Source organism: Mesorhizobium sp. WSM1293, from assembly GCF_000513875.1.
Lineage (GTDB): Bacteria > Pseudomonadota > Alphaproteobacteria > Rhizobiales > Rhizobiaceae > Mesorhizobium > Mesorhizobium ciceri.
The window spans coordinates 166,347-278,366 of sequence record NZ_AZUV01000004.1; the positions used below are offsets into that span (position 1 = coordinate 166,347).

Annotated in this window: 114 protein-coding genes and 1 tRNA gene (2 of these 115 running past the window's edge); 59 read left to right on the top strand and 56 right to left on the bottom strand. The window is 63.7% G+C overall.

All coding sequences use genetic code 11. From position 1 onward, the window contains the following. The 4 genes from M729_RS0106310 to speB all read right to left on the bottom strand — a co-directional run. Window positions 1–355: the 5' portion of an amino acid ABC transporter permease gene (locus M729_RS0106310; protein WP_013528435.1), read on the bottom strand. The gene continues 293 nt to the left of window position 1, outside the view; 355 of the gene's 648 nt are visible here — the first part of the coding sequence; the start codon lies at window positions 353–355; the stop codon falls past the left edge of the window. Continuing rightward, window positions 352–1,008: an amino acid ABC transporter permease gene (locus tag M729_RS0106315; protein ID WP_027161086.1), complete on the bottom strand. Its 657-nt coding sequence runs from the start codon at window positions 1,006–1,008 to the stop codon at window positions 352–354. The genes M729_RS0106310 and M729_RS0106315 overlap by 4 nt, the downstream gene beginning before the upstream one ends. Before the next feature lie 6 nt (window positions 1,009–1,014). After that, window positions 1,015–1,821, bottom strand: coding sequence for a transporter substrate-binding domain-containing protein (locus M729_RS0106320; RefSeq protein ID WP_013528437.1), 807 nt, complete (start codon window positions 1,819–1,821; stop codon window positions 1,015–1,017). 82 nt (window positions 1,822–1,903) lie between these two features. Further along, window positions 1,904–2,965, bottom strand: a complete 1,062-nt coding sequence (gene speB, locus M729_RS0106325) for an agmatinase (RefSeq protein WP_024502058.1) — start codon at window positions 2,963–2,965, stop codon at window positions 1,904–1,906. Window positions 2,966–3,171: 206 nt separating this feature from the next. Between speB and gcvA the strand changes: the two genes are divergently transcribed. The 8 genes from gcvA to M729_RS0106365 all read left to right on the top strand — a co-directional run bounded on the left by gcvA (window position 3,172) and on the right by M729_RS0106365 (window position 12,142). Beyond that, complete coding sequence (gene gcvA, locus M729_RS0106330; protein WP_013528439.1) at window positions 3,172–4,146, top strand: transcriptional regulator GcvA; 975 nt, start codon at window positions 3,172–3,174, stop codon at window positions 4,144–4,146. Between the two features lie 136 nt (window positions 4,147–4,282). Continuing rightward, entirely contained in the window at window positions 4,283–5,587 is a 1,305-nt protein-coding gene (pncB, locus tag M729_RS0106335; protein ID WP_027161087.1) for a nicotinate phosphoribosyltransferase, read from the top strand. 176 nt (window positions 5,588–5,763) lie between these two features. Next, window positions 5,764–7,194: a hypothetical protein gene (locus tag M729_RS0106340; RefSeq protein WP_027161088.1), complete on the top strand. Its 1,431-nt coding sequence runs from the start codon at window positions 5,764–5,766 to the stop codon at window positions 7,192–7,194. 128 nt (window positions 7,195–7,322) lie between these two features. Beyond that, window positions 7,323–8,627: an ABC transporter substrate-binding protein gene (locus tag M729_RS0106345; protein WP_013528442.1), complete on the top strand. Its 1,305-nt coding sequence runs from the start codon at window positions 7,323–7,325 to the stop codon at window positions 8,625–8,627. 218 nt (window positions 8,628–8,845) lie between these two features. Continuing rightward, window positions 8,846–9,727 carry a branched-chain amino acid ABC transporter permease gene (locus tag M729_RS0106350; RefSeq protein WP_013528443.1) on the top strand — a complete coding sequence of 294 codons (882 nt, stop codon included), beginning with the start codon at window positions 8,846–8,848 and terminating at the stop codon, window positions 9,725–9,727. Continuing rightward, window positions 9,724–10,686 carry a branched-chain amino acid ABC transporter permease gene (locus tag M729_RS0106355; protein ID WP_027161089.1) on the top strand — a complete coding sequence of 321 codons (963 nt, stop codon included), beginning with the start codon at window positions 9,724–9,726 and terminating at the stop codon, window positions 10,684–10,686. Before M729_RS0106350 ends, M729_RS0106355 begins: the two co-directional genes overlap by 4 nt. After that, entirely contained in the window at window positions 10,683–11,411 is a 729-nt protein-coding gene (locus M729_RS0106360) for an ABC transporter ATP-binding protein (RefSeq protein ID WP_024502063.1), read from the top strand. The genes M729_RS0106355 and M729_RS0106360 overlap by 4 nt, the downstream gene beginning before the upstream one ends. Then, entirely contained in the window at window positions 11,408–12,142 is a 735-nt protein-coding gene (locus M729_RS0106365; protein WP_027161090.1) for an ABC transporter ATP-binding protein, read from the top strand. The genes M729_RS0106360 and M729_RS0106365 overlap by 4 nt, the downstream gene beginning before the upstream one ends. Here the strand turns inward: M729_RS0106365 and M729_RS0106370 are convergent, their stop codons facing one another. Together M729_RS0106370 and pncA are read right to left on the bottom strand one after the other, a co-directional pair. Then, window positions 12,143–13,561 carry a sodium:proton antiporter gene (locus tag M729_RS0106370; protein ID WP_027161091.1) on the bottom strand — a complete coding sequence of 473 codons (1,419 nt, stop codon included), beginning with the start codon at window positions 13,559–13,561 and terminating at the stop codon, window positions 12,143–12,145. It lies immediately after the preceding gene. 27 nt (window positions 13,562–13,588) lie between these two features. After that, window positions 13,589–14,203 (bottom strand): bifunctional nicotinamidase/pyrazinamidase, encoded by a 615-nt coding sequence (pncA, locus tag M729_RS0106375; protein ID WP_013528448.1) that lies wholly within the window; start codon window positions 14,201–14,203, stop codon window positions 13,589–13,591. 258 nt (window positions 14,204–14,461) lie between these two features. On the opposite strand from pncA, the gene M729_RS0106380 reads away from it, so the two are divergent. The 6 genes from M729_RS0106380 to M729_RS0106405 are packed head-to-tail and all read left to right on the top strand — an operon-like array spanning window position 14,462 to window position 21,604. Further along, window positions 14,462–15,316, top strand: a complete 855-nt coding sequence (locus M729_RS0106380; protein ID WP_027161092.1) for a xanthine dehydrogenase family protein subunit M — start codon at window positions 14,462–14,464, stop codon at window positions 15,314–15,316. Continuing rightward, the gene (locus M729_RS0106385; protein WP_027161093.1) at window positions 15,313–18,147 is read left to right on the top strand and encodes a molybdopterin-dependent oxidoreductase; all 2,835 of its coding nucleotides are present in this window, start codon (window positions 15,313–15,315) and stop codon (window positions 18,145–18,147) included. The genes M729_RS0106380 and M729_RS0106385 overlap by 4 nt, the downstream gene beginning before the upstream one ends. Next, on the top strand, window positions 18,144–19,685 hold the full coding sequence (locus M729_RS0106390; RefSeq protein WP_027161094.1) for a 6-hydroxynicotinate reductase: 1,542 nt from the start codon (window positions 18,144–18,146) through the stop codon (window positions 19,683–19,685). The genes M729_RS0106385 and M729_RS0106390 overlap by 4 nt, the downstream gene beginning before the upstream one ends. After that, window positions 19,685–20,569: a thiamine biosynthesis protein ApbE gene (locus M729_RS0106395; protein WP_027161095.1), complete on the top strand. Its 885-nt coding sequence runs from the start codon at window positions 19,685–19,687 to the stop codon at window positions 20,567–20,569. The genes M729_RS0106390 and M729_RS0106395 overlap by 1 nt, the downstream gene beginning before the upstream one ends. Continuing rightward, entirely contained in the window at window positions 20,562–21,146 is a 585-nt protein-coding gene (locus tag M729_RS0106400; protein WP_027161096.1) for an amino acid synthesis family protein, read from the top strand. Before M729_RS0106395 ends, M729_RS0106400 begins: the two co-directional genes overlap by 8 nt. After that, window positions 21,143–21,604 carry a MarR family transcriptional regulator gene (locus tag M729_RS0106405; RefSeq protein WP_013528454.1) on the top strand — a complete coding sequence of 154 codons (462 nt, stop codon included), beginning with the start codon at window positions 21,143–21,145 and terminating at the stop codon, window positions 21,602–21,604. Before M729_RS0106400 ends, M729_RS0106405 begins: the two co-directional genes overlap by 4 nt. A 41-nt stretch (window positions 21,605–21,645) precedes the next feature. Here M729_RS0106405 and M729_RS0106410 read toward each other — a convergent pair whose 3' ends face one another. From M729_RS0106410 to M729_RS0106420, 3 genes are read right to left on the bottom strand one after another with little or no spacing between them, the layout of a single operon-like run. Continuing rightward, window positions 21,646–22,614 carry a substrate-binding domain-containing protein gene (locus tag M729_RS0106410; protein ID WP_013528455.1) on the bottom strand — a complete coding sequence of 323 codons (969 nt, stop codon included), beginning with the start codon at window positions 22,612–22,614 and terminating at the stop codon, window positions 21,646–21,648. Continuing rightward, complete coding sequence (locus M729_RS0106415) at window positions 22,611–23,927, bottom strand: ABC transporter permease (protein WP_013528456.1); 1,317 nt, start codon at window positions 23,925–23,927, stop codon at window positions 22,611–22,613. Before M729_RS0106415 ends, M729_RS0106410 begins: the two co-directional genes overlap by 4 nt. Continuing rightward, entirely contained in the window at window positions 23,924–25,507 is a 1,584-nt protein-coding gene (locus M729_RS0106420; protein ID WP_027161097.1) for a sugar ABC transporter ATP-binding protein, read from the bottom strand. Before M729_RS0106420 ends, M729_RS0106415 begins: the two co-directional genes overlap by 4 nt. Before the next feature lie 220 nt (window positions 25,508–25,727). Here M729_RS0106420 and M729_RS0106425 point away from each other — a divergent pair, with 220 nt between their 5' ends. After that, the gene (locus M729_RS0106425; RefSeq protein ID WP_013528458.1) at window positions 25,728–26,747 is read left to right on the top strand and encodes a LacI family DNA-binding transcriptional regulator; all 1,020 of its coding nucleotides are present in this window, start codon (window positions 25,728–25,730) and stop codon (window positions 26,745–26,747) included. Window positions 26,748–26,781: 34 nt separating this feature from the next. On the opposite strand, the gene M729_RS0106430 is transcribed toward M729_RS0106425, so the two are convergent. The 3 genes from M729_RS0106430 to M729_RS0106440 form a co-directional block, all read right to left on the bottom strand. Continuing rightward, window positions 26,782–27,783, bottom strand: coding sequence for an LLM class flavin-dependent oxidoreductase (locus M729_RS0106430; RefSeq protein ID WP_013528459.1), 1,002 nt, complete (start codon window positions 27,781–27,783; stop codon window positions 26,782–26,784). Window positions 27,784–27,851: 68 nt separating this feature from the next. Beyond that, window positions 27,852–29,021 (bottom strand): AI-2E family transporter, encoded by a 1,170-nt coding sequence (locus M729_RS0106435; protein ID WP_027161098.1) that lies wholly within the window; start codon window positions 29,019–29,021, stop codon window positions 27,852–27,854. A 117-nt stretch (window positions 29,022–29,138) separates the two neighbouring features. Then, window positions 29,139–30,200 carry an LLM class flavin-dependent oxidoreductase gene (locus M729_RS0106440; RefSeq protein WP_027161099.1) on the bottom strand — a complete coding sequence of 354 codons (1,062 nt, stop codon included), beginning with the start codon at window positions 30,198–30,200 and terminating at the stop codon, window positions 29,139–29,141. Between the two features lie 278 nt (window positions 30,201–30,478). Between M729_RS0106440 and M729_RS0106445 the strand changes: the two genes are divergently transcribed. Beyond that, window positions 30,479–30,907: a DUF6481 family protein gene (locus M729_RS0106445; RefSeq protein ID WP_013528462.1), complete on the top strand. Its 429-nt coding sequence runs from the start codon at window positions 30,479–30,481 to the stop codon at window positions 30,905–30,907. Window positions 30,908–31,045: 138 nt separating this feature from the next. Here the strand turns inward: M729_RS0106445 and sugE are convergent, their stop codons facing one another. Both sugE and M729_RS1000000139665 read right to left on the bottom strand, forming a co-directional pair. After that, entirely contained in the window at window positions 31,046–31,360 is a 315-nt protein-coding gene (gene sugE / locus M729_RS0106450) for a quaternary ammonium compound efflux SMR transporter SugE (protein ID WP_013528463.1), read from the bottom strand. 205 nt (window positions 31,361–31,565) lie between these two features. Further along, on the bottom strand, window positions 31,566–31,691 hold the full coding sequence (locus M729_RS1000000139665; protein WP_013528464.1) for a hypothetical protein: 126 nt from the start codon (window positions 31,689–31,691) through the stop codon (window positions 31,566–31,568). Window positions 31,692–32,003: 312 nt separating this feature from the next. Here M729_RS1000000139665 and M729_RS0106460 point away from each other — a divergent pair, with 312 nt between their 5' ends. The 3 genes from M729_RS0106460 (at window position 32,004) to M729_RS0106470 (ending at window position 34,372) form a co-directional block, all read left to right on the top strand. Continuing rightward, entirely contained in the window at window positions 32,004–32,813 is an 810-nt protein-coding gene (locus M729_RS0106460; RefSeq protein WP_027161100.1) for a transglutaminase family protein, read from the top strand. A gap of 127 nt (window positions 32,814–32,940) precedes the next feature. Continuing rightward, on the top strand, window positions 32,941–33,906 hold the full coding sequence (locus tag M729_RS0106465; protein WP_027161101.1) for a cation diffusion facilitator family transporter: 966 nt from the start codon (window positions 32,941–32,943) through the stop codon (window positions 33,904–33,906). Between the two features lie 61 nt (window positions 33,907–33,967). Further along, on the top strand, window positions 33,968–34,372 hold the full coding sequence (locus M729_RS0106470; RefSeq protein WP_013528467.1) for a GFA family protein: 405 nt from the start codon (window positions 33,968–33,970) through the stop codon (window positions 34,370–34,372). Window positions 34,373–34,392: 20 nt separating this feature from the next. Here M729_RS0106470 and M729_RS0106475 read toward each other — a convergent pair whose 3' ends face one another. Further along, window positions 34,393–35,664, bottom strand: coding sequence for a DNA recombination protein RmuC (locus M729_RS0106475; RefSeq protein ID WP_024502080.1), 1,272 nt, complete (start codon window positions 35,662–35,664; stop codon window positions 34,393–34,395). A gap of 103 nt (window positions 35,665–35,767) precedes the next feature. Between M729_RS0106475 and def the strand changes: the two genes are divergently transcribed. The 5 genes from def (at window position 35,768) to truA (ending at window position 39,074) form a co-directional block, all read left to right on the top strand. After that, on the top strand, window positions 35,768–36,298 hold the full coding sequence (gene def / locus M729_RS0106480) for a peptide deformylase (RefSeq protein ID WP_013528469.1): 531 nt from the start codon (window positions 35,768–35,770) through the stop codon (window positions 36,296–36,298). Between the two features lie 47 nt (window positions 36,299–36,345). Further along, on the top strand, window positions 36,346–36,609 hold the full coding sequence (locus tag M729_RS0106485; protein WP_013528470.1) for a hypothetical protein: 264 nt from the start codon (window positions 36,346–36,348) through the stop codon (window positions 36,607–36,609). A 116-nt stretch (window positions 36,610–36,725) separates the two neighbouring features. Further along, on the top strand, window positions 36,726–37,679 hold the full coding sequence (gene fmt / locus M729_RS0106490; RefSeq protein WP_013528471.1) for a methionyl-tRNA formyltransferase: 954 nt from the start codon (window positions 36,726–36,728) through the stop codon (window positions 37,677–37,679). After that, a complete protein-coding gene (locus tag M729_RS0106495) occupies window positions 37,676–38,182 on the top strand; it encodes an N-acetyltransferase (protein WP_013528472.1) in 507 nt (168 codons plus the stop codon). The genes fmt and M729_RS0106495 overlap by 4 nt, the downstream gene beginning before the upstream one ends. A 121-nt stretch (window positions 38,183–38,303) precedes the next feature. Continuing rightward, a complete protein-coding gene (gene truA / locus M729_RS0106500; protein ID WP_013528473.1) occupies window positions 38,304–39,074 on the top strand; it encodes a tRNA pseudouridine(38-40) synthase TruA in 771 nt (256 codons plus the stop codon). Here truA and M729_RS0106505 read toward each other — a convergent pair. After that, entirely contained in the window at window positions 39,041–39,676 is a 636-nt protein-coding gene (locus M729_RS0106505; RefSeq protein ID WP_013528474.1) for a hypothetical protein, read from the bottom strand. The two genes, truA and M729_RS0106505, sit on opposite strands and share 34 nt — an antisense overlap. A gap of 5 nt (window positions 39,677–39,681) precedes the next feature. Next, a complete protein-coding gene (gene dapE / locus M729_RS0106510; protein WP_013528475.1) occupies window positions 39,682–40,875 on the bottom strand; it encodes a succinyl-diaminopimelate desuccinylase in 1,194 nt (397 codons plus the stop codon). A gap of 127 nt (window positions 40,876–41,002) precedes the next feature. On the opposite strand from dapE, the gene M729_RS0106515 reads away from it, so the two are divergent. Continuing rightward, window positions 41,003–42,043, top strand: a complete 1,041-nt coding sequence (locus M729_RS0106515) for a 2-dehydropantoate 2-reductase (RefSeq protein WP_027161102.1) — start codon at window positions 41,003–41,005, stop codon at window positions 42,041–42,043. Here M729_RS0106515 and M729_RS1000000136945 read toward each other — a convergent pair. From M729_RS1000000136945 to dapD, 4 genes are all read right to left on the bottom strand, one after another. After that, window positions 41,946–42,719 carry a hypothetical protein gene (locus M729_RS1000000136945; protein ID WP_063169724.1) on the bottom strand — a complete coding sequence of 258 codons (774 nt, stop codon included), beginning with the start codon at window positions 42,717–42,719 and terminating at the stop codon, window positions 41,946–41,948. The genes M729_RS0106515 and M729_RS1000000136945 overlap by 98 nt on opposite strands. Window positions 42,720–42,732: 13 nt before the next feature. Next, a complete protein-coding gene (locus M729_RS0106530) occupies window positions 42,733–43,110 on the bottom strand; it encodes a DUF805 domain-containing protein (protein ID WP_027161104.1) in 378 nt (125 codons plus the stop codon). Next, window positions 43,103–43,465: a DUF805 domain-containing protein gene (locus M729_RS0106535; protein ID WP_027161105.1), complete on the bottom strand. Its 363-nt coding sequence runs from the start codon at window positions 43,463–43,465 to the stop codon at window positions 43,103–43,105. The genes M729_RS0106530 and M729_RS0106535 overlap by 8 nt, the downstream gene beginning before the upstream one ends. A gap of 72 nt (window positions 43,466–43,537) precedes the next feature. Next, on the bottom strand, window positions 43,538–44,392 hold the full coding sequence (gene dapD, locus M729_RS0106540) for a 2,3,4,5-tetrahydropyridine-2,6-dicarboxylate N-succinyltransferase (protein WP_013528480.1): 855 nt from the start codon (window positions 44,390–44,392) through the stop codon (window positions 43,538–43,540). Window positions 44,393–44,534: 142 nt separating this feature from the next. On the opposite strand from dapD, the gene M729_RS0106545 reads away from it, so the two are divergent. Further along, window positions 44,535–45,380: an LOG family protein gene (locus M729_RS0106545; protein WP_013528481.1), complete on the top strand. Its 846-nt coding sequence runs from the start codon at window positions 44,535–44,537 to the stop codon at window positions 45,378–45,380. Window positions 45,381–45,462: 82 nt separating this feature from the next. On the opposite strand, the gene M729_RS0106550 is transcribed toward M729_RS0106545, so the two are convergent. Continuing rightward, window positions 45,463–46,176, bottom strand: coding sequence for a pyrimidine 5'-nucleotidase (locus M729_RS0106550; RefSeq protein WP_013528482.1), 714 nt, complete (start codon window positions 46,174–46,176; stop codon window positions 45,463–45,465). Between the two features lie 160 nt (window positions 46,177–46,336). Between M729_RS0106550 and M729_RS0106555 the strand changes: the two genes are divergently transcribed. The 3 genes from M729_RS0106555 (at window position 46,337) to M729_RS0106565 (ending at window position 48,905) form a co-directional block, all read left to right on the top strand. Next, a complete protein-coding gene (locus M729_RS0106555; RefSeq protein WP_013528483.1) occupies window positions 46,337–47,098 on the top strand; it encodes a GGDEF domain-containing protein in 762 nt (253 codons plus the stop codon). 194 nt (window positions 47,099–47,292) lie between these two features. Further along, window positions 47,293–47,469 (top strand): hypothetical protein, encoded by a 177-nt coding sequence (locus M729_RS1000000136950; RefSeq protein WP_013528484.1) that lies wholly within the window; start codon window positions 47,293–47,295, stop codon window positions 47,467–47,469. Beyond that, window positions 47,466–48,905: a GMC family oxidoreductase gene (locus tag M729_RS0106565; RefSeq protein ID WP_027161106.1), complete on the top strand. Its 1,440-nt coding sequence runs from the start codon at window positions 47,466–47,468 to the stop codon at window positions 48,903–48,905. Before M729_RS1000000136950 ends, M729_RS0106565 begins: the two co-directional genes overlap by 4 nt. 121 nt (window positions 48,906–49,026) lie before the next feature. Here the strand turns inward: M729_RS0106565 and phhA are convergent, their stop codons facing one another. After that, window positions 49,027–49,863, bottom strand: a complete 837-nt coding sequence (gene phhA, locus M729_RS0106570) for a phenylalanine 4-monooxygenase (RefSeq protein WP_027161107.1) — start codon at window positions 49,861–49,863, stop codon at window positions 49,027–49,029. Between the two features lie 136 nt (window positions 49,864–49,999). On the opposite strand from phhA, the gene M729_RS0106575 reads away from it, so the two are divergent. Both M729_RS0106575 and bchE read left to right on the top strand, forming a co-directional pair. Then, on the top strand, window positions 50,000–50,476 hold the full coding sequence (locus M729_RS0106575; protein WP_027161108.1) for an Lrp/AsnC family transcriptional regulator: 477 nt from the start codon (window positions 50,000–50,002) through the stop codon (window positions 50,474–50,476). A gap of 117 nt (window positions 50,477–50,593) precedes the next feature. Beyond that, window positions 50,594–52,159: a magnesium-protoporphyrin IX monomethyl ester anaerobic oxidative cyclase gene (bchE, locus tag M729_RS0106580; protein ID WP_027161109.1), complete on the top strand. Its 1,566-nt coding sequence runs from the start codon at window positions 50,594–50,596 to the stop codon at window positions 52,157–52,159. An 8-nt stretch (window positions 52,160–52,167) separates the two neighbouring features. Here the strand turns inward: bchE and argB are convergent, their stop codons facing one another. Together argB and M729_RS0106590 are read right to left on the bottom strand one after the other, a co-directional pair. Then, complete coding sequence (argB, locus tag M729_RS0106585) at window positions 52,168–53,061, bottom strand: acetylglutamate kinase (RefSeq protein ID WP_013528489.1); 894 nt, start codon at window positions 53,059–53,061, stop codon at window positions 52,168–52,170. 103 nt (window positions 53,062–53,164) lie between these two features. Then, window positions 53,165–54,664 (bottom strand): amidase, encoded by a 1,500-nt coding sequence (locus tag M729_RS0106590; RefSeq protein ID WP_027161110.1) that lies wholly within the window; start codon window positions 54,662–54,664, stop codon window positions 53,165–53,167. A 152-nt stretch (window positions 54,665–54,816) separates the two neighbouring features. On the opposite strand from M729_RS0106590, the gene M729_RS0106595 reads away from it, so the two are divergent. From M729_RS0106595 to msrB, 4 genes are all read left to right on the top strand, one after another. Continuing rightward, on the top strand, window positions 54,817–55,356 hold the full coding sequence (locus M729_RS0106595) for a sigma-70 family RNA polymerase sigma factor (RefSeq protein ID WP_013528490.1): 540 nt from the start codon (window positions 54,817–54,819) through the stop codon (window positions 55,354–55,356). Further along, on the top strand, window positions 55,353–56,081 hold the full coding sequence (locus tag M729_RS0106600) for an anti-sigma factor (protein ID WP_027161111.1): 729 nt from the start codon (window positions 55,353–55,355) through the stop codon (window positions 56,079–56,081). The genes M729_RS0106595 and M729_RS0106600 overlap by 4 nt, the downstream gene beginning before the upstream one ends. A 222-nt stretch (window positions 56,082–56,303) precedes the next feature. Further along, complete coding sequence (locus tag M729_RS0106605) at window positions 56,304–56,861, top strand: fasciclin domain-containing protein (protein WP_013528492.1); 558 nt, start codon at window positions 56,304–56,306, stop codon at window positions 56,859–56,861. A gap of 212 nt (window positions 56,862–57,073) precedes the next feature. After that, the gene (gene msrB / locus M729_RS0106610) at window positions 57,074–57,577 is read left to right on the top strand and encodes a peptide-methionine (R)-S-oxide reductase MsrB (protein ID WP_013528493.1); all 504 of its coding nucleotides are present in this window, start codon (window positions 57,074–57,076) and stop codon (window positions 57,575–57,577) included. A 173-nt stretch (window positions 57,578–57,750) separates the two neighbouring features. Here msrB and M729_RS0106615 read toward each other — a convergent pair whose 3' ends face one another. Then, window positions 57,751–59,346, bottom strand: a complete 1,596-nt coding sequence (locus M729_RS0106615) for a DHA2 family efflux MFS transporter permease subunit (protein WP_024502091.1) — start codon at window positions 59,344–59,346, stop codon at window positions 57,751–57,753. Window positions 59,347–59,368: 22 nt separating this feature from the next. Continuing rightward, the gene (locus M729_RS0106620; RefSeq protein ID WP_027161112.1) at window positions 59,369–60,568 is read right to left on the bottom strand and encodes an HlyD family secretion protein; all 1,200 of its coding nucleotides are present in this window, start codon (window positions 60,566–60,568) and stop codon (window positions 59,369–59,371) included. A 132-nt stretch (window positions 60,569–60,700) separates the two neighbouring features. On the opposite strand from M729_RS0106620, the gene M729_RS0106625 reads away from it, so the two are divergent. Then, complete coding sequence (locus M729_RS0106625; RefSeq protein ID WP_013528496.1) at window positions 60,701–61,435, top strand: TetR/AcrR family transcriptional regulator; 735 nt, start codon at window positions 60,701–60,703, stop codon at window positions 61,433–61,435. Between the two features lie 91 nt (window positions 61,436–61,526). Here M729_RS0106625 and yihA read toward each other — a convergent pair whose 3' ends face one another. The 3 genes from yihA to M729_RS0106640 all read right to left on the bottom strand — a co-directional run bounded on the left by yihA (window position 61,527) and on the right by M729_RS0106640 (window position 63,260). Beyond that, window positions 61,527–62,186, bottom strand: a complete 660-nt coding sequence (gene yihA / locus M729_RS0106630) for a ribosome biogenesis GTP-binding protein YihA/YsxC (RefSeq protein ID WP_013528497.1) — start codon at window positions 62,184–62,186, stop codon at window positions 61,527–61,529. Beyond that, window positions 62,183–62,821, bottom strand: coding sequence for a CatB-related O-acetyltransferase (locus tag M729_RS0106635; protein WP_027161114.1), 639 nt, complete (start codon window positions 62,819–62,821; stop codon window positions 62,183–62,185). Before M729_RS0106635 ends, yihA begins: the two co-directional genes overlap by 4 nt. Window positions 62,822–62,945: 124 nt before the next feature. Continuing rightward, complete coding sequence (locus M729_RS0106640; RefSeq protein WP_024502096.1) at window positions 62,946–63,260, bottom strand: hypothetical protein; 315 nt, start codon at window positions 63,258–63,260, stop codon at window positions 62,946–62,948. Between the two features lie 178 nt (window positions 63,261–63,438). On the opposite strand from M729_RS0106640, the gene M729_RS0106645 reads away from it, so the two are divergent. From M729_RS0106645 to M729_RS0106655, 3 genes are read left to right on the top strand one after another with little or no spacing between them, the layout of a single operon-like run. Continuing rightward, the gene (locus M729_RS0106645; RefSeq protein ID WP_027161115.1) at window positions 63,439–63,903 is read left to right on the top strand and encodes a MarR family winged helix-turn-helix transcriptional regulator; all 465 of its coding nucleotides are present in this window, start codon (window positions 63,439–63,441) and stop codon (window positions 63,901–63,903) included. Then, window positions 63,896–65,188 (top strand): HlyD family secretion protein, encoded by a 1,293-nt coding sequence (locus M729_RS0106650; protein WP_027161116.1) that lies wholly within the window; start codon window positions 63,896–63,898, stop codon window positions 65,186–65,188. The genes M729_RS0106645 and M729_RS0106650 overlap by 8 nt, the downstream gene beginning before the upstream one ends. Next, window positions 65,185–66,726 carry a DHA2 family efflux MFS transporter permease subunit gene (locus tag M729_RS0106655; protein WP_027161117.1) on the top strand — a complete coding sequence of 514 codons (1,542 nt, stop codon included), beginning with the start codon at window positions 65,185–65,187 and terminating at the stop codon, window positions 66,724–66,726. The genes M729_RS0106650 and M729_RS0106655 overlap by 4 nt, the downstream gene beginning before the upstream one ends. A gap of 185 nt (window positions 66,727–66,911) precedes the next feature. Here the strand turns inward: M729_RS0106655 and M729_RS0106660 are convergent, their stop codons facing one another. The 4 genes from M729_RS0106660 to rpmH form a co-directional block, all read right to left on the bottom strand. Then, a complete protein-coding gene (locus tag M729_RS0106660) occupies window positions 66,912–67,472 on the bottom strand; it encodes a fasciclin domain-containing protein (protein WP_027161118.1) in 561 nt (186 codons plus the stop codon). 177 nt (window positions 67,473–67,649) lie between these two features. Beyond that, the gene (gene yidC, locus M729_RS0106665; protein ID WP_013528504.1) at window positions 67,650–69,461 is read right to left on the bottom strand and encodes a membrane protein insertase YidC; all 1,812 of its coding nucleotides are present in this window, start codon (window positions 69,459–69,461) and stop codon (window positions 67,650–67,652) included. A 14-nt stretch (window positions 69,462–69,475) separates the two neighbouring features. Then, a complete protein-coding gene (rnpA, locus tag M729_RS0106670) occupies window positions 69,476–69,829 on the bottom strand; it encodes a ribonuclease P protein component (protein ID WP_013528505.1) in 354 nt (117 codons plus the stop codon). A gap of 16 nt (window positions 69,830–69,845) precedes the next feature. Beyond that, window positions 69,846–69,980, bottom strand: coding sequence for a 50S ribosomal protein L34 (gene rpmH, locus M729_RS1000000136955; protein ID WP_008833937.1), 135 nt, complete (start codon window positions 69,978–69,980; stop codon window positions 69,846–69,848). Between the two features lie 278 nt (window positions 69,981–70,258). Here rpmH and M729_RS0106680 point away from each other — a divergent pair, with 278 nt between their 5' ends. Both M729_RS0106680 and M729_RS0106685 read left to right on the top strand, forming a co-directional pair. Continuing rightward, window positions 70,259–71,761: a HAMP domain-containing sensor histidine kinase gene (locus M729_RS0106680; protein WP_027161119.1), complete on the top strand. Its 1,503-nt coding sequence runs from the start codon at window positions 70,259–70,261 to the stop codon at window positions 71,759–71,761. A 322-nt stretch (window positions 71,762–72,083) separates the two neighbouring features. Next, window positions 72,084–72,160, top strand: a tRNA-Arg gene (locus tag M729_RS0106685). A gap of 369 nt (window positions 72,161–72,529) precedes the next feature. Here M729_RS0106685 and M729_RS0106690 read toward each other — a convergent pair. The 3 genes from M729_RS0106690 to M729_RS0106700 form a co-directional block, all read right to left on the bottom strand. After that, a complete protein-coding gene (locus M729_RS0106690; RefSeq protein ID WP_024502099.1) occupies window positions 72,530–73,000 on the bottom strand; it encodes a cyclophilin-like fold protein in 471 nt (156 codons plus the stop codon). Between the two features lie 74 nt (window positions 73,001–73,074). Continuing rightward, the gene (locus M729_RS0106695) at window positions 73,075–74,169 is read right to left on the bottom strand and encodes an alpha/beta hydrolase (protein WP_027161120.1); all 1,095 of its coding nucleotides are present in this window, start codon (window positions 74,167–74,169) and stop codon (window positions 73,075–73,077) included. Beyond that, window positions 74,160–75,554, bottom strand: coding sequence for an MFS transporter (locus M729_RS0106700; protein ID WP_245267547.1), 1,395 nt, complete (start codon window positions 75,552–75,554; stop codon window positions 74,160–74,162). The genes M729_RS0106695 and M729_RS0106700 overlap by 10 nt, the downstream gene beginning before the upstream one ends. On the opposite strand from M729_RS0106700, the gene M729_RS0106705 reads away from it, so the two are divergent. Together M729_RS0106705 and M729_RS0106710 are read left to right on the top strand one after the other, a co-directional pair. Further along, window positions 75,553–76,446: a LysR family transcriptional regulator gene (locus M729_RS0106705; RefSeq protein ID WP_027161121.1), complete on the top strand. Its 894-nt coding sequence runs from the start codon at window positions 75,553–75,555 to the stop codon at window positions 76,444–76,446. The genes M729_RS0106700 and M729_RS0106705 overlap by 2 nt on opposite strands. Before the next feature lie 277 nt (window positions 76,447–76,723). Beyond that, window positions 76,724–77,482: an SDR family NAD(P)-dependent oxidoreductase gene (locus M729_RS0106710; protein WP_027161122.1), complete on the top strand. Its 759-nt coding sequence runs from the start codon at window positions 76,724–76,726 to the stop codon at window positions 77,480–77,482. A gap of 28 nt (window positions 77,483–77,510) precedes the next feature. On the opposite strand, the gene M729_RS0106715 is transcribed toward M729_RS0106710, so the two are convergent. Together M729_RS0106715 and M729_RS0106720 are read right to left on the bottom strand one after the other, a co-directional pair. After that, entirely contained in the window at window positions 77,511–78,080 is a 570-nt protein-coding gene (locus M729_RS0106715; protein WP_027161123.1) for a TMEM175 family protein, read from the bottom strand. Window positions 78,081–78,205: 125 nt separating this feature from the next. After that, window positions 78,206–78,907: a GntR family transcriptional regulator gene (locus M729_RS0106720; RefSeq protein WP_027161124.1), complete on the bottom strand. Its 702-nt coding sequence runs from the start codon at window positions 78,905–78,907 to the stop codon at window positions 78,206–78,208. Between the two features lie 230 nt (window positions 78,908–79,137). Here M729_RS0106720 and M729_RS0106725 point away from each other — a divergent pair, with 230 nt between their 5' ends. The 9 genes from M729_RS0106725 to M729_RS0106765 all read left to right on the top strand — a co-directional run bounded on the left by M729_RS0106725 (window position 79,138) and on the right by M729_RS0106765 (window position 88,127). Continuing rightward, window positions 79,138–80,178 carry an ABC transporter substrate-binding protein gene (locus M729_RS0106725; RefSeq protein ID WP_027161125.1) on the top strand — a complete coding sequence of 347 codons (1,041 nt, stop codon included), beginning with the start codon at window positions 79,138–79,140 and terminating at the stop codon, window positions 80,176–80,178. 82 nt (window positions 80,179–80,260) lie between these two features. Then, window positions 80,261–81,343, top strand: coding sequence for an ABC transporter ATP-binding protein (locus M729_RS0106730; protein ID WP_013528516.1), 1,083 nt, complete (start codon window positions 80,261–80,263; stop codon window positions 81,341–81,343). Next, window positions 81,343–82,269, top strand: coding sequence for an ABC transporter permease (locus tag M729_RS0106735; RefSeq protein WP_027161126.1), 927 nt, complete (start codon window positions 81,343–81,345; stop codon window positions 82,267–82,269). The genes M729_RS0106730 and M729_RS0106735 overlap by 1 nt, the downstream gene beginning before the upstream one ends. Further along, window positions 82,266–83,066, top strand: coding sequence for an ABC transporter permease (locus M729_RS0106740; RefSeq protein WP_027161127.1), 801 nt, complete (start codon window positions 82,266–82,268; stop codon window positions 83,064–83,066). Before M729_RS0106735 ends, M729_RS0106740 begins: the two co-directional genes overlap by 4 nt. Window positions 83,067–83,130: 64 nt before the next feature. Then, window positions 83,131–84,717, top strand: coding sequence for a gamma-glutamyltransferase (gene ggt / locus M729_RS0106745; protein WP_013528519.1), 1,587 nt, complete (start codon window positions 83,131–83,133; stop codon window positions 84,715–84,717). An 88-nt stretch (window positions 84,718–84,805) separates the two neighbouring features. Beyond that, the gene (locus M729_RS0106750) at window positions 84,806–86,332 is read left to right on the top strand and encodes an acyl--CoA ligase (protein ID WP_027161128.1); all 1,527 of its coding nucleotides are present in this window, start codon (window positions 84,806–84,808) and stop codon (window positions 86,330–86,332) included. A gap of 2 nt (window positions 86,333–86,334) precedes the next feature. Then, window positions 86,335–87,315 (top strand): 2-dehydropantoate 2-reductase, encoded by a 981-nt coding sequence (locus M729_RS0106755; protein ID WP_013528521.1) that lies wholly within the window; start codon window positions 86,335–86,337, stop codon window positions 87,313–87,315. A 90-nt stretch (window positions 87,316–87,405) separates the two neighbouring features. Beyond that, window positions 87,406–87,789, top strand: coding sequence for a VOC family protein (locus M729_RS0106760; protein ID WP_027161129.1), 384 nt, complete (start codon window positions 87,406–87,408; stop codon window positions 87,787–87,789). A 104-nt stretch (window positions 87,790–87,893) separates the two neighbouring features. Continuing rightward, window positions 87,894–88,127 carry a hypothetical protein gene (locus M729_RS0106765; RefSeq protein WP_024502111.1) on the top strand — a complete coding sequence of 78 codons (234 nt, stop codon included), beginning with the start codon at window positions 87,894–87,896 and terminating at the stop codon, window positions 88,125–88,127. 78 nt (window positions 88,128–88,205) lie between these two features. Here M729_RS0106765 and M729_RS0106770 read toward each other — a convergent pair whose 3' ends face one another. The 16 genes from M729_RS0106770 to M729_RS0106845 form a co-directional block, all read right to left on the bottom strand. Further along, a complete protein-coding gene (locus M729_RS0106770) occupies window positions 88,206–89,264 on the bottom strand; it encodes an aminopeptidase (protein ID WP_027161130.1) in 1,059 nt (352 codons plus the stop codon). A 91-nt stretch (window positions 89,265–89,355) separates the two neighbouring features. Then, window positions 89,356–89,826: a methyltransferase domain-containing protein gene (locus M729_RS01000000134715; RefSeq protein WP_245267543.1), complete on the bottom strand. Its 471-nt coding sequence runs from the start codon at window positions 89,824–89,826 to the stop codon at window positions 89,356–89,358. Between the two features lie 274 nt (window positions 89,827–90,100). Continuing rightward, on the bottom strand, window positions 90,101–91,072 hold the full coding sequence (locus M729_RS0106780; protein ID WP_024502115.1) for a branched-chain amino acid ABC transporter permease: 972 nt from the start codon (window positions 91,070–91,072) through the stop codon (window positions 90,101–90,103). A gap of 22 nt (window positions 91,073–91,094) precedes the next feature. Further along, window positions 91,095–91,982, bottom strand: a complete 888-nt coding sequence (locus M729_RS0106785) for a branched-chain amino acid ABC transporter permease (protein ID WP_024502116.1) — start codon at window positions 91,980–91,982, stop codon at window positions 91,095–91,097. 7 nt (window positions 91,983–91,989) lie between these two features. Continuing rightward, the gene (locus M729_RS0106790) at window positions 91,990–92,700 is read right to left on the bottom strand and encodes an ABC transporter ATP-binding protein (RefSeq protein WP_013528528.1); all 711 of its coding nucleotides are present in this window, start codon (window positions 92,698–92,700) and stop codon (window positions 91,990–91,992) included. Beyond that, window positions 92,693–93,472, bottom strand: coding sequence for an ABC transporter ATP-binding protein (locus tag M729_RS0106795; protein WP_013528529.1), 780 nt, complete (start codon window positions 93,470–93,472; stop codon window positions 92,693–92,695). The genes M729_RS0106790 and M729_RS0106795 overlap by 8 nt, the downstream gene beginning before the upstream one ends. A 12-nt stretch (window positions 93,473–93,484) precedes the next feature. Further along, complete coding sequence (locus M729_RS0106800; protein ID WP_027161131.1) at window positions 93,485–94,693, bottom strand: ABC transporter substrate-binding protein; 1,209 nt, start codon at window positions 94,691–94,693, stop codon at window positions 93,485–93,487. Between the two features lie 205 nt (window positions 94,694–94,898). Further along, window positions 94,899–96,662, bottom strand: coding sequence for an ABC transporter ATP-binding protein (locus M729_RS0106805; RefSeq protein ID WP_027161132.1), 1,764 nt, complete (start codon window positions 96,660–96,662; stop codon window positions 94,899–94,901). 46 nt (window positions 96,663–96,708) lie between these two features. After that, complete coding sequence (locus M729_RS0106810; protein ID WP_027161133.1) at window positions 96,709–97,653, bottom strand: acetamidase/formamidase family protein; 945 nt, start codon at window positions 97,651–97,653, stop codon at window positions 96,709–96,711. Beyond that, the gene (locus M729_RS0106815) at window positions 97,643–99,286 is read right to left on the bottom strand and encodes an ABC transporter substrate-binding protein (RefSeq protein ID WP_024502121.1); all 1,644 of its coding nucleotides are present in this window, start codon (window positions 99,284–99,286) and stop codon (window positions 97,643–97,645) included. The genes M729_RS0106810 and M729_RS0106815 overlap by 11 nt, the downstream gene beginning before the upstream one ends. 33 nt (window positions 99,287–99,319) lie before the next feature. Beyond that, a complete protein-coding gene (locus M729_RS0106820; RefSeq protein WP_027161134.1) occupies window positions 99,320–100,240 on the bottom strand; it encodes an ABC transporter permease in 921 nt (306 codons plus the stop codon). Then, window positions 100,237–101,103, bottom strand: a complete 867-nt coding sequence (locus M729_RS0106825) for an ABC transporter permease (RefSeq protein WP_128278528.1) — start codon at window positions 101,101–101,103, stop codon at window positions 100,237–100,239. The genes M729_RS0106820 and M729_RS0106825 overlap by 4 nt, the downstream gene beginning before the upstream one ends. 19 nt (window positions 101,104–101,122) lie before the next feature. Beyond that, entirely contained in the window at window positions 101,123–101,740 is a 618-nt protein-coding gene (locus M729_RS0106830; protein WP_024502123.1) for an ANTAR domain-containing protein, read from the bottom strand. After that, window positions 101,737–102,831, bottom strand: coding sequence for a transporter substrate-binding protein (locus tag M729_RS0106835; RefSeq protein ID WP_027161135.1), 1,095 nt, complete (start codon window positions 102,829–102,831; stop codon window positions 101,737–101,739). The genes M729_RS0106830 and M729_RS0106835 overlap by 4 nt, the downstream gene beginning before the upstream one ends. A gap of 178 nt (window positions 102,832–103,009) precedes the next feature. Then, entirely contained in the window at window positions 103,010–103,498 is a 489-nt protein-coding gene (locus M729_RS0106840; RefSeq protein ID WP_024502125.1) for a hypothetical protein, read from the bottom strand. Between the two features lie 206 nt (window positions 103,499–103,704). Next, window positions 103,705–104,574 carry a helix-turn-helix domain-containing protein gene (locus M729_RS0106845; RefSeq protein WP_013528539.1) on the bottom strand — a complete coding sequence of 290 codons (870 nt, stop codon included), beginning with the start codon at window positions 104,572–104,574 and terminating at the stop codon, window positions 103,705–103,707. 92 nt (window positions 104,575–104,666) lie between these two features. On the opposite strand from M729_RS0106845, the gene M729_RS0106850 reads away from it, so the two are divergent. Beyond that, window positions 104,667–106,211 carry a 4-hydroxyphenylacetate 3-hydroxylase N-terminal domain-containing protein gene (locus tag M729_RS0106850; RefSeq protein WP_027161136.1) on the top strand — a complete coding sequence of 515 codons (1,545 nt, stop codon included), beginning with the start codon at window positions 104,667–104,669 and terminating at the stop codon, window positions 106,209–106,211. Window positions 106,212–106,217: 6 nt separating this feature from the next. Then, complete coding sequence (locus M729_RS0106855) at window positions 106,218–106,727, top strand: flavin reductase (RefSeq protein ID WP_013528541.1); 510 nt, start codon at window positions 106,218–106,220, stop codon at window positions 106,725–106,727. A gap of 29 nt (window positions 106,728–106,756) precedes the next feature. Here the strand turns inward: M729_RS0106855 and hpaR are convergent, their stop codons facing one another. Continuing rightward, complete coding sequence (hpaR, locus tag M729_RS0106860; protein WP_224620863.1) at window positions 106,757–107,152, bottom strand: homoprotocatechuate degradation operon regulator HpaR; 396 nt, start codon at window positions 107,150–107,152, stop codon at window positions 106,757–106,759. A 215-nt stretch (window positions 107,153–107,367) separates the two neighbouring features. Between hpaR and M729_RS0106865 the strand changes: the two genes are divergently transcribed. The 5 genes from M729_RS0106865 to hpaH form a co-directional block, all read left to right on the top strand. Then, entirely contained in the window at window positions 107,368–107,754 is a 387-nt protein-coding gene (locus M729_RS0106865) for a 5-carboxymethyl-2-hydroxymuconate Delta-isomerase (RefSeq protein ID WP_027161137.1), read from the top strand. An 11-nt stretch (window positions 107,755–107,765) separates the two neighbouring features. Further along, window positions 107,766–109,283, top strand: coding sequence for a 5-carboxymethyl-2-hydroxymuconate semialdehyde dehydrogenase (gene hpaE, locus M729_RS0106870; protein ID WP_027161138.1), 1,518 nt, complete (start codon window positions 107,766–107,768; stop codon window positions 109,281–109,283). A 14-nt stretch (window positions 109,284–109,297) separates the two neighbouring features. Beyond that, window positions 109,298–110,278, top strand: coding sequence for a 3,4-dihydroxyphenylacetate 2,3-dioxygenase (gene hpaD, locus M729_RS0106875; RefSeq protein WP_027161139.1), 981 nt, complete (start codon window positions 109,298–109,300; stop codon window positions 110,276–110,278). Between the two features lie 235 nt (window positions 110,279–110,513). Continuing rightward, window positions 110,514–111,386, top strand: a complete 873-nt coding sequence (locus tag M729_RS0106880; protein WP_027161140.1) for a fumarylacetoacetate hydrolase family protein — start codon at window positions 110,514–110,516, stop codon at window positions 111,384–111,386. Further along, window positions 111,383–112,020, top strand: partial view of a 2-oxo-hept-4-ene-1,7-dioate hydratase gene (gene hpaH / locus M729_RS0106885; protein WP_027161141.1) — the 5' portion only. The gene runs 169 nt beyond the window's last position; only the first 638 of its 807 coding nucleotides appear in the window; its start codon is at window positions 111,383–111,385; its stop codon lies off the right edge, out of view. Before M729_RS0106880 ends, hpaH begins: the two co-directional genes overlap by 4 nt.

Below are 112,020 nucleotides of genomic sequence, written 5' to 3' on the forward strand. Positions count from 1 at the left end.
CGTCCCATTGGCCGAGGGGCAGCGCCGCGACGCCGGAGCGCCAGATTTCGGCAAGATAGGCGCTGGCGAAGAAGGTGAGGCCGAGCGCCGCCGCCGTCCAGGGTTCGATGCGCAGGCCGAGCATCGGTAGGCCGAAGAACATCAGGAACAGCTGCATCAAGAGCGGCGTTCCCTGGAACAGGGCGATGTAGCCGGAGGCGACACGCCTGCTCCACTTATTCTTGGCGATCCTGAAGAACAGCACGATCATGCCGACGATGCCGCCGCCGATAAAGGCGGCCAGCGATAGCAGCACCGTCCACCGGGCGGCGAGCAGTAGGTTGCGGACGATGTCCCAGAAGGTGAACTCGATCATGACACACCGGCTCCGAGCGCGCGGCGCCCGCCTGACACCAGCAGCCGGCGCAAGGCCATCGACAGAGCGAGATAGACCAGCGTCACGACGAAATAGGTCTCGAAGGAGCGGAAGGTGCGTGCCTGCAGCATGTCGGCCTCGTAGGTCAGCTCACGCACGGCGATCTGCGACACGACGGCGGACTCCAGCATCATGATGACGATCTGGCTGGTGAGCGCGGGGTAGATGATCTTGAGCGCCTGCGGCAGCACGATCTTGACGAACACCTGGCGTGGCCGCAGCCCAAGGGCCAGCGCTGCTTCCGTCTGCCCGCCGGGCACGGCGTCAAGCCCGGCGCCGACGATCTCGATGGTGTAGGCCGCCATGTTGAGCGTCATCGCCAGCATCGCGGCCAGGAGCGGGTCGAGCCGGACGCCCAGGCTGGGCAGCCCGAAGAAGATGAAGAACAACTGCACCAGGAACGGCGTGTTGCGCATCACCTCGACATAGCAGGCGATTGCCCGCTTGAGCAGCACCGGGCCGTTTCGCCGCCCCGCGGCACCCAGGATGCTGAGCAGCGTTCCGGCCAGCGTGGTCACGGCGATCAGCAGGATCGTCGTGGCCGCGCCATGCGCGATGTCGCCCAGGGCACCCGGGAGCCAGGCAAAAGCCACGGAAACTCAATCCTTGAGATTGTCGGGATTGAGCGGCGTCTTCAGCCAGGCTTTCGAGCTTTCGTCCAGCTTGCCGTCGGCCAGCATCTTGGCGACCGCATCGTTGACGGCCTTCTTCAGGCCGTCTTCGTTCTTGTTGAGGCCGATATGCGAAGGCGAGGTCAGAAGCTGGAACTTCTGCTCCGGCTTCAGTGCGTCCTGCTTGGCCAGCACCTGCGCGCCGACATCGTTGCCGACGACCATCAGCTGCGTCTGGCCGGAGATGAAGGCCTGGATCACCGAATTGTAGTTGTCGAAGCGCTTGATGTCGGCCGATGCCGGTGCTGCCTCGGTGAGCGAGGTGTCTTCAAGCGTGCCGCGATTGACGGCGATCGACTTGTCGGCGAGGTCTTCCTTGCCTTTGACGGCAAGCGCTGCCGGACCGATCACGGCGATGTAGTAGGGCGCGTAGGCAGCGGCGAAGTCGATGACCTGCTCGCGTTCCTTCGAATAGCCGACGCTCATCAGCAGGTCGACGCGATGATCGTTCAGATACGGGATGCGGTTCTGGCCGGTGACGGCGATGGGATTGAGCTTCACCTTGAGCGTATCGGCGATGTATTGCGCGACATCCATGTCATAGCCCTTGAGGCTCATGTCGGCGCTGGCCGAGGAGAAGGGCGGAAAGTCGGCGAAGACGCCGACATTGATGGTGCCGGCCTTGGTGATGTCCGCCAGCGCATCGGCGCTAGCGGCCTGAACTGCGAGGCCGAAACCGGCCGTGCCGAGCATCAGCACGGCGGCGATGGAGGCAAATGTCTTACGGATTGTCATTGTCATTCCCCTGTCTGGAAGCTTTGTTTGTTCGGGTCGGCCGCCGGCTCCAGCGCGGCGGCTGCCTTTGCTTTTCTAGACGTCAGGCGCCCTTGCCTGTTATCGCCGGGCTGAACACCATCAGGCTCAGTATCTCGAACAGCACCTGTGCGGCGGCATGCGCGGTGTTGGTGGTGGCGTCATATTGCGGCGCCACCTCGACGACGTCGCCGCCGACGATGTTGAGACCTTTGAGGCCGCGCAAGAGTTCGAGCACTTCGCGCGTCGTCAGCCCGCCGACCTCCGGCGTGCCGGTGCCCGGCGCGAAGGCCGGATCGACGCTGTCGATGTCGAAGGAGACATAGGTCGGGCCGTCGCCGACGATCTTGCGCGCCTTCTCGATGATCGCCGGAATGCCGAGGCCGGTCACCTCCTCGGCATGCACCACGGTCATGCCGGACTCGTAGGTGAACTCCCACAGATATTCGGCCGAGCCGCGGATGCCGATCTGGATCGTGCGCGTCGGGTCGAGCACGCCGTCAAGCACAGCGTTGCGGAACGGGCCGCCATGGTGGAACTTGGTCATGTCGAACAGGCCACTGGTGTCGCAGTGGGCGTCGATATGGATCAACCCCACCGGGGCCTTCTTGCCGACGGCCTTCAGAATTGGATGGCTGATCGAATGGTCGCCGCCGATCGACAGCGGAATGACCCCGGCATCGACGATCTGGTTGGTGCGGCGCTCGATATCCTCATGGCTGGTCTCAAGCCGGTAGCGGCTGCGGAACGGCGTGTCACCAATGTCGGCGACCCTGAGCTCATGCGTCGGCGCGCATTCCAGCACGTGATTGTAGGGCCCGATGCGCTCGATGGCGCGCAACGCCCTTGGCCCGAAGCGCGAGCCCGGGCGGTTGGTGACGCCGAGATCCATCGGCACGCCGATCATCGCCACCTGCAAATCGCCGAAATCCGGATTGTCGGCCGATATTTCGCGGTAGGGCGCGGCAAGAAAGGTCGGGATGCCTGAATAGGGCGCCAGCCGCGTGCCGCTCTTGGAGAAGATCTTGTCGGCGACCTTGCGGAATTTCGGGTCGAACATCTCGCCGCCATGGCTTTCACCATATTTGCGACGCAACGCATCGAGCTTGCCGCGATCGTATCCCATGTCCGCTCCTCCTGGGCTGATGCAGTGCCGGCGCGGGTGACGCCTGCGAACCGACCGTCATCCGGCCGGGCCGCTGTCCCGCTGGCTGCCTGCAGATTTCATGTCTTGATGCTGTTCTAAACTCAAGTGTCTGGCAGTGGCATTGAAAAATCAATTGATATTGTTAGGGTGTTTTCTGTGAGAAAATCTCACAACAAAGTGGTACCATGACCAAGCGCCTGCCACCGCTCAATCCGCTGCGCGCCTTCGAGGCAACGGCTCGCCATGGTTCACTGACCAAGGCGGCGACTGAGCTGAACGTCACGCATGGCGCCGTCAGCCACCAGATCAAGGCGCTCGAGCAGTCGCTCGGTGTCAAGCTGTTCGAGCGGGTCGGCCAGCGGGTCAAGCTGACACCGCATGGCGCGGAGCTTCTGCCGGCGGTGTCGACCGCGTTCGACGGCATCGCCGCCGCCACCCAGCGCATGACAAGGCCGGCGAGCAGCGGCACACTTTCGGTCTCCTGCGTGCCGGCGCTACTGTTGCTGTGGATGACACCGCGGCTCGGCAGTTTCATGGCGCAATATCCCGACATAAGGCTGACGCTTATTCCTTCCAACGATCCCAAGGATTTGCGGGCGCCCAATATCGATGTCTGCGTGCATTATGGCGACGGCAGCTGGACCGATTGCTGGATGCGCAAATGGTCGGGCCTCGAACTGTTTCCCGTGGTCAGCCCGACCTTGATCAACAACCGGCCGATCCGCAGCGTCAGGGATCTCGCCGATCATGTCTTCCTGCATGGCGATGACGGCCGCGAATGGCACACCTGGCTGGCTGCCGCCGATGCGCTGGACCTGGAGCGGGGCCGCCGCCATCACCTCGGCGATGCGCGTATGGCGACCGAGGCAGCGGTGCACGGCCATGGCGTGGCGCTGGGCGACTCGGTGACGGCAAGCGCGCTGCTGGCCAGGGGCATGCTGGTCGCGCCATTCAGCCTGTCGGTGCCGGCGGTCGACGATTTCTATGTCGTCTGCCGCAACGAGATGCGGGCGACGCCGATCGTGCAGGTGTTCATCGACTGGCTGTTTGCCGAGAAAGCGGCGGACGACGGGCGCGCCGACGCCCCTGTGGCCGGCCGCATCGTCAGCCGCCGCAAGCGTCCGGCGCTCAGGGTGATGGGCGGCAAATCCGCAAGCTGATGCCGGGCTGCGCGCCGCCGCATGCAGGCAGCTCTTTTTGTCGGGCCAGCCTGAAAGCGGGCAGCGTTGCGGCCGATTCGATGCTATGAGGCCTGTCGCAATTGTGGATGGCAGGCAGCGAAGGCGGTGTTGAAACATGGCTAAGACCGATATTGCGCGGCGCGTCTACAACCACACCTGGAAGCTCGACCCGATCGTGCGCAGCCTGCTCGACACGGATTTCTACAAGCTTTTGATGCTGCAGATGATCTGGGGCATGTATCCCAAGGTCGACGCAACCTTCTCGCTGATCAACCGCACGACCTCGGTGCGCCTCGCCGACGAGATCGACGAGGGCGAATTGCGCGAACAACTCGACCATGCCCGCACGCTGCGCTTCTCCAAGAAGGAGATGATCTGGCTCGGCGGTAACAATTTCTACGGACGCAAGCAGATCTTCGAGCCGGAGTTCCTCGCCTGGCTGGAAGGCTTCCGGCTGCCCGAATACGAACTGTCAAAGCGCGACGGCCAGTATGAGCTGACCTTCAGCGGGGCGTGGATGTACACCACGCTGTGGGAAATCCCGGCGCTCGCCATCATCAATGAACTCCGATCTCGCGCGGCCATGCGGGCGTTCGGGCCTTTCGCGCTCGACGTGCTCTATGCCCGCGCCAAATCCAAGATGTGGGCCAAGACCGAGCGGCTGAAGGCGCTGCCCGGCATCCGCATCTCGGATTTCGGCACGCGCCGGCGCCATTCCTTCCTATGGCAGCGCTGGTGTGTCGAAGCGTTGAAGGAAGGCATCGGCGAGGCGTTCACCGGCACCTCCAACGTGCTTCTGGCCATGGACAACGACCTCGAAGCGCTCGGCACCAACGCACATGAGCTGCCGATGGTGTTTGCCGCGCTTGCCGACTCGGAAAAAGAGCTGAGACAGTCGCCTTACAAGGTGCTGCAGGACTGGCAGCGCTACTATGGCGGCAATCTGCTGATCGTGCTGCCCGACGCCTTCGGCACAGCATCGTTCCTGCGCGATGCGCCGGACTGGGTGGCCGACTGGACGGGCTTTCGCCCCGACAGCGCGCCGCCGATCGAAGGCGGCGAAAAAATCCTGTCCTGGTGGCGCGACAAGGGCAAGGACCCCAAGCAGAAACTGCTGATCTTCTCCGACGGGCTCGAGGTCGAAACCATCGAGGAGACCTATCGCCACTTCAAGGGCAAGGTGCGTATGTCGTTCGGCTGGGGCACCAATCTGACCAATGATTTCGAAGGCTGCGCGCCGACGGAAACCAACAGCCTCGACGCCATATCGCTGGTCTGCAAGGTCACCGAGGCCAATGGCAGGCCAGCGGTCAAGCTGTCGGACAATCCGGCCAAGGCGACCGGCGATGTGAAAGAGATCGAGCGGTATCTCAGGATTTTTGGCGAGAAGGACCGCGTGGAGCAATTGGTCAAGGTGTGAGGGGTGGGGTGGTGGGGCTCTTGGATAGGCCGAGTTCCTTGGCGCCCCCCTCTGTCCTACCGGACATCTCCCCCTCAAGGGGGGAGATTGGACTTGGTCTCTGCTTTCGCCAATCTCCAACGCTTGAAGAATGGCGCCAACAGGCCGTTCTGCCGATCTCCCTCCTTGAGGGGGAGATGTCCGGCAGGACAGAGGGGGGCCTCGTAGAGCACTGCCATCAGCTGTTGGCGTTATTATCTGCGGCGCTGTTTGCCCTCCTCCCCACCCCAGCCTTCGCCCATGCCTCCGACCGTGGTCATGTCCTGCTGCTGCCGACCGGCTATTATCTCGCCGGCGGCGCTTTCGCAGTGGCCGTCAGCTTCCTCGTGCTGGCCCTGCTGCCGCCCGTGGCTCTCGACAAATTCTGGCGTCGGCGCTTGCAACTCTTCACCTTCGGCGACAGCGCCCGCGCCGCCATCAGCCTGATATCCTTTGCCGGCTTTGCAATTCTCATCGCCGCCGGCCTTTTCGGCAGCCGCGACCCGCTTTCAAACCCGCTGCCTTTGGTGATCTGGACCCTTTTGTGGGCCGGCGTCACGCTGTTGCAAGGCCTCTTCGGCGATCTCTGGTCATGGCTGAACCCCTGGTATGGACCATGGCGTATCGCCTCGCGCCTGTTCGGGACCGGGACATGGCGCCTGCCCCGATGGGTCGGCTGCTGGCCTGCGGCCATCTTGTTCTTCGCCTTTGCCTGGTTCGAACTCATCGATCCGGCGCCCGACGATCCGGCGCGTCTGGCTGTGGCCGCCGGCCTCTACTGGCTATTCTCTTTCCTCGCCATACTGGCGTTCGGCTATCGCGGCTGGAGCCGCAGCGGCGAATTCCTGACGGTCTTCTTCTCCATGGTGGCGCGTTTCGCAATTGTGGTACGGAACGAACATGGCCGGCTTGCCCTGTGCTGGCCGGGCGCCAAGCTGCTGGCCGCGGAGCCCTTGCCGGCCAGCGGCATGGCTTTCCTGCTGCTCGCCCTGTCGTCGGTGTCCTTCGACGGCCTGTCGAAAACCTTCTTCTGGCTCGGCCTGTTCGGCATCAACCCGCTCGAATTTCCCGGCCGCACGGCGCTGATCGGCAGCGGCACTTTCGGGCTGATCCTGACATTCGCGCTGCTGGCGGCGGTGTTCCTGCTTGCCGTCTGGCTCGGCCAACGTCTTGCCGGCAGCGACCACATTCTTAACCAGGCGGCCGGTCAGCTGGTGTGGTCGATCGTGCCGATCGCGCTTGCCTATCACATTGCGCATTATCTGACGGCGCTGCTCGTCGACGGCCAATATGCGCTTGCGGCACTTTCCGATCCCTTCGCGATGGGCTGGAACCTGTTCGGCACCGCCGATATGCAGATCGAGGCCGGCATCGTTGCGGGGGCGGACTCTGCGTGGTGGCTGTGGAATATCCAGGCCGGCGCCATCATCCTGGGCCATGTGCTCGCCGTCCTCGTCGCTCACGGCTTCGCCTGGCGCCTGCACCCACAGCCCTCCCGCGCGGCCCTCAGCCAGTTCCCGCTTACCTTGCTGATGATCGCCTACACCGTCTTCGGCCTCTGGTTGCTTGCCACGCCGACTGTCGGATGAGAAAAGGCGACCAGCATGCCTTCGGGGAAAGCCCGCTTGCCACGTCGGGGCTTTGGTGATTTAGTTTGTACACATGCGATTTTTTGCCTCGTTGCAGCCAGTCAAAACTCAAAAACAGGGGAACTGCCGTGACTGACAAGAATGGGTTTTTCGATCTCTCCAGATCCACGCTCACCCGCCGCACCGCACTGAAAGGTCTGGCCGCAGGCGCCGGCCTCGGCCTTGCCCCTGGCTTCGTCCGCTATTCCCAGGCGCAGAGTTCGGCGCCGATCAAGATCGGCTTCCAGTCGCACCGCACCGGCATCGGCGCTGCCTATGGCCGCTGGTACGAAAAGACCACGGCTGCCGCAGTCAAGGCGATCAATGCAGCCGGCGGCATCAATGGCCGCCAGGTCGAGGTGATCATCGAGGATGACGGCACCGATCCCGGCCGTGGCGCCGAGGTGGTCGGCAAGTTCGCCACCCAGCACAAAACCGACATCGTCTTCGGCACGCTGTTCTCGCATGTCGTCATCGGCTCGGCGCCCGCCGCCGGCGAAAACAAGATGCCCTATTTCGTCGTCAGCGAAGGCCATCACGTCGCCTCGACCAAGCTGAACCGCTATGTCTTCCAGCCCGGCATCACCGACGTGAAGAGCCAGATCCAGTCGATGGCGCCGTGGATCGCGGCCAATGCAGGCAAGAAGGTGACGCAGATCTTCCCGGATTTCGCCTTCGGCTACGACCACCGCGACTACCTGCCGCCGGCGCTGAAGGCGCAAGGCGGCGAGGTCATCGCGCAGATCGCCATCCCGCCGACGGAATCATCCTTCACCAAGTATTTTCCGCAGATCCCGGCCGAGACCGAGGTGATCTACCACGTCATGGTCGGCCCGGCCGTGCTCACCTTCGTCAAGGAGCTTGGTGAGTTCTACGGCTCCAACCGGCCGCAACTGTTCGGCTTCATCGATTCGCTCGAAGCCACCGACATCAACAGCCCCGGCCTCGAATTCCTCGATGGCAGCCATTTCTGGGAAGGCTCGCCGCGCTATGCGCAGGCCGATGACTCCGAGGCGCAGAAGGCCTATCGCGCTGCTGTCGGCATCGACGACAATGGCGCCGCCGTCGGCGACCCCAAGGACGTCTCCACCGCAGCCCACATGTTCGGCTGCTGGGAAACGCTCTACGTCGTCAAGAAGGCGATGGAGGACGCCGGCTACAAGGGACCGGAAGACCGCGCCAAGCTGGTCGAGGCGACCGAGGCGCTGACCGAATTCGCCGAAGGTCCGGAACATCCGCAGGGACCGAAGACCTTCAACGGCAAGATCCACCAGTGCTTTGGCATCCAGAACATCTCCAAGATCGAAGGCGGCAAGCTCAAGGTCGTGCACAAGACCAAGATCGAAGACGGACTTTACGAGGCCGAAGGGGATTATACGACGCAGGCGCTGTAGGTTTAGCTGCGCCAATCAGCGTGAGCGCCAAGCCGCCCCCCTCTGTCCTGCCGGACATCTCCCCCTCATGGGGGGAGATTGGCAGTTTTGACGTTTCGCCCGGTCTTGCTACGGCAGAGATTGGCGAAAACCGCGATGTCAGCCGATCTCCCCCCTTGAGGGGGAGATGCCCGGCAGGGCAGAGGGGGGNGCCTCGCGCATCCGCTGGTGTCTAGCCGATGCACTTCGGACCCCACCTCCTCCTCGCCGCCCTCGAAGGCCTCGTCACCTCAGCCGTGCTGGCGCTGACCGCGCTCGGCCTGTCCTTGGTGTTCGGCGTCATGCGGGTGGTCAATGTCGCGCATGGTGAGTTCTTCATGCTGGGCGCCGTGCTCGCCTGGGCGATCACCACAGCCATTGGCGGCCATCCCGCGCTCGGCTTCCTGGCCGCACTTGTGATTGCGCCGCTGATCGTCGGCGCCATTGCGCTGGTCGCCGAACGGCTGGTGCTGCGCCGGCTCAACTACAATCCGGAAGCCACCATCGTCGCCACCATCGGCATGCTCTACATCATCCAGCAGCTGGCGCTGACCTTCTACGGTCCGGAGGCGCGACCGGTGGAGCCGCCGTTCAGCTACCGCATCCTTTTGCCGTGGTTCGGCTACTCCGGCTACAAACTGTCTGTCATCGCCGCCTCCGCGCTGCTGCTCACCGCGACATGGCTGGTGCTGACGCGCACCAGGATCGGCCTCGTCATGCGCGCCACGCAGTATGACAGCGAGACGGCGCAGGCCTTCGGCATCCCCGTCGGCCGCGTCTATGGCGGCGTCTTCGCGCTTGGCGCCATGCTGGCGGCCATTGCCGCGGTGCTGATCGTGCCGATCAGCCAGGCGCATTACCTGATGGGGCAGGACCCGCTGCTGCTCTCCTTCATCGTCGTCATCATCGGCGGCCTCGGCTCGCTGCGCGGCACGGTCGTCGCCGCCGTGCTGATCGGTCTCTCCGACGGCATCATCTCGATGTTCTTCTCGCCGACGCTGGCCAAGATCATCGCCACGCTGCTGGTCGCCATGGTGCTGGTGTTCCGTCCGCAAGGCTTATTCGGGACGAGGTCGCGATGAGCGAAGCTTCGCCGGTAAAAGCCTATGCCCTGCATCTCGGCGTCGTCGCGCTGCTTTTCGTGCTGAGCTTCCTTCTGCCGGAATACTATCACGGCCTGCTCGCCCGCATCATGGTGCTGGCGGTGTTCGCCATGGGCTACAACATGCTGTTCGGCTATGTCGGCCTGCTCAGCCTCGGCCATGCCATGTTCTTTGCCGCCGGGCTCTATGGCGCCGGCCTTGCCGTCATCCAGCTCGGCTGGAGCGTACCAGCGGCGTTCGCCACCGGGCTTGCCTGTGGTGTTGTTGTGTCACTCGTGATCGGCCTGCTGGCGCTGCGCACCACCGGCGTCGCCTTCATGATCGTCACCATGATGTTCGCGCAAGTGTTCTACCTCCTCATCCTCTACTTCGCGACGTGGACCGGCGGCGACCAGGGCATGGTCGTGCCGCAGCCGGCGCGGGTGCTGAGCTTCGGCGCGACGTCGCTCGAGCTCACCAATCCGACCGTTCGCTACATGACGGCGCTGGCGCTGTTTTCGATCGTGCTTCTCGTCACATTGGCCATCGTCCGCTCCCGGTATGGCCGCGTGCTGGTCGCCATCCGCGAGAACGAAGAGCGGACGAAGATGCTGGGATACGACACTTTTTCCAACAAGCTCGCCGCCGTCGTCATCTCCGGCATCATCTGCGCGGCCTCGGGTGCCGCCTATGCGCTGCTGTTCGGCTATGTCGGATCGAGCTTCGCGTCGGTGCAATATTCGATCCTGCCGCTGCTGTGGGTGCTGCTGGGCGGTGCTGCAACAACGCTCGGGCCGCTGATCGGCACGCTGTTCATGTACTATGTCATCGATATCACCAGCGGCTACACCTCCGCCTATCTGCTGATTGTGGGCATCGCGCTGATCCTGCTTGTGCTGTTCTTCCCCAAAGGCATTCTGGGCAGCATTAGGCAGCGCTGGCTCGGGTGGCTGCCATGATGCCGCTTTTGACCACCAAGGGCCTTTCTCGCGACTTCGGCGGCCTGCGTGCCGTCGACCGTGTGGATTTCTCCTTGATGCCGGGCGAAATCCGCGCCGTTATCGGCCCCAATGGGGCGGGGAAGACCACCTTTGTCAGCCTGGTCAGCGGCCGCATCCAGCCGTCTGCCGGCATGATCGTCTTCGACGGCGCCGACATCACCAATCTGCCTGCCTATGTCAGGGTCCGCAGGGGGATCGCCTACACCTTCCAGCTCACCAGCGTCTATGCCAACCTGTCCGTCTACGCCAACGTCGCGCTGCCCGCGCAACTGACGCTGCGGCATGGCAGCCATTCCAGGAGCGCGATACAGGCCGCTGTCATGACCGCACTCGAACGCACCGGCCTGGCCGATCGCGCCCACATGCCGGCCGGGCAGTTGTCCTACGGCCATCAGCGCCTGCTGGAAGTGGCGATGGGCCTGGCGCTGAAGCCGCGCCTTTTGATCCTCGACGAGCCGACGCAAGGGCTGGCCGACAGCGAGATCGACAATTTCGTCACCCTGGTGCGCGAGATCGCCAAGAACGCCACCGTGCTTCTGATCGAGCACAACATGCCTGTCGTCATGCAGCTGGCCGACCGCATCACTGTCTTCAATGCCGGCAAGATCCTCGCCGAAGGCACGCCCGAAGCGATCCGCGAAAACGCGGCGGTGCAGGAAGCCTATCTGGGGACTGCCCCATGACCGAGGCAAACCAGGCCGAGGCCACGCCTCAAGCACTCACCATTTCGCGGCTCGACTGCTTCTATGGCGAGGTCCAGGTGCTCTATGGCCTCGACCTGGTGCTGAACAAAGGCGAGGTGCTGTGCCTGTTCGGCCGCAATGGCGCCGGCAAGACGACGACACTCAAGGCCATCATGGGGCTGGTTCCCTCGAGCGCCGGCTCGATCAGGCTCGATGGCAAGGAGTTGACCGGCCTGCCGGCGCATGAGGTGCCGAAGGCCGGCGTCGCCTATGTGCCGCAGGGAAGGCGACTGTTCGCCGAAATGACGGTGGCGGAAAACATCGAGATCGGCCTGATGGCGCGCGGCAAGGGCAAGGCGACGCGTGAAAACGTGCTCGACCTCTTTCCATTGCTGCGCCAGCGGCTGCGGCAGCGTTCCGGCACACTGTCCGGCGGCGAACAGCAGATGCTGGCGATGGCGCGTGCACTCTGCCTCGAACCGCAGGTGCTATTGCTCGACGAGCCGACCGAAGGGCTGATGCCGTCGATGATCGCCAAGATCCGCGAGACGGTGTCGACGCTGCGTGACATGGGCGTGTCGACCATCCTGGTCGAACAACGGGTCGATGCGGTGCTTTCTGTCGCCGACCGCGTTGCCTTCGTCGAAAACGGCCGCAACCGCGAGACGGTCGATGTCCAAGAACTGCGCGCCGACCCGTCGGCGGTGCGCCGTTATGTCGGCGTCGGTTGATCAGCCGAAGAACAGAAAACCCGCTACCAAAAACGTCGGGATCAGCACCAGGCCCGACCATGCCATATAGCCGAAAAAGCCCGGCATCTTCACGCCGCGATGTCGGGCGATGGCGTAGACCATGAAGTTCGGCGCATTGCCGATATAGGTGTTGGCGCCCATGAACACCGCGCCGGCCGAGATCGCGGCAAGCGTCGAAGCGAACTCCGTCATCAGGTGCCGGGGGTCACCGCCGGCAAGCTCGAAGAACACCAGATAAGTCGGCGCATTGTCCAGGAAGGATGACAGCGCCCCGGTCAGCCAGAAATAGGCGAGATCGTTGGGCCGGCCGGAGGAAGAACTCACAAGCGACACCAGCGGCGCCAGCGCACCCTCATGGCCTGCCCTGAGGATGGCGATGACCGGCACGATGCAGATGAAGATGCCGGCAAACAATTTGGCCACCTCTGCTATCGGACCCCAGTTGAAGCCATTGGCCTCGCGGTATTCCTTGCGCGAAATGACAAGTGAAACGAGGGCGAGCGCCAGGATCATGGCGTCGCGCACCAGATTCTGCAGTTCCAGGCTGACGCCGAACACGGAGAAGCTGACGCCCGGCTTCCAAGCCGCCGATAGCAGGATGGCGCCGATCACCCCCGCCAGCAGCGGAAGGTTGGCCAGGCCGCGCAGGCGCACCTTGGTATCCGGTGTCGGGTCCTTGATCTTCGGCGCGCCAGCCTCGCGCCGGTGCAGGATGTTGTCGATCACCAGAAAAATGCCCAGCACGACACCGCCGACGAACAGCGTCTCGCGCCAGAGGTTCGTCGTCGTCCAGAAGAAGTCGACGCCGCGCAGGAAGCCGACGAACAGCGGCGGATCGCCAAGCGGCGTCAGCGAGCCGCCGATGTTGGACACCAGGAAGATGAAGAAGATGACGACATGGGCGTTGAACGGCCTGTTATCGTTGGCGCGGATGATCGGCCGGATCAGGATCATCGAGGCACCGGTCGTGCCGATCACCGAGGCCAGCAGCGCGCCGACCAGCAGCAGGCCGGCATTCACCAGCGGCGTGCCGTGAATGTTGCCGGCAAGGAGAATGCCGCCGGAAATGGTGAACAGCGCAAACAGCAGGATGATGAACGACATGTATTCGGTGAGCAACGCATGCAGCACCGCTTCGGTCGCTGTGGGGACACCGAAGGCGACCGCCAGCGGCAGGACCACCAGAGCGCCCCAAAGGGCCGCGATCTTGCCGTAGTGATGCTCCCAGACATGAAGAAACAGCAGCGGACCAGTGGCGATCGACAACAGCAGCCCGGCAAAGGGCAGCGCCCACCACAGCGACATCGAAGCGCCGGGCAGGCCGTGTTCCTCCGCCCCGAAAGCCTGTGCCGGAAACAGCACGGCCACGACGATTGCCGCTTTCGTCGCGACCCACAAAAAGCCCCTCTTGTGCCTCACGATCCGTCAGTCCGACAAAGGGTCTTCGAGCCTCACGCCGGCGTCGCGCATGCGCTGCAGCATGGCATTGAGCGAACCGTTGAGATCGATGCCGCGGCAGGCATCCAGCCGCACTGTGGTTTTGAAGCCCTGGCTGACGGCATCCAGCGCCGAAAAGCCGACGCAGAAATCGGTCGCCAGCCCGACCAGGGTCAGCGTGTCGATGCCGCGCTCCCGGAGGTAGCCGGCAAGGCCGGTCTGGGTCGTGCGGTCGTTCTCGAAGAAGGCCGAGTAGCTGTCGATATCAGGCCGAAATCCCTTGCGAATGACGAGCTCGGCCTTGGTCCAGGCGAGGCCGGAATGGAAATCCGAGCCCAGGCTGCCCTGGATACAGTGGTCCGGCCACAGCGTCTGCTGGCCGTACGGCATTTCGATCATGGTGAAGGGCTGCGCGCCCGGATGGCTGGAAGCAAAGCTGGAGTGACCGGCGGGATGCCAGTCCTGCGTCAGCACGACATGGTCGGTTCGCCGGATCAGGTCGTTGACCAGCGGCACGATCTCGTCGCCGCCGGCAACCGCCAGCGCGCCGCCGGGACAAAAATCGTTCTGCAGGTCGATGACGACAAGCGCTTCGTCGGCCATGGGCTTTCCTCTTCCGTATGCAGGCTCCAGTGGAAAATGCCGCTGACGCGACCGGACGCAGAAACTTGACCAGATGGCCGGCCGCGTCAACCTCTCAAGCCATAACAAATGCGTGCCGGCGGCGCCGCGGCAAACTCCGGCTTTGACAAATCCTGCCAGCTTGATATCATTTGCATACGAATGAATTTTCCGACCCCTGTGCTGGAAGGATCTTTCGAAGTACCAGCTCTGGAAGGCCTCTTTTCGGGAAGGCAAAGCGTGATCCGTTACGCGAAACCCACCTCGGTCGACGAAGCGCTCGCTTTGCTTGGCGAGGGCGCCTGGCGCATCCTTGCCGGCGGCACCGATTTCTATCCGGCACAGGGCAGCAAACCGATCCGCGACAATGTTCTCGACATTAACGGCCTGGCGGCGCTGTGCGGCATTGCCGAGACGAGCGACCATTTCGTCATCGGCGCGCGCACGACCTGGACCGACATCGTCCGCCATCCCTTGCCGCCGGCCTTCGAGGCTCTGAAGCAGGCGGCGCGAGAGGTCGGCTCGGCGCAGATCCAGAACGTCGCCTCGGTCGCCGGCAATCTCTGCAACGCCTCGCCTGCCGCCGACGGCGTGCCGGCCCTGCTCGTCCTCGATGCCGAGGTCGAGCTGCGCTCGGTGGCAGCGACGCGGCACCTGCCGTTGCAGGACTTCATTCTCGGCAACCGCCGCACGGCTCTGCTGCCCGGTGAGATGGTCACGGCGATCCGCGTGCCGAAGCCCAGCGGCACGTCGGCTTTCGTCAAGCTCGGCGCCCGGCGCTACCTCGTCATTTCCATTGCCATGGTGGCGGCACGTCTGGCCGTCGACAATGGCACCGTCCGGCAAGCGGCGGTCGCGGCCGGCTCCTGTTCGGTGGTGGCCAAGCGGCTGGCCGGCGTAGAAGCCGCGTTGTGCGGGCTGCCGGTGGATGGCGAGCTTGCCGATGCGGTCCTGTCCGCACCGATGAGCGAACTGTCGCCGATCGCCGATGTGCGCGGCAGCGCCGAATACCGGCTCGATGCAGTGCGCGAGATTGTTGCCCGCGCCGTGCTTGCGGCTGTGGGGCGGACGACTGGCGAAGAGGTGGCGGCATGAGCCAGGTTCAACCTGACGTGCGTGAAGCAGTGCCCGACCTGGGCGCCGTTCGGCCTGCTCGCGGCCCGGAGCGCGTTGACATCGCCTTCGAGGTCAATGGCAGCGCCGTATCGGTCAATGTGCCGCCGCTGCGCCGGCTGTCCCTGGTGCTGCGCGACGAACTGGGGATGACCGGCACCAAGGTCGGCTGCGATGCCGGCGATTGCGGCGCCTGTACGGTGCTGGTCGACGGCGATCCCGTCTGCGCCTGCCTGATGTCGGCGGCGTCCGCTGCCGGCGCATCGGTGACGACCGTGGAAGGGCTTGCCAACGGCCGGCTGTCGGCGTTGCAGGCCTCTTTCCTCGCCCATGGCGCTGCGCAGTGCGGGATTTGCACGCCCGCCCTGTTGGTTGCGGCGACGGCTCTGCTGGAGAAGAAGGCGAGCCCCACCGAGGTCGAGGTACAGGACGCGCTCGGCGGAATTCTGTGCCGCTGCACCGGCTACCGGAAGATCATTGCCGCAGTGATGGATGCCTCCCTGCAGGCAGCAAGCCTGGATTTCCGCTTGCCCCGGTCAGGCCACGCGATCGGTTCCTCGCCCATCCGGCTCGACGGCGTGCCGAAAGTCACCGGGGCTGAGAAATTCGGCAGCGATTCCTTCCCCGCCGATGCGCTGGCGGTACTGGTGATCCGCTCTCCGCATTATCACGCCAGCTTCGCCTTCGGTGACCTCGATGGCTGGGCGAAGGCACATCCCGGCGTTGCCGGCGTCTTCACCGCAGCCGACATTCCGGGAAAAAACTGTTTCGGCGTCATCGGCCCGTTCGCCGACCAGCCGGCACTGGCCGAAGGGTTTGCCCGCCTTCGCGGTGAGGCGGTGGCGTTGGTCGCTGGCGAGCGCGAGGCGATGCTCGATATCGACCTCTCGGATTTTCCGATCCGCTGGACCGAATTGCCGCATGTTCTCCAATCCTGCGAAGCGCGCGCCGGCGGTGCCAAGCTCATCCATGAGAACAGACCGGCAAACCTGCTGACCTCCGGCTTCGTCGAACGCGGCGATCCGGAAGGGGCCCTTGCCGGTGCAGCGTTCACGGTTTCCGGCGTCATCGACACCTCCTATGTCGAGCACGCCTATATCGAACCGGAAGCCGGCTATGCCTATGTGGACGGCGACACGCTGGTCGTCGTCGCCTGCACCCAGGCGCCCTATATGGACCGCGACGAGACGGCGAAGGTGCTCGGCCTTGCCGTCGACAAGGTGCGCATCGTGCCGACCGCGACCGGCGGCGGTTTCGGCTCGAAGCTCGACGTCTCGCTGCAGCCGCTGATCGGCCTTGTGGCGATGAAGACAGGGCGGCCGGCGGCACTTGCCTACACCCGCACCGAATCGATGATGTCGACCACCAAGCGCCATCCGGCCGAGATGAAGGCGACCATCGGCGCCGATGCCGACGGCCTTGTCACCGGCATGATTTTTGAAGGCGATTTCAACACCGGCGCCTATGCAAGCTGGGGCCCTACCGTGGCCAACCGCGTGCCGGTGCACGCCTCCGGACCCTACGCGACGCCGAACTACCGCGCCGAAGGCCGCGCCATCCATACGCATGGGCCGATCTCCGGCGCCTTCCGCGGCTTCGGCGTGCCGCAAGCGACGATCATGCAGGAGACCCTCTACGATGAGCTGGCCGGCAAGCTCGGCATGGACAGGCTCGATTTTCGCTTGAAGAACTGCCTTCGGAACGGCTCCGAAACGGTCACAGGACAGCTTCTGGACTCGGGCGTCGGCATTGCCGAATGCCTCGAATCGCTACAGCCGCATTGGGCGCGCGCGGCGGCCGATGCGGAGGCATTCAACAGTGCCAACACAGATAGAAAGCGCGGCGTCGGCGTCGCGTCCTGCTGGTATGGCTGCGGCAACACCTCGCTGCCCAATCCGTCGGCCATTCGGGTCGGCATCGCGGCCGACGGCACGGTCATCCTGCACCAGGGCGCGGTCGATATCGGCCAGGGTTCGAACACGGTCATCGCCCAGATCTGCGCCGACGCGCTCGGCCTGCCGCTGGAGAGATTCCAGCTGAAGAGCGCCGATACATCAATTACTCCCGATGCCGGCAAGACATCGGCCTCGCGCCAGACCTTCGTCACCGGCAAGGCGGCCGAGAAGGCCGGCCGCGCCTTGCGTGAAAAGATCCTGCGTTTCGCCAATGTTTCGGAAAAAGCCGCTCTCCAACTCGACGGCCCGGCGATCGTCATCCGCGAAGGCGAAGCCACCCGCCGCATTGATCTCACGACGTTGGACCTGGATGCCGAGGGCTTCGTCTTCCGCGCCGAGGAGAGCTACGACCCGCCGACGCTGCCCCTCGATGCCAACGGCCAGGGCAAACCCTACGCCGTTTACGGCTATGGCGCGCAGATTGCCGAGTTGGAGGTCGATCTCAAGCTCGGCACGGTGAAGCTGATCAAGATCACCGCCGCGCATGATGTGGGCAAGGCGATCAACCCGCTGCTGGCCGAAGGCCAGATCGAAGGCGGTATCGCGCAAGGCATCGGCATGGCGCTGATGGAAGAGTACATCCCCGGCCGCACCGAGAATCTGCACGATTATCTCATCCCGACCATTGGCGACGTGCCGCCGATCGAGACCATCCTGATAGAAGTTCCGGATCCGGAAGGACCCTTTGGGGCCAAGGGTTTGGGCGAGCATGTGCTGATCCCGACGGCGCCGGCAATCCTCAATGCCATCCGCCACGCCACCGGCGTGCTGGTCACCAAGATACCGGCGACGCCGACGCGTATCCGCGCTGGCATCCGCGAAAGAGATGGCATCCGCGAAAAGGAGGCACGCCGATGAGCGAGCTTGCCGAACGCTTCGAGACCCATGATCCCGGCGAGAAGCTGGTGGCGGAGAAGATCCGCTGCGATGCCTGCCCGGTGATGTGCTACATATCAGATGGGCGCACCGGCGCCTGCGACCGCTACGGCAATGTCGGCGGCAGGATCGTGCGGATGGACCCGCTGACCATCCTCGACCATGCGGCCGAGACCGGCGCGGCAATCGTGCCGTTCGTCGCCGAGGGCGAACAATGGGACGGCGAACTGGTCAACACCGGCCGCCGCTTCGTTACCGCAATCGGCGCCGGCACCACCTATCCCGACTACAAGCCGGCGCCGTTCATCGTCAGCCAGGAAGTCGAAGGCGTCGATCTCGTCACCGTCGTCACGGAAGGCATTTTTTCGTACTGCGGCGTCAAGGTGAAGATCGACACCGACCGGCATATCGGACCCGAGACGGCTATTGTGCGATCGCAAGGCGAGGCAATCGGCCATGTCACGACGGGCGAGTATGGCTCGCAGATGCTGTCGCTGGGCGGCGTGCATCATCTGACCGGCGGCTCGAAGGCCGAAGGACGCGCCACCTGCGACGCGCTGCTCAATCTGTGCAACCGCAAGCCGGTGGAACTCGCCATCGACGGCGGCGCCACCATAACAGTCGAAGCCGGCAAAGCGCCTGTCATCGACGGCAAGCAGGAACATCGCATGCGCGTCGGCTGCGGCTCGGCGACCATCGGCATGTTCGCCACGCAATGGCGCGGCCTTGTCGACGAGGTGGTGGTGGTCGACGACCACATCACCGGCGTCGTTTCCGAGCATCAGGCCGGCAAGGTGCTGGGCTGGCAGGACACAGGGATAAAGATCCTCGGCCGCCGTTCGACGCCGGGCCGCTATTTCAAGGTGTCCGAGCCAGGCCTCGGCTGGGGCGGCACCAGCATTTCAGACCCGCTGTCGATCCTTGGCGAGTGGAACGCCAAGAAGGGTGCGCGGCCGGGCCTGTCGCTGCTGATGGTTTCGACCACCGGCGAGCAATTCGCCTATTACGAGCTCGACGACGAGTTGAAGCCGGTGCAAAAGCCGTTTCCGGAACGGCTGCAAAAGTCGGTCGGCCTGATCGAGGACAATTGCGAGCCGGCTTTGTGCACGGTGCTGTTCATCGGCGGCGCCGGCGGTTCGCTGCGCGCCGGTGTCACCGAAAACCCGGTCAATCTCACCCGCTCGGTTCAGGGCCTGACCACCTATGTCACGGTCGGCGGCGCGCCGGTCTATGTCTGGCCGGGCGGCGGCATCACGCTGATGGTCGATGTCACACGGGTGCCGGAAGGCGCCTTCGGCTATGTGCCTACACCGGCGCTGGTGGCGCCGATCGAATTCACGCTGCGCCGCGACGACTATGTCAGGCTCGGCGGGTACGAGGCCGAGATCCGCAGCGTCGAGGATATTGTCGCAAAAGGCGGTGAGTACCTGAATCCGCGCCGCGGCACAGGCGCCGAAACCAACAATCCATGGCCGCCACTCGCGCAGCTACGTCGTGCCGGCTCGAACGGGGCCGGGTGATGCAAGGCCCGCAAGCCCATTGGCTGCAGGACGGCAAGCGGCTGCATCTCAACCACGGGCCGATCGACCTGATCGTCGAGGTTTTTGGTGAGGCGGATGAATGCCGCCGAGCCTATGAACAGGCCATAGCGCGGTTCCAGACAATCCTGGTGGAGCTGGTCGAGGAACTCCCCGAATTGCGGCTGCCGGCGTTTTTCCTGGCGCCGCGCACCTTCGCCGGCCCGACGGCGCGCCGCATGGAGGCAGCCGTCATGCCCCTGGCGGAATGCTTTATAACTCCGATGGCGGCCGTCGCGGGATCGGTAGCCGACGAAATGCTCGCCGCATTGCTTGCCGGTCGCAAGATCGAGCGCGCCTATGTCAACAATGGCGGCGACTGCGCGCTCCATATCGGCAAGGGCCAGTCGATGGGTCTGGCGGTAGCCGGTACCGGCAACGGCATGGCCGACCGGATCACGATCCGCGCGGAAGATGGCGTTCGCGGCGTCGCCACCAGCGGTTGGCGTGGTCGCTCCTTCTCGCTTGGCATTGCCGACGCCGTCACCGTGCTGGCGCGGACCGGCGCCGAAGCCGATGCGGCGGCGACGCTCATTGCCAACGCGGTGGACCTGCCCGGCAATCCCGCCATCAAGCGCATTTCCGCACACGAACTGTCGCCCGACAGCGATCTCGGCTCGCGGCTGGTGACGCAAGGCGTCGGCACGCTTGCCCTTGGCGAAGTGGCGCGCGCGCTGGACAATGGCCTTGCCGTCGCCGAAGATTTTCGCCGCCGGGGGCTTATTGCCGGGTCGGCGCTGTTTCTCGGCGGCGAGATCCGCATCAGTGGCTCGGTTGCGCTTGCCGCGCCCAACGAAACTTCGAGGGAGGAAGTTGCCCATGCCTGAGTTTCCGATCCGCAAGATCGCGGTTCTGACCGAAGAGATCTTTCACGAGGGCGGGCCGGTGGCCAAGGTGCCGCGCCGCCGTGCCGCCGCCATGGCGCTGGTAAAGAACCCGTTCGCCGGGCGCTATGTCGAGGAGCTGCAGAGCGCCATGGACGATCTCAAGCCGCTCGGCCTGCTGCTCGCCGACCGGCTGATCGCGGCGCTCGGCGGCGACGTCAAGCAGATCGACGGCTACGGCAAAGGCGCCATTGTCGGCACCGCAGGTGAGCTGGAACACGGCGCCCTCTGGCATGCGCCCGGCGGCTACGCCATGCGCGAGCGGCTCGGCGACGCCAAGGCGATCGTGCCGTCGGCCAAGAAGGTCGGCGCTTTCGGTTCGAAGCTCGACGTGCCGCTCGGCCACATCAACGCCGCCTATGTGCGCAGCCATTTCGACGCCATGGAAGTCGGCATGTCCGATGGTCCGCGCCCCGACGAGATTCTGTTCTGCCTCGCCATGACTTGTGGCCCGCGCATCCACGATCGCATGGGTGGTCTCGCGGCCGATGACATCAAAGCCTGGGATGGGCTGCGGTGAGCGGCGAGGACAATCTGCTCAAGCTGGTCGAGGTCGAGGCGCCGGACGACCAGGATTACCTCCTGCAGGAGCAGGTCGGCTTCATCCTGCGCAAGGCGCATCAGCGCCATGTCGCGATCTTTGCCGCGCATATCGGCGATCTGACGCCGCCGCAATTCGCGGCGTTGGCCAAGCTGCGTGACGTCGGCGAGACCTCGCAGAACCAGCTCGGCACGCTGATCGCGATGGATGCGGCGACGGTGAAGGGCGTCATCGACCGGCTGAAGGCGCGCGGCCTGGTCGAGCTTTCCAGGCACGAGGTCGACAAAAGACGGCTGCTGGTCAATCTGACCGCGGCAGGCCGCGATGCCATCGAGCGCCTGATCCCGCTGGCGCGCGAGATCACAAAGGAGACGCTGGCGCCGCTCTCGGCCAAGGAGATCGCCACCTTCATGAAGCTGCTGGTGAAGCTGGCTTAGACCCGCCGGGCGCCAAAGGAGCACCCGGCAGGAAGTTTGCCTCAGAGGCCGTTGTCCTTCAGCACCTGGGCGGCGTTTTCCTTGGTGATCTTCTCGGTTGGTAGGGTAATGGTCTTTTCGACTTTCTCGCCGTTGAGGAACTTGATCGCCTGGCGCAGGCCTTCGGCACCGGGAGTGACATAGGTGAAGGTCGCCGTCAGCTCGCCCTTGTTCACCATCTGCACGCCTTCATTGGGCAGGCCGTCGATACCAATGAACTTGATGTCCTTCTCGCGGCCGACATCCTTGGCGGCGAGATAGGCGCCATAGGCCATCGGGTCGTTGTGCCCGTAGACGAGATCGATCTTCTCGTTGCTCTTCAGCGCGTTGGCCATCAGATTGTAGGCCTGGTCCTGCTTCCAGTCGCCCGATTGCTGGTCAAGCAGATATTTGATGCCCGGCTCCTTGTCGGTGAATTCGTGAAAGCCGTCATGGCGGTCATGCGCCGGCTGGGTGCCCATGCCGCCCCAGATCTCGACGACATTGCCTGCAGCCTTGCCCTTGCCGCCCAGCAGTTCGACGGCATATTCGCCGGCCGCGCGGCCGATCAGCGCGTTGTCGCCGCCGACGAACTGCGTGTAGTCCTTGGTGTCGACATTGCGGTCGAGCACGAAGACCGGGATCTTGGCGTCGATCGCCTGCTGCACGACGCCGGTCAGGCCGGCCGATTCCTTCGGTGACACCAACAGCGCATCGACCTCCTGGCGGATCAGGTTCTCGACATCGGCGACCTGCTTTTCGGTCTTGTCCTCGCCGTCGGTGATGATCAGCTCGACCTCGGGGTGCTTGGCGGCTTCGGCCAGGATGTCCTTGTTGAACTGCGCGCGCCAGGGCTCGATGGTCGTCACTTGGGAGAAGCCGATCTTCCACTTCTTGTCCTGAGCGTAAGCGTTGCCAGTGGTCAGCAGCGCGGTGGTGGTCAGCAGTGCCGCGGTCACGGCGGCAAGCTTCAGCATGTCACGTCGTTTCATTTTTTGTTTCCTCCGAGATTGAGAGACGGTGTCTCTTGCGACGGCCGCTTTGCCGCGGCCGTTTCCTTGTGCGCCGATTGCCCGCCGGGCAGGCGCAGATAGGCCAGGAGATCACCGGCATTGCGCTCCTGCACGAGCACGGTGCCGATGATGATCATCCCCTTCAGCACCAGCTGAAGGTTCGAATTGATGTTGTGGAGTTGCAGGATGTTGGAGAGCAGACCGAAGATCAGCACGCCGCAGAACGTGCCGATGAGGCTGCCGCGCCCGCCCATCAGGCTGGTGCCGCCTATGACCACAGCGGCAATGGCGTCGAGCTCCAGCCCGGCGCCGGCATCCGGCTTGCCTTGCCGGTACTGCGCAACATAGAGCACGGCGGCAATGCCGGCGAGCAGCCCGGAGACAGCATAGGTGGCGATCTTGACGCGGCCGGCGGCGATGCCGGAGAGGCGCGCCGCCTCCTCGTTGCCGCCGATGGCATAGACATAGCGGCCGAACGGCGTGAAGCGCAGCACCGCGCCGTAGATCACGATGGCGCCGAGGAAGAACAGGCCCGGCATCGGGATGATGCCGAACACCAGCGAGCGCAGGATCTCGAAATCGGCGGTGGCGTTGGAGCCGGTATAGACCGGCAGCACCGCATTGTTCTGGCCGGCGGTCAGCCGTGCGATGCCGAGCGCCGTCACCATCATAGCCAGGGTGACGATGAAGGGCTGCAGCCGTCCGGCAACGATGATGAAGCCGTTGAGCGCGCCGAACAGCAAACCAACGCACGGCGCCACCAGCAGCACGCCGAGCACGCCGAATTTCGGCTCGATCTGCGGCAGCAGAAACCACAGCGACAGGCAACACAAGACCACGCCGACGACGGCGGGCGTGATCAGGCCGCGAATCCCGTCCAGCCTGATCTCGCGGACGAGATCGGCGCCGGCACGGGACTTTGCCAGGTTCTGGAAGATGAAGCGGGTGACGACGAAACCGAGGCAAAGCGCCACCAGCGCGACGGTCGGCACGCCCAGCACGACGCCCGGCGTCACGCCTGGGACCGTCAGCAGCATGGCACAGACCACCGAGCAGATGGCCATCAGCGAGCCGACGGAGAGATCGATGCCGCCGGTGATGATGACAGCCGTCATGCCGGTGGCGATCAGCCCGGTGGTCGAGACCTGGCGCAGCACGTCGAGCAGGTTGCCGTAGGAGAGGAAGATGTTGTTGCCCTTGGAACTCATCGGCGAGCCCAGCACGCCGATCAGGAAGATGGCGATCAGGCCCCAATAGAGCTTGGTACGGGACAGGAGTTTCAGGGCAGTCATGCGGCTGGTCTCGATATGGTCCTGCGCGGGGCGGCGAGACGCATGATGGCCTCCTCGCTGGCCGCATCGCGGGAAAGAATGCCTGTCTGGCGGCCATCGGCCATCACCAGGATGCGGTCGGAGAGATGCAAAAGCTCCGGGAGTTCGGAGCTGATGACGGCGATGGCCAGTCCATCGCGCGCCAGCTTGAAGATCAGGTCGTAGATCTCGCGTTTGGCGCCGACATCGATGCCGCGCGTCGGCTCGTCCAGCAACAGCACCCTTGGCCTGGTCGCCAGCCACTTGCCGATGACGACCTTCTGCTGGTTGCCGCCGGACAGCGTGCCGGCAGGCTGGTCGATGTCCCGGCAGCGGATGCCGAGCGCCTTGACCGCCTGCCGCGCCAGCCCCTGCTCGGCGGCCAGCGAGCGGATGCCGAAGCGGGACAGCGACCCGACCAGCGGCAGCGCGACATTGTCTGCGATCGAAGCCTGCAGATGCAGGCCTTGCGTCTTGCGGTCCTCGGTGACCAGTGCAATGCCCAGCCGCCTTGCGTCGCGGGGCGAACGGATATCCACAGGCCGGCCGTCGACCTGGATTTCGCCACCGGTGCGGCCATCGCTCGAGCCGAAGATCGCTTCCAGGATCTCGGTTCGGCCCGAACCCAGCAGCCCGCCAATGCCGAGGATCTCTCCGGCGGCAAGATCGAAGCCAACGCCGTCGATCACCGTGCGCCAGCCATGCGCATCGGGCTTCGACAGCGACAGGTTTTCGACCGAAAGCACAATGTTGCCGCCGGAGTGGCGCTCTTCCTGGGAGGAAGCGAGCAGGTTGCGTCCGACCATCGCCGAAATGATCGCATCTTCGTCCAGCCTGGCCATCGGCTCGGTCAGTACATGGCGCCCGTCGCGAAACACGGTGACGCGGCTGGCCAGATGCATGACCTCGTCGATGCGGTGCGAGATGTAGACGATGGCGACACCGCTCTCGGCAAGCTGGCGGATGATGCGGAACAGCCGCTGGCATTCGGCCGGCGACAGCGCCGAGGTCGGCTCGTCCATGATCAGGATGCGTGCCGACATCGACAGCGCCTTGGCGATCTCGACCAGCTGCTGCTCGCCGACACGCAGGGCACCGACGCGGGCTTGCGGATCGAGCTCGATGCCGAGCCGCTGCAACAAAGCGCCCGCCGCGCGGCTGCTTGCCTTGCGGTCGACAATCAGCCCGGCGATCAGCTTCTCGCGGCCAAGGAAGATGTTGTCGGCGACGCTGAGTTCGGGCACCAGGTTGAGCTCCTGATGAATGATGGCAATGCCGGCATCCTCGGCGTCGCGTACGCCAGCGAAATTGACAGGGTGGCCATCGACGCTGACCGTGCCTTCATAGCCGGTGTAGACGCCGGAGAGGATCTTCACCAGCGTCGACTTGCCGGCGCCGTTCTCGCCCATCAAGGCATGAACCTCGCCGCGCCGCAGCTCGAAGCCGACATCGACCAGGGCGGCGATGCCGCCGAAGCTCTTGGAAATATGCTCGGCGCTCAGAACGGTGTCCAACCGATCGGCAGCGCCGTGCTGCGGGGAAAGGGAACTGCTCTCTCGCATGACAATGGCGGCCTCCCTTCCGTCCTCGTCAACTTCCCGCAAACGCTAATCTAAACGTTTCGATCATGTCAAGCTGATATGAGGTGCCGCATGTTTACTGCATTTCGATTCTTGCTAAAAAGGACAGGATTCCGTACGTATTGGCCGGCAAGGGTGGCGAAACGTTTCGAAAATGACAGCATCAGGGCAAAAAAAACACCGGAAATCCACCGCGCCCACCATGCTTCATGTGGCTGAAGCGGCGCGTGTTTCTGTCGCCACCGTTTCGGCGCTGATCAACGGCACGGCGACGGTCAGTCCGGAGCTTAGCCAGCGCATCGAACAGGCGATCCGCGATATCGGCTACAAGCGCAACGCGATCGCCCGCAGCCTGAAGATGGGCACGACCCGCACGATCGGACTGACCGTGCCGCACATCACCAACCCATTCTTCACCGATGTCGTCTCGGTCATCCAGCAGGCCTTCGACCGGGCCGGCTATGCCGTCATGCTGTGCTGCACGGACGAGGATTTGAACACCCAGGACGATCAGATCAAGCTGCTGCTCGATCGCATGGTCGACGGGCTGATCGTGGCGCGCGTCGGCGACGGCGCGATCCTCAAGCGGATCGTCGACGACGCCAACGTGCCGGTGGTGCTGCTCGATCGTATCTGCAAAGGCGTCGACACCGATGCCGTGGTGCTGGACAACCAGCGCGCGGTGTTCGACGCCATCACCTATCTGATCAATCTCGGCCACCGGCGCATCGGTTACATCACCGGCACGTCGGACATTTCGCCGATGCATGACCGCATGGCGGGATATCGCGAGGCGCTTCACGCCGCCGGCCTGCCGATCGCGGAGGAGCTGATCCGCTTCGGCAATTTCCACGAGATCGACGGCTACAACGCGACCATGCAGATGCTGTCCTCGCACGATCGGCCAAGCGCGATCTTCTCGGCCAACAACCCGATGGTGATCGGCACCATGAAGGCGATCCGCGACATCGGCCTGTCCTGCCCGGAAGACATTTCGGTTGCCTGCTTCGACGACTTTCCATGGTCCGACGTGTTTCAGCCGCAGCTGACCACCGTCGCGCAGCCGGTGCAGGCGATCGGCGAACAGGCGGCCAATCTGCTTCTCGACCGTCTCGCCGGCAACAGGGACGCGCCGCCGCGCAAGCTTTTGCTCAAGGGTCGGCTGATGATCCGCAATTCCTGTCGCCCGCTCGGGGCGATTGCGCAGAGCGTGAGCGCGTAGTCTTTCGCCCAGCGTATATTCCTGTCAGGACTTGTCAGGCCGCCTGCGACAGCGATTTGTGCGCCTCGGCCAGGATCTCGAACGACCGTACCCGCGCCGCATGATCAAAAATCTGCGCGGTGACCATCAGCTCGTCGGCACCGGTGCGGCGCACGAAGGCATCGATGCCTTGCCGCACCGTTTCCGGGGAGCCGACGACGGCGCAGGACAATGCCTGGCCGAGCATGGTCTTTGCCATCGGATCGAGATCGCGGTCATAGTTCTCGACAGGTGGCGGCAGCCGGCCGGCACGGCCGGTGCGCAGATTGACGAAAGCCTGTTGCAGCGAGGTGAACAGCAAACGAGCCTCGGCATCGGTGGGCGCGGCAAAGACGTTGAGGCCAAGCATGACATGCGGCTTGTCGAGCTGCTCGGAGGGCTGGAAGCGCGAGCGGTAGACATCCAGCGCGTGATCCAGATCCGCCGGCGCGAAATGCGAGGCGAAGGCATAGGGCAGGCCGAGCATGGCGGCAAGCTGCGCGCCGTAGAGGCTGGAGCCAAGGATCCAGACCGGCACGCCCTGGCCTTCGCCGGGCACGGCACGGATGCGCTGGCCTTCCTCGGCCGGCTGGAAATAGCCCATCAGCTCGACGACATCCTGCGGGAAATTGTCGACCCCGGCCTCGAGATTGCGGCGCAAGGCGCGGGCGGTACCCATGTCGGTGCCGGGCGCCCGGCCGATGCCGAGATCGATGCGGCCCGGATGCAATGCGGCCAGCGTGCCGAACTGCTCGGCAATCACCAGCGGCGAATGGTTGGGCAGCATGATGCCGCCGGCGCCGACACGAATGGTCTTGGTGCCGCCGGCGACATGGGCAATGACGACGGCTGTGGCGGCACTGGCAATACCCGGCATGTTGTGATGCTCGGCCAGCCAGAAACGCTTGTAGCCCAGGCGCTCGGCATGGCGGGCAAGATCGAGCGAATTGGCCAGCGACTGCGAGGCATCGCTGCCTTCGACGATCGGCGACAGGTCGAGAACGGAAAGGTCGGTCATGGGTGGGATCCTGTGTCAGGACCGCATGTAGGAAGCATCCGGCGGCGCCGCAAATTCAAAAATATTGATCAGCCTTTGACAGCTTCGGGGTCGGCGATGTCGTCCTCCTCGACGACAACCGCGTGCTGCGCGGCGAGAAAATTGCCGACATGGCTGAGCCCATCGAAATGATCGCAGAACACCTTGATGACGACCAGCAGCGGCACCGCCATCAGGGCGCCGACGAAACCCCACAGCCATGACCAGAAGGCGATGGCGATGAAGATCGCCACGGCGTTGATCTCGAGGCGCCTGCCGACCACCATCGGCGTTACGAACTGGCCTTCGACGATGTCGCACAAGATCACGAAGGCCGGCGCCAGAAGCGCGTAGAAGATGGTATCGAAGCTGATCAAGGCCATGATCGTGACAAGCACGATGGTGATCAGTGCTCCGACATAGGGCAGGAAGTTGAGCAGGGCGGCAGCGACGCCCCAGACCAGCGGATTGGGCACGCCGAGCGCCCAAAGACCGAGAGCGATGACCGTGCCGAGGCCGGCATTGATGATGGTGACGGTGAGCAGATAGTGCGAGATTTCGCGTTCGACGTCATAGACGACGCGCAGCGCCCGTTTCTTTTCGCTGAGGCTGGCGAAGGACTGGATGATCTTTTCATAAAACATCGTGCCGGAGGCGAGCAGGAACAGCGACAGCACGAAGATGATGGTGAGGCCTGTTCCCGCCGACAGGATGTTGCTGGCGGCCGCCGACAGGATGCCGGACTGCGCTACCGCCACCTTCTGAATGCCCGACTCCTGCGAGGTCTCGGTCAGTTGTTCGATCTGATGCGAAATCTGCATGATCTTCTCGAGCGGCTGTCGCAATTGCGCCAACCGTTCGGTGAGCTTCTGGCCGATCGACGAGGTGTTGTTGATAAGATCGATTATCGGGCCACTGAGCAGATAGCCGGCGGTGGCGAACACGCAGAGGGACAACAGCACCAGAAGGGTTGCCGAGATCACTTCCGGGATACCGTGCTTGCGCAGGAGCCGGACGATCGGCGTCAGCGTCAGCGCAAGCAGGAAAGCCAGAAGCACTGGCATGAAGAAAGCGCGGGCGAAATAAAGCGCGTAGATGGCCATAAACAGGAAGATGCCGATCAGCAACGAGCGCATCAGACGCGTGTCGGCGCGAGCCGCGGCACGCGATTCCGGTTCATCGGAAACGTCCTGACCCCAGGCTGTGGGTTCGGTTTTCATGGTCACCCCTCAAGCCGGCGCCCCTTCGCACGGCAATCGCCTCCATGAAACGCAGAGTTACGGGCGAGGGTTCCATGAGCCGGCTTCGGGATTGAGGCCGCTCGCGCCGGCTCCGGGTCAGGCTGCCGGCGACGTGACGGCTGTGGCGGGCTTGGCTGTTTCCTTGCGAACGATCGGCGCCACCCTGGTGCCGTAGAGTTCGATCGCCTTCATGATCTTGGCATGCGGCATGGTGCCGATCGCCATCTGCAGCAGGAAGCGGTCATTGCCGAAGATCTTGTGCTGGGCGACGATCTTTTCAGCCACTTGCTCGGGACTGCCGACGAACAGGGCGCCTGTGGCGCCGCGCGACTGGTCGAAATGCGCCCGCGAGGTCGGACCCCAGCCGCGCTCGCGGCCGATGCGATTCATCACTTCCGCCTGCGGGCCGTAGAAATCGTCCGCCGCCTGCTCGGTCGTCTCGGCGATGAAGCCGTGCACGTTGATGCTGGTGGCAAGGCCCGCCGGATCACTGCCGGCGCGCTTGGCGGCTTCGCGGTAGAGATCGAACAGCGGCGCGAAACGCGCCGGCTCGCCGCCAATGATGGCGAGCGCCAGCGGCAGGCCGAGCGCGCCAGCGCGGGCGGCAGACTGCGGCGTGCCGCCAATGGCGATCCAGACCGGTAGCCTGTCCTGGAAGGGCCGGGGATAAACGCCGCGATCATTGATCGGCGCACGCAGATTGCCCGACCAGGTGACCTTCACGCTGTCGCGGATGGCAAGCAGCAGACCGAGTTTTTCGGCGAACAGCTCGTCATAATCCTCGAGGTTGAAACCGAACAGCGGGAAGGATTCGATGAACGAGCCGCGCCCGGCCATGATCTCGGCGCGGCCGCCCGACAGAAGATCGAGCGTGGCAAATTGCTGGAAAACGCGCACCGGGTCATCGGAAGACAGAACGGTGACCGCGCTGGTCAGCTTGATGCGCTTCGAACGCTCGGCCGCCGCGGCCAGGGCCACGACCGGTGCGGAGGCGGCATAGTCGGGCCGGTGATGCTCGCCGAGGCCGAAGACGTCGAGGCCGATCTGGTCGGCCAGCTCGATCTCCTCGATCAGGTTGCGCAGCCGCTCATGCGGGCCGATGGCACCGGGGCCCGGCTGCGGGCTGACGTCGGCGAATGTGTAGAGACCGAGTTCCATTTGATGTCATCCTGGTGTTGGGTTTTCGGGCTAGACGTAGCGACGCCTCAGCCGCGCCGCCAGTGGGGCGGACGGTGAACAGTGCATGTCGGTTTCGGCTCTATCTCTTCGTCGCCATTCCGGACGGAAAACCGCTTCACACTTTTCCTGGAATTGCTCCAAAGGCGTCTCCCGAGTGCAACAGCCGACAATTTCATGGCTGCCATGCCGTTTTGGCGCTTGAACTCTCGGTTTTCGCGCGTATGTAAGCGTCGCGAATTGACTTCAGGGAAGTGGACTTGGCTATCTACAGGGAAAAAGACGTTTTCGAGCGGCGCAATGCCGCAAACGAGGCAAAGAAGGCGCTCCTCGAGCGCTTCAAGGCAAAGCCGGCGGCGGATGATCCCGCAGTGCTGGCGCGGCAGGCTGAACGCAAGGCTATCCTTGCGGCCCGCGAAATCCGCGAGGCCGAAAAGGCCCGGCTGAAGCAGGAGAAGCTGGCACGCGAAGCGGTCGAGAAGGCCGAGCGCGAGGCAGCAGCCGAAGCGGCACGTATCGCCGCCGAGGAAGCTGCACAGGCCGAGGCCAAGATTCGGGAATCCGAAGAGAACGAGCGCATCGCCCGTCTTCTGGCCGACGAAGCCGAACGCAAGGCCAAGCGCGACGCGCGTTATGCGGCACGCAAGCAGCGTACCGGCAGGACGCCTCCGGGCTTCTCCGCCCGCTAGCTCTCGGCTACGGAGCAATCTGCTTCGAGAACCAGGGTCGCCTCGCAGCGGCCCTGAACGTGTTTGTCCCATGCATGTCGCCCTGGTCCCGGCTCTGGGAGGACGACATGCGCAAACCAAGAGACCTAAGCGTTACCGTCAGGCGGCGAACTTCAGCCCCATGATGCCGCAGACGATGAGCGCGATGCAGGCCAGCCTGATCGCGGTGGCCGGTTCGCCGAGCAGCCAGATGCCGAGCAGTGCCGTACCGACGGTGCCGATGCCGGTCCACACCGCATAGGCGGTGCCGACGGGCAGCGCCTTCAGCGCCAGGCCGAGCAGAGTGAGGCTGACGACCATCGAGGCAACGGTCAGCACGGTCGGCACCAGCTTCGAGAAGCCATCGGTGTATTTGAGGCCGATTGCCCAGCCGATCTCGAACAAGCCAGCGAAAAAGAGAAGAATCCACGACATCGACAACGCTCCATCAGAGCATCGGACCCGAAAGGTATTTCGGCGCCCGACGATCAGTCAAACAATGGCGGGTCGTCCCGTCCGGATTTGGGGAAGCGCGAGGTCGTCCCCGCCACGCCAATATAAGAATTTCGGGCGCTCAAGCAACAGCGACCGGCAACAAGTGTCGCCGGCCGTAATCTTATTGCGAAGTGGATCGCCGGACCTACTTGTCCTTGAGCTTCATCGCCTTGACCGGCGGCGCCTTCAGCGCCGGAGCCGGAGCGGGCTTCTTGGCGTCCTTCTTCGGCTTGCGGGCTTCCTTGCCTGCCTTCATCGCACCTTTAGCCATGATTCGTTCCTCCTGATGTGAGAAGCCAAGTGAAACAAGAGAACCGCCCGACCGCAAGGGGTTAGCGACTGTTGCCGCCGACAGCGGATCGCTTTCAACCGGTTTCTAGAGCAATTCACCGTTTCGCGGAAACAGTGAATTGCTCTAACTCTTTGTTTTGACGCAATTCCGGACGGAAAACCGCTTCACACTTTTCCTGGAATTGCTCTAATTTGCTCGTAAACCATGGCGGTCCGTGCCATGGTCATTTTCGCACTGCAGCATCGACCCGAGCTTCGCCGGGTGATCGTCAGGCAGGCCGTCAGGACGACAATGCGAATCCACATCGGCTGCGAGATGAGCTTCGACTTTCCGCAGGAAACGCCGCTCATCGCGATGCTGAATGTGCACTATTCGCGGGCCTCCGATCTCGAGCGGCCGGATTTCCTGATCTCCAATCCGCCGGTGCCGATCGAAAGCTATCGCGACAGTTTCGGCAATTGGTGCAACCGGCTTGTCGCGCCGCCCGGGCGCTTCACCTTCGGCACCGACGCGGTGATCCGCGACCCCGGCACCTTCGAGATGGGCGACCTGATGGCGTGGCAGCACGAGGTGCGCGACCTGCCGGCGGACACATTGCTGTTCCTGCTGCCCAGCCGTTTTTGCGAAAGCGACCTTCTGGCTGACGAGGCGTGGCGGCTGTTCGGCAACACGCCGCTGGGTATTCCGCGCGTGCAGGCGGTCTGCGACTTCGTCCACAGCCACATCGTCTTCAACTACGGCAATGCACGGCCGACGCGCACCGCGGCGGAAGCCTATCGTGAACAGAGCGGCGTGTGCCGCGACTACGCGCATCTCGCCGTCACCTTCTGCCGGGCACTCAACATCCCAACGCGCTATTGCACCGGCTACATCAGCGACATCGGTATGCCGAAGCCATGGGCAAGCATGGATTTCTGCGCCTGGATGGAAGTCTATCTCGGCGGCCGCTGGCATGTCTTCGACCCGCGCAACAATGCACCGCGCATCGGCCGCATCCTGATCGCCTCCGGCCGCGACGCCGCCGACGTGCCGCTGACCCATATTTTCGGCCCGGGAACGCTTGCCGGCTTCAAGGTGTGGACCAGCGAGATCATCGAGTAGTCGCCGTTTTCCATAGACCGATCTCTCATGGCCGCTGCCGTGGACGACCCGACATTCGCACGGTGTGATGCCTGTGGAGCTTTAGCGGCCTGGCCGCTAGACTGCGCCTTGAACGGGGGTAAATGCCATGGCCGGGCACGGCGGCTCAAAAAAGGTGATCTACGCGGCGCTCGCCGGCAATCTCGCCATCGCGCTGACCAAGTTCGCCGCCGCCGCCTTTACCGGCAGTTCGGCGATGCTGTCGGAGGGCGTCCATTCGCTGGTCGATACCGGCAATGGCGGCCTGCTGCTCTACGGCATGCACCGCGCCGCTCGCCCTGCCGATCGCACGCATCCGCTCGGCCACGGCCGCGAACTCTACTTCTGGAGCTTCATCGTCGCGCTCCTCGTCTTCGCGCTGGGCGCCGGCGTGTCGTTCTACGAAGGCGTGGTCCATATCATGGCGCCGGAGCCGGTCGCCAACGCCAAGGTCAACTATATTGTTCTGGGCCTTTCCTTCCTGTTCGAAGGCAGTTCGTGGTGGGTGGCGCTGAAGGAGTTTCGCCGGCAGAAGGGCAGGCAAGGCTGGCTGCAGGCCGTGCAGTCGAGCAAGGATCCGAGCGTCTACACCGTGCTGTTCGAGGACAGTGCGGCACTTCTCGGCCTGATCGTCGCTTTCGCCGGCATATTGGCGGCGGAACTGCTGGAGATGCCGGAGCTCGACGGCGCCGCCTCTATCGGCATCGGGCTGATCCTTGGCGCGACCGCGATCTTCCTGGCCCGCGAAAGCAAGGGCCTGCTGATCGGCGAGCCGGCGTCGCCCGAGGTGCAGATGAAAGTGCTGGCGATCGCCCAGCAGGATCCGGCGGTGCAGCGGGCGAACGGCGTCCTGACCGTCCATATGGGGCCGACGGAGATCGTCGCCGGGCTCAGCATCGAGTTCGAGGACCAATTGACGGCGCCCGAGATCGAAGCTTGCGTCGAGCGCCTGGAGGCGCAGTTGAAGAAGGAAATGCCGGAGATCACACGGCTGTTCGTCAAGCCGCAGACGTCAGGCACCTGGGAGCAGCGGCGCAGGCTGATCGATTCCGCATCCGATCCTGCCCTGGACTAAAACCGTGCCATTGCCTCACGGCCTTGCGCCGCTAGATTGAAGGGGCTTTGGAGGAACGAAGATGAGAATAGACGGCGGCTGTCATTGTGGCGCCATCACCTACGAGGCGGAGGTCGATCCGGAAAAGACCACGATCTGCCACTGCACGGATTGCCAGCAACTGACCGGCACGGCTTTTCGCCTTACGGTTCCGGCGCCGGAAAGCAACTATCGCATCACCAAGGGCACGCCGAAAATCTACATCAAGATCGTGGCGAGCGGCGCCAAGCGCACCCAGGCCTTTTGCGCCGACTGCGGTTCGCATCTTTACGCCACGTCTGTCGGAGATGGTCCGAAGGTCTATGGAATTCGCGTGGGGACCGCGCGGCAGCGCCAGGATTTGATCCCGACACAGCAGAAATGGCACCGCTCGGCGCTGCACTGGCTGCCTGAATTTCAGGGCATGACCACGTTGGAGGAGCAGTAGCGCCGGTCCGGCACCGCGCCTCAATCGTCGCCTTCGACGACCCTCAGCCTGAGCTGCCCGGTTTTCGAATCGGCAACGCGCGCGCCGGTATCGACCTTGGCGGCGGGCCCCCGTGACGCGGCGTCTACGGCGGCATCGCCGTCGGGCTGCGCGCCGAATTCCAGCGCCTCGATCTTCTGGCCGCGCTTGGTGACCTTCGACGTCGAAACCAGTATGTCGTCGATGTCCTTGGCCGACTGGCCGAAATGCACCTGCAGCTTGCGCACCCGCTCATCGACACGTGCAACATCCTCCATCAGCCGGATGACCTCGCCCTGGATCAGGTGCGCCTGTTCGCGCATGCGGGCATCCTTGAGGATCGCCTGGATGACCTGGATCGACAGCATCAGCAGCGACGGCGAGACGATGACGACGCGCGCACGGTGCGCCTTGTGCACGATCGCCTCGAAATTCTCGTGGATCTCGGCGAACACCGATTCCGACGGCACGAACATGAAGGCAGTGTCCTGCGTCTCGCCCTGGATCAGGTATTTTTCCGAGATATCGCGGACATGGATCTCGATGTCGCGGCGGAAGGCCTGCGAAGCTGCCTTCTGCAGATCGGCGCCATCGGCGGCGCGGATGGCGTTCCAGGCTTCCAGCGGAAATTTTGCATCGATGGCCAGCGACGGCGCGCCATTCGGCATCTTCACCAGGCAGTCGGGCCGGCTGCCGTTCGACAGCGTCGCCTGGAACTCATAGGCACCGTGCGGCAGGCCGTCGGCAACGATCGCCTCCATGCGCGACTGGCCGAACGCGCCGCGCGTCTGCTTGTTCGAGAGGATCGCCTGCAATTGCACGACCTGGCCGGCGAGCGACTGGATGTTGCCTTGCGCGACGTCGATGACCGCCAGCCGTTCCTGCAATTTGGCCAGGCTCTCATGCGTGGATTTGGTCTGCTCGGTCATGGTCTGGCCGAGCCGGCCGGTCATAGCGTCGAGGCGTTGGCCGATCGATTGCGTCAGCTCCGCCTGCCGTGCGCCGAACACTTCCGCAATGGCGCCCATGCGGCCCTGCATTTCGGCCTGGCTTTGCAGAATGCCGGCCATCCGCACTTCCGCATCGCGGGCATGATCGGCGGCTTCCGCGGCCGCCACGGCGCGCGCCTTGGCCGACCGCCACAACGCAATGACCAGCGCCACGAACAGGGCCAGAAACAGCAAAACGCCGAAGGCCAGCGCATGGCCGAGCGTGATCGTTGTGGCGCCAAGCCGGGCGACAGGCTCCGAAAGGATGGTGCTCAAATCATTCATGTGGACAGCATAGACGATTCGCCGCGATAGCACAGATCAAAACGTGAACGCGCCTGATGCCAACCGGTTGACGCGTTTCGCTGGAGGTCTTAGGTGGAACGCCATGCCGATCAAGCCGCTCATCATCCTTCCCGACCCCATCCTGCGCCAGGTTTCCAAGCCCGTAGAGCGTGTCGACGCGCCTTTGCGCAAATTAGCCGACGACATGCTGGCGACCATGTATGATGCGCCGGGCATCGGGCTGGCGGCAATCCAGATCGGCGAGCCGCTGCGCTTGCTGGTGATCGATCTCGCCAAGGAAGACGAGACGCCGGCGCCGCATGTCTTCATCAATCCGGAAATCCTGGAGAGCGCCGACGCGCGCTCCGTCTATGAGGAAGGCTGCCTGTCGATCCCGGATTATTACGCCGAGGTCGAACGCCCCGCCTCCGTGCGGGTCAAATATCTCGACCGCGACGGCAAATTGCAGGAGATAGAGGCCGAGGGGTTGATGGCGACCTGCCTGCAACACGAGATCGACCACCTCAATGGCGTCCTGTTCATCGATCACATCTCGAAGCTGAAGCGCGACATGGTGGTAAAGAAATTCAAGAAGCTCGCCAGGGACAAGGCGCCGGGCAAGCTCGCGGGATAAGGTACGGGAGTCCCCTCCAGGCCTATTGTCGGCAGGATTGCCACCAAATGGAGATGCCGACGGTCGACATGCTGATCAGGGACATTCCTGAGCCTTTGAAGCGCGAGATCGAACTGGCGGCGCGCGAGGTCGGCCAGAGCGTCTCGGACAAGGCCATCGGCCTTCTGCGCAAAGGCATAGTTGCGGAGAGGCCGGCCCGAGAGGAGTCGAGCCTCTCGGCGTGGGCTGCAATTCGCTCGGCTTTCGTATCTGAAAGCGCAATTGGCGATGAATACGCGGAAATCATGGAGAAGATCGAAGCGGAAAGATAGCGCGACGGTCGTCCCGCGACTTCGACGGCCTTGACCTAAAGCTCGTAAACCCGTTTGAAGCGGATGCCTGAGCCGGCACACTGCGCGAGCAAGAAGACAGGATACCGGAAGAAAAAATGCCCCTTCGCGTCATCTTCATGGGTACGCCGGAGTTTTCGGTGCCGACCTTGCGCGCGATCGCCGAGGCTGGCCATGAGATATCAGCCGTCTATACCCAGCCGCCGCGCGCTGCCGGACGACGCGGGCTGGAGCTGACGCCGTCGCCGGTGCAGCGCGAGGCGGAGCGACTGGGCATCGAGGTGCGGACGCCGGTTTCGCTCAAAGGCGAGGCCGAACAGGCCGCTTTTCGCGCCTTGCAGGCCGATGTGGCGGTGGTCGTCGCCTATGGACTGCTGCTGCCGAAGGCGGTTCTGGAGGCAACCCGGCTCGGCTGCGTCAACGGCCATGCGTCGCTTCTGCCGCGCTGGCGCGGCGCCGCCCCCATCCAGCGCGCCATCATGGCCGGAGACCTGGAAAGCGGCATGATGGTGATGCGCATGGAAGAGGGCCTGGACACCGGTCCGGTCGGGCTGGTTGAAAAGTGCGCCATCGAACCCGATATGACAGCCGGCGATCTGCATGATCGGTTGATGAGTGTCGGTGCTGCCTTGATGGTGGAAGCGCTGGCGCGGTTGGAAGGGAACACCCTGACATTCACCACACAAGCTGTGGATGGGGTGACCTACGCCAAGAAAATCGATAAATCCGAGACTCGCGTGGACTGGACTCGCTCGGCAAGTGAGGTCCACAATCATATTCGTGGCCTGTCGCCCTTTCCAGGCGCCTGGTCGGAGATAGGAATTGGCGGCCGCCAGGAGCGGCTGAAACTGCTTCGCTCGACGCTGTCGCAAGGCCTGTCGCCTTCGGAAGATTTGGGCGAGTCGGGAGGAATTCTCGATGACCGGCTGACGGTCGCCTGCGGGGCAGGCGCGATCAGGCTGGTCGAAGTTCAACGGGCGGGCGGAAAGCCCGCTGCCGCGTCGGAATTCCTGCGCGGGGCCAAGATCGAAAAAGGACTGAAATTCTCATGAGCATGATGTCGATACGCGCGGCAACGCCGCGGGATCGCGAGGCCATCCGCCTCGTCGAGGAACACGCTTTCGGCCAGCAGGCGGAGGCCGGTCTGGTCGACGCGCTGGTGACCGGCGGCGACGCGGTTGCCGAGCTGGTTGCGGAAGAGGACGGCCAGGTGGTCGGCCATATCCTGTTTTCGCGGCTGTTCGTCCAGAATGGCGGCAAGACCTTCGCGGCCGTAGCGCTGGCGCCGCTGGCGGTGGAGCCCTCGTTCCATGGCAGCGGCATTGGCGGCGCGCTGATCCGCGAGGCGCATATCCGCCTCAAGGATGGTGGTGAGACGCTGGCCGTGGTGCTGGGCGACCCCACCTATTACGGGCGTTTCGGCTATAGCCACACGCGTGCCGAGAACTTCGAAAGCGAATACCAGGGCGAAGCGCTGCAGGCGCTGGCCTGGGGTGACGCGCCAGAAGCAGGCAGGCTGGTCTACGCCTCCGCCTTCACCGCTCTCGCCGCGTAGAACAGTCAGCCGTTTTCACGGAAACGGCGAACTGCACTCCTCTTTGTTTTAACGCAATTCCGAACGGAAAACCGTTTCACACTTTTCCTGGAATTGCTCGAGGCGAGAGCTCTAGCCGCAAATGCCGCGTTTTCGCCTCGACATCGAATATGACGGCAGCCTGTTTGCCGGCTGGCAGCACCAGGCGGATCAGCCTTCGGTGCAGCAGGCGATCGAACAGGCGATCGAAAAATTCTGCGGCGAAGCGATCAGGCTGCGCGCCGCCGGCCGCACCGATGCCGGCGTGCATGCGACTGCGCAGGTGGCGCATGTCGACCTCGTCAAGGCGTGGCCGAGCGACAAGGTGCGCGATGCCGTCAACGCCCATCTGCAGGCGGCCGGGGCGCGCATCGCCATCCTGAAAGCGACGGTGGTCTCCGACAGTTTCGACGCCCGCTTCTCGGCCATTGGCCGCCACTATCTCTACCGCATCCTGAACCGCCGCGCGCCGGCCGCGCTCGACAAGGGCAAGGTGTGGTGGGTGCCGAAGCGGCTCGACGCCGGCGCCATGCACGAAGCGGCAAAGGTCCTGCTCGGACGGCATGACTTTACCACCTTCCGCTCGACCCAGTGCCAGGCCAACAGCCCGATCAGGACGCTGGAACGGCTCGATGTGAGCCGACAAGGCGACATGATCGAGGTCAGGGCTTCGGCGCGCTCGTTCCTGCACAACCAGGTGCGTTCGATGGTCGGCTCGCTCAAGCGTGTCGGCGACGGCGGCTGGAGCGCGGCCGACCTGAAAACAGCGCTCGAGGCGCGCGACCGCGCCGCCTGCGGCCAGGTGGCGCCGCCCGACGGGCTGTTTCTCACCGGTGTCGATTATCCGGTCGAGACGAGCCCGGAAAGGCTCTGAACTCCGACATCGTCCGGGACGGTGATGCCGAGCAACGTCTGCAGGCCGAACAGCACCAGCAGCGACGCAATGAACATGCCGACGAAAACGGCCGTGCCGACCGCTGCGCCCCTGCCCATCGTGGCATTTGTCATGCGCCAGGTCAGCACCATAGAAAGGGCAAAGAGGAACAGCGACACAAGGCTCGAAACCTGGCTTGCGGACGACAGGAAAAGCCGGATCAGCGCCGAAGGCAGCATCAGCCAGGCGGTGATGGCCGAAGCCCAGTTGCTGGCAACGACGTAGTGGACGAAGCGGCCGCCTATGCCGGCGCGCGGCGCGATGAAAGCGAGCGCAACCAGCGGCAGCACCCAGGAGCCGATGTCGACCGTCGCCAGGCGCACCAGCATGCTGAAGCGCCCCGCGAAGGCGTCGGGATCGCCGATTTCGTTGGCGATGCCGACCCAGCCGACGATCAGCGCCGGTGCTGCAACGACAATGGCGAAGAAGGAATTCCAGAAGCCGTCGGCCGACAGGTCGAGCAGGCGCAGGCCGTCGGCTCTGCCGAGCATCAATCGCCAGGCGCCCGTCAGCGAAGCTTGGGTTTCGTCCGCCGAAAGCATGCTGTTCAGCCCTGTCCGAACCAGTCTTCTATGAAGCGCTGGTAGATTTGCGTCAGCGTCTCGAGGTCGGCAATGGCGACGCGCTCGTCGACCATGTGCATGGTCTTGCCGACCAGCCCGAACTCGACCACCGGGCAATAGTCCTTGATGAAACGCGCATCGGAGGTTCCACCGGAGGTCGACAGCGTCGGCTCCTTGCCGACCGCCGACTTGATCGAGCCGCGCAGCGTTTCGATCAGCCTGTCGTCACGGGTCAGGAAGACATGGCTCGGCCGGTCGCGCCAGACGAGCTCGTAGTCGACCGGCGTCTTCTTGCCCTGCCGGTACTTCTTGCGCCTGGCCGCCTGGTCGAGCCGGTTGTGGATTTCGGCCTGCAGGGTCTCGTCCGTCCAGGTGTCGTTGAAGCGGATGTTGAAGGTCGCGGTCGCTTTGGCCGGGATGACATTGGTGGCCGGGTTGCCCACATCGATGGAGGTGATCTCCAGATTGGTCGGCTGGAAATCCCTGGTTCCCTTGTCGAAAACCGGATGCAGCAAGGCATCGACCAGGCTCATCAGCCCGCGCACCGGATTGTCGGCAAGCAAGGGATAGGCGACATGGCCCTGGCGGCCATTGACGGTGACGGCGCCGGACATCGAGCCGCGGCGGCCGATCTTGATCATGTCGCCCAGCGCATCCGGGTTGGTCGGCTCGCCGACGACAGAGGCATCCCATTTCTCGCCCCTGGAAGCCGCCCATTCGAGCAGCTTGACCGTGCCGTTGATCGCGGGGCCTTCCTCGTCGCCGGTGATCAGCAGCGAGACCGAGCCTTTCGGACCGCCATTGGCCTCGACATGGCGCGCCACGGCGGCGATGAAACAGGCGATGCCGCCCTTCATGTCGACGGCGCCGCGGCCATACATCTCGCCATTGGCGATCTCGGCGGCGAAGGGCGGATGCGTCCAGGCGGCTTCGTCGCCGACCGGCACCACGTCGGTGTGGCCGGCGAACATCAGATGCGGGCCATTGCCGGAACGCCTTGCATAGAGGTTTTCAATATCGGGCGTGCCGTCTTCGGAAAACACCGGCCGATCGACCAGGAAGCCGAGCGGTTTGAGCATCGTCTCCAGCGCGGTCAGCGCACCGCCCTCAGCGGGCGTCACCGAAGCGCAACGGATAAGGGCGGCGAGGTTTTCGGCAGGATCGGTCGGCAGCGTCATGGCAAAAGCGATAGTCGAAAGCGCAGGGCCTGTCACGGCCAGACATAGGGGCCAGCCTCATGGCTGGCGATACCGCCGATATTATGGTTTTCATGTCGTATAGTTGCGACCCGGCGCGGGCGACAGGATGGCAGACAAGGACAAACGGATCGTCATAGCCGGTGCCGGCAGCATCGGCTGCTATGCCGGCGGCTGCTTGGCGCTGGCCAGCCGAAAGGTCATTCTGCTGGCCCGGCCGCGCATCGAGGCAGCGTTGCGGCAGGGCGGATTGCGGGTCAGCGACCTCCAGGGCCGCGATCGCTCGATCAAGCCGGAGGCGCTTGCCGTCACCACCGATCCGGCCGCCACCCTGCCGCAGGCGGACGTGATCCTGGTCACGGTCAAGAGCGGCGCCACTCAGGACATGGCGGATCTTATCAAAGCTCATGCCCGGCCCGACGCCGTGGTGATCAGCCTGCAGAACGGTGTCGACAATGCCGACAGGCTGCGTGCCGGAGTTGGCCGGCGAACGGTGCTGGCCGGCATGGTGCCGTTCAATGTGGTGCAGTCGCCGGACGGCGAGCTGCCGCTGCGCGTGCACCGCGCCAGCGACGGCAAGGTGATGGTCGAGGATGGCGATGCCGGCCTGGTCGGCCTGCTTGGCGTCGAAGGGTTTGCGGTTGAAGCGCATGGCGACATGAAGGCGGTGCTGTGGGGCAAGCTGCTGATGAATCTGAACAACGCGCTGGTGGCGCTTTCCGGCCTGCCGCTGGCAACCGAACTGGCCGACCGACGCTGGCGGCTGATCCTGGCCGGCCAGATCGACGAGGCGCTGACGGCACTGAAAGCGTCCGGCATCGAGCCGGCGCGGATCGCCGGCCTGCGGCCGGCGCTGCTGCCGAAAGTGCTCAGGCTGCCGGACTGGCTGTTCAGGCTCTTGGCGCGGCGCATGCTGGCGATCGACCCGCAGGCGCGCTCGTCGATGTGGGACGATCTTCAGCGCGGCCGGCCGACGGAGATCGACGATTTGCAAGGTGCCATCTTGCGGCTGGCGGGGAAGGCCGGCACGCCCGTGCCGACGGTTCAGCGGATCATCGCCTTGGTGCGCGCGGCGGAAGCGGAGCGGCTTGGCTCGCCGGGCCTGGCGCCGGAGCAGATTGTTGCACCGGCCGGCCGTCGATCAACGTGATCTTCTGCCAGATTTTCCGCGACAGGTTGGACGCCAGGTTCTCGATGTCGTTGACGCCGTCGATGACCACGTCGTCATTGACCGACTGCGCGAACAATGCGGCGATCTTGCCGGTGATCGACAGCATTTCGGAGCAATAGTCGAGGTAACGCGCCAGGTCGGCGGCATTGGTGATGCGGGCGGGCGAATGCGACGTCGGCTTGAAATCGGCCGACAGCGCCGCCGGATCCTTGGTCAGCTGGTGCATGTCGATGACGTGGATCAGCGAGCGCAGGCCATGCAGCTGGCGAAAGACCTGCTTGCGCTTGATGCGCTCCTCGGAGCGGATCAAGGCGAGAAATCCGACAATGGCGAGGATGAACATGTTGAGCGAAGCTTCGATGCCTTGCACAGACTGGACGGCATCACCCGGTTTGGAAATGCGGTCGAATGGCAATACGGTTCCGACGAAGATGAACATCAGTGCGCCGGCAACGACAGCGGCGACGATGAGGCCGCGCAGCCACCAGATCGGCGCTTCCAGGGCCTTGGCGCCCTGTGCCAGGTCGCGCGACAGCGAGACCAGTTCGGCGGCAACGCCGCGCAGGCCGGCATCGGGGAAACGCTCCGCAACGCGCGTCTCCAGCCGTTCTGCGGTCTCGATGATCAGTTTCGGATCAAGCGTACGGTAGCGCATGTCCGATCGAACCTCAGGGTTGTGCTGGCTCGTTGGTGCGCCGGCCGTAGCGGTTGGGTCCAGGCTGCCCCGGAAACAGGCACAACACAAGGAAGGCCACGATCGAGACCACCGGCACGAACAAGATCAGCGCCGCAATGCCCGGCTTGTCCAAATCGTGCAGCCGCTTGACCGCCAGGGCAATGTTCGACCACAGCGAGGCGACGAAGGCGACGAAGAAGATGAACGACCACATGTTGCTCTCGGCCGAACCTTCCGGCACCAGCGTGAAGCGGTAGAGCGGGAAGGCCTGGATGATGGCGACGAGCAACCCGCCAAGAAAATAGGCCGCGCGACTGACGCGGCCCGAGGTTTTGAAGAAAAGCCAGGTGAGATCTGATCTGTCAGGCAAGCGGGTCCGGTCCATATTGATTGGCGCCACTGGCGCCTTCGAGAATGCCGCATTCCACCAGAAACCAGATCGGGCCGATCAATGGCACCAGCATGATCAGGCTCCACCAGCCCGACTTGCCGCGATCATGCCAGCGCTTGGCGTAGACTGCGAGTGCGAAATAGATCGAGGCCAGAGCGATGAGAATGCCGATGATGCCGATCTGGGCGCCACTGGCCGTGGTGATGCGTGTACCGAGGATCGCATCGAGAATAAAGGCAACGATGCCAATGACGATGAAAACGCCAATCGCGGCCCAGAACTTGCCACGGTTGATGCGACCGTCAAAACTTGTGAGCAGATACTTCCAGTCCATGTCACCCCTCCATGATGAACCCGCGCGACCGATTGTCGCGCCGGCGGAAGGTGCGCCCGCTTTGCGCAAAGATCAATCGCGCAGCAATTCGTTGATCGAGGTCTTGGACCTGGTTTTGGCGTCGACGCGCTTGACGATGACGGCGCAGTAGAGGCTCGGACCCGGCTCGCCGTTCGGAAAGGGCTTGCCCGGCATCGCTCCGGCGACGACGACGGAATTCGGCGGCACTTCGCCGTAGAAAATCTCGCCGGTGGCGCGGTCGACGATCTTGGTCGACTGGCCGATGAAGACGCCCATGCCGAGCACCGAGCCTTCGCGCACGATGCAGCCCTCGACCACTTCCGAGCGCGCGCCGATGAAGCAATTGTCCTCGATGATGGTCGGACCTGCCTGCATCGGCTCCAGCACGCCGCCGATGCCGACGCCGCCGGAAAGATGCACGTTCTTGCCGATCTGGGCACAGGAGCCTACCCCGACCCAGGTGTCGATCATGGTGCCTGTATCGACATAGGCGCCGACATTGACGAAGGACGGCATCAGCACGGCGCCCGGCGCGATATAGGCCGAGCGACGCACGATCGACCCCGGCACGGCGCGAAAGCCCTCCTTTTCGAAATCGACAGCGCCCCAGCCATCGAACTTCGACGGCACCTTGTCCCACCACGTCGCTTCGCCGGGACCACCCTTGATGATCTCCATCGGGTTGAGCCGGAAGGACAAAAGCACGGCCTTCTTCAGCCACTGGTTGACATGCCACTTGCCGTCGGCCTGCCGCTCGGCGACGCGGACGGCGCCGCGGTCGAGCAGGTCAAGCGCCGACTGGATGGCATCGCGCGTTTCGCCGCGCGTCGCAGTCGAAATCGCATCGCGTTCCTCGAAGGCCTTCTCGATGGTCTTTTCGAGGCTCGCCAGATCGGGCTTCGACATGAATTCGCTCCATTACCAAGCTGTTAAGGGGCTGAGCCTTAACCTGTTTTGAAAGTCGCGCGGACCCTATGTTAAGGCTTAATGGGGGTCAATCGCGTGTGCGTCACGGGACGGCGCAGTTAAGGGAATTGGACGGGTAGTTATGACTCCTATGGAAAAGGCGGGGTGGACGCCGCTGCCGCATTCGGACGAGGATCTGGAGCGGTCGAAGAGCGTGCCTGACACGCCGCAGACGCGTGCCGAAACCTACCGGCTCGCCTGGAACGATCCCGACTTCATGACGCGGCGCGAGTTGCGCGCGGTCAGGCTGCAACTCGAACTCCTGAAACCGGAAATGATCCTAGCCGAACGCGGTATTCGCTCGACGGTGATCCTGTTCGGCGGCGCGCGCCTGCCGGAACCCGGCGGCGAGGCCTGGGCGGCCAAGAACGAGACGCAGAAGAAGAACCTCGAAGAGAACAGCAAATACTACGAGGAAGCGCGCAAATTCGCCCGCCTCTGCTCGCAGCAATCGGCTACCTCCTATTACCGCGAATATGTCGTGGTGACCGGCGGCGGGCCTGGCGTGATGGAAGCGGGAAACCGCGGCGCCGACGATGTCGGCGCGCCGTCGATAGGCCTCAACATCGTCTTGCCGCACGAGCAGGCGCCGAACATCTATGTGACGCCGGAGCTCTGCTTCAACTTCCATTATTTCGCTATCCGCAAGATGCATTTCGTCATGCGCGCCAAGGCGGTCGCGGTGTTTCCGGGCGGCTTCGGCACGATGGACGAATTCTTCGAGACGCTGACCCTGATCCAGACAGGGCGCATGGAGCGCGTGCCGGTGATCCTGTTCGGCAAATCCTTCTGGAAGCGGGCGATCGATCTCGATTTCCTCGCCGAGCAGGGCACGATCAGCCCCGGTGATCAGGACATCATCGACTTCGTCGACACCGCGGATGAGGCGTGGGGGATTATCAGCCGGTTCTATAAGTTAGGAGAGTAGGGGAATAGGGGAATTGGGGAAATGAAGAATTGAAGCGGCTCTGCGTTCGGATCGATCCCCAATTCGTCATTTCATCATTTCTTCATTTCCCCTCCCCCCTCTCCACAATCGCCGTCAGAAACCCCGCCAGATCGTCGGTGACGAAATCGACATCATCCTCATTGGCCGGGTCGCGCTCCCAGATTTCGGAAAAGGTCGGCTCGAAATTGCGCGGCACGATCAGCACCGTGGTCATGCCGAGCGACTTCGGCACCGAAAGGTTACGGGCAAGATCCTCGAACATCACCGCATTGTGGCCGGTGACGGCGTGGAGTTCGGCGAACTTCTCGTAGGTCTGGCGCGCCGGCTTGGGATTGAGCCCCGCAGCGACGATGTCGAAGATGTCGTCGAAATGGTCGAGGATGCCGAGCTGGCGCGCGGTGCGCTCGGCGTGCCTGCGGTCGCCGTTGGTGAAGATGAACTTGCGGCCGGGAAGCTGGCGGATGGCGGTGCCGAGAACGGGATCGGGCACCAGCCATGAATAGTCGATGTCGTGGACCTTCTCGAGGAAATCGTCGGGGTCGATGCCGTGGCGTGTCATCAGGCCGTTCAGCGTCGTGCCATATTCGCGGTAGAGCTCCTTCTGCAACTTGCGCGCATCGTCGCGCGGCAATGCCAACAGTTCGCCGACATAGGCGGTCATCTTGACGTCGATCTGCGAGAACAGATTCGAATGGTGCGGATAGAGCGTGTTGTCGAGATCGAAGACCCAGTCGGTGACATGGGCGAAGCGGGCGGGGTCAGGGAGCGTGGTCATGGGCTCCTTATGGCATGAAACGCGCATTCCGAAAGCGACTTTATCCACAACTTCTGCTCGTTGAGGTTGCGTAAATCGTCTCACGATTCAAATTTTAGGCATCTGGGAAAGGTGGCCTTCAGGGCTTGCTGGCAGAGAGGCAGTCTTGTGGGAGCAAGCGATGAACAGCATAATTCTGAGATCCGCCGCCGTTGCTTTCGCCTCAGTCGCGGCCTCTCTCCTGCTGACCCTGATCATCGTTCCGGCCATGGGATTTCCGGTCAACCGGACGATCTGGTTGACCTCCACGCTCTGTCCGCTGGTGCTGGCGTGGGCCGCCAGCGCAAGCACTTTCTGGCAAAGCGACAGGCTGAAAAACGCGCATCGCGATCTCGCCCGAGCCCATGCCCAGCTCGCCGCCGCGCATCGCCGCCTGGCGGAAAAGGCGAGCCGCGACGACATGACCGGCATGCTCAACCGGGAAAGCTTCTTTGCCGCGCTCGACGGTTCGCGCCGCAAGTCCGATCGCGGCGCGCTGCTGATCATCGATGCCGACCACTTCAAGACCATCAACGACAATTTCGGCCACCTGACCGGCGATGACGCGCTGCTTTTGATCGCCAGCGCGATTCAGCGCGGCGTGCGCAGCGGCGATGTGCTCGGCCGCATCGGCGGCGAGGAATTTGGCGCCTTTCTGGTTGGCGCCACCGAGCAGGAGGCCAAGCGCGTCGCCGAGCGCATTCGCCGCGAAGTCGAGCTGATCCGCTTCCGGCCCGTCGACGAGCGGACCATTCCGCTCACGGTCAGCATCGGCGGTACTGTCTGCGGCGAGGAAGCCAGCGTGTCGGAGTTGATGCGCGCCGCCGACCGACGCCTCTACCAGGCCAAGCACCAGGGCCGTAACCTGACGATCATCGACACCGGCATTTCCGAGGCGGCGTGATCCGATCTGCCGCAACCGGCCTGTTAAGAAAACTCTAACCCTGTTTGCACTCGGTTGTACCGCTTAGCCGGGTTTTCACTGCTTTGCGGCCAGACTTGGCACGATACTGGCTTCCACGGTGATGCATGTGTCGTTCCGGGAATTGCCGTTCTGGGAACGCCATGCAGTGCCGAAGCCCAGCCGAGAGACCAGCCATGAGTTTCATCATCAAGAAAATGTCACGCCGCGCGCTCGTGCAGGCGTTGATCGCATTGCCTGCCCTGTCCTTGTTCCGCAAGCTGCCTGATGCCGATGCCGCCGGTCCAAAGCCCGACCCGAACGAGATCGTCGAGGTCGGTGGCTGGATCCTGAAGCGGAGCGACCTGGCATGATCTTCGACAGCTACGAGGCGTATCGCTCTGCGAACTTCACCCCGAAGGTCTGCATCCTCGGCTCCGGTCCGGCCGGCATGACCATTGCCCGCAAGCTTGGCGCGGCCGGCATTCCGGTGGTGGTGATGGAGGCCGGTCCGCGCGAATTCAGCGACGACTCGCAGGACTTTTACCGGGGCAGCACGGTCGGGGATTTCTATTTCGATCTCGACATCACCCGGCTGCGGTTCATGGGGGGCAGTTCCAACCACTGGGCAGGCTGGTGCCGCGTGCTCGACAAGCAGGATTTCGAGCCGAAGGCCTGGGTACCCGATACGGGCTGGCCGATCGCCCGCACCGACATCGAACCCTATCTGCCGGAAGTGCGCGATATTCTCGACCTTCCGGCCCTCCGGCCCGATATGCCGATCTCAGACGACATTCGCTGGGTGCAGCTGATCAAGAGCCCGGCCGTGCGCTTCGCCGAGAAGTTCGGCGATGAACTCGACAAGGCCACGAACATCGCGGTGGTGCTCAACACTTGTGCCACCGAACTTGCCGGCGACGGCAGACGCGTGACTGGCGCCAGGCTGTGGTCGAACGGGCAGGATGCCGGCTCCTTCAGCGCTGACTATTTCATCGTCTGCACCGGTGGGCTGGAGAATTCGCGGCTGCTTCTGTGGTCCAACCAGCGCTCGAACGGCGGCGTCGTGCCGAATGCAACTGCGCTTGGCCGCTACTGGATGGAGCATCCGACCTTCGAGGGCGGCAACGCCATCCTGGCCGACTATAACGCGTTCGAGGTCGACGCCGTCAACGAGGCCTTCTTCTCGCCGACACTCGCCGCCATGGAGCGGCTGCAGATCATGAATTTCGGCATCCGGCTGATCGAGACGCCGTATCCCGGCGTCAAGAGCCTTATCGCCGACCTCGCCTGCACGGCGCCCAGCATGGCGGAATGGATGTCCTACCAGCTCAGTCAGAGACTGCGCTGCGCGGCCCAGCTCTACGTCGCCTGGGAACAGGCGCCGCTGGCCTCCAACCAGATCGAGTTGTCGAAGACCGATGTCGACCATGCCGGCGTGCCGCGCATCGAACTGCACTGGAAGAAATCCGAACTGGAACATCGCACCCTTCTCGAAGGGCTCAGACTGTTCGGCGCAACGCTGATCGAGAAGAATCTCGGCCGCGTGCGCATTGCCGACTGGATCAGCAATGGTCAGGACTATCCGACCAACGACGAGACGGCGGGCCATCACCATATGGGCGGCACGCGCATGGGCACCGACATCAGCAAGAGCGTGGTCGACGCCAACTGCAAGGTGCACGGCATGGACAATCTCTATGTCGGCGGCTCCTCGGTGTTCTGCACGTCGGGTCAATGCAACCCGACGACGACGATCACCGCGCTGGCCTGCCGGCTGGGCGACCATCTCAGCAAGGTGGTCACCGCCTGACGGATGCAGGGCAGCATGCTGCCTAGGGCAGTTCACCGTTCACGGAACGGCGATCCGCTCTAACTCTTTGTTTGACGCAATTCCGGACGGAAAACCGTTTCACACTTTTCCTGGAATTGCTCTAGAGCGTCGCCGGGTCGAGCGCCGGCTGGTCCTTGCGCCGGGCGACGATTGCCGCGAAATCGGCGGTCTGGAAGGCATCGCGCAAGGCGTCGAAGGACGGCAGCACGAAATAGGCGCGCTGGAACTTGTCGATCTCGTAGCCGGTGCGCATCACCGTTTCCAGGTCGAAGGGCACGTGGTGGGCGTCCTTGCCTTCGACCGCGAACTGCAGCTCGGTAAACGACGACATAAGGCCGGCGCCAAAGGCCTTCAGCGGCTGGCCGGCCTCCTGCATCAGGCCATATTCGGCCGTGTACCAGTAGAGCCGGGAAATCATCTCGTCGCCACCCAGCGCGATGATGTCGCCGGCCTTCTCGCCATACATCTGCATGAAATCGGCGAACACCGGTTGCGACAGCGCCGGCACATGGCCGAAGAAATCATGGAACATGTCGGGCTCGACAATGTAGTCGAGCTCCTGCCTGGTCCGCAGCCAGTTGGTGACCGGGAAGCGGCGATCGGCGAGATGGTCGAAAAACGGAGCCGCGGGAATGAGCCCCGGCACCGCGACGATCTCCCAACCGGTCAGTTTGCGCAGCTTGACGCTGACCTCGTCGAAGTCGGGAATACGGTCGAGCAGGCCGAGTTTTTCGACGCCGTCGAGGTAGGAATGGTGGGCGAGCTTGCGCGTCAGCCTGGTCTGGCGGTCGCACAGCGTGCGCCACACCGCCTGCTCTTCATCGCTGTAATCGTAACCCTGCGACACGGTGAAATCGGCACGGCAGACCGAGTAGTCGCCGCGCAATCCTTGCGCCGCGCAGTCGCGGGCATATTCGGCAACGCTCATCGTCGTCATGGTTTTTCTCCTCGCAAAGCAAATGGCCGACGTGTTGAAGGTTAAGCGGGTTTGCGGAGGCGAATCGGTTTTGATGATGGTTCGAATTCGGAAATCGGGATAATATTCACTCATAAATTCCCAGGAAGGAGTGGAAATGCCTCGATTCGATGATTTCGAGATCAAGATGCTTGATGTCCTGCAGCGCGACGGGCGCAAGCCGGTTTCCGAGCTGGCGCAAGAGATCGGCCTGTCGACGACACCATGCGCGCGGCGCTTCGAGGCGCTGCAGGAGGCCGGCATCATCAAGGGATTTGCCGCCGTGATCAGCCGCCGCGCTGTCGGGCTGATGGTCGAGGTGTTCATCCAGGTGCGCCTCGTCAGCCACAGCGACGGCTCGCCCGAAAGCTTCATCGCCGCCGTGCAGCACATGGACGAGGTTTCCTCGTGCTGGACGATGACCGGCGACCATGACTTTCTGCTGCATGTCATGGTGCCGTCGGTCGACGAGCTCAACGCTTTCGTCATGCACCGGCTGATGCGGCTCGACGGCGTGCGCGACGTCCACACGCAGTTGGTGCTGCAGAACATCAAGGGCCCGGGCCATGTGCCGCTCGGGCATCTCAGGCGATGACAATGCCTGCCCTTCGCACTCCTTGAGGAAAAGCTGCACGCAAACTGCTGAAACGGGCCAAGCGCGTGTCCACATCGCCGGCCAGCTTGTGCGGACCAACTGCCCAGGAGGTCCGCCATGAAAATCGTCCTGATCAATCCGCCGCACACCGCCATCGGCAGCCGCGTGCCCGACGATCACCTGCCGCCGCTCGGCCTGCTGGCGATCGGCGGGCCGCTGATCGATGCCGGCCATCAGGTGCGCCTCGTCGACGCCGAGTTCGGGCCTATGCCGCTCGATGACGTCGTGCGCAGCGCACTGGAGGACCACCCCGACTTCGTCCTGATCGGCCATTCCGGCTCGACCTCGGCGCATCCGACCGCCTTGGCGATCGCGCGCATGATCAAGGAGCGCGAGCCGGCGACCATCATCATCTATGGCGGCGTTTTCCCGACCTATCATTGGCGCGACATCCTGGCCGCTACCGATGCCTTCGACTTCATCGTGCGCGGCGAGGGCGAAGCGACGGTGGTGGCGCTGGTCGAAGGGCTGGAGATGCGCCAGCCGGCGGCGAGCGTGGCCGGCATCGCCTATCGCGACGATCTCAGCCGCCCCTTCGCCACACAGGCGGCCATGACCATTGCCGACCTCGACGCCTACCGCGTCGGCTGGGAACTGATCGACCATCCCAGTTACAGCTACTGGGGCGGCAAGCGGGCCGTGGTCATGCAGTTTTCGCGCGGCTGTCCGCATCTGTGCAACTATTGCGGCCAGCGCGGCTTCTGGACCCGCTGGCGGCATCGCGATCCGGTGAAATTCGCCAGGGAGATAGCATGGCTGCATCGCCAACATGGCGTCGAGCTCATCAATCTCGCCGACGAGAATCCGACGGTCTCGAAGAAAGCCTGGCGGGCCTTCCTCGATGCCCTGATCGCCGAGAACGTGCCGGTGCTGATCGTCGGTTCGACCCGTGCCGACGACATCGTGCGCGATGCCGACATCCTGCATCTCTACCGCAAGGCCGGTGTCATCCGCTGGCTGCTCGGCATGGAAAACACCGACGAGCAGACGCTTCAATTGATCCGCAAGGGCGGCAGCACCTCATCCGATCGCGAGGCGATAAGGCTGCTGCGTCTCAGCGGCATCCTGTCTATGGCGACCTGGGTGTCCGGCTTCGAGGACGAAGGGTTTCGCGACCTGTGGCGCGGCTTTCGCCAACTCATCGCCTACGACCCCGACCAGATCCAGGCGCTTTATGTGACGCCGCATCGCTGGACGCCGTTCTTCCGCATCGCGCGGGATCGCAAGGTGATCCAGCAGGATGCGCGCCTGTGGGACTACAAGCACCAGGTGCTGCAGATGACGCGGCTGAAGCCGTGGATGCTGTTCTTCAGCGTCAAGCTGATCGAGCTGGCGGTGCAATCACGGCCGAAGGCGCTGGCCCGCATCCTGTTCCACAAGGATCCCGAGCAGCGCCATTCGATGCGCTGGTACACACAGATGGGCCGCCGCGTGTGGTTCCGCGAGGTCTGGGGCTTTCTGGTCCGCGACATCAGGGTGAAAGACGGCCCGACGCTGGCCGAATTCTGGGGCGCGCCGCAGGACGCCGAGGAGGAATCGATGTCCGTTCGACGCCCGGCCAGAAAGCCCGCCATTCCCATCGATAATATTGAAGATTCCGAGGCGAGAAAGTTAGCCGGCTGACAAGCCCCTCAGGGCACGATCAGCGTGCCGGCGCCATGTTCGGTGAACAGTTCCAGCAGCACCGCATGCGGGGTCTTGCCGTTGAGGATGACGACGCCTTCGACGCCGCGCTCGATCGCTTCGATGCAGGTCTCGACCTTGGGGATCATGCCGCCCGAGACCGTGCCGTCCTTGATCAGCGCCTTGGCCTCGGCCACGGTCAGTTCGTCGATCAGCTTCTTGTTCTTGTCGAGCACACCCGGCACGTCGGTGAGGAACAGCAGGCGCGTCGCCTGGCAGGCGCCGGCAATGGCGCCGGCGAAGGTGTCGGCGTTGATGTTGTAGGTGTGGCCATCGCGTCCCGGCGCCACCGGCGCCAGCACCGGGATCATTTCGGAGCGTGCCAGAAGATCAAGCAAGGTACGGTCGACCTCGACCGGCTCGCCGACGAAGCCGAGATCGAGCACGCGCTCGATGTTGGAGTCCGGATCGATCATGGTCTTGCGGGCCTTTTCGGCGAACACCATGTTGCCGTCCTTGCCGCACAGGCCGATCGCCCATTCGCCCTCGGCGTTGATCAGCGCGACGATCTCCTTGTTGATCGAACCGGCCAGCACCATTTCGACGATCTCGACCGTCTTCTGGTCGGTGACGCGCAGGCCGCCTTCGAACTTGGATTCGATGCCCATCTTGGCCAGCATGGCGCCGATCTGCGGGCCGCCGCCGTGGACGACGATCGGGTTGACGCCGGATTGCTTGAGCAGCGCGATGTCGCGCGCGAAGGCCTTGCCGAGCTCGATGTCGCCCATGGCATGGCCGCCATATTTCACCACGACCGTCTTGTGCTCGTAGCGCTGCATGTAGGGCAGCGCCCGCGACAACAGGGCTGCCTGCATTTCGGCGGTGGCGGTTATTTCCGTCATCGGCTTTTTTCCCTGGAGATCGGTAAGGACGGCGGCGTCTTAGCGGGAATTGGCGCCGCCCGCAAATGGCTTTGCTGTCATATTCGAGCGCTTCACGACCTCGTCATCGTGTCGGCACCATCAGCGGCGCCCTGCGACCCAGCCAACCCGAGATCTTCTCCATCTGCGCGGCGAGCGACAAAAGCGTCTCCTCGTCGCCCGGACGGCCGGCAGCCTGGACGCCGATCGGCAGGCCGGCGTCGGTGACATGGACCGGCAGGGCGATCGATGGCTGGCCGCTGACATTCTGGATCGCCGGCCAATGGGTGAACCAGAGGCTCTTGTCCATCAACTGGCCGAAGAACGGCTTCAGCTTCAGCAAGGGCGTCAGGTGAAGCTTGTCGAGCAGGTTCTCGATGAGGTCGTCGGCGCCTTTCGGATCCATTGCGCCGCAGGCAAGCGGCGGGTGGGCAATGATCGGCATCAGCACGGCGTCATACTGCGCGGTCTCTGCGATCAGCCGCCGTGAGGCGGCATGCAGCCGCTGCAGGTCGGCATAGGTCTCGCCGGCCGACACCAGTTCGCCGAAGCGGGCGAGCACGCGCGTCGCCCGCTCGATGTCGCCGGCAACGGAACGGCCGACGCGCAGCGCTTCGGCCCGCATCGTGCCAGCGACGGCGGAGGCAACCGTCCTGCAGAAATCGGCGAAGAAATCGCGGCCGATAAAGGGCAAGTCGATCTCCTCGACCGTGTGGCCGCCCTCGCGGGCAAGCGCCACCGCCGTGTCGAGCGCCTTGAGCGTCTCGTCCGAGATCGGCAGGCCAAGCGGCGATTTGCGGTACACGGCCAGACTGAGCTTGCCGGGATCGCGCGCGGCGGCAGCCGCGAACGTGCCTTTCGGCCGCGGCGCGGCATAGGGCGACAGAGGATCGGGCCCGTGGGTCAGGTCGAGCAGCAGCGCGCAATCGCGCACCGAACGGGTGAGCGCATGGTCGACGACCATGCCGTACCAGCTTTCGCTCACCAGGGGCGTCAGCGGTGTACGGCCGCGCGACGTCTTCAGGCCGACAAGCCCGGTGCAGGCGGCAGGCACACGGATCGAGCCGCCGCCATCGGAGGCATGCGCCACCGGCACGACGCCGGCTGCGACCAGTGCTGCCGAACCGCCCGAAGAGCCGCCGCTGGTATGGCCGGTGTTCCACGGATTGCGGGTGACGCCAAAGGCCCTGGATTCGGTCATCAATCGAAGCCCGTGCTCCGGCGATGTCGAGGTGACGATCGGGATAAGTCCGGCAGCGAGATAGCGGTCGGTCAGCGCCGAATTGACATCGGCCAGCCATGCCGGAATGCGGCTGCCGCCATGCGTCGGCACGCCCTTGATGGCGATGCCGAGATCCTTGATGGCGAAGGGAACACCAGCCAGCGGCAGCGAGGGGTCGACGGTCTTGGCGCGGGCGCGGGCGGCATCGTAGAGCGGTTCGGCCGTGGCATTGATGTCGGGACGGGTGGCCTCGGCGCGGGCAATCGCGGCGTCGGTCAGTTCGACGGCCGAAACCTCGCCCTTGCGGACCAGATTGGCGAGGCCGGTGGCATCTTCTTCCCAAAGGATCCGTTCGACCGACATGCGCGCTCCCCCATCAATGAAGGCAAGCTAGCCAGTGGCAATTCCATTGGCAATCGACCGACGGATCCGGGCCGGCGACACACAAAAGCTTAGGCGTGCACAAGGTTATTTCCGTCGTTGCAAATACATGGCAATCGCCTAATTTGCCTGCAATGACGCCGCAGGACATCACCAAGCTGATCGTTCGGACTTCGATGAAGGATCGGGCCGCGTTCGATCTGCTTTACCGGCAGACCAGCGCGAAACTTTTTGGCGTCTGTCTTCGTGTATTGAACGACCGGGGAGACGCGGAAGAAGCGCTGCAGGAAGTCTTCGTCAAGATATGGACGAAGGCCGACCGTTTTGCTGTTTCCGATCTAAGCCCGATCTCCTGGCTGGTGGCAATCGCGCGCAATCATGCGATCGATCGCATCAGAGCGCGGCGCAAACCCGCCGCCGACATCGATGCCGCGCTCGACGTGGCCGATCCGGCGCCGGGGCCTGAAGCGATGGCGGTGGCGGGCGACGAATCCGAACGTATCCACCATTGTCTCGATGAGCTGGAGAAGGACCGGGCAGCCGCCGTCCGGGGCGCCTATCTCAAGGGCGAGAGCTATGCCGAACTGGCGGAGCGCCATGGCGTGCCGCTGAACACGATGCGTACATGGCTGCGCCGCAGCCTGTTGAAACTCAGAGAATGCCTGGAAAGATGACGCTGGCAGAAGACACAGGACCGGAACGTGGAGGCGACGACCTGCTCGCCGCCGAGTACGTTCTCGGCGTGCTCGATGCCGACGAACGCCAGATCGTCTCTCGCCGCATCGATGCGGATACGGTTTTCGCCCGTCTTGTCGAGGACTGGGAGGTCAGGCTCTCACCGCTTGCCGCCGCCTTTCGGGAAGTCGAGCCGCCGGTTTCGGTGAAGACCGCGGTCGACCGCCGCCTGTTCGCTACCGCTGCCGCGGTGAGCAGGCCCGCCGAAGTGCGCGGCGGCCTGTGGTCCAGCCTGGCCTTCTGGCGCGGCCTTGCCGCAGCCGCGGTTGCGGCACTGGCGATTTACATCGCCGTGCCCATTCTCAACCCACCGGTCGAGCAGCCGCAGGCGCGACTCGTCGCTTCGCTGGCCGCCGAAGGCAGCGACGTCAAATATCTTGCCGTCTACGACGCCGCGCATCACGAAGTCGGCCTGTCGCATGTCTCCGGTGAGCGTGCTTCCGGCAAGGACTTCGAGCTGTGGATGATCGAGGGCAAGAACCCGCCGGTCTCGATGGGCGTCATTCCGGCAGGTGCAACGGCGCATATTATCGTCTCGCCGGCGGCCCATCAGAAACTTGCCCAGGGCGCGGTGCTTGCCGTCAGCCTCGAGCCGTCGGGCGGTTCGCCGACCGGACAGCCGACCGGACCGGTGGTTGCCGCTGGCGACCTGAAGAGCATCTGACCGGCTCTTCACCTGAAAAATCACAACAGACTATCATAAGTCTATCCTTCGCTGAACATGCCCGTAGACAGCATGTCGGCGGGCGGCCGATGGCTCGGGAAATCCCTCTGGCGCCATGGATAAAATCAAAAATCACAATATTTCTGAAACTCGGGCGAGTTTGTTCCGTATCTCCTCGCGTCCCCAAAAATGGGAAGCGAAAAACCCGAGGAGTTCGACATCATGCGTAGATACGCCACCCTTTTGCTCGCCGGTACGATCGCCGTTTCGGCCCTTGCCACCGCCGCCTACGCCGAAAACCCGATGGTTGGCGGCGCCGCCATGTATGCCAACAAGAACATCGTCGAGAACGCCGTGAACTCGAAGGATCACACCACCCTGGTCGCCGCCGTGAAGGCCGCCGGCCTTGTCGAGACGCTGCAGGGCGCCGGTCCGTTCACCGTGTTCGCGCCGACCAACGAAGCCTTCGCAGCCCTTCCGGCCGGTACGGTCGAGACGCTGCTCAAGCCCGAAAACAAGGACAAGCTCACCAAGATCCTGACCTGCCATGTCATCGGCGCCAAGGCGATGGGAGCAGATGTCGCCGCGATGGCCAAGGCTGACGGCGGCACCCACAAGGTCAAGACGGTCGGCGGCTGCGAATTGTCGCTCAAGGCCGACGGCGGCAAGGTCACGGTCACCGACGAGAACGGCAATGTCGCCAATGTGACGATCGCCGATGTCGAACAGTCCAATGGCGTCATCCACGTCATCGACAAGGTTCTTTTGCCCAAGATGTAACAAGGGGCTTGCTGCCGGCGAACTGACGGCAAGGACCCTCCGTCGATTGCACGATCCCGCTCCCGTGATCCGCAATTGGCCCGTGCACTTCGCGCCCGCCTGCATTCGGATGTGGGAGGGCGCGGAGTGTTCGTTCGAGGGGCTACCGTCACCGGCTTTTGATTTCCGCGCGGCGGTGTAGTTTGGCAAAAGGACATCAGGAGGAACTGGTCATGAACCGTCGCGACTTTCTTTTGAGCGGTGCCGCCGCCATCGGCGTGATCGGGGCCGCGGCAACGATGCTGCGCATGGGCGATCCGCAGGCAGCACAAGCGGCCGAGAGCTTCGAGGTCGTCAAGACCGACGCTGAGTGGAAAGCCATCCTGTCGCCGGCCGCCTTCGACGTGCTGCGCAAGGAAGGCACGGAGTACCCCGGCACCAGCCCGCTGCTCAACGAACACCGCAAGGGCATTTTCGCCTGTGCCGGCTGCGACCTGCCGGTCTATTCGTCGGAGACGAAATTCGATTCCGGCACCGGATGGCCGAGCTTCTGGCAAGAGATCCCCAAGGCGATCGGCACGACCGTGGACAGGTCGCTCGGCATGACGCGTACCGAGGCACATTGCCGCCGCTGCGGCGGCCATCTCGGTCATGTCTTCGACGACGGTCCGGCGCCGACCGGCCTGCGCCACTGCATCAACGGCGTCGCGCTGACCTTCAAACCCGCCACGGCCTGAGTCCATAGACTGGAATGCAAAAAACTCCGGGCTTGCGGCCCGGAGTTTTTTGCGCGGTCAGAGCTTTTCGGGCATGGACTGGAGGAGCTTCCCGAAACCGCTGCCCACGTATCTTTGTCTTGTCGCAATCTCCAAGGGAAAGCGCTGCGCACTTTTCCTGGAATTGCTCCGTATCAGTGCCCCCCACCGCCGCCGCCACCCGGTGCGGCCGGCTTGCGGATCAGCATGGTGAACAGGCCAAGCGTCGCAAACAGCACCGTCAGCATGAAGAACACGTCCATGAAGGACAGCAGCGCCGCCTGCTGCTGGACCATGCCAGACAACTTGGAGATCGCAGCGCTTGTGGCGTCGAGGCCGGGGGTCTGCTCGAAATTGCGGGTCATGTTCTGCAGCTTGGTCTGCGCGGCTTCACTGCCCCATTGCACATGCTCGGAGAGCCTTGCGTAGTGGAAGGCGTTGCGGTCGATCAGCACGGTGTTGATCAGCGCAAGGCCGACGGCACCGCCAAGGTTGCGGGTGAGATTGAACAGGCCGGACGCGTTCTTCAGCCGCTCGGGCGGCAAGGTGCCGAGCGCGATGTTGTTGATCGGAACCATGCACAGCATCATCGAACAGCCGCGCAGGATCTGCGGGATGAGCAGCTCATAGAAATCCCAGTCGGCGGTCAGATGCGTCATCCACCAGGTGCCGGTGGCGAAGCCGAAGAAGCCGATCATCATCATCAGGCGCGGGTCCATCTTGTTCGACAGGATGCCCGAGATCGGCGCGGTGAAGAACATCGCCAGGCCGCTGACGAACAGAGCCTCGCCGATCATCATCGAATCGTAGCCGCGGATGCGCCCGAGGAACACCGGGTAGAGATAGGTCAGGCCGTAGAGACCGATGCCGATGACGAACGAGAACAGCGAGCCGAAGGCGAAGTTGATGTTGGTGAAGGCCTTCAGGTCGACGATCGGCTCCTCGGCGGTGAACACGCGCCAGAAGAACAGCACCGCGCCGACGGTCATGACGACGGCGCAGATGAAGACGCCCTGGTCCTGCAGCCAGTCATTGTTGGGGCCTTCCTCGAGCACATATTCCATGCAGCCCAGGAAAGCCGCCATGCCGGCGAGGCCCCACCAGTCGAACTTGCTGAACAGCTTGAGGTTGGGCTTGTCGAAGTCGATCAGCGTCCAGGCCGCCGTTGTCACCAGGATGCCGGGCACGACGTTGACCAGGAACAGCCAATGCCAGGACATGGCATGGCTGATATAGCCACCGACGGTCGGGCCGATGGTCGGCGCCAGCGTCGCCACGAGGCCGATCATCGGCGAGACGACGGCGCGGCGCGAGGGCGGGAAGATGGTGAAGGCAGCGGCAAAGACGCTCGGTATCATGCCGCCGCCGATGAAGCCCTGGACGGCGCGGTAGACGATCATCTGGTCGATGTTGGTGGCGGTCGCCGCCAGCGCACTGGCCGCGGTGAAGCCTGCCGCCGAGATGGTGAACAGCACGCGCGTCGACAGCATCCGGCTGAGAAAGCCCGACAGCGGGATCATCACCACTTCGGCGATCAGGTAGGCGGTCTGCACCCACGGAATTTCGTCGGAGCTGGCGCTCAGGCCGGCCTGGATCTCCGACAGCGAGGCGGAGACGATCTGGATGTCGAGGATGGCCATGAACATGCCGAACACCATCGCCAGGAAGGCGATGACGCGCCGCGTCGAAATGGTGTCAGGCACAGCCGGCCTCGCCGGCGGCGCTCCTGCTGTCAGGGTTGCGGTTGCCATGGCATTGCTCCCCGGCCGCCGCTCAATTCGACGCTGCCACTGACGCCGACCCGGATGGGGCGGTGCGGCTGTCGACGGCGACGACGACGCTCAGGCCGGCGCGCAGCTTACCGCTCTTCAGCGCATCGGCCGGCACATCGATGCGGACCGGAACGCGCTGCACGACCTTGGTGAAGTTGCCGGTGGCGTTTTCGGGCGGCAGCAGCGAGAACACGGCACCCGAAGCCGGCGCCAGCGACGAAACGGTTCCCTCGAAGTCCTGGCCGTCGGTCGCATCGACCGAGATCCTGACCTTCTCGCCGGGAACCAGCCGGGCAAGTTGTGTCTCCTTGAAGTTGGCGACGATGTAGAGCTTGTCCATCGGCACGATGACGGCGAGCTTCTGGCCGGGGCTGACAAGGTCGCCCTGCTCGACCGAGCGGTTGCCGACGATGCCGTCATATGGCGCCTTGAGCACGGTGAAGGAAAGATCGCGCAGCGCCTTGTCATGGCTGAGCTGCAGGGACGCCAGCGTGCTCGCCGATTCCGCGCGCTGCGCCTTCAGCACGCCGATATTGGCTTGCGCGGCGGCGATCTGTGCGTCGGCGCCGACAAGGGCGGCATCGGCCTGCTGGACCGCGGTCTGGGCGTCGTCCAGCTGCGCCTGCGTGCCGACATGGGTCTTGAGCAGCTGCGAGGCGCGCGCGGCGACCTTGGCTGCATTGTCGGCCGCTGCCTGGTCGGCGACCTTCTGCGCCTGGGCCTGCTGCAGCGAGGCGCGGGCCGCGTCGGTCTGGGCGTCGATACGGTCGAGCGTCTTGCTCAAGGTGGCGATCTGCGCCTCGGCCTGGGCGACGGCAATCTTGTAATCGCCGTCATCGACGACGAGCAGCGGATCGCCGGCCTTGACCAGCTGGTTCTCGCTGACCTTGACCTGATCGACATAGCCGGAAATCTTGGGCGAGATGAACGCCATGTCCGCCTGGACATAGGCATCGTCCGTCGAGATCATGAAGCGGCCCGTTGTCCAGTAGTCGTACCCATACCAGGCGCCGGCGCCCAGCAAGGCAACACCGATGATCGGCAGCAGGAAGGAACGCACCGAACGCTTCTTCCTGGCCGGAGCCTCTGCCGGCGGCGACGAGACGGGCTGGACAGGTACTTCCGGTGCTTCCGTCGCTGGCGCAACCTTGGCGTTGGGGAAGGGACGGACTTCGGCTGTGGTCGGCGCGTTCGAGGACATGACATCTCTCTAAAGTTATAATATAATACTGAACCGTTCGGTTCGATCCGGCCGTTGACATAGCGCGTAAAGAGGACCATATCAAGGGCAATCGAACCGCTTGGTTCGAATTATTTTCGAGGTGTGACTTTCATGGCCGAGACCCCGCCCAATGTCGAAAACGAGTCGTGTGACGACCTGTTGGAAAGCTTGCGCCGTGGCCGCCCGGCCGCGGGGCAGGATCCGGCCAAGCGCAGCCAGATCATCGACGGCGCCCGTCGTGTCTTCATCGACAAGGGCTTCGAAGCCGCCTCGATGAACGACATCACCCGCGAGGCCGGCGTTTCCAAGGGTACGATCTACGTCTACTTCGCCAACAAGGAAGAGCTGTTCGAGGCGCTGATCGAGGAAGAGCGCGGCACCATCTTCAAGAACATGTATGACGTGCTGGACAATGCCGACAACCTGCGCGAGACGCTGGTGAAGTTCGGCAAGGTGCTGGCTCTCAAGATCACGTCGGCCAAGGTCGTCCAAGCGCAGCGCACGGTGATCGGGGCATCAGACCGGATCCCCGACATGGGCGCGCGTTTTTACGAGCGCGGTCCCAAGCGTGGCCACGACAAGGTCGCGGCCTTTCTCAATGCCGCCATCGAGCGCGACCTGCTGCGCATCGACGATGTCGATCTTGCCGCCTATCAGTTCACCGAACTGTGCCTGGCCGGTCTGTTCCGCCAGTGCATCTTCGCCTACCGCACCAAGGCCCCGACCCAGGACGAGATCGACCACATCGTCAGGTCAGGCGTCAGCATGTTCCTGAAGGCCTACGGCACCGAAAGGCTTGTGGCGGAAGAAGGCCATCAGACGATTGCTATCGAGGCCAAGCCCTAGCCAGACCATGCTCTAACTCTTTGTTTAGACGCAATTCTGGACGGAAAACCGCTTCACACTTTTCCTAGGATTGCTCTAAGGTGCGGATGCTTTAGCCGCCATTGGCGGCAAGCACGATGGCTGCCTGCAATTCCTCAAGGCCCTCGGCCTTTTCAGAAGAGGTGGCCAGCACGAACGGGAACGCCGCCGGCCGCTTCTTGATCTTTGCCAGCGTCTCCTCGATCAGCCTCGGCACGCCGGCAGTCTTGATCTTGTCGGTCTTGGTCAGCACGATCTGGTAGGACACCGCCGCCTTGTCAAGCAGCGACAGCACTTCGTCGTCCTTGGCCTTGATGCCATGACGGGCGTCGATCAGCACATAGACGCGTTTCAGCGTGACCCGGCCCTTGAGGTAATCGAAGACCAGCTTGGTCCACTCGTCGACCTTCTCCTTCGGCGCGGTGGCGTAGCCGTAGCCGGGCATGTCGACCAGCGCCAAGGGCGGCAGGTCGGCGCCCTCGCCCGAAAATCCATCCGGCACGAAATAGTTGAGCTCCTGCGTGCGCCCCGGCGTGTTGGAAGTGCGCGCCAGCCCCTTCTGGTTGACCAGCGCATTGATCAGCGACGACTTGCCGACATTCGAGCGGCCGGCAAAGGCGATTTCCGGCGGCCCTTCCGGTGGCAGGAACTTCATCGCCGGCACGCCGCGGATGAAAATCCACCCTCGCGTAAACAGTTCGGTGCCGATTATGCTGCTGTTCAGAGCGTTCAAGCTGCTGCCTCCAGAAGAGAAATATTGGCACCCCGGATAGCATCGAGGTTGCGGCTGACCTTGTCTACCGGCCAGTCCCACCACGCCACCGCCAGCAGCCGCCTGATTGTCCGGTCGTCGAAACGCATCTTTACCACCTTGGCCGCGTTGCCGGCGACGATCGCATAGGGCGGCACGTCGTGCGTCACCACCGATTTCGCAGCGACGATGGCGCCGTGGCCGATTTCCACCCCGGGCAGGATCACCGCCTCCATCCCGATCCAGACGTCGTTGCCGACGATGGTGTCGCCGCGCACCTCCTTCGACCAGGTCGCCGGGTCAAAACCCTTTTCCCAGCCATGGCCGAAAATATTGAACGGATAGGTCGAAAAGCCGGACATGGCGTGGTTGGCGCCGTTCATGATGAAGCGCGCGCCCTCGGCGATGGCGCAGAACCTGCCGATGATCAGCTTGTCGCCTATGAACGGATAGTGATGCAGGACGCATTTCTCGGCGAATTTGTCCGGCCCGTCGGGGTCGTCATAATAGGTGAAGTCGCCGATCTCGATGTTTGGCGCGTTCACCAGTCCCTTGAGGAAGCCGACGCGGGTATGCATCGGGATCGGGTGCTTGATGTCTGGGTTGGGTCCGTCCATGTCGAAATCCGTCAGAGAAATGGCCGCCAGGTGCATCCGAAACTCGAATGCGCCCGTTCAAAATAGCGTGATCCGCCCTATAGCACCAATCGGGCGACGAGCGAGCTTTCCTTGACGGCCTTGCTCATTTGCTGCCGCGGCAAATCACGATCGGATCGGACAGCGCACTGTCGAAACCGCTGCCCTGATAGACGGTCACATTCGTGGCGCCGGGCGGCAGCATGAAGCTGCCTTCAACGATTTTCTGGTCGCCGGCCGGCATGTGGAGAGCCCAGCTATAGGTGCAAAACTGAGGCGGCGCCTGGGGTTCGACGTGGCTGCAGTTCAATTGCGCGCCACCCAGCATGGCGGCGCCGCCGCAACTGACGGCGCCCTTTGCGAGCGCAATGCCCGGCCATCCCGCAATGGCCGCCACGGTCGCGATCTTCAGCCAATTCATCGTCGTATCCTTGCCCGGCAACAGCCCGCTACCTGAGCCTTTGGGTGGGTCGCAGCCCATGCGTCATTTTTTCCAGGCGGGCTTAGTCCGTCTTGCGCACCGCGTCCAGCAAGATTATGTGCATGATGATAATAAGCATGCTCACTAACAGTTGCGCCGAAAAACTCCAGTACCTCCCATGCCATCGTCACCCAACATCAGCTTCGTGCTGCACGATGTCGCGCGCCTGCTTCGAAAGCGGTTCGAGCAGAGGTCGCGGGCATCGGGGCTGACCCGCGCCCAGTGGCAGGTGCTGGCCTATCTCAGCCTGCATGAAGGCATCCACCAGAACAAACTGGCGGACCTGATCGAGATTACGCCGATCACGCTCGCCCGGCTGCTCGACAAGATGGAAGCAAGCGGCTTCATCGAGCGCCGGCCCGATCCCGCTGACCGCCGGGCATGGCTGCTGTACCTGAAGCCGCAAGCCCATCCGCTGATCGAAATCATGCGCGGCAATGGGCGGAAGACGCGTGACGAGGCCTTTGTCGGCCTTTCCGCGGATGCGCAACTGCATCTGCTGCAAACCCTATCCCTCATCAAATCCAATCTGCTCGCGGCTTGCGCCAAGCCTGCCGCCGACCGGGAGAAAACACATGGCTGAATCAACCTCACCAAAGAAGCCTGTCGAAGAAGACGGATCCGCCGCCGACCGGGCGCGCGACCAGGTCATCCGGCTGGACAGCGAACGCGAGCAAAGGCGAGCCAGCACCGTCATCGACAATGACGAGCTCGAAGCACCGGTCGCCCTGGAGCCGGCGGCGCTCGAGGCTCCGTCCAAGGAGCCACGCCAGGCCGGGGTTGCGGTGGCGCCTCCGGCGCCGGTCAAGCCCAAGCGCGGCCGGGCACGGCCGATCCTGTTTGCCCTGCTTCCGTTCGCGCTGGTCGTCGGCGGCTATTACTACGTCATCGGCGGCCAGGTCATGACGACCGACAATGCCTACATCCAGGCGCAGTCGCTCGGCGTTTCCACCGATGTCTCCGGCACTGTGTCCGAGATCGACGTGCACGAGAACGAGGCGGTGAAGAAGGACCAGGTGCTTTTCCGGTTGCGGCCGGCCTCTTTCGAAACCGCTCTTGCCGCCGCCCAGGCACAGCTCGGCACAGTGCGCAACCAGGTGCTGACCTTGCAGGCGAGCTACCAGCAGTCGCAGGCGCTGATCGAGCAGGCGCAGGCCGACATCCCCTACTACGAGGCCGCTTTCCAACGCCAGCAGGATCTGCTCAAGACCTCCACCTCCTCCAAGGCGACCTTCGACAGCGCCCAGCACGACCTCGTCGCCGCCCGCCAGAAAGTGTCCGTTGCCCAAGCGCAGGCACAGGCGACGCTTGCCCAGCTCGGCGGCGACGCCAGCCAGCCGGTGGAGAAGAACCCGTTCTATCTCCAGGCGCAGTCGGCGGTGGACGACGCCCAGCGCAACCTTGCCGATTCCATCGTCAAGGCGCCATTCGACGGCATCGTCACCAATGTCGACGCGCTTCAGGTCGGCAAGTACCTGTCGGCTTCGCAGCCGGCGTTCAGCCTGATTTCGGCGACCGAGCTGTGGATCGCGGCGGAGCCTAAGGAAACCGAACTGACCTATGTGCGGCCGGGACAGACGGCGACGATCAGCGTCGACAGCTATCCCGGTGCCGTCTGGCACGGCAGGGTCGTCTCGATCAGCCCGGCGTCGTCGTCGAGCTTCTCGCTGCTTCCGGCGCAGAACACCACCGGCAACTGGGTCAAGGTCGTGCAACGCATTCCGATGCGCGTGACGGTGGACGATCTCCAGGGCAAGCCGCCGCTGCGCGGCGGGATGAGCGTCGTGGTCGGCATCGATACCGGCCATGCGCGCGGCCTGCCGGACTTCGTGACGGACCTCCTCGGTCGGTTCGGACAAAAGTCATGACCGGCGCGTCCGCGACAGGTGGCGTGGTCGCCAATCGCGGCGCCATCACCGCCTGCGTGATCCTGGCCGTGATCATGCAGGCGCTGGACACGACCATCGCCAATGTGGCGCTGCCCTATATCCAGGGCAGCGTTTCGGCGAGCGCCGACCAGATAAACTGGGTGCTGACGTCCTACATCGTAGCGGCGGCCGTCATGACGCCGCCTTCGGGCTACCTCGCCAATCGTTTCGGCCGCAAGCGCATCCTTTTGATATCCATCACCGGCTTCGTCGTCGCATCGGTGCTGTGCGGGTTCGCGCAGTCGCTGCCGCAGATCGTCGGCTTCCGCCTGCTGCAAGGCCTGTTCGGCGCAGCCCTGGTGCCGCTGGCACAGAGCATCCTGCTCGACATCTACAGCGTCGAGGAGCGCGGCTCGGCGATGGCGCTGTTCGGCGTTTCGGTGATGGTCGGGCCGGTGCTCGGGCCGGTCATCGGCGGCTGGCTGACCGAGAATGTCAGCTGGCGCTGGGTGTTCTACATCAACGTCCCGATCGGCGCCCTGGCCTTCGCCGGCGTGTCGATGTTCGTCCAGGAAACCAAGACCGACCTCAAGGCAAGGCTGGACTGGCTGGGCTTCGGCATGCTCAGCGTCACCATCGCATCGCTGCAGATGTTCCTCGATCGCGGCGAGCAGCTCAACTGGTTCTCGTCGTCCGAGATCATCGTCGAGGCGCTGATCTGCGCGTCGGCCTTCTACATCTTCCTCGTCCACACCTTCACCGCCAAAAACACCTTCGTGAACCCGCGGCTGTTCCTCGACAGGAATTTCGCCGTCGGCATGATCTTCATCTTCATCATCGGCATCACCTATCTGGCCTCGCTGGCCCTGATGACGCCCTATCTGCAGACGCTGATGGGCTATCCGGTGGTGACGGCCGGCATCGTCATGGGGCCGCGCGGTCTCGGCACCATGGCTTGCATGTTCCTGGTCGGCAGGCTGATCGGCAAGGTGGACACACGCTGGCTGCTTCTAACCGGCCTGCTGGTCACCGCCTGGGCGATGTACGACATGACCGGCTGGACGCCTGACGTCTCGCAATGGACGATCATCAGCACCGGCTTCATCCAGGGCGCGGGCCTGGGTTTCCTGTTCGTGCCGCTGACCACCATCACCTTCGCCACGCTGGCGCCGGAGCGGCGCGCGGAAGGCACCGGACTGTACAATCTGTCACGAAACATCGGCTCCAGCGTCGGCATCTCGGTAGTCACCGCGCTGTTGACGCAGAACGTGCAGATCAACCACGCCAACATCGCCACCTATGTGACGCCCTACAACCAGGCGTTCAGCAATCCGGCGATCTTCCATGCAATGGATCCCTACAGCGCCGCGGGCCGCGCCGCGCTCGACGGCGTGGTCACGCTGCAGGCCACGATCATCAGCTATATGAACGACTTCAAGCTGATGATGATCCTGTCGCTTGCTGCCATTCCGCTGGTTCTGTTGCTGCGCAAGCCGGCGACTCCGGCCAAGATCGACCACAGCGCCGTGATGGAGTGACGACGCTCGAAACTTATCCGGCTGCACAGGCAACAGCCAAAAAGAAACCGGGGTCCTGTGAGGGACAGGACCCCGGCCGATGCCGATACGACTTCCCAAGAAACATGGCACCTCGTCATGAGGCGGGGATAGCAGGCCCGAGAAAGCCCCAACGGACCTGCCTTGATCCCCTTTGCCGAAAGCCGTTACTTCGGCAACAACACCTTGTTGACGACATGAATGACGCCGTTCGACTGGTTGACGTCGGCGATCGTCACTCGCGCCTCGCCGCCTGACTCATCCATGATGTAGAGCTTGCCCATCTTGACTTCGGCGGTCAGCGTGTCACCGGAGACGGTCTTCATCTCGTACTTGCCGCCCATCGCCTTGGCCTTCTTCATCATCTCGGCGCCGGAGATCTTGCCGGCCACTACATGCGCGGTCAGCACCTTGGTGAGCTTGCCCTTGTTCTCCGGCTTCAGAAGCGTGTCGACGGTGCCCTTGGGCAGTTTCGCAAACGCTGCGTTGGTCGGGGCAAAGACTGTGAACGGGCCAGCGCTTTGCAGCGTGTCGACCAGGCCGGCGGCCTTGACCGCGGCGACCAGCGTCGTGTGGTCCTTCGAATTGACGGCGTTCTCGACGATGTTCTTGGTTGTGTACATCGGCGCGCCGCCGACATTCGGGTTCTTGGCATAAGCGGGCGCGGCAATCGCCACGCCGGCGACGAGTGCGGAAAGGGCGATGATCCTGAATGACGGCAAGCGCATGTGGTCTTCCTCCGTGTGAGGGCTGATCGGAATTGATAGCCTTTGGAAACGCACAGGCAGTCACGCCGCCGAGGGGGCGCAAGTTTCGCCGATCACGGGAACGTGATGCCGGAGCTGCTTAAACGAAAAGCCCCGCGCGAGGCGGGGCTTTGAAGGCTGGAGAAAGCGCTGCGCCTTCTATTCGGCCGGTGATGGTTTCTTTCGGAACAGCGCGACCAGATTGTCCCACAGCTCGATCTTGGCGCCCTGGCGCTTCATGATGATGCCCTGCTGGAGGATCGACAGCGTGTTGTTCCAGGCCCAGTAGATGACCAGGCCGGCCGGGAAACCCGCCATCATGAAGGTGAAGATGACAGGCATCCAGGTGAAGATCGCCGCCTGCGTCGGGTCCGGCGGCGTCGGGTTCATGCGCATCTGCAGGAACATGGTGACGCCCATGATCAACGGCCAGACGCCGATCATCAGCATGTGCGGCAGGGTGACCGGGATCAGGCCGAACAGGTTGAACAGCGACGTCGGATCGGGCGCGGCCAGATCCTGGATCCAGCCGAAGAACGGCGCGTGCCGCATTTCGATGGTGATGTAGAGCACCTTGTAGAGCGAGAAGAAGACCGGGATTTGCAGCGCCACCGGCCAGCAGCCGGCAAGCGGGTTGATCTTCTCGGTCTTGTACAGCTCCATCATCGCCTGCTGCTGCTTCATCTTGTCGTCCGCGTATTTCTCGCGGATCTCGAGCATTTTCGGCTGCACCTTCTTCATGTTCGCCATCGACGCGTACGACTTGTTGGCGAGCGGATAGAAGATGGCCTTGACGATGACGGTGGTGGCGAGAATGGCCAGGCCGAAATTGCCGAAGAATTTGTAGAGCGTGTCGATCAGCCAGAACATCGGCTTGGTGATGAAGTGGAACCAGCCCCAGTCGATCAAAAGGTCGAACCGCTTGATATGACGGTCTTCCGCATAGGCGTTGATCTTGCCGACTTCCTTGGCGCCCGCGAAGATCTCGCTCTCCACCGTCGCCGACTGGCCGGCATCGACGGTGATCGGGTCGGTGAGGAAGTCGGACTGGTAGCGATGGCGGCCGTCCTCGAAATAGGCATAGCGCGGCTGGAACGGCTGCTTCTCGGTCGGCACCAGCGTCACCGCCCAGTATTTGTCGGTGATGCCGAGCCAGCCGTCGGTCGACTTGCCCGGCGTGAACTGCTTGTCCTTCTCGATGGACGCGTATTTGTGTTCCTGCAGGCCTTCCGTGCCGGTGAAGCCGATCAGGCCCTCATGCAGCACATAGGTGCTTGCAACGAGCGGCTTGTCGAAGCGGGTGACGCGGCCGTAATTGGACAGCGAGACGGCGGCCGTGCCGGCATTCTGCACCGTGTCGGACACCGTGAACATGTAGTTGGTGTCGACGGAAAAGGTGCGCTTGAAGGTCAGGCCCTTGTCGTTCGAATAGGTCAGCGTGACCGGGGTCGTCGGCGTCAGTGTCGCATTGCCGTCGACAGCCCACACTGTTTCGGGACCGGGCACCGCGCCGGTCTTGTCGTTGCCGACGAAGCCGATCTCGGCATAGTAGCCATTGGGCAGTGCCGCCGGGTTGAGCAGGCTGATCTCGGGCGAGTTCTTGTCGACCGTCTCGGTGTAGTGCTTGAGCTTGAGGTCGTCGAGACGGGCGCCGGTCAGGTTGATCGAACCCTCGAGGCTCGGCGTGTCGATCTTCGCGCGGGTCGTCGTGGCCAGTGCCTGTTCGCGGCCGGCCGGCGTCACGGCATCGGTGCCGGGTGCGTTGGGAATGGCGCCAGGGGCGGCGGGCGTTCCGGTGTCGGTACCGGGATTGGTGCCGGCGGCCTTCTTCTGCTCCTCGACGCGCTGCTGTTCGACGCGGGCGGCCTCGCGCTGCGCTTCGCTGCGCGGCAACACATAAAAATATTGCCATACCGCCAGGATCAGCACCGACAGCGCGATGGTGATGAAGAAGTTCCGGTTGTTTTCCATCGAAAGCCCTTGGCCTATCGTGTTCCGCGCAGTCGGCGGGAGAGTTCGGCCTTCAACTGGCCGAACGGAGTGGTAAGCACGTCTTCGCGCCCGACGATGACATAGTCATTGCCAGGCGCCATGTCACTTGCCGCATGCGTACGGACGGCTTCTCGCAGCCGCCGCCGGACGCGGTTGCGGACAACCGCATTGCCGACCTTCTTGGTGACGGTGTAGCCGACGCGCGGCGACAGGCCGTCGCCGCGGTCGAGAACTTCGACGAGAAAAAGCCGCCCGCGTCGTTTTTCACCACGACGGACAGCCAGGAATTCCGCGCGCTTCAGAAGCCGCTTGGGATTTGGTCCCACTGGCTTGCCGGATGCGGGCAACGATCTCGTCTTCCGTTCAGGCGCTGAGCCGCTTGCGACCGCGGTTGCGGCGAGCTGCGACGACGCCGCGACCACCCTTGGTGGCCATGCGGGCACGAAAGCCGTGCCGACGTTTGCGGACGAGTTTGGACGGTTGGTAGGTACGCTTCATTTGTTTTAATACCGCGGGGTGCGGCCCTTCTTGATTCTGTCACTGTGTAACAGGAGCTTTGCCGGGCCGGCTTTGGCGCGATCGAAACCGCGCCGGGACGAATGGCCCGAGCGTGTGCGGGCTTATAGAAAGAAGGCTTTTGGAAGTCAATCCGGAGTCGTCGGGCCGAAAGCTTCGCCATTCAGGCCGGTTTATGTTTGCGACCAAGGATGAAATTGGCAAAAAAGCCGTAATCGCCTAATCTGCGTTGATCAAGTGATCGTGAAGACATTAGCCGCATGAGCGAAACCATACAGGCACAGGAAGGGATTGGCACGGCGGGGTCCACCGAGGCGCCGGCCAGCGTGCGCACGGTTCCGCTGTCGCGCGGCCTGTCGACCAAGCTGCTGCTACTGACCATCGTCTTCGTGCTGCTGGCCGAAGTGCTGATCTTCCTGCCCTGGATCGCCAGCTACCGGCTGAACTGGCTGAAGGAGCGGCTGAGCACGGCGGCGGCGGTGTCGATCGTGCTGGTGCAGGGTGAACCCACCTCGCTGTCGCGCACGGCGCAGAACGACGTGCTGATGGCGATCGGCGCCAAGGCGATCGCGGTGCGCGACGGCGGCGTCTCGCGGCTGCTGGTGGTGGCCGAAATGCCGCCGAAGGTCGACGAACACATCGATATCGCCTCGATCGGCATGATCAAGGGCATGACCGGCGCGCTCGACACGTTGTTTTTCGGCGGCGACCGTATGCTGCGCGTCTTCGGTCCGGTCGGCGAGTCCGACAAGGAGTTCGAGCTGATCATGCCCGACAACAGCCTGCGCAACGCGATGCTGCGCTATTCGCGCAACGTCGCCTTCGTCTCGCTGCTGATCTCGCTGTTCACCGCCATGCTGGTCTACGCCGCCATCGACCTGATCATGATCGGGCCGATCCGGACGATGACGCGCTCGATGCTGTCTTTCTCCGAAGCCCCTGACGATCCCGGGCGGATCATCCATCCGGCTGCCCGCGCCGACGAGATCGGCGTTGCCGAGCGCGAGCTGTCGCAGATGCAGGAACGGCTGCAAAAAATGCTCTCCGAGCAGAAGCATCTTGCCGATCTCGGCCTGGCGGTTTCCAAAATCAACCATGACATGCGCAACATCCTGGCTTCGGCGCAGCTGATGTCGGACCGCTTGCGTCAGGTCAAGGATCCGACGGTGCAGGCCTTCGCGCCGAAACTGCTGCGCGCGCTCGACCGCGCCGTGTCTTATTCCGAAGGCGTGCTTCACTACGGCCGCACGCAGGAGCCGCCGCCGGCGCGCCGACGCCTGAGGCTGCGGCAACTGGTCGAGGACGTGCATGGCCTGCTTGACATCGAGCAAGGCATCGAGTTCGTCAATTCGGTTGAGCCGGCCTTCGAGGTCGATGCCGATTCCGACCAGTTGTTCAGGGTGCTGACCAATCTGTGCCGGAATTCCGTGCAGGCGATGGCGACCGACAGTGAAAGCGCCCTGGTGCGCCGCCTGGCGGTGTCGGCCGTGCGCCTGGGCAGCGTCAGCCGCATCGCCGTCAGCGACACCGGCCCCGGCCTGCCGCCCAAGGCGCGGGAAAACCTGTTCGCGGCCTTTCGCGGCTCGGCGCGCAGCGGCGGCACCGGCCTTGGCCTGGCGATCGCGCACGAACTGATCCGCGCGCATGGCGGCACGGTCGAGCTGGTCGAGAGCATTGGCGGGCGCACCACATTCGCCGTCACCATCCCCGACCAGCCGGTCCGGCTCGACCAGGCCCGCAACGGCCTGCGCCGCCCGGCGTGAGGTTCTTGACCGGTTTCCGCTTGGCAACACCTAGCTTTTCGGTCTCACCCCTTCCTTCCAGAAACATGTCGCCCGCGAAACGGCCTTTTGCCCTGAGAGGCGGCATGCATGGAAAGCGCATCGTCTGAACCACCCAGACACGATGCGCTTTGGTTGTTTTGAGGCGCCGAGAAGCGAGCTGTCATTGCCGGATGACACGCCTGCGACAAAACTTTTACCGGATCGGCTTGCTTTTCGGAAATTCAGTCGCTAGGGAACACGTCTCGTCGCGACCGGTCGTTCACGATCGGATCGCGGGGTCATGGAAAGCATGGCCTGTTGCGCGCCCGTAGCTCAGCTGGATAGAGCACCAGACTACGAATCTGGGGGTCAGGAGTTCGAATCTCTTCGGGCGCGCCAAAACCATTCATCGTTTCTATGCGACGATATAGCTGCCGAATTGGTGCCTACGCGACGAGCGGGGAATAGCCTGCGAGCGAAAAAGCGTAGAAACGGCGGCGTTAGGCAGTAAAGAGTTCGAATCTCTTCAGATTGGCGGAGTTCCGACGCGGTCGGGGCGGAGCTCCAAGCGGTGATTGGCGATGTGGATGGTGCCGACGACGATCTAACAGCGATCTCCCGATAGGCGAGCATCATTTGTATCAGATCATGGATCGAGGTCAGCAGGCGCTCATGCCACTTGGTCGGCGTGCGTCAGTCACTCGAAACCTGCTTCGGTTTTGTCCGGCATCCGCGGCATTGTCCCCGTGCGCAGCGGCCTTCCCGGGTTCAGGAAAGCATTTCGACGCGCAGCGGATGTTCTCCGCGCGTCAGAAGGGGCGCCGGGCCCTGGTCCAGTCGCCCGAGCCGGATCAGGCCGCGCGACCAGCGGTAGGGACCATGAAACATCGCCAGATTGCCCCAGGGGGCGTAGTAGCAGAGATCGCCAGTCGCCTCGTTGCCGAAGCGACCGCTGCCTTCCTCGGTGAGCTTGCGCGGCAGGTAGGCGATCTTCTCGTTGGTCGAATAGTCGTCGATCGTCAGATCCAGCGGCAGGATCGAGACCAGATCGTGCGCGGAAGGATTGTCCTCCAGCGTCGCCGTGAAATCCTGATCCCCGAAGATGAATCTAAGGCGCATGGTGGCTCCTTTCCTATCCGTGGCTGCGTCGGTCTGAGAGCGCACCGAAGAGGGGAGCGCGAGGCTGGCAGCACCTGCCAGCAAGGTGCGGCGTGAAAGCCATACGGCGGCGCGTGTCATTTAAAGTCTCCCGGTCGGTGCGGCCATGTCCATCGTTCCTGCACACGGCCGCACCCTTCGACGATACGACCTGGTCAGGCAGCGAGATGCTGATTGAAGAAGCTGGTCAGCTTGTCGAACGGGATCACGTTCACCTTGTCGTAAAGATCGGTGTGGCTGGCGCCTGGAATGATCATGAGTTCCTTCGGCTCCGCCGCTGCCGCGAAGGCGGTTTCGCTGAAGTAGCGCGAATGGGCCTTTTCGCCATGGATGAACAGGATCGGGCGCGGCGAGATTTCAGCGATGTAGGTCAGGATCGGCATATTCATGAACGACAGCGGCGTGGTCTGCGTCCAGGAATTGCCTGAGTTGACCGCGCGCGCATGGTAGCCGCGCGGCGTCCTGTAATAGTCATGGTAGTCGACCAGGAACTGCGCCTCGCCGCCGTGCAGGTCGTTGTAGGGTGGTTGATAGGCTGGCGCGCCGTTTTCCGCATCCGTCCAACGCTGCCGACCCAGTTGCTCCAATGTCTGTGCGCGCTGTTCGGGGGTCACGCTGTCGTTGTAGCCCTTCGACATAACACGGGTCATGTCGTACATGGTGCTCGCCACCACGGCCTTGACGCGCTTGTCTGCGGCGACGGCATTCAAAGCCATGCCGCCCCAGCCGCAGATGCCGATGACGCCGATGCGCTCACGGTCGACGGCGGCGTGCAGGCCGAGATAGTCGACGGCCGCGCTGAAATCCTCGGTGTTGATGTCCGGCGAAGCGAGATTGCGCGGCTCGCCGCCGCTTTCGCCGGTGTAGGACGGATCGAAAGCCAGTGCGACGAAGCCGCGCTCGGCCATCGTCTGCGCGTAAAGGCCAGAGGATTGTTCCTTAACAGCGCCGAACGGACCGCCGACGGCAAGCGCCGGCAGACGTCCGCCGGCCCGGTCCTTCGGCAGATAGAGATCACCCGACAGTGTGATGCCGTAGCGGTTCTTGAATGTGATCTTCTCGTGATCGATCTTATCGCTGAGCGGAAAGACCTTATCCCATTGCTTTGACATATTCTGAGCCTTTGCTTTGAAGGGGTTGGATATTGAAACTGCACCGAAGGCGGCGACGCCTGCGCCGGTCAACTTCAACAGTTCGCGCCGGTGGATGACGCTTGCCGAATTTTTCGTGTCAGGGGTATTCATGGGCATTTCCGATCTCCTGTTGGTATGAATTGGGATTGGGCAGTTCGTTGAACGAACGTCAGTGCGGGGCGTCCGGGCTTCAGCAACCGCCGGCCATTGCCGATCAGGGCGATTGCAAGGCCGGCGAGAACCACGCTGCCGGCGAAGGTCGCGAAGACCGTCATGCCATCCAGCAGCAGCCCGCCGACCACGGCACCGAGCAGGATCGACGCCTGGATGGCTGCGACCATCAGGCTTCCGGCGGCTTCCGGCGCATCGTCCGCGTTTTGGGACATCCACGTCATCCAGATCACAGACATTGCGGTGTTCGCCGCGCCCCAGAGAGCAAGGAAGAGGCCGGCGGCGGCTACCGAACCGCCGAGAAGCAGGAGCCCCAGCGTGCAGCCGCCCATCAGCAGCGCGGGCAACCGCAGCAGCGGTGCGACATTGCCGCTCACGAAACGCCCTGCCGCCCATGTTCCGAGGAAGCCCGCACAGCCCAGTACAAGCAACAGGATCGAGAGCGTCCCCACGTTGACGCCCGTCACCTGCTCCAGGAAGGGGCGCAGATAGGTGAACATGGTGAAGGCCGAGCCCCAGGATAACATCGAGGCAATAAGGCCGCGCAGGAAATGGGGGCGCTTCAGCAGGCCGAACATCGTCCGGAAATCCTGCCGCTGGCGCGCGGGCAACGACGGCAGCGCGATCAAGTGCCAGACGAGGTTGATGGCGACGATTGGCGTCAGCGCCCAGAACACCGCGCGCCAGCCGAACACGGCGCCGAGATAGCTGCCGATCGGCGCGGCGAAGGCCGCAGCGATCGCCTGTCCGCCATACATCAAGGCGAGCGCGCGCGGCACATCCCTTTCAGGGACCAGCCGCATGATGACGGCGGTGGCCAGTGCCCAGAAGCCGCCGATGCAGATGCCCAACAGGCCTCGACCGAGCATCAGCACGGAGAAATTCGGGGCCGCCGCAACCAGAACCAGTGACAACAGCATGAAAGCCGTCATCGCGACCAGAACCCATTTGCGGTTCAGCGTTCCAGCGGCAGTGGTGATGACCATGCTCGCCGCTATGGCGAAAAGACCGCTGATCGAGATCGCCTGTCCGGTCTGTCCCTCAGTTGCGCGCAATCCTTCGGCCATGGGGGTGAGCAGGCTGACCGGCATGAATTCCGAGGCGATCAGCATTGCCACACACAGTGCCATCGAAAGAACCGCGCCCCAGGCGGCGTCCGGTTTGCTATCCGCATCGGTTGCGGCGGCAATCGCCATGTCGTTTGCTCCTGCTGAATTGTTGCAACGCAAAACTAGTGGCTTTGCCATAAAGCGATTAGCCATCGAAATTCGCATGAACCAATCGACCACATCGAATAATGTGCTGCGGCATGGCAAACGAGAGAAGCTCATGGCCAAAACCGACCTCAATCAACTGACGTGGTTTCAGGCCGTCGCCGAGGAGCGCAGCTTCACCAAGGCGGCGGCAAAGCTCGGCGTCGCGCAGTCGACGCTCAGTCACAGGATCAAGCAGCTCGAAGCGCAAATGGGCATACGCCTCCTGACCCGCACCACGCGCAATGTCGCGACGACCGCCGCAGGCGAGCGGCTGTTACAGACGATCGCCCCGCGCATCGGCGAAATCGAGGATGAGATCGCCGCGTTGATGGCGTTTCGTGAAAAACCCTCGGGCTCGATCAGGCTGACGCTGTCCGACCACGCGCTTGAAAGCGTGGTTTGGCCCAAGCTGAAGCCGATCCTCAGCGCCTATCCCGATATCGGTGTCGAACTGATCCTGGACAGCACGTTCCGCAACATCGTCGAGGAGGGCTTCGACGCGGGCGTCCGGTTGGGAGAGAGCGTCGAGAAGGACATGATCGCGGTCCGAATTGGTCCGGACTGGCGTTTGGTGGCGGTGGCTTCTCCCGACTATTTCGCCGCGCGTGGTGTGCCTGAGCACCCACAGGACCTGATCCGCCACGTCTGCATCAACATGCGTCACGAGACCGCCGGCGGTCTTTATGCATGGGAGTTCGAGAAGGATGGGCAGGCGTTGCGCGTCCGGGTAAACGGCCAGCTGACCTTCAACAATTCCTACGCCATGATCGACGCAGCCGTGCACCGTTACGGCATCGCCTATGTGCCCGAGAACATCGTGGAGCGGCACATCGCCTCGGGCCTGCTGGTGCAGGTCCTCGACGATTGGTCGCCCTTCTTCGACGGCTATTTCCTCTATTATCCGAGCCGTCGTCAGAATCTTCCCGCGTTCAAGGTCATCGTCGACGCGCTACGACATCGGAATTGAGACAAGAGGATCTAATCCGCGCGATTGACTGCACGCCGAGCCCGTTTCGCCCCGCTCGCATAGCACCCACCTGCGGAAGACACGGTATTTTCCGGATCTCGGGCATCAAGATCGTCCTTGCCACGCCCGCTCTATCGCCACGCCTCGTTCGTCTCGTCTTCGCACGTCGAGAACGCAAAGCGGGGCGGGATGTTGCAGAGCAAATCTTCGCAGCGTCATCACCCCAATGTGCGTGGTAAGACCGCGACAGGCGCAAGCAGCGGAGCCTGATTTGACCATGACCTCTACCCCCATCAAGCGCGCTTTGATCACCGGGGCCGGAGCGGCCGACGGCATCGGTTTCGCCATTGCCCGCCAGCTCGGCCATGCCGGCCATGCCGTTTTTCTCACCGGTGCCAGTGGGCGTGTGCTCGATCGCGCCGTTGAGCTCCGTGCAGAAGGCATCGACGCCAAGGCCGTGGTCGCCGATCTCACCATCGCTGCCGATGTCGCGCGGCTGCGAGCCAATGTCGGCGCGGTCGACATCCTGGTCAACAATGCCGGCATGGGCTCGCTGGCATCGCCATCGGTCGACAAGGCGTTTCTCGCCATGACCGAGGCCGACTGGGATCAGGGGATCGACGTCAGCCTGAAGACGGCATTCCTCGTCACCAAGGCGTTTCTGCCGGCGATGGTCGAAGCGGGCTATGGGCGTATCGTCAATGTGGCGTCGGTCACCGGACCGCTGGTGTCTTTCGAAGGCACATCAGCCTATTCCGCCGCCAAGGCCGGCATGGTCGGCCTGACACGCACGCTGGCGCTCGAAGTGGCGAAAAACGGCATCACGGCCAACGCCGTGGCTCCCGGCTGGATCGAAACAGGGTCGTCGAGCGAGATGGAGCGGCAAGCCGCCCTGAATACGCCGCCGGCGCGGGCCGGGCGACCGGATGAGGTGGCCGCCGCGGTCGTGTTCCTGGCCTCGGAAGGCGCCAGCTATGTCAACGGCGCCCTGCTGGTGGTCGATGGCGGCAACAGCCTTCAGGAGCGCAAGGGCTGAAGCCGCCCAACGCGTCGGGTGCGAGAATTCAGCCTTTGCCCGAGCTTTTGCCTGCCCCCGGCGCTTCCGGCCTGAGATAGACGGCCAAGCAGCAGCAACAGATCGCCAAGCCCGCGACTGGATATTTCAGGGCGACCAGCCCCGCCAGCGCGAATAGGCAGAGCGTCGCGAGCGACCGGATGCGCATGCGCTTGCGCACCGCGAGCGGAACCGCGTTCTCCGGCATCGGGTCGATGAGTTCGCGGATCAGAAGAATGTAGGTCAGGTTCACCAGGAAGAAGACGGCGGCATAGAAGGCGACCGGCTGCGGCGCCAGCTCGCTGACCGCCATCCACGCGGTCGCCAGCGGCAGCAGCGAAACCGAGAACAGATGTGCGAAATTGTACCACATCAGGCTGGCTGTCGCCTCCCTGGCGTGGCGTAACAGATGATGATGGTTCGCCCAGACGATGGCGATGAAGAGATAGCTGACGCTGTAGCTCAGCCATGTCGGCCAGAGCTCCAGAAGCGCCTTGAACGTCGGCAACTCCGGCGGGCGCAAGTCGAGGACCAGCACCGTGATGAGGACGGCGAACACGCCATCCGAAAATGCGCTCAACCGATCGAGCCCTGTCGAGGGAAGCACTGGACCGTCCTCGTCGCAGTTCGTGAGACATATAGTAGTGCTGTCGATAGCAATATCCATATGCCGCTCGGACCATCTGACGCCGCCACCAGCGCCGCTCAGGACGCCTTGGCCAGAAAACTCTGGTAGTCCGATTTCGCCTGCAGCAGGCGCAGCACATTGTCGCGCGAGCCCCTTACGTGGGCGCGGGCCAGCGTGCCGGCTCGGGCGGCATCGCCGGCGCAGATCGCCTCGACGATCTCGGCATGCTCGTCGCGGGCGATCTTCCATTCGTCGAGCCACAACAGTTCGGTCCAGACATAGTGCTGGCACTTGTCGAGGATGCCGCACAGCATGCCATGCAGCATCGCATTGCCGCTGATTTCGGCGATGACGCGGTGCAGGTCGATGCCGACTTCGAGCTCCTGGAATTTTTCGCGCGTGGTGCGCTCCGGAATGGCGGCCAGCCGCTCGCATTCGGCCAGCATGGCACGCAGCCGCGCCTTGTCCTGTTCCGTCGCAGCAGCGGCGGCCAGTTCCGTCGCGTGGCCGTCGAGCAGTTCGCGGATCTCGAAGGCCTCGCGGAACATGTTGATGTCGAACTCGGTGACGACATAGCCCTGGCGCGGCCGGCCGGTGACCAGGCCGTCGCGCTCGAGGCGATTGAAGGCCTCGCGCACCGGCGTGCGGCTGACATTGAGTTTTGCGGCGATGTCGTTCTCGGTGACGCGCGATCCCGGCGGGATCTGGCCGGTCACGATCATCGCCTTGAGCGCGGAATAGACCGAGTCGCGCAGCGTGTTTTTGGTTTCCTTGGCCAAGTTCCGTTTCCAGTTCTCCGGTCTTTCCGCCGGCATATGTTCTCACGCATAGCTGTATTCAAAGTCGGCGCGGTTTGCCACGCCCCGGCGCCCCATCTCCCAGCCCGGGTCGACGACCCCCAGGCGCGCCGATCGGTGTTGACATCGCTGATCCCGAAGCTACACTCAAAATTGTATACAAAATAGCATGCGAAATCAAAAACAATGGGAACACCGGTGGAGAGCCGAAAATGAACAGGACCAGAAGCATCAGCGTTGTCGCGGTGGCCGCCCTCATGGCAGCGGTCGCGGCCCCCGCCGTGGCGGGCGACACCATCACCGTCGCCTCGTGGGGCGGCACCTACCAGGAAGCGCAGACCAAGGCGTTCTTCAAGCCGACAGCCGACGCGCTCGGCATCACCATCAAGGAGGACACCACCAACGGCCTCGACGACGTACGGCTGCAGGTAACCGGCAATGCGGTGAAATGGGACATCACCGAGCTTGGCGCCGACGAATGCGCACGCGGCTCGAAGGAAGGGCTGTTCGAGAAGCTCGACTACGGCATTATCGACAAGAGCGGCATCAATCCGAAGCTTGTCCATGATGACTGGGTCGGCATTTCCTACACCTCCGTCGTGCTGATCTATCGGACTGATGTGTTCGGCGACAAAGGCCCCAAGACCTGGGCCGACTTCTGGAACGTGGAAAAGTTTCCGGGACGGCGCGCGTTGAGCGGCAGCCAGGCGACCGAAACGCTGAGCGTCGCGGCTCTCGCCTCGGGCCTGGCGATCGACAAGGTCTATCCCGTGGATGTCGACGGCGCGCTGAAATCGGTCGACAAGATCCGTGGCCATGTCGACGCCTGGTGGACCTCCGGCGCTCAGGCCATGCAATTGGTCAAGGATGGCGAAGTCGACATGGCGAGCATCTGGAACGGCCGCGCCGGCACCTTGAAGAAGGAAGGCGCGCCGGTCAGTTTCTCCTTCGACCAGGGCGTGCTGACTGCCGACTGCATGGTCATCCCCAAGGGTGCCAAGAACAAGGAAGCCGCGATGAAGGCGCTTGCGATGTTCGTCAGCCCGCAGCTGCAGGCCAATCTGCCGCTCTACGTCGACAATGGCCCAGTAAACGAGAAGGCTTTCGAGACCGGCAAGATCCCGCAGGACAGGATCAAGGACATCAATTCGGCGCCCGAAAACGTCAAGAAACAGGTGCTGCAGGATGCAGAATTCTGGCGCGACAATCTGATCGAGGCGACGGAGAAGTTCAACAATCTGATCCAGCAATAGGCTGCGGACACAAGCTTACGGCGGGCAGCGTAACCAGCCACTGCCTCGCCACCTGTTCTCTGCGGCTAAGGAGCGAAAAATCTTGTCCATTGCGCCATCCGCGTTGCCCATCGGCATGCGCGGGATCGAGAAACGATTTGGCAGCGTGCCGGTGCTGCGCGACCTTAACCTCGATGTCGAGGCCGGCGAATTCCTGACGCTGCTCGGCCCTTCCGGTTCCGGCAAGACGACGCTGCTGATGATCCTGGCCGGTTTCGTGCGGGCCAATGCCGGCTCGATCAGGGTCGGCGGCGACGAGATCATCACCACGCCGCCGCACAAGCGCAACATCGGCATGGTGTTCCAGAACTACGCGCTGTTTCCGCACATGAACGTCTTCCACAACATCGCCTTTCCGCTGAAGCAGCGCGGCGTCGCCGCCGCCGAGACGGCCGAACGTGTCGAGAAGGCGCTCGATCTGGTGAAATTGCAGGGCCTGGGCGAACGCCGGGTCGACCAGCTTTCCGGCGGCCAGCGACAGCGCGTGGCGCTGGCACGCGCCATCGTCTTCGAGCCGCGCATCGTGCTGATGGACGAACCCTTGTCGGCGCTCGACAAGGGCCTGCGCGAGCACATGCAGATCGAGCTGCGCGCCCTGCATCGCCGGCTCGGCATGACCACCGTCTATGTCACGCACGACCAGCGCGAAGCCATCACGATGTCCGACCGCATCGCGGTCATGAACGCCGGGCGCATCGAACAGCTCGACAAGCCTGAAACCCTCTACGCCAGGCCGCAAACGCGATTTGTAGCCGGCTTCATCGGCGAATCGAATTTCATTCCGGTCGAGTGCCGCAACGGCTCCGTCTGGTACGAGGACCGGAGAATCCATACCGCGGCTCCAGTGCCGGCGGCAGGCCAGCACCTGATGGTGGTGCGGCCGGAAAAGCTGCGGCTCCTGGCAGACGCCGAACCGACAAGCGGCGTCAACGTGCTCGAGGCGAAAGTCAGCGACATCATCTATCAGGGCGACAGCTTCGTCTGCTACGCGGCGTTGCGCGACGGCCGCCAGCTGACTTTGCGCGACTACTGCCGCAGCGATGTGCTGGCCAAAATGCCGGCGCCCGGCCAGCCAGTCTCATTCGGTCTCGATGCGCAGGACACGATCCTGGTGGCGGCAGACTGATGAGCGCGCAGCCCGCCCTCATGGAAGAGATCGGCAGCGCCGCAGGCCGGGAGCTCAACACGCAGGGACTTCACGTCGACGCCCGGCGTGAATCACTACGGCTGCTGGCGCTGTTGTCGCCAAGCCTGCTTCTGGTCTTCGCCATCATCATCGTGCCGATCGGCTGGCTGTTCTGGCTGTCGCTGTTCGACGAAGCGGGCGGCTTCAGCGCCGCCAATTATGCGCGATTCTTCGAGCAGGCCTCCTACATCAAGACCTTCGTCACCACCTTCAAGGTCGCCTTCATCGTCACCGGCGCCTGCGTGCTGCTCGGCTATCCCTTGGCCTACATGCTGTCGCAACTGCCGCGGCGGGCGGCGTCGATCTGCCTGATCTTCGTCATCCTGCCGTTCTGGACATCGGTTCTGGTGCGCACCTATGCCTGGCTGGTGATCCTGCAGCGCAAGGGACTGATCAACAGCTGGCTGATCGATCTCGGAATCATCGGCCAGCCGCTATCGCTCGCCAACAATTTTTCCGGCGTCGTCATCGGCATGACGCATATCTTGCTGCCGTTCCTGGTGCTGCCGCTCTACGCTTCGATGAAGACCATCGACACCGACTGCCTGCGCGCCGGCATGAATCTCGGCGCCGGCCCGACTGCCACCTTCCGGCAGATCTTCTTTCCGCTGTCGCTGCCAGGCCTCGCCTCGGGCGTGGTCATCGTCTTCGTGCTCTGCCTGGGCTTCTTCGTCACGCCGGCTTTGATGGGCGGCGGCAAGGTCATCATGTGGGCGATGCGCATGGAACAGACCACCAGCCTCTATTCAAACTGGGGCGCGGGTGCAGCACTGGGCGTGGTGCTGCTGGTGGTGACGCTGGCGCTTCTCGGCCTGTTCCAGTGGCTGCTCGGCGCGCGTGCCACCGGCGTGTGGAGTTCGAGATGAGTAGGGATCTCGGCCTGCCTATCTCGCACCGGCAACGCCTATGGCTCTATTGCCTCGGCGGCCTCGTGCTGCTGTTCCTGATCGCACCGTCGATCATCATCGTCATCATGTCGTTTTCCGATTCGACGCTGCTGCAATTCCCGCCGCAGCAATGGTCGCTGCGCTGGTACCAGGCCTATTTCGGGTCGCTGGAGTGGCGCGATGCCACGATCGTCTCGGTCAAGGTGGCTGTCATGACAGTGCTGGTGGCGACACCGCTCGGCACCGCGGCCGCCTATGCCATCAACCGGGGCACGCTGCGCTTCAACGGCACCATCAACGCGCTGCTGACGGCGTCGCTGATCGTCCCTGTGATCCTGATCGGCATCGGCACCTTCTTCCTCTATGCGCGCATCGGCCTCAACAACACGCTGACCGGCCTGGTCATCGCGCATACGGTGCAGGCGCTGCCGTTGGTGGTGCTGACCGTGCTGTCTGGATTGCGCTCCTACGACATGAACCAGGAGCGCGTGGCGCGCAGCCTTGGCGCCGGCCGCGTCGCCGCCTTCTGGCAGGTGACGATGCCGCAGATCCGCTTCTCGATTGTCTCGGGCGCGCTGTTTGCCTTCATCACCTCCTTCGACGAAGTGGTGGTTTCGCTGTTCATATCGGGCGGCGAGACGACGACATTGACGCGCCGCATGTTCAATGCGCTGCGCGACCAGATCGACCCGACGATCGCCGCCATCTCGACCTGCCTGATTGTTCTGTCGGTCGTGCTGTTGTCGGTTGCGCAGATCTTCGGCCGGCGGCATTGATTTCACCAGATCAATTCGCAGAAGTGACCAATTTGCAGAAGTGACTAGGGGATATTCAGACAGAATGCGTGATTTCCAGTTTCCCGGCCGCTCGCCGGTTCGTGCCACCGAGGCGGTTGCCGCGACCTCGCATCCGCTTGCAACGCTCGCGGCCATCGACATGCTGCGCTCCGGCGGCAATGCCATGGACGCCGCGGTCTGCGCCGCCGCCGTGCAGGGTGTGGTCGAGCCGCAATCGACGGGCATCGGTGGCGACTGCTTCGTGCTTTATTCTCCCGGAGGACAAGGCAATGTGCTGGCCTTCAACGGCTCGGGGCGAGCGCCGGCCAGGGCGACGGTCGGCTGGTATCTCGAAAAAGGCTTCGACCGCATCCCGCTGCAGGGTCCGCATGCGGTCACCGTACCGGGCGCCGTCGACGCCTGGAGCCGCCTGCTCGAAGACCATGGCCGCAAGGGCCTTGCCGAGGCGCTGGCGCCGGCCATTCACTATGCCGAGAACGGCTATGTCGTGCACGACCGCGTCGCCTTCGACTGGGCCGAGCCGGAGACCGACCTGTCGGCCGACGAGCATGCCGCGCGCATCTTCCTGCCCGGCGGCAGGGCGCCGAAGGCGGGTGACGTCCATCGGCAGCCGGAACTGGCGGCGACCTTGCGCATCATCGCCAAACACGGCCGGTCCGGCTTCTACGAAGGCGCGGTCGCCGACGATATGGTGAGCCGGCTTAACGAATTGGGCGGACTTCATACGGCCGAGGATTTCGCCGCGACCAGAGGCGACTATGTGGCGCCGGTCAGCACCTCCTATGGCGGCCATGAGATCCACCAGATGCCGCCGAACAATCAGGGGCTGACGGCGCTTTTGATGCTCAATTTGCTGTCGGGCTTCGAGCTTGGCGGGCTCGACCCCAACGGCGCCGAACGCCTGCATCTGGAGATCGAGGCCGGGCGCCTGGCTTACCGCGACCGCGACCGCTATGTCGGCGACCAGGACCATGTCCCGGTGCCCCTGAAGCAGCTCCTGTCCGGCGCCTATGCCGACCGGCTACGCGCCGAGATCGACCGCGACCGCGCCATGACGCATCTGCCGCGCGTCGAGCTGCCCGGCAGCGACACGGTCTATATCTCCATCGTCGACCGCGACCGCAACGCGGTCTCCTTCATCAACTCGACCTATTATTCGTTCGGCAGTGGCGTCGTCGGCCCGAAGACCGGTATCGTGCTGCAGAACCGTGGTTCGAGCTTCCGCCTCGACCCGGCGCATCCGAACGCGATCGCGCCGGGCAAGCGGCCGATGCACACGATCATGCCGGGCATGGCGACGAAGAACGGCCGCGTGGTGATGCCGTTCGGCGTCATGGGCGGCGGTTACCAGCCGTTTGGCCATGTCCACCTGCTCACCAACATGATCGATTTCGGCATGGACCCGCAGCAGGCACTGGATGCGCCGAGGGTGTTTTACAACGATGACACAGTGGAAGCCGAGCGTGGCGTTCCCACTGATGCAACCGAGGGCCTGCGCCGGCGCGGCCACCGCATCGCCGAACCGCATCATCCGCTTGGCGGCGGGCAAGTGGTGCTGATCGACTGGGAGAAGGGGACGCTGACCGGCGCTTCCGATCCGCGCAAGGATGGTTTGGCGCTTGGCTATTGAGGCGATCCGTTGTCCAATGGCGCCCATATCGAGGCAAGCCCGTCAGAAGGGCTCTCGCCAGTAATCGTTCGAAATCCAGCCGGTGATCATGACCCAAACTGAAACCCACGCAGATCTCTCCCGCCGTCTCGCCGCCGGCGCCGACGACGCCCCCGCCATTCTGGCGCCCGATAGGGCAACGCTCAGCCATGGCGGATTGCGCAGCATGATCGCCGACACGGCAAAACAGCTGCATGCGCGCGGCATCGGCCGCGGCGACAGGGTGGCGATCGTGCTGCCGAACGGGCCCGAGATGGCCACCGCCTTCGTCGCCGTGGCGGCCGCCGCCTCTACGGCGCCGCTCAACCCCGCCTACCGGGCCGACGAGCTCGATTTCTACCTGACCGACATCGGCGCCAAGGCGATCCTTGTCGCGGAGGGTGAGACCGGCCCCGCGGTGACGGTGGCCGAGCGCCTCGGCATCGGCGTGCTGCGGCTCGTCGTGCAGCCTGGCACACCCGCCGGCAGTTTTGCTATCGAGGGCGCGGCGATCGGACCGAAGGCCGCGCCCGACATGGCGCAAGACAGCGACATTGCGCTGCTGCTGCATACCTCCGGCACGACATCGCGTCCAAAACTGGTGCCGCTCAGCCATGCCAACATCGCGGCCTCGGCAGCTCATATCGGCGGCACGCTTGGCCTGACGGCCGATGACCGTTGCCTCAATATCATGCCGCTGTTCCACATTCACGGCCTGATCGCGGCCGTGCTGTCGTCGCTGGCTGCCGGCGGCAGCATCTACTGCACGCCGGGTTTCAACGCGCTGCGCTTCTTCCAGTGGCTGAGCGAGGCGCAGCCGAGCTGGTACACGGCGGTGCCGACCATGCATCAGGCGATCCTGGCCCGCGCGGCACGCAACACCGAGGCGCTGGCGGCGGCGCGCCTGCGCTTCATCCGCTCGTCCTCGGCGTCGCTGCCGGCGCAGGTCATGACTGAGCTGGAAGCGACCTTCGGCTGCCCAGTGATCGAATCCTACGGGATGACCGAGGCGGCTCACCAGATGGCCTCGAACCGGCTGCCGCCGGGCCAGCGCAAGCCCGGCAGCGTTGGTGCCTCCGCCGGGCCGGAGGTGGCTGTGATGGCGCCCGACGGGCGGCTGCTCGATGCAGGCGAGACCGGCGAGATCGTCATCCGCGGGCCCAATGTCACGACGGGCTACGAAAAGAACCCGGATGCCAACGCCACGGCTTTCGCGCATGGCTGGTTCCACACCGGCGACCAGGGCGTGCTGGACGGGGATGGCTATCTCAGGGTCACCGGTCGGCTCAAGGAGATCATCAATCGCGGCGGCGAAAAGATCTCGCCACTCGAGGTCGACGATGTGCTGATGGACCATCCGGCGGTGGCGCAGGTCGTCACCTTCGCCATGCCGCATGGCAAGCTTGGCGAGGAGGTGGCGGCGGCGGTTGTGCTGCGCGAAGGCATCAGCGCCACCGAGGGCGACATCCGCACCTATGCCGCGACGCGGCTTGCCGACTTCAAGGTGCCGCGCAAGATCCTGATCCTGGACGAGATCCCCAAGGGCGCGACCGGCAAATTGCAGCGCATCGGCCTTGCCGCCAAACTCGGGCTTTGACGATGAAGATCACCATCTTCGGCGCCGGTGCGATCGGCGGCTATCTCGCTGCCAAGCTTGCCGCCGCCGGCCGCACCGATCTCTCGATCGTCGCGCGCGGCGCCCATCTGGAAGCGATCAAGGCAGATGGCCTGCGCCTGATCGAGGATGGCCAGGAGACGTCCGTCCCCGTCCGGGCCGCCGCCAAGGCCGAGGAACTTGGCGTGCAGGATTATGTCGTGCTGGCGCTGAAGGCCCATTCCCTCACCCCGGCGCTCGACCAGATCGCACCGCTGCTTGGGGACCACACATCAGTCGTCACCATGCAGAACGGCGTGCCGTGGTGGTATTTCCACGGCGTCGGCGGGCCGCTCGAAGGCACCAGGCTGAACGCGGTCGATCCCGGCGGCGCGATCTGGCAGCGGATTGGACCGGACCGCGTCATCGGCTCGGTCGTCTATCCCGCGGTCGAGGTCGATGCGCCGGGGCTCATCCGCCATGTCGAGGGCAAACGCTTCTCGCTCGGCGAACCCTCGGGCGAGCGCAGCGAACGGGTCACGCTTCTGGCCGAGGAGATGGTCAAGGGCGGCTTGCAGGCGCCGGTGCGCGAAGACATCCGCAGCGAGATCTGGGTAAAACTGTGGGGCAATCTCTCCTTCAACCCGATCTCGGCGCTGACCGGCAGCACGCTTGCCGCGATCGTCGCCGACGAGGGCACCCGCACGCTCGCCCGCACCATGATGCTGGAGGCGCAGGCGATCGGCGAAAGCCTCGGCGTGCGTTTTCCCATCGCGGTCGACCGGCGCATCAAGGGCGCCGGCGATGTCGGCGAGCACAAGACCTCGATGCTGCAGGACCTGGAGCGTGGCCGGCCGATGGAGATCGACGCGCTGGTGAGCGCGGTGCAGGAACTTGGCAGGCTAACGGACAAGCCGACCCCGACCATCGATGCCGTGCTGGCGCTGGTGCGGCGGCTGGCGGTGGAACGCGGGTGTTATGGATAATGGGCTCGGGGTTGATCAGCACCGTGGCGAGGGCGCGACGATCCAGGCCTTGAAGCGCCTTCATCTCCCAGCTTGACCAGGGTTAGCAGCATGCTGAACGCCATTCACCACGTCGCGCTCATCTGCACCGACTACGACCGGTCGCGACGGTTCTACGTCGAACTCCTCGGCCTCGATCTGATCCGGGAGGTTTATCGGGAGGAGCGGCAGTCATGGAAGGCGGATCTGCGGATCGGGTCGGCCCAACTGGAATTGTTCTCCTTCCCTGCACCGGCGATGCGGCCGTCCCACCCAGAGGCTACAGGCCTGAGACATCTGGCATTCGCGGTGGCTAATCTTGATCCCGTGATTATCCGCCTGGAAGCCGCAGGCGTTGCCGTCGAGCCAATCCGGATCGATCCATACACAGACCAACGGTTTACCTTTTTCAGGGACCCGGATGGATTGCCGCTGGAACTCTACGAAGCCCCATAAGGAACGGTTCGCTTTCACGACGGGCGCTTTGTACTGACGGTCTCAGTATCGGCGGACCGCGAATCTGTGCTAAGCGCCGCCCAACCAACCAAAGGACGACACCAATGAGCGAACTGACCGTGGCCGAGGCGACCGAGAGCATCTATGCCTCGCTCCGGGCGGACAATGCCGACATCGACACACATATCGCGGCGCTTAAGGCGGCGCTGACGCGAGAGGGGATCAAACAGGCGGTGTTCGATCCGACCAAGCTGGCGCAGAACAACCGCTCGGGCCGCAAGCTGATGCAGGCTTATTTTCGGCAGCGTGGCGTGAGCGTGACGTTTTCGGACCAGTAGAACCGCGCGCGATCTCAACCGTGTGATGGTTGGTTTCGGACGCATGTTCTCCGACGCTCCGGGCCCTCCCTGGCCGGCTCAATAACAGCTATCCGCCGCCGCAAGGGCTTCGGCACGGTGAGCTTGGTCCAGTGCGCCAATCCGTCGGACCGACGCATAGAACCTGACATAGTCGCCCGAGCACAGATCGAACAGGCGGAGAAACGCGGTCACCCGATCGCTATAGACGGAAGTCGCGGCGAGCTTTGCATTGTTGATCGGGGAAGCGAACCAGGCATCGTATCCCCGGTATCGGCCCCAGCGCCTGTCGCGCATGTGTCGGTAGCGCATCCGCAGCCGTTCGATCGCCGCCGTCTTCGCGGCCAGTTTTTGCTCCGAGGTGCCGGCGTTGGAATAGACTTGCGCCAACTCGTCCCGAGTCCGCGACACCAGCGCAAGAAATTCAGCTTTGCGTCTCCGGGCGGCTTCGTAACGGCGCAATGCTGCGGTATCGCCAGCTGCGCGCAGCCATTTTTTCACGCCGGTCGTTTCGACGGCGACAGCGAACGACTCGTTGAATGCGGAATCGTCGTGCACGTAGACGCGCTGGTGGGCCAGTTCATGGAACACCAGCCCTGCAAGATAGGTTTTATCCTCGCTGAACATCGTGCTCAGCAGCGGGTCACTCGACCAGCCAAGCGTGGAATATGCGGTGATGCCCGTCACATAGACATCCATGCCCTGTCCTTGAAGTTCGGCAGCGGTTTCAATTGCGGACTTCCTGGAGAAATATCCCCGGTAGGGCACGCAGCCGAAAACGGGAAAACACCATGTTCGCGGCGTCAGCGAGAATGCCGGCGCGGCGAAGACGGCCCATGTCACCGAATCTCGACCGATATCGACATAGCTGCGGTAGCTGTTGTTGTCGGGCAGCGCCAGTTCATCCGTTGCGAACTGTCGTATGGCGCTCGCCGATGCCATTCGAGCGCGCAATGCCTTCGGCGTCGAAGGGTCCTCGATCAGTTTTCCGACATCCTGGCGCGCCGTCATGATCCGCAGATGACCCTGCACGGATTGCGCGTAGTAGGAAACACTGGTGCAGCCGGTCGCGCCGGACACCACGATCACAACGGCAACCAATCGAAAGAATGCGCGCATCACGATTTGCCCACAGCAGTGCTCCCGTACCGATCGGGCGATTGTCGCGATTGCCCCAGGTCCCAAGCAGCCGCATCGATTTGATCGAGGTCTATAGCTTTCTAAAGAATCCGGACAGAATATTCGGACCCACTTCGCCAGGGCGCAGTCTGATCCCGTCCTCGAAGCAGTTCAGCGTCATGCATTCGAAGCCGCTGTGTGCGAGGAGTGCCACCAGCGAGTCACGATCGAAGTGGTGGAGGTGCTCGTCGGGAAGACGCATACGCCACGTCCGGAACCAGGCGTCGCCGTCGGCGCCGAGCTCGCGCCAGCGGCAATAAGGGACGGCGACGGCCAGGTAGCGGGCCTTAAGCCGGGCGAGGAAACCCAGATCCGGGATATGCTCAAGCACATCGAACATGGCGACGAGATCCCACGAGCTGGAGAGCGCCTCATCCCAATCGACGAAGCGGACGCCCTTGGGCAGCGGAAACCTGGTTATGTCGCAGCCGGCGCAGTCGGCGACCCCGGTTATTTTCGCGGCTTCGATGAATGTGCCGGTGCCATATCCAATCTCCAACACGGACCGGGGATCTCGCCAGTGATCCCCAGCACCCAGCCGAGTCGCTGATATCCGAGCTTGATGGTCCGGTCACTCAGGTCCTCGTAATAGGAAATGTACTGCTTGTCATACTTGATCGGTTTGGAGTCGACCTGGTGGATCACGCCAAACCCGTCCACCGCGTAGTTGTCCAACATTGGCGTGCGGCCCCCCAGGTTCCGAGTTCCTTACCGGCAGAACTAGGACGCAACCGGACAATCGAGCGGTTAGGTATTCAGCCGCCAGCTTGAACTGCTCAGTCCTTGCCCGCCCGCTTGAAAATCCGCGCATAAAATTCGCCGACGATGCCGCGCCGGAAGATCAGCACGCACACCATGAAGATGAGGCCGGTGGCGATGGTCACCGGAAAGCCGGAAGTGGCAAGCGTGTTTTCCAGGCCAATGACAAGGCTGGCGCCGATGATCGGCCCGACCATGGTGCCGATGCCGCCGAGAAGCGTCATCAGGATCACTTCGCCCGACATCTGCCAGGTGACGTCGGTGAGCGTGGCGAACTGGAAAACGATCGCCTTGAGCGAGCCGGCCAGCCCGGCCAGGGCCGCCGACATGACGAAGGCGCCCAGCTTGTAGTTGGCGACGGAATAGCCCAGCGAAATGGCGCGGTTCTCGTTCTCGCGGATCGAGCGCAGGATCATGCCGAACGGCGAGTTGACGATGCGCCAGATGGCGAAGACGCCGATCAGGAACACCGCCAGCACGAAGTAATACATGTTCAGCGAGACGTTCAGGTCGAGGACGCCAAGCAGCATGCCGCGCGGCACGCCCTGAATGCCGTCCTCGCCTTGCGTGAAGGGCGACTGCACGCAGAAGAAGAAGAACATCTGCGACAGCGCCAGCGTGATCATGGCGAAATAGATGCCTTGCCGGCGAATGGCGAAAAAGCCCATGACAAGGCCGAGCAAGGCCGCACCCGCCATGCCGAGCAGAATGCCGGCTTCCGGCGGCCAGCCCCAGACCTTGACGGCATGCGCGGTGAAGTAGGCGGCGCCGCCGAAGAAGGTGGCGTGGCCGAACGATAAGAGCCCGGTATAGCCGAGCAGAAGATTGAACGCGCAGGCAAACAGCGCGAAACACAGCATCTTCATCAGGAAGATCGGATAGATCAGGAAAGGCGCTACCAGCAGCGCCAGGATGCCGAGCCCGACCAGCATCCATTCCAGCCGTGCCGAGGTTTTGGCCGATGCCTCGCGAAGCGTCAGTTCGGTCATGTCAGATGTCCCTTCCGACATGTCAAGCGTCCCTTCCGAACAGGCCAGCCGGCCGGACCAGAAGCACGATGGCCATGATGACGAAGACCACGAGATTGGAGGCCTCGGGGTAGAAGACCTTGGTCAGGCCCTCGGCGAGGCCAAGCATGTAGCCGGTGACGATCGCACCGAGGATCGATCCCATGCCGCCGACCACCACCACCGCGAAGACGACGATGATGAGGTCCGATCCCATAAGCGGGCTCACCTGGTAGATCGGTGCTGCCAGAATGCCGGCAAGCCCGGCCAGCGCGGAGCCAAGGCCGTAGGTGAGGGTCAGCAGCAACGGCACGTTGACGCCGAAAGCCTGGACGAGACGGGGATTCTCGGTTGCCGCGCGCAGATAGGACCCAAGCCTGGTCTTCTCGATCAGCGCCCAGGTGCCGAAGCAGACGATCAGCGAGGCGACCACGACCCAGCCGCGATAGTTGGGCAGGAACATGAAGCCGAGATTGGTGCCGCCGGCAAGCAGCGGCGGCACGGCGTAGGGGTTTCCCGAGACGCCGTAATAATAGCGGAAGATGCCTTCGAGCACGAGAGCGAGGCCGAAGGTGAAGAGCAGCCCGTAGAGCGGATCGAGATCGTACAGCCTCGACAGCGCCAGGCGCTCGACCACGACGCCGAAGACGCCAACGATCAGCGGCACAAGGATCAAAGCGGGCCAATAGCCGATGCCGAGATGGGTGAGAAGCAGATAGCCGACGAAGGCGCCGAACATATACTGGGCGCCATGCGCGAAATTGATGACGCGCAGCAAGCCGAATATGACAGCCAGGCCCAGGCTCAGCATGGCGTAGAACGAGCCGTTGATCAGGCCGACCAGCAATTGGCCGAGGAAGGCCTGAACCGGGATTCCGAAGATCATCGTCATGGCGCCATCATACACCCAGGACTTCGTGGAGCTGCGCCATGCGGTCCGGCAGCTCGCCGACCGGAAACCCCGCCACCACCTTGCCGTGCTCCATCAGATAGAAACGGTCGGCGACGCGACTGGCGAAGCGGAAGTTCTGCTCGACCAGCAGGATCGTCATGCCGCGCTTTTTCAACGTCGCCAGCAACGCGCCGATGCGCTGCACGATGACGGGAGCGAGCCCCTCCGTCGGTTCGTCGAGAAGCAGCATCTTCACGCCGGTTCGCAGCATGCGCGCGATCGCCAGCATCTGCTGTTCGCCGCCCGACAGCCTGGTGCCGGGACTGTTGCGCCGCTCCTTCAGATTGGGGAACAGATCGAATATCTCCTCGACGCTCATGCCGCCCTGCGCGACGACCGGCGGCAGAACCAGATTCTCGTCCACGGTCAGCGTTGCGAAGATGCCGCGCTCCTCCGGCACGAAGCCGATGCCTTGATGGGCGGTGCGGTGCAGCGGCAGCCGCATCAGGTCCTTGCCGTCGAAGGCGATCCGGCCGGTCCGCTTGCGGATCAACCCCATGATGGCGCGCAGCGTCGTCGTCTTGCCGACGCCGTTGCGGCCGAGCAGCGTGACCGTCTCGCCGGCAAACACTTCCAGATCGACACCGTGCAGCGCATGGCCCTCGCCATACCAGGCGTTGAGGCCGGTGACGGCAAGCAGAGGTGCGGCACTAGTCATCGGCGGTGCCCATATAGGCGATCTTGACGCGCTCGTCGCGGCTAACGGTGGCGTAGTCGCCAGCGGCCAGCACCTCGCCGCGCTGCATGACCGTTATCCAGTCGCAAAGGTCGGCCACCACTGTCAGATTGTGCTCGACCATCAGCACGGCGCGATCCCTGGCAACCGAACGGATGAGGCTGGAAACCGTGGCCACGTCCTCATGCCCCATGCCGGCCATCGGCTCGTCCAGCAGCAGCACTTTCGGATCGAGCGCGAGCGTCGTGGCGATCTCCAGCACGCGTTTCCTGCCATAGGAAAGATCGCCGGCGAGCCTGTTCCTGGCGTCGTCGAGACCAACCGAGCGCAGCAATTCCTCGGCGCGCGGGGTCAGCCGGTCGAGCGCCGCGAGCGAGCGCCAGAATTGAACGGCAAGACCACCCGGCCGCTGCAGCGCGACGCGGACATTGTCGAGCACGCTGAGGTGCGGAAAAATCGCCGATATCTGGAACGAGCGCACCAGCCCCATCCGCGCAACCCTGGCCGGCGAGGTGCGGGTGATGTCGTGGCCAAGCAGCTCGATCCTGCCGCTGGTCGGCGCCAGGAACTTGGTGAGCAGGTTGAAGACGGTCGTCTTGCCGGCGCCGTTGGGTCCGATCAGGGCATGGATGTTGCCATGGCGGACATCGAGATCGACGTTTTTGACGGCGATGAAGCCGGCAAAGTCGCGTCGCAACCCGCGGGCGGAAAGCACAACCCGCGGCTCGTTCGCGTCCAGGTCAGTCGGCGCCATCGGCCGCGCCGATCACTGGCCGGCCGTCGGACAGCCGCTTTCCTTCTCGCTGAGGAAGGCCTCGTTGCCTGGAATGGTGGCGAGATATTTGTAGTAGTCCCAATCCTTGGTGCTCTCGGCTGGCGACTTGACCTGGTAGAGGTACATGTCGTGGACCATGTTGCCGTCCGCCTGCACCTTGCCGTTGGTTATCACCGCGTCGTCCACAGGCATCGAATGCAGCTGCTTGGCGACGGCTTCGGTCTCGTCCGTGCCGGCCTTGTCGATCGCCTTCAAATACTGCGTCACCGCCGAATAGGTCGCGGCCTGGATCATGTTCGGCATGCGGTTGGTGCGCTTGAAGAAGCGCTGCCCGAATTCGCGGCTCTTGTCGTCGCGATCCCAGTAATACCCTTCGGTCAGCACGACGCCCTGCGCCGCCTGAAGGCCAAGCCCATGCACCTCGGCCAGCGTGAACAGGAGTGCGGCAAGACGCTGACCGCCCTGCACGATGCCGAATTCGGCCGCCTGCTTGATGGAGTTGGAGGTATCGAGGCCGGCATTGGCCAGGCCGATGACCTTGGCGCCCGACGATTGCGCCTGCAGCAGGAAGGACGAATAATCGGTCGATCCCAGGGGATAACGCACCTCGCCCAGCACCTTGCCGCCATGGCTTTCGACGAACTTGGTGGTCTGATCCTTCAGCGAATAGCCGAATGCATAGTCGACGGTGACGAAGAACCAGCTGTCGCCGCCCTGCTGCACGAGAGAGCCGCCGGTACCCACCGCCTGCGAGTGAGTGTCATAGGCCCAGTGGAAGCCATAGGGCGAGCACTGTTTGCCGGTCAGCTCCGTGGTCGCCGCGCCGGTGACGATGTCGATCTTCTTCTTTTCCTTGGAAATCCCCTGGACGGCGAGCGCTACCGAAGAGGTCGTCAGTTCCATGATGGCATCGACTTGCTCGGTGTCGTACCACTGCCGGGCGATGTTGGAGGCGATATCCGGCTTGTTCTGGTGGTCGGCGCTGATGATTTCTATCGGCGCTCCCTGCACCTTGCCGCCGAAATCCTCAACGGCCATCTTGGCCGCCTCGACCGACCACTTGCCGCCGAAGTCGGCGTAGACGCCCGACTGGTCGTTGAGGATGCCGATCTTGACCTTGCCGTTGGAAATTTCGGCGGCCGAAGCGGGGATCGCGGATGCGGCGAGAAGTGCCGCGGAAACGAAAAGGCTTACCTTCATGGTTGACTTCCTCCCATAGCGATGAATCCGACCGACCCTCCTACGATCGATCATCGCAATGGTATTGAACATGAGGAAGATAGGGACAGAGGGCAAGAGGCCGTTAGGGATTTAGTGTTCGAAGCGATACGGTTTGGCGGCGCAACGCGAGCCTTGGGCGAGAGATAGAGACACAAACATGTGAACCGCCCGGCGGCAGTGCCGGTCAGCCCTCGGCGGCGACGAGGTGGCCGTTGCCGACATCCCTCAGCGCCAGTTTCAGCGGCGCCTCGCCGATCCTGCGGGTGGCGCTCGGGATTTCCTGGTCGAGGCGCGCGAAGCGGCTTCTGCGCCGCGCGGGATCGGGCACGGGCACGGCTTCGATCAGGCGCCTGGTGTAGGGATGGCGCGGGTTGGAAAAGACCTGGTCGCGGGTGCCCATCTCGACGATCTGGCCGAGATACATGACGGCGACGCGGTCGGAGATGTTCTCGACCACCGCCATGTCATGCGAGATGAAGAGATAGGCGACGCCGAATTCGCGCTGCAATTCCTTCAACAGATCGAGCACGCGCGCCTGCACCGAGACGTCGAGCGCCGAGACGCTTTCGTCGGCGATGATCAGCTTCGGCCGCAGTGCAAGCGCGCGGGCAATGCAGACGCGCTGGCGCTGGCCGCCGGAGAATTCATGCGGATAGAGTTCCATCTGGTCGGCCGACAGGCCGACGCGCTCGAACAGCGCTGCGACACGCTCGCTGCGCTCTTCCTTCGAGGCGATACCGTGGATCAGCAGCGGCTCGGCGACGAGGTCGCCGACACGCATGCGTGGGTCCAACGAGGCATAGGGGTCCTGGAAAATCATCTGCACGTCGCGGCGCACCGCCTTGCGCTCGTCGCGGCCGAGGCCGGACAGATTGCGGCCGCCAATGGCGATGTCGCCGCTGTAGGGCACCAGTCCGGCCAGCGCCTTGGCGGTGGTCGACTTGCCACAACCGGATTCGCCGACCAGCGCCAGCGTCTCGTTGGGCGCGATCGAGAAGCTGACGCCTTCGACGGCGTGGACGCGACGAGTGACCCGGCCGAAGAAGCCGCCATGCAGGTCGAAACGGACATGCAGGTCCTTGACGTCAGCGACATTGGCCGGTGTTGCCGTCTCGGCACTCCTGGAGCCTTGGCGACCGACGCCGCTGCCGATGCGCGGCACGGCGGCCAGCAGCTCGCGCGTGTAGCCGGCTTGCGGCCTGGCGAAAATGTCAGCGGTTTTTCCCTCTTCGACCATGCGGCCATGCCGCATGATGATGACGCGGTCGGCCATTTCGGCGACGACGCCCATGTCATGAGTGATGAGGATGACGCTGGTGCCATGCTGGCGCTGCAGATCGCGCAAAAGTTCCAGCACCTCGCCTTGCACGGTGACGTCGAGCGCCGTCGTCGGCTCGTCGGCGATCAGCACGTCCGGCTCGAGCGCCAGCGCCATGGCGATCATCACCCGCTGGCGCATGCCGCCGGACAGTTCGTGCGGAAACTGTTTTAGCCGGCTTTCGGCTTCCGAAATGCGCACCGCCTTCAGCGCCTCGATGGCACGCTGGCGAGCCTCGCTCTGCGACAGGGAGGTATGCGCCTCGATGGATTCGGTGAGCTGCCGGCCGATCGACAGCACCGGGTTGAGTGAGGTCATCGGCTCCTGGAAGATCATGGCGATGCGGTTGCCGCGAATGCGCCGCATCCGGCGCTCGTCCAGAATCGTCAGATCTGTATCGCCGAGATGGACCTTGCCGGATGAAATCCTGGCGGCAGGCTGCGGCAGAAGCTGCATGATGGCCAGAGCGGTCATCGATTTGCCGGAGCCGGATTCACCGGCAATGCACAGCGTCTCGCCGCGAGACAACGTCAGCGACAGGTCGGAGACGACCTCGCGCTCGCCCTCCTCGCCGCGCACGCTGACGGAGAGGTTGGCGATGTCGAGTATGGGTTCGCTGGCGGCGATCATTGCGCGCGTGACCCGGAGAGGGATTTACTCCGGCACACCCCCCTCCTCATTCAAACACGCAGCGCGGAAAGTAGAACGACACCACCCAGTTCGGCATGTCGACGATCTCGCTGATGCGGAGATCGCCGCAGACCGAGGCCAGCATATAGGCCTCGACTGGGTCGATGTGATAACGACCGGCGAGCAGGTCGACCATCTGCGCAACCGCTTCCCTGGCGCCGGTCATCAGGTCCGGACCGATGCCGGTCGTCACCTCATAGCCCTTGGCGTCGAGATGGCGCGTCACCGGGCCTGGCGTGGTGAAGCGCGGCGTCTTCAGCCTGGCATCCTTGACCAGGTCGAGCTTGAGCACGACGTCCATCGGACTTTCGATCGCCGTGCCGCAGACCTCGCCGTCACCTTGCGCGGCATGGGTGTCGCCAACCGAAAACAGCGCGCCCGCCACTTCCACCGGCAGATAGAGCGTGGTGCCGGCGGCGAGATCGCGGATGTCGAGATTGCCGCCGACGCGCCTTGGCGGCACCACCGAGTGGTGGCCCTTTTCCGCCAGCGCGTTGCCTATGGTGCCGGCGAAGGGTTTCAACGGCACACGCGCATTCTTGCCGAACAGCGCCGGCTCGAGCGAGGCAGCGTCGTATTTCCAGATGTTCAGCGCCGGCTCCTTGAAGTCGTCGGCGAGCAGCCCAAAGCCCGGAATGTTGGCCGTCCAGCCGAAGCCGGACGGCTTGAACATCTCGATCGTCACCTTCAGCGCGTCACCCGGCTCGGCGCCCTCGACGAAGATCGGCCCGGTCGCCGGATTGACGGTGGCGAAGTCGAGCTTGGCGACGTCGGCGACCGTGCTGCCGGCCTGCAACTGGCCGCCGGAGGAATCGAGGCACTGGAACTCGATCGTCGAGCCGGGCGCCACCCGCTCGGCCGGGGCAAACGAATTGTCCCAGCCGAAATGATGTTGGCGCCCGTGGATGGTGTAGTCGCAGTTATTGCACATCTTTTACGTACACATTGTCGTAGTTGATCGGGATATGAACCGGGTCGACATAGAGGTTGTCGGCGCCGCCCATGCGCGCCGATTTCATGGTGAAGCGCTGCTCGTTGAAGACCGGCGCCCAGGGCGCGTCTTCCATCACCTTGTCGTAGATGGCGCTCCACATCTTGTCGCGTTCGCCTGATTTAGCCGGGTCGACCACCGAGTCGGCCTCGGCCGCCTTGGCGTCGAGATCCTTGTTGCAATACCACGACCAGTTCCAGCCGCCTGGCACCGCACCGGCGCAGCCGAGGATCGGGCCGTAGAAGTTCGACGGATCCGGGAAGTCGGCGATCCAGGCCATGCCGCCGGACCAGATCATCGGTGCGCCGGCCTTGTCGCCGCCGGCGGCAATCACGTTTGCCTGCGCCAGCGACTGGATGCTTGCCTTGATGCCGATCGCCGCCAGATCCTGCTGGATCGCCTGGGCGATGCGCGGGTTGGGATCGGTGTTCATGGCAAACAGCTGTGTCTCGAAGCCGTCGGGGTGGCCAGCCTCTGCGAGCAGCGCCTTGGCCTTGGCGACGTCATAGGGATAGCCCTTGTATTCCTTGTCGTAGCCCGGCATCGACGGCGGCAGCGGCTGGTTGGCCGGCACGGCGCGGCCGTTGATGATCTGGATGACGCGCGCCTTGTTGATCGCCATGTTGACTGCCTGGCGCACCTTAACATTGTCGAACGGCGCCATGGTGGTGTTCATGGTGACATAGCCGGTGTGCAGCTGGCCGCCCTCGACGACGCGTGCCTTCTGCTCGGGATCGGCCATCACCTCCTGGAATTTTGCTGGCGGAATGCCGTCGCCGGGGACGTCGATCTCGCCCTTCTGCAGGCGCAGCAGCGCCACGATCGGCTCCTGGCCGATCTCGAAGGTGATCTTGTCCAGATGCGGCAGGCCCTTGTGCCAGTAGTCCGCATTGCGCTCGAAGACGATGCGCTGGCCGAGCGTCCACTCGGCGAGCTTGAAGGCGCCGGTGCCGACCGGATGCTTGCCGAAATCGGCGCCGTATTTCTCGACCTCTTCCTTCGGCACGACATGGGCGAAGTTGATGGCCATCACATGCAGGAAGGTGGCGTCGGGGCGGGTCAGTTCGAACTTGACCGTGTAAGGGTCGACGACGGTGACGCCGGAGAGGCTCTCGGCCTTGCCGGCGGCGACATCGTCATAGCCCTTGATCGAGCCGAAGAAGCCGGCGCCGGGGCTCTGCGTCTTCGGATTGGTGACGCGGTCGAGCGAATATTTCACGTCGTCGGCCGTCATCTCGCGACCATTGTGGAATTTCACGCCATGGCGCAGCTTGAAGGTGAAGGTCTTGCCGTCGGGCGAAATCTCGTAGCTTTCGGCGAGGTCGGGCTTCAGATTGGTGGTGCCCGGCTCGTAATCCATCAACCCGTCGAACAGGCTCTTGATCATCGACCAGTTCTGCCAGTCATAGCCGATCGCCGGATCGAGCGTGGCGACGTCGTCCTTGTAGGTGATGGTGATGGCGCCGCCCTGCTTGGCGTTCGGATCGACGGCGTCCTCGGCGCGAACGCTCGTCATGCCGAGCATCAGCGCCAGCGCCGATGCCGCTACCGTGGATGCGAGAAAATTTTTCATTTTTATGTTCCCTTTCTCTGTCTGGTTTTCATTTCATCTGAGCTTGATGCGGGGGTCGATGAAGGGCGCGATGATGTCGGCCAGCAGATTGCCCAGCACGATGGCGAAGGCCGACACCAGCGTCACACCCATGATGATCGGGATGTCGACGCGCTGGATGGCCTGCCAGGCGAGCTGGCCGATGCCGGGCCAGCCGAATACGCTTTCGACGACGACGATGCCGCCCATGAAGATGCCTATGTCGATGCCGATCATGGCGATCACCGGCAGGATGGCGTTGGGCAGCGCATGGCGGAACAGGATAGCTCGCCGCGCCAGGCCTTTGGCGCGGGCGGTGCGCACGTAATCCTGGCGCAGCACGTCGATCATCGACGAGCGCATCATGCGCGCGTACCAGCCGGCGCCGAGGATTCCCATGGTCAGTGACGGCAGCACCAGATGACGCCAGGTGCCGTAGCCGCCGATCGGGAACCAGCTGAGCCGCACGGCAAAGACGTAGAGCAGCAGCAGACCGACGACGAATTGCGGCGCCGAGACGCCGACGAAGGAGGCGACCATCAGCGTCTGGTCAGCGGCGGTGCCGCGCTTGACGGCGGCGATCAGGCCCATGCTCAGGCCGAGCAACAGCTCGCACAGGATGGCGCCGACCATCAGCAACAGGCTGGCCGGCAGCCGCGAGACGATCAGCTCGGTGACTTCGGAGCGCTGGATGTAGGAGCGGCCGAGATCGCCGCTGACGAGCTTCGTGAGATAGCGCCAGTACTGGACGACGAACGGCTGGTCGAGGCCGAGCTGCTGGCGGATGTTCTCGACCGTCTGCGGCGTGGCGCTGCGGCCGGCGATCTGGCGCACCGGATCGGCCGGCAGGAGATAGAGCAGCGCGAAGGTGATCAGCGAGACGCCGAGCAGGATCAGCAGCGACTGGATGAGGCGGCGGCCGAGATAGGCGATCATGCCCGGCCCCTCTGCGTCGGATCGAGAATGTCGCGCAGCGCATCGCCGATCAGGTTGAAGGCGAGCGCCAGCGCCAGGATCGCGGCACCCGGAAAGAACACCAGCCAGGGTGCGGCCTGGAAATAAGTCTGGTTCTCGAAGATGATGTTGCCCCAGGACGCCGTCGGCGGCTGGACGCCGATGCCGAGGAAGGAGAGTGTCGCCTCAAGCAGCACGGTGGTCGAAATGCCGAGCGTGCCCCAGACGATGATGGTCGGTAAGAGATGCGGCAGGATGTGGCGAAACAGGATGCGCGGCGCGCTCGCGCCGATGGTGCGTTCGGCATCGATGAACTCACGCTCCGCCAGCGATGAGGTCTCGGTGTAGATGACGCGGGCGGTCTGCACCCAGTTGACCAAAGCGATGACCATGGCGACGATCCACAGGCTGGGCTCGAACACCGCGGCCAGGCAAATGGCGAGCAGCAGTGCCGGAAACGCCATCATCAAATCGGTGAAACGCATCAGCGCGCTGCCGATCCAGCCACGGAAATAGCCGGCGACAACACCGACCAGCGTGCCGATGAACAGCGCCACGCCATTGGCGACGATGCCGATGATCAGCGAGGTGCGGGCGCCGTAGAGGATGCGGGTCAGGAGGTCGCGGCCGAGCAAGTCGGTGCCCAGCCAGAATTTTGCATCCGGCGGCAAGGGCGAGCCCTCGATGGTCAGGCCGTCGAACATCTGCTCGTTGGGATCATAGCCGGTCAGCCATGGCGCCAGCACGGCGCCGGCAACGACGATGGCGACGATGACCAGCCCGAGCAGAGCCAGACGGCGCCTGACCAGCCGGCGCCAGACGCCGGCGCGCGGCTTGACCGGCATGCGCCCTGGCGCGGTGAGATCAGGCGCGATGGGACTGGTCATCGCCGCCTTCTTCCCCTGTTGCTTCTTCGCTTGTCATGGCCACGATCCGCCGCGCGGCATCCTCGACGCTGATCTGCCAGCTCATCGCCAGCGAGCGCAGCTGCGCATAGGCGCGGCCGTCATCGCTGCCTTTCGCCAGTGCCGTCACCGCGCGAACGATGGTCTGGCGTTCGGCAACGCGCTGGCGAAGCGAGGCGATCTCGCTGGCCAGGTGTTTTCGCGCCTCGAAACTCTGGCGCGCGATCAGCAGCGCGCTGTAGACGCCGGCATTGCCGACCGGCTTCAGCAGCTGCGCATCGGCCTTATGCGACAGCGCCCATTCGATGCGGCCCGGCGCCTCGGAACCGATCAGCGCCACCAGCGGCATCGGCGCTTCGCCCGGCTTCCAGGGGAATTGCTCGTCAAAGCCGAGATCGGCGTCGAAGAAGACGAAATCGGCGGCCAGCGCCTCGGGCGGCAGTTCCGGCCAGCAATCCAGCGTGATCAGCCCGATGGCCGACAATTGCCTGGTGATCGCCTGCACCGTCGGATGTGGGCGATGCAGGATAAACGCCCTGGCGCCGCCGAGATTGGGGATGCGTGGGGCTCTGGTCACGACACCACCCTCAGGCGCGGGCGGCCGAATGTTTTTGCCGGGTCGTAGCGCGACAGATACGGATCCGGCGCGACTTCGTCTTCGCGGCTGACGACCTCGAAGAAGCCGTCCGCGATGCGCCCGATGATCACCGGCAGTGTCGCGTGCTGCGAGTGGGCGTCGATGGCGATCGGACCGAGCCGGGTGGAGAAGCGGCGTTCGGCGAAGGCTCTGGAGAATTCCGCCGGACCGGCGTCGGGATTGCTGGAGAGCACGTCGGCCATCACCTGCACCGAGGCATAGGCGGAGGCCTCGAAGGATGAGGCAAAGGCAGCCGGGCGCGGCGCGAAATACGGCCCGACCGACAGATGTCCCTTGCCGGATTCACCGATCGCCGGCAGCTCACCTTCGGTCAGGTTGCAGGAGATGACGGGGCAAGTCTCGGGACTGAAGGCGGCATCCTCGTGACCCAGGTCGCGATAGGCCGCGAGGAAGGCGTAGGACGAGGTGCCGATCAAATTGTTGAGGATGAAGTTCGGCCGCGTGGCGCGGATCTCCGCGATCAGCCGCGACACGTCGGTCTCGCCGATGCGCAGGTAGCGTTCGCCCAGCACCTTGCCGCCGGCATCCGCGATCAGGTCGCGCGCGACGCGATTCATCTCCCAGCCCCAGATGTAGTTCGAGCCGAGCAGGAAGCCGTTGGCGCCGAAACGCGGCACGACATGCGCCATCAGCGGCACCAGATGCTGGTTGGGGCAGGCGTGCATGTAGACGACATGCTCATTGGCTTCGAAGCCCTCATAGGGGCAGGCGTACCAGAGCATGCCGCCGGCTTTCTCCAAGACCGGAATGGTTTCCTTGCGGCTCCAGGAGGTGACGCAGCCGATGACATGGCGTGCGCTGCTGGTCTTGAAGATATCTTCGCAAAGCGTTGCGTAGCGGTCCGCATTGCTTTGCGGATCGCGCTCCACCGGCACCAGTTCGATGGCTGAGCTGCGATCGGCGTTGATGTCGGCTATGGCGCGCATGGCGCCGATGCGGCACGCATCGGAGACGAGTTGATAGCTCCCCGAGCGGGAATACAGGATGCCGATCTCGATGCGCCGTTTCAAACAGGACCCCAGAAATGACAATGCCTCGCAGCCTGCGCCGGAAGGGCGAGGCATACGAGGCATTTTTGCCGCCCGGCGATCAGAGCCGGTATTTTGCGCTAGCGTATTCGGTCCGGCGGGTCAGTCAAGCCCTCAACGACATTTGCATGACCTGCCATCGCCGTTTCGCTGCCGCCGGCTATTTGGCCGCCGGCCTCTGGCCGTGTTGGCGAGCATAGGTCACACAGGCGTCCACCGTGCTGACACAAAGCGCGTCGCGCCTGTTCGGCAAATTGTTGTCGCCGGCATAGGCAACTTCGGCGACACGGCCATCGACCATGCGAATTTGCGTATCGCAATAGCCGCCGGGAGCGACATTGACGGAGCCGCCGACCGCCGGGATCGCGCCGACCGCCAACGTCGGAACCACAATGCTGAGATTGCCGCGCTGGACGATGCGCTTGTAGGTCCAGATCTGGCCCGATTGGCCGGCGTCGGCGGTGGCGGTCGGAAACCCGGCGCACATTCGAACATCGGCTTCGCTGAGGCCGACCATCTCCTTGCGGGCAGCCGCCGCCGTTGGATCAATCTTGGCGATACGCGACGTATCGTCAGGAACGACGCAGGAAGACTGGATGCCGACACAGAGAGCAGCGAGGCCAAGCTTTCGAATGCAGGAAAATATCATGCCGACTGTCAGATTTGCCCGATTGTCAGATTTTGCGTGGCGCCCGCCGCTCCTTTCTACCTAGGCAGACAGGCGAGCGGATCAACCCGTTCAGCTTCACGAAAAAGTGGCTGTGGCTGCATCATGGCCGGTCGGGAAGCCAACGCCCTGGCGGAAGCGGACTCGCGCCGGAACGGCGCGCCAAGGTCCGCATCCATGGTCACCCATCAATGACCCTGCAACTGTTTCCGCCGCCAGGACGCGGGCGCTTCGCCGACCCGCGCGCGAAAGAATCGTGAAAAATACGCCGGGTCGTCGAAGCCGATCTCGTAGGCGATGTCCTCGACCGAGCGTACGGTGAACAACAGCAGCCGCTTGGCCTCCAGCAGCCGTCGCTCACCGACGACGCGTTTGACGCCGCTGCCCAGCACCGCGCGGCTGGCCTTGTCGAGAAGATGCGGCGTCGTGGCCAGCGCCTCGACGTAGCGATCAACAGGCCAGTTGTCGCGGAAATGCGCATCGGCGAGCCGGCGCAGCCCCAACGCCAGTGAGGCATCCGAAGACGCCGTGGCATCCTTTGTCTCGGGACTGAGGCGCGCGATGTGGGAGAGCGCGACGGCGATCAGCGCCTGCAGAACCCTGTCTTTGCCGGCTTGCGCCTCGGCGTATTCGGCGGCGATCATCTCCAGCACCGCCGCCAATCTGGCCCACGCTGCGTGCTGCGGCATGCCGTCGGCAAAGACCGGCCGGTCCAGCGGCAGCAGGCTGTGAGCCGCGATGGCCGCAAGCGCGCCGTCGGCGACCGAGACGACGATGGCGTCGGTGCCGGGGCCGATCGAGAAGCCGTGCACGATAGTGCTCGGCACGAAACTCACGGCAGGCGCCGAAAAGTCCCAGGATCGGTCTTCGATGCGGTAGGTACCGGAGCCGCTGGTCCAGAAGGTGATCTGACCCATCTGCGGGTGCTTGTGCGCGGCGACCTCACCAAGATGGATATTGCCGCGCGCAAGCACCGTCTCAACATGCAGAAAACCGACATCGAGCGGCCGCACCGGCTCGCCATAGACGAAGAAGTCGGGGATGGATCTCTGGCTCATGACGCCGGAAAAAGTCCAATCGGTTTTGCCGTTCCGTCCATAACCGATCGATGCCCAGGGCGCTAGGGTTACGGCTTAAGAGGAGGACCATCATGCGATCAGAAGACTTCCGCACTGATAAGGCACGCCCGTTCACCGGGGCCGAGTATCTGGAGAGCCTGCGCGATGGCCGCGAGGTCTATATCAACGGCGAACGCATTGCCGACGTCACCACGCATCCGGCGATGCGCAATTCGGCGCGGTCGCTGGCGCGCCTCTACGACGCCCTGCATGATCCAAAGCGGCGGGACGCGCTGACGTCACCAACCGACACCGGCTCGGGCGGCTACACCCACAAATATTTCCGCGTTGCCAAGTCTTCCGCCGAGCTTGTTGCCCAGCAGGCGGCGATCGCGGAGTGGTCGCGCATGTCCTATGGCTGGATGGGGCGCACGCCCGACTACAAGGCGGCGCTGATGAACACGCTCGGCGCCAATGCCGACTGGTACGGGCCGTTCAAGGACAATGCCCTGTCCTGGCACAAACGCGCGCAGGAAGCCGCGTTGTTCATGAACCACGCCATCGTCAACCCGCCGATCGACCGCCACAAGCCGGCTGAACAGGTGAAGGATGTCTTCGTCCACATCACCAGGGAGACGGATGCCGGCATCTACGTGTCCGGCGCCAAGGTGGTGGCGACGTCCTCGGCGCTGACGCACTACAATTTCCTGGCGCAAGGGTCGGCGACGGTGACCGAGGATCCGTCGCTGTCGGTGATGTTCATCGTGCCGATGAATGCGCCGGGGATAAAGATGTTCTGCCGCGTCTCCTACGAGCAGACGGCCAACACGGTGGCGGCACCCTTCGACTATCCGCTGTCGTCGCGCTTTGACGAGAACGACGCGATCCTGGTGCTCGACAATGTCTTCATCCCCTGGGAGGACGTGCTGGTGCTGCGCGATGCGCAAAAAATCCTGTCCTTCCATCCGGCCTCCGGCTTCATGCATGGCTACTGCTTCCAGGGCTGCACGCGTTTCGCCGTCAAGCTCGACTTTCTCGCCGGCCTGCTGGCCAAGGCGCTGCGCGCCACCGGCGGCGATGCTTTCCGCGGCAACCAGGCGGCACTGGGCGAGGTCATTGCGCTCAGGCACATGTTCTGGAGCTTTTCCAACGCCATGGCCTACAACCCGATCCCGTGGGCGAATGGCGCGGTGCTGCCCAATCTGGAAGCCGCGCTTGCCTACCGCACCTTCATGTCGGAAGCCTATCCGCGCGTCATCGACACCGTGCGCCGGGTGATCGCCTCGGGGCTGATCTACCTGCCGTCGTCGGTGCGCGACTTCAACAACCCCGAGATCGACAAATATCTGGCGCAATATGTGCGCGGCTCCAACGATATGGGCCACATCGAACGCATCAAGATCATGAAGCTGTTGTGGGATGCGACCGGCACCGAGTTCGGCGGCCGCCACGCGCTCTATGAGCTCAACTATGCCGGTGCGCCGGAAGAGGTACGGCTGCAGGTGCTGAAAGGCGCCGAGCGCGGCGGGCGGCTGAAGGCGATGGAAGAGCTGGTCGACACCTGCATGGCCGATTATGACGAGAATGGCTGGACCGGCGATACCTGGTTCAATCCGCTTGTCTCAACGGCCGAGTGAAATCACATGGCCACGCAGATTTCGAAAGCCGATTTCCGCGACGCCATGGCGAGGGTCTGCGCGCCGGTCAACATCGTCACCACAGACGGGCCGGCAGGACGCGGCGGCTTCACCGCCACCGCCATGTGCAGCGTCTCGGACGAGCCGCCGACGCTGCTCGTGTGCATGAACGGGCGCTCGACGCAGGCCGCCATGTTCCTGTCCAACCGGCGCTTCTGCGTCAACGTGCTGACGCATGACCACATGCATCTGGCGGGAAAGTTCGCCGGCGCGACCAGGGACATGGAGGCGCGCTACGCCTCGGCGCGCTGGCAGACGCTGACCTCCGGCACGCCGGCGCTGTCGGATGCGATCGTCAACTTCGATTGCGAGATCGAGACCGTGCATGTCGTCGGCACGCACAATGTCATGATCGGCCGCGTCATCGATGTCCGGCACGGCAGCGGCGGCTCGGCCCTGCTCTATGTCGACCGGAATTATACGCAGCCGACACGGTTGGGCAGCTTTGGCGGGTGAGCCTGGACGAAACGGCCAGGACCGACCGCTCAGCTCTCGCCGTCGATCAAGCTCTCCAAGAGGTCGAGGAGCTGCTCCAGCTTCTCATGCCCAAAACGCTGTTCGATGTCGTCATAGATGACGCGACGCTCGGGCGACAGGGCGTCGATCAGGGCGGAGCCGGCAGGCGCAATGGTCAGCACGACGCGGCGGCCGTCGCCTTCGGCCTTGTTGCGGGTGATGAATTTGCGTCCCTCGAGCGCCTTGATGATGCGCGTCAGGCTGGGCGGCAAAACCGAGGCGCGATCGGCAAGTTCCGTCGCCTCGACCGGGCCGGCTTCGCTGAGCACACGCAGCACGCGCCATTGCTGTTCGGTCACGTCATGCGCCGCAAGCATCGGCCGAAACCGCGCCATCACCGCTTCGCGGGCATGAAGCAGCGCCATCGGCAGGGAACGACGGGTATTTTCAGGCAGCAAAAAAAAGCCTCCCACGCTTGCGATCGAAACAGGCCTTCCCTCGGCCGAATCCGCCTGCCGGGGCCCGTTCCTGCCATCCCGTATCGTTGCGCCAAGGCCGATGCAAGACTTGACTTCGCGGATGCCGCATGTAATTAACGCGTTAACTACAACAAAGCAATAACCCAGGGAAACGAAGCGCCGTGCCTCACTTCTCCATCGAGTATTCGGCCAATCTCGAGGCCAAGGTCGATATGGACGAATTGTGCGCGCTGGTGTTGCGCACAGTGCTGGACACCGGGCTGTTCGAGACCGGCGCCGTGCGGGTGCGGGCCTTTCGCGCCGAGGCCTACGCGATGGCCGACAGCCTGCCGGAAAACGCTTTTCTCGACATGTCGTTTCGCATCGGCACCGGCCGCAGCCCGGACGAGAAGAAGCGGACCGGCGAGGCTGTCTTCGCGGCGGTGAGCGAATACCTTGCCACCCTGTTCGAGACCCCGCATTTCGCCCTGTCGCTCGAAATCCGGGAAATCGACCCGGTGCTCAGCTGGAAGAAAAACGCAATCCACCCGCGGCTGCGCGGCAAGTGACGGAACCCGACATGTCCGACCTGCAAGGCAATCTGAAAAAGGCCGAGGCCTATCTGGCCCGCTTCAAGCGCGATGGCGTTTTGAACCAGATCGGCGGCGAGGCGGTGCCGGCCCTCGATGGCGCGACGTTCGAAACGCTGTCGCCGGTCGACCTCAAGCCGCTGGCAAGCGTCGCGCGCGGCGGCGCCGCCGACATCGACCGCGCCGCCAAGGCGGCGAAGGCGGCGTTCCCAGCCTGGGCGGCCATGCCTGGCGAGGCACGCAAGAAGCTGCTGCACAAAATCGCCGACGCAATCGAAGCGCGCGCCGAGGAGATCGCTTTTGTCGAATGCATGGATACCGGCCAGGCGCTGAAGTTCATGGCCAAGGCAGCGCTGCGCGGTGCCGAGAATTTCCGTTTCTTCGCCGACCGCGCGCCCGAAGCGCGCGACGGCGAGACACTGCGTACGACAGGCCAGGTCAATATCACGACGCGGGTGCCGATCGGCCCGGTCGGCATCATCACGCCGTGGAACACACCGTTCATGCTGTCGACGTGGAAGATTGCGCCAGCGCTGGCGGCCGGCTGCACCGTGGTTCATAAGCCGGCTGAATTCTCGCCGCTGACCGCCCGCCTGCTGGTCGAGATCGCCGAGGAGGCCGGCCTGCCGAAAGGCGTATGGAACCTGGTCAACGGCCTTGGTGAAGACGCCGGCAAGGCGCTGACCGAGCATCCCGACATCAAGGCGATCGGTTTTGTCGGCGAAAGCCGCACCGGTTCGATGATCATGAAGCAAGGCGCCGGCACGCTGAAGCGCGTGCATTTCGAGCTTGGCGGCAAGAACCCGGTGATCGTCTTTGCCGACGCCGATCTCGAGCGCGCCGCCGACGCCGCCGTGTTCATGATCTATTCGCTGAATGGCGAGCGCTGCACCTCGTCGTCGCGCCTGCTGGTCGAAGCCTCGATCTATGGAAGCTTCACCGCCAAAGTCGCGGAGAGGGCGAAGCGCATCGTCGTCGGCCACCCGCTCGATCCGAAAACGGTGGTCGGGCCGCTGATTCATCCGGTGCATGAAAAGAAGGTGCTGTCCTATATCGACATCGGCAGGTCGGAGGGGGCGACGCTGGCCGTCGGCGGCGGCAAGGTCGAAGGGCCGGGAGGCGGCTGTTATGTCGGCCCGACCCTGTTCACCAACGTGACCAACGGCATGCGCATCGCGCAGGAGGAGATTTTCGGGCCGGTGCTGAGCGCCATTGCGTTCAACGACGAGACGGAAGCGCTGGCGCTGGCCAACGACACGCAATACGGCCTGACCGGCTATCTCTGGACCTCTGACGTCACCCGCGCCTTCCGTTTCACCGATGCGCTGGAGGCCGGCATGATCTGGGTTAACTCCGAGAACGTGCGGCATTTGCCGACCCCCTTCGGCGGCGTCAAGAATTCCGGCATCGGCCGCGACGGCGGCGACCATTCCTTCGACTTCTACATGGAGACGAAGAACGTCGCCTTCGCGACGACGGCGCACGCGATCCAGAAACTCGGCGGCTGACCGGAGGAAATCGGATGCCCTTGCCCAAACCCAATCTCTACCCCGCCTTCAACATCGTGCGCCTCAGCCATGTCGAGTTGGCTGTCACCGACCTCGCCAAATCCCGCGCCTTCTATGTCGACACGCTCGGCCTGCAGGTTACCGACGAGACATCAGGCGCCATCTACCTGCGCGCCATGGAGGAACGTGGCCATCACTGCATCGTGCTGCGCAAGGCGACGATGCCGGAAGCGCGCGATCTCGGCTTCAAGGTCTTTTCGGACGAGGACCTCGACAAGGCCGAGTATTTCTTCAAGGGCAAGGGCCTGCCGGTGGAATGGGTCGAGCGGCCCTACCAGTCGCGCACTTTTCGGACGCGCGACCCGCACGGGATTCCGCTGGAGTTCTATGCCCAGATGGAAAGGCTGCCGCCCATCCATCAGAAATATGCGCTCTACAAGGGCGTCAAGCCGCTGCGCATCGACCACTTCAACTGCTTCTCGCCCAATGTCGACGAGTCCGTCGCCTTCTACAACGAGCTCGGTTTTCGCGTCACCGAATACACCGAGGATGCCGCAACCGGGAAGCTTTGGGCAGCTTGGACGCACCGCAAGGGCGGCGTCCACGACATCGCGTTCACCAACGGCATCGGCCCGCGCCTGCATCATGTTGCCTTCTGGGTGCCGACGCCGCTCAACATCATCGACCTGCTCGACCTGATGGCGACCACGGGCTATTTGCCGAACATCGAACGCGGCCCTGGTCGGCACGGCATCTCCAACGCCTTCTTCCTCTATGTCCGTGATCCGGACAACCACCGTATCGAGATCTACTGTTCGGACTACCAGACAGTCGATCCGGACCTGGAGCCGATCAAGTGGGACCTCAAGGACCCGCAGCGCCAGACGCTGTGGGGCGCACCGGCGCCGAAAAGCTGGTTCGAGGAGGGCAGTGCGTTTGCCGGGGCGGAGGCGCGCCAGCCGGATTTGGCGGCTTCGCCGATCATTGCGCCGTGAGTGGGATTTTGGAGATGTCAGCGTTCCGTGGCGCCCCCCTCTGTCCTGCCGGACATCTCCCCCTCAAGGGGGGAGATTGGCTAGGCCCATGGTCAGCGCCTCTGTTGCAGCGTTGGAAATTGGCGAAGGCAGAGATGACATCCGATCTCCCCCCTTGTGGGGGAGATGTCCGGCAGGACAGAGGGGGGCGCCGTAGAGCGCCATCCTCGCCCACCACCATTGCCGGAGCCGCAGCATGAAACACGCACGGCTCGCCACCTTCACCGTCGGCGGCAAGGCGCGCTATGGCGCGGTCACCAGCAAGGGTGTCATCGACCTGTCGGCGCGCCACGGCCAGTGGCCGACGCTGCGGGAAGTGATCGAGGCCGGCGCCTTGCGGCGGCTGGCGGAAGAGGCCGAGGCCTTCCCGATCGATTTCCCGCTCGACGCCATTGCCTACGAAATTCCGATCCCTTCGCCGGAAAAGATCATCTGCGTCGGCGTCAACTATCCGGACCGCAACGAGGAGTACAAGGACGGCCAGGCAGCACCCTCGAATCCGTCGCTGTTCGTCCGTTTTCCCCGCTCCTTCGTCGGCCATGGCGCGCCGCTGGTGCGGCCGCCTGAATCCCCGCAGCTCGATTATGAGGGCGAAATCGTCATCGTCATCGGCAAGGCGGGACGGCGCATTGCCGAGGCCAACGAGCTCAGCCATATTGCGGCACTGTCGCTGTGCAATGAAGGCACCATCCGCGACTGGGTGCGGCATGCCAAGTTCAACGTCACGCAAGGCAAGAATTTCGACCGCACCGGCTCGATCGGCCCTTGGCTGGTGCCGTTCACCCACGAGGCGCAGATCGCCGACATCGCGCTGACCGCCCGCGTCAATGGCGAAATCCGCCAGCAGGACCGCACCAGCCGGATGATCTTCTCGTTTCGCAAGATTATCGCCTATGTCTCGACCTTCACCACGCTGGTGCCGGGCGACATCATCGTCACCGGCACGCCGACGGGCGCAGGCGCCCGCTTCGAGCCGCCGGTCTGGCTGAAGCCGGGCGACGTCATCGAGGTCGAGGCAGACGGCATCGGCGTGCTGCGCAACAGCGTCGTCGACGAGGAAGCAGCATGACCCCGGAGCAAGTGGAAGACGCCGCGGCACGGCTGTTCGAGGCCGAGCGCTCACGCCGCCAGATCCGGCTGCTCAGCCTCGATTTTCCCGAGGCGACGATGGAGGATGCCTATCGCGTGCAGGGAGCGCTGGTGACGCGCAAGATCGATGCCGGGCTGAAGCCGAAGGGCTGGAAGATCGGCCTCACCTCCAAGGCGATGCAATATGCGCTCGCCATCGACACGCCGGATTCGGGCGTGCTGTTCGACGACATGTTCTTCAATGACGGCGCGACGGTTCCGACCGGCCGCTTTATCCAGCCGCGCGTCGAGGCCGAGATCGCCTTCGTCATGAAGGCGCCGCTGAAAGGCCCCGGCGTGACGATCTTCGACGTGTTCAACGCCACCGACTACATCACACCGGCGCTGGAAATCCTCGATACGCGCATCGAGCGCGTCAATGCGGAGACGAAGAAGGCGCGTACCTTCTTCGACACCATTTCAGACAATGCTGCCAATGCCGGCATCGTCATCGGCGGCCGGCCGCAGCGGCCTGATGAGACCGACATGCGCTGGATCGGCGCCATCGTTTCGCGCAATGCCGAGGTCGAGGAGACCGGGCTTGGCGCCGGCGTGCTCAACCATCCGGCGATGGG

Coding starts and splice junctions, on each gene's coding strand:
- M729_RS0106320 (WP_013528437.1), bottom strand. CDS start 1,821: ATGACAATCCGTAAGACATTTGCCTCCATCGCCGCCGTGCTGATGCTC.
- speB (WP_024502058.1), bottom strand. CDS start 2,965: ATGGGATACGATCGCGGCAAGCTCGATGCGTTGCGTCGCAAATATGGT.
- gcvA (WP_013528439.1), top strand. CDS start 3,172: ATGACCAAGCGCCTGCCACCGCTCAATCCGCTGCGCGCCTTCGAGGCA.
- pncB (WP_027161087.1), top strand. CDS start 4,283: ATGGCTAAGACCGATATTGCGCGGCGCGTCTACAACCACACCTGGAAG.
- M729_RS0106340 (WP_027161088.1), top strand. CDS start 5,764: ATGTCCGGCAGGACAGAGGGGGGCCTCGTAGAGCACTGCCATCAGCTG.
- M729_RS0106350 (WP_013528443.1), top strand. CDS start 8,846: ATGCACTTCGGACCCCACCTCCTCCTCGCCGCCCTCGAAGGCCTCGTC.
- M729_RS0106355 (WP_027161089.1), top strand. CDS start 9,724: ATGAGCGAAGCTTCGCCGGTAAAAGCCTATGCCCTGCATCTCGGCGTC.
- M729_RS0106360 (WP_024502063.1), top strand. CDS start 10,683: ATGATGCCGCTTTTGACCACCAAGGGCCTTTCTCGCGACTTCGGCGGC.
- M729_RS0106365 (WP_027161090.1), top strand. CDS start 11,408: ATGACCGAGGCAAACCAGGCCGAGGCCACGCCTCAAGCACTCACCATT.
- pncA (WP_013528448.1), bottom strand. CDS start 14,203: ATGGCCGACGAAGCGCTTGTCGTCATCGACCTGCAGAACGATTTTTGT.
- M729_RS0106385 (WP_027161093.1), top strand. CDS start 15,313: ATGAGCCAGGTTCAACCTGACGTGCGTGAAGCAGTGCCCGACCTGGGC.
- M729_RS0106390 (WP_027161094.1), top strand. CDS start 18,144: ATGAGCGAGCTTGCCGAACGCTTCGAGACCCATGATCCCGGCGAGAAG.
- M729_RS0106395 (WP_027161095.1), top strand. CDS start 19,685: ATGCAAGGCCCGCAAGCCCATTGGCTGCAGGACGGCAAGCGGCTGCAT.
- M729_RS0106400 (WP_027161096.1), top strand. CDS start 20,562: ATGCCTGAGTTTCCGATCCGCAAGATCGCGGTTCTGACCGAAGAGATC.
- M729_RS0106410 (WP_013528455.1), bottom strand. CDS start 22,614: ATGAAACGACGTGACATGCTGAAGCTTGCCGCCGTGACCGCGGCACTG.
- M729_RS0106415 (WP_013528456.1), bottom strand. CDS start 23,927: ATGACTGCCCTGAAACTCCTGTCCCGTACCAAGCTCTATTGGGGCCTG.
- M729_RS0106420 (WP_027161097.1), bottom strand. CDS start 25,507: ATGCGAGAGAGCAGTTCCCTTTCCCCGCAGCACGGCGCTGCCGATCGG.
- M729_RS0106425 (WP_013528458.1), top strand. CDS start 25,728: ATGCTTCATGTGGCTGAAGCGGCGCGTGTTTCTGTCGCCACCGTTTCG.
- M729_RS0106430 (WP_013528459.1), bottom strand. CDS start 27,783: ATGACCGACCTTTCCGTTCTCGACCTGTCGCCGATCGTCGAAGGCAGC.
- M729_RS0106435 (WP_027161098.1), bottom strand. CDS start 29,021: ATGAAAACCGAACCCACAGCCTGGGGTCAGGACGTTTCCGATGAACCG.
- M729_RS0106440 (WP_027161099.1), bottom strand. CDS start 30,200: ATGGAACTCGGTCTCTACACATTCGCCGACGTCAGCCCGCAGCCGGGC.
- sugE (WP_013528463.1), bottom strand. CDS start 31,360: ATGTCGTGGATTCTTCTCTTTTTCGCTGGCTTGTTCGAGATCGGCTGG.
- M729_RS1000000139665 (WP_013528464.1), bottom strand. CDS start 31,691: ATGGCTAAAGGTGCGATGAAGGCAGGCAAGGAAGCCCGCAAGCCGAAG.
- M729_RS0106460 (WP_027161100.1), top strand. CDS start 32,004: ATGCGAATCCACATCGGCTGCGAGATGAGCTTCGACTTTCCGCAGGAA.
- M729_RS0106465 (WP_027161101.1), top strand. CDS start 32,941: ATGGCCGGGCACGGCGGCTCAAAAAAGGTGATCTACGCGGCGCTCGCC.
- M729_RS0106470 (WP_013528467.1), top strand. CDS start 33,968: ATGAGAATAGACGGCGGCTGTCATTGTGGCGCCATCACCTACGAGGCG.
- M729_RS0106475 (WP_024502080.1), bottom strand. CDS start 35,664: ATGAATGATTTGAGCACCATCCTTTCGGAGCCTGTCGCCCGGCTTGGC.
- def (WP_013528469.1), top strand. CDS start 35,768: ATGCCGATCAAGCCGCTCATCATCCTTCCCGACCCCATCCTGCGCCAG.
- M729_RS0106485 (WP_013528470.1), top strand. CDS start 36,346: ATGGAGATGCCGACGGTCGACATGCTGATCAGGGACATTCCTGAGCCT.
- fmt (WP_013528471.1), top strand. CDS start 36,726: ATGCCCCTTCGCGTCATCTTCATGGGTACGCCGGAGTTTTCGGTGCCG.
- M729_RS0106495 (WP_013528472.1), top strand. CDS start 37,676: ATGAGCATGATGTCGATACGCGCGGCAACGCCGCGGGATCGCGAGGCC.
- truA (WP_013528473.1), top strand. CDS start 38,304: ATGCCGCGTTTTCGCCTCGACATCGAATATGACGGCAGCCTGTTTGCC.
- M729_RS0106505 (WP_013528474.1), bottom strand. CDS start 39,676: ATGCTTTCGGCGGACGAAACCCAAGCTTCGCTGACGGGCGCCTGGCGA.
- dapE (WP_013528475.1), bottom strand. CDS start 40,875: ATGACGCTGCCGACCGATCCTGCCGAAAACCTCGCCGCCCTTATCCGT.
- M729_RS0106515 (WP_027161102.1), top strand. CDS start 41,003: ATGGCAGACAAGGACAAACGGATCGTCATAGCCGGTGCCGGCAGCATC.
- M729_RS1000000136945 (WP_063169724.1), bottom strand. CDS start 42,719: ATGCGCTACCGTACGCTTGATCCGAAACTGATCATCGAGACCGCAGAA.
- M729_RS0106535 (WP_027161105.1), bottom strand. CDS start 43,465: ATGGACTGGAAGTATCTGCTCACAAGTTTTGACGGTCGCATCAACCGT.
- dapD (WP_013528480.1), bottom strand. CDS start 44,392: ATGTCGAAGCCCGATCTGGCGAGCCTCGAAAAGACCATCGAGAAGGCC.
- M729_RS0106545 (WP_013528481.1), top strand. CDS start 44,535: ATGACTCCTATGGAAAAGGCGGGGTGGACGCCGCTGCCGCATTCGGAC.
- M729_RS0106550 (WP_013528482.1), bottom strand. CDS start 46,176: ATGACCACGCTCCCTGACCCCGCCCGCTTCGCCCATGTCACCGACTGG.
- M729_RS0106555 (WP_013528483.1), top strand. CDS start 46,337: ATGAACAGCATAATTCTGAGATCCGCCGCCGTTGCTTTCGCCTCAGTC.
- M729_RS1000000136950 (WP_013528484.1), top strand. CDS start 47,293: ATGAGTTTCATCATCAAGAAAATGTCACGCCGCGCGCTCGTGCAGGCG.
- M729_RS0106565 (WP_027161106.1), top strand. CDS start 47,466: ATGATCTTCGACAGCTACGAGGCGTATCGCTCTGCGAACTTCACCCCG.
- phhA (WP_027161107.1), bottom strand. CDS start 49,863: ATGACGACGATGAGCGTTGCCGAATATGCCCGCGACTGCGCGGCGCAA.
- M729_RS0106575 (WP_027161108.1), top strand. CDS start 50,000: ATGCCTCGATTCGATGATTTCGAGATCAAGATGCTTGATGTCCTGCAG.
- bchE (WP_027161109.1), top strand. CDS start 50,594: ATGAAAATCGTCCTGATCAATCCGCCGCACACCGCCATCGGCAGCCGC.
- argB (WP_013528489.1), bottom strand. CDS start 53,061: ATGACGGAAATAACCGCCACCGCCGAAATGCAGGCAGCCCTGTTGTCG.
- M729_RS0106590 (WP_027161110.1), bottom strand. CDS start 54,664: ATGTCGGTCGAACGGATCCTTTGGGAAGAAGATGCCACCGGCCTCGCC.
- M729_RS0106595 (WP_013528490.1), top strand. CDS start 54,817: ATGACGCCGCAGGACATCACCAAGCTGATCGTTCGGACTTCGATGAAG.
- M729_RS0106600 (WP_027161111.1), top strand. CDS start 55,353: ATGACGCTGGCAGAAGACACAGGACCGGAACGTGGAGGCGACGACCTG.
- M729_RS0106605 (WP_013528492.1), top strand. CDS start 56,304: ATGCGTAGATACGCCACCCTTTTGCTCGCCGGTACGATCGCCGTTTCG.
- msrB (WP_013528493.1), top strand. CDS start 57,074: ATGAACCGTCGCGACTTTCTTTTGAGCGGTGCCGCCGCCATCGGCGTG.
- M729_RS0106615 (WP_024502091.1), bottom strand. CDS start 59,346: ATGGCAACCGCAACCCTGACAGCAGGAGCGCCGCCGGCGAGGCCGGCT.
- M729_RS0106620 (WP_027161112.1), bottom strand. CDS start 60,568: ATGTCCTCGAACGCGCCGACCACAGCCGAAGTCCGTCCCTTCCCCAAC.
- M729_RS0106625 (WP_013528496.1), top strand. CDS start 60,701: ATGGCCGAGACCCCGCCCAATGTCGAAAACGAGTCGTGTGACGACCTG.
- M729_RS0106635 (WP_027161114.1), bottom strand. CDS start 62,821: ATGGACGGACCCAACCCAGACATCAAGCACCCGATCCCGATGCATACC.
- M729_RS0106640 (WP_024502096.1), bottom strand. CDS start 63,260: ATGAATTGGCTGAAGATCGCGACCGTGGCGGCCATTGCGGGATGGCCG.
- M729_RS0106645 (WP_027161115.1), top strand. CDS start 63,439: ATGCCATCGTCACCCAACATCAGCTTCGTGCTGCACGATGTCGCGCGC.
- M729_RS0106650 (WP_027161116.1), top strand. CDS start 63,896: ATGGCTGAATCAACCTCACCAAAGAAGCCTGTCGAAGAAGACGGATCC.
- M729_RS0106655 (WP_027161117.1), top strand. CDS start 65,185: ATGACCGGCGCGTCCGCGACAGGTGGCGTGGTCGCCAATCGCGGCGCC.
- M729_RS0106660 (WP_027161118.1), bottom strand. CDS start 67,472: ATGCGCTTGCCGTCATTCAGGATCATCGCCCTTTCCGCACTCGTCGCC.
- yidC (WP_013528504.1), bottom strand. CDS start 69,461: ATGGAAAACAACCGGAACTTCTTCATCACCATCGCGCTGTCGGTGCTG.
- rpmH (WP_008833937.1), bottom strand. CDS start 69,980: ATGAAGCGTACCTACCAACCGTCCAAACTCGTCCGCAAACGTCGGCAC.
- M729_RS0106680 (WP_027161119.1), top strand. CDS start 70,259: ATGAGCGAAACCATACAGGCACAGGAAGGGATTGGCACGGCGGGGTCC.
- M729_RS0106690 (WP_024502099.1), bottom strand. CDS start 73,000: ATGACACGCGCCGCCGTATGGCTTTCACGCCGCACCTTGCTGGCAGGT.
- M729_RS0106695 (WP_027161120.1), bottom strand. CDS start 74,169: ATGCCCATGAATACCCCTGACACGAAAAATTCGGCAAGCGTCATCCAC.
- M729_RS0106705 (WP_027161121.1), top strand. CDS start 75,553: ATGGCCAAAACCGACCTCAATCAACTGACGTGGTTTCAGGCCGTCGCC.
- M729_RS0106700 (WP_245267547.1), bottom strand. CDS start 75,554: ATGAGCTTCTCTCGTTTGCCATGCCGCAGCACATTATTCGATGTGGTC.
- M729_RS0106710 (WP_027161122.1), top strand. CDS start 76,724: ATGACCTCTACCCCCATCAAGCGCGCTTTGATCACCGGGGCCGGAGCG.
- M729_RS0106725 (WP_027161125.1), top strand. CDS start 79,138: ATGAACAGGACCAGAAGCATCAGCGTTGTCGCGGTGGCCGCCCTCATG.
- M729_RS0106735 (WP_027161126.1), top strand. CDS start 81,343: ATGAGCGCGCAGCCCGCCCTCATGGAAGAGATCGGCAGCGCCGCAGGC.
- M729_RS0106740 (WP_027161127.1), top strand. CDS start 82,266: ATGAGTAGGGATCTCGGCCTGCCTATCTCGCACCGGCAACGCCTATGG.
- ggt (WP_013528519.1), top strand. CDS start 83,131: ATGCGTGATTTCCAGTTTCCCGGCCGCTCGCCGGTTCGTGCCACCGAG.
- M729_RS0106750 (WP_027161128.1), top strand. CDS start 84,806: ATGACCCAAACTGAAACCCACGCAGATCTCTCCCGCCGTCTCGCCGCC.
- M729_RS0106755 (WP_013528521.1), top strand. CDS start 86,335: ATGAAGATCACCATCTTCGGCGCCGGTGCGATCGGCGGCTATCTCGCT.
- M729_RS0106760 (WP_027161129.1), top strand. CDS start 87,406: ATGCTGAACGCCATTCACCACGTCGCGCTCATCTGCACCGACTACGAC.
- M729_RS0106765 (WP_024502111.1), top strand. CDS start 87,894: ATGAGCGAACTGACCGTGGCCGAGGCGACCGAGAGCATCTATGCCTCG.
- M729_RS0106770 (WP_027161130.1), bottom strand. CDS start 89,264: ATGCGCGCATTCTTTCGATTGGTTGCCGTTGTGATCGTGGTGTCCGGC.
- M729_RS0106780 (WP_024502115.1), bottom strand. CDS start 91,072: ATGACCGAACTGACGCTTCGCGAGGCATCGGCCAAAACCTCGGCACGG.
- M729_RS0106785 (WP_024502116.1), bottom strand. CDS start 91,982: ATGACGATGATCTTCGGAATCCCGGTTCAGGCCTTCCTCGGCCAATTG.
- M729_RS0106790 (WP_013528528.1), bottom strand. CDS start 92,700: ATGACTAGTGCCGCACCTCTGCTTGCCGTCACCGGCCTCAACGCCTGG.
- M729_RS0106795 (WP_013528529.1), bottom strand. CDS start 93,472: ATGGCGCCGACTGACCTGGACGCGAACGAGCCGCGGGTTGTGCTTTCC.
- M729_RS0106800 (WP_027161131.1), bottom strand. CDS start 94,693: ATGAAGGTAAGCCTTTTCGTTTCCGCGGCACTTCTCGCCGCATCCGCG.
- M729_RS0106805 (WP_027161132.1), bottom strand. CDS start 96,662: ATGATCGCCGCCAGCGAACCCATACTCGACATCGCCAACCTCTCCGTC.
- M729_RS0106810 (WP_027161133.1), bottom strand. CDS start 97,653: ATGTGCAATAACTGCGACTACACCATCCACGGGCGCCAACATCATTTC.
- M729_RS0106815 (WP_024502121.1), bottom strand. CDS start 99,286: ATGAAAAATTTTCTCGCATCCACGGTAGCGGCATCGGCGCTGGCGCTG.
- M729_RS0106820 (WP_027161134.1), bottom strand. CDS start 100,240: ATGATCGCCTATCTCGGCCGCCGCCTCATCCAGTCGCTGCTGATCCTG.
- M729_RS0106825 (WP_128278528.1), bottom strand. CDS start 101,103: ATGCCGGTCAAGCCGCGCGCCGGCGTCTGGCGCCGGCTGGTCAGGCGC.
- M729_RS0106840 (WP_024502125.1), bottom strand. CDS start 103,498: ATGATATTTTCCTGCATTCGAAAGCTTGGCCTCGCTGCTCTCTGTGTC.
- M729_RS0106845 (WP_013528539.1), bottom strand. CDS start 104,574: ATGAGCCAGAGATCCATCCCCGACTTCTTCGTCTATGGCGAGCCGGTG.
- M729_RS0106850 (WP_027161136.1), top strand. CDS start 104,667: ATGCGATCAGAAGACTTCCGCACTGATAAGGCACGCCCGTTCACCGGG.
- M729_RS0106855 (WP_013528541.1), top strand. CDS start 106,218: ATGGCCACGCAGATTTCGAAAGCCGATTTCCGCGACGCCATGGCGAGG.
- hpaR (WP_224620863.1), bottom strand. CDS start 107,152: ATGGCGCTGCTTCATGCCCGCGAAGCGGTGATGGCGCGGTTTCGGCCG.
- hpaE (WP_027161138.1), top strand. CDS start 107,766: ATGTCCGACCTGCAAGGCAATCTGAAAAAGGCCGAGGCCTATCTGGCC.
- hpaD (WP_027161139.1), top strand. CDS start 109,298: ATGCCCTTGCCCAAACCCAATCTCTACCCCGCCTTCAACATCGTGCGC.
- M729_RS0106880 (WP_027161140.1), top strand. CDS start 110,514: ATGAAACACGCACGGCTCGCCACCTTCACCGTCGGCGGCAAGGCGCGC.